The sequence below is a fragment of the Methylobacterium sp. WL64 genome, assembly GCF_008039945.1.
GTDB lineage: Bacteria > Pseudomonadota > Alphaproteobacteria > Rhizobiales > Beijerinckiaceae > Methylobacterium.
The window spans coordinates 112,427-225,669 of sequence record NZ_VRVA01000001.1 but is presented as its reverse complement, the minus strand read 5'-3'; the positions used below and the strand labels follow the sequence as shown (position 1 = coordinate 225,669).

The 113,243-nt window shown below is 68.5% G+C and carries 103 protein-coding genes, 3 tRNA genes and 4 pseudogenes (1 of these 110 cut by a window edge); 52 read left to right on the top strand and 58 right to left on the bottom strand.

Going from position 1 to position 113,243, the window contains the following annotated elements; translation table 11 throughout:
- Positions 1-15 precede the first annotated feature (15 nt).
- Positions 16-864 carry a hypothetical protein gene (locus FV242_RS01050; protein WP_147937611.1) on the bottom strand — a complete coding sequence of 283 codons (849 nt, stop codon included), beginning with the start codon at positions 862-864 and terminating at the stop codon, positions 16-18.
- A gap of 433 nt (positions 865-1,297) precedes the next feature.
- On the opposite strand from FV242_RS01050, the gene FV242_RS01045 reads away from it, so the two are divergent.
- From FV242_RS01045 to FV242_RS01015, 7 genes are all read left to right on the top strand, one after another.
- A complete protein-coding gene (locus FV242_RS01045; RefSeq protein WP_147937610.1) occupies positions 1,298-2,749 on the top strand; it encodes an ATP-binding protein in 1,452 nt (483 codons plus the stop codon).
- Positions 2,746-3,420, top strand: a complete 675-nt coding sequence (locus FV242_RS01040; RefSeq protein ID WP_007561188.1) for a response regulator transcription factor — start codon at positions 2,746-2,748, stop codon at positions 3,418-3,420. The genes FV242_RS01045 and FV242_RS01040 overlap by 4 nt, the downstream gene beginning before the upstream one ends.
- Before the next feature lie 45 nt (positions 3,421-3,465).
- Positions 3,466-4,152 (top strand): thiaminase II, encoded by a 687-nt coding sequence (gene tenA / locus FV242_RS01035; protein WP_246692555.1) that lies wholly within the window; start codon positions 3,466-3,468, stop codon positions 4,150-4,152.
- 16 nt (positions 4,153-4,168) lie between these two features.
- A complete protein-coding gene (locus tag FV242_RS01030) occupies positions 4,169-4,954 on the top strand; it encodes a DJ-1/PfpI family protein (RefSeq protein WP_246692554.1) in 786 nt (261 codons plus the stop codon).
- A gap of 109 nt (positions 4,955-5,063) precedes the next feature.
- On the top strand, positions 5,064-5,525 hold the full coding sequence (locus FV242_RS01025; RefSeq protein ID WP_147906776.1) for a TerB family tellurite resistance protein: 462 nt from the start codon (positions 5,064-5,066) through the stop codon (positions 5,523-5,525).
- A gap of 16 nt (positions 5,526-5,541) precedes the next feature.
- Positions 5,542-5,943, top strand: a complete 402-nt coding sequence (locus FV242_RS01020; protein WP_147906777.1) for a CidA/LrgA family protein — start codon at positions 5,542-5,544, stop codon at positions 5,941-5,943.
- Between the two features lie 3 nt (positions 5,944-5,946).
- Positions 5,947-6,663, top strand: a complete 717-nt coding sequence (locus FV242_RS01015) for an LrgB family protein (protein WP_147906778.1) — start codon at positions 5,947-5,949, stop codon at positions 6,661-6,663.
- 3 nt (positions 6,664-6,666) lie between these two features.
- On the opposite strand, the gene FV242_RS01010 is transcribed toward FV242_RS01015, so the two are convergent.
- Positions 6,667-7,764 carry an NAD(P)/FAD-dependent oxidoreductase gene (locus FV242_RS01010; RefSeq protein ID WP_147937609.1) on the bottom strand — a complete coding sequence of 366 codons (1,098 nt, stop codon included), beginning with the start codon at positions 7,762-7,764 and terminating at the stop codon, positions 6,667-6,669.
- A 304-nt stretch (positions 7,765-8,068) separates the two neighbouring features.
- On the opposite strand from FV242_RS01010, the gene FV242_RS01005 reads away from it, so the two are divergent.
- Positions 8,069-8,476 carry a MucR family transcriptional regulator gene (locus FV242_RS01005; RefSeq protein ID WP_147906780.1) on the top strand — a complete coding sequence of 136 codons (408 nt, stop codon included), beginning with the start codon at positions 8,069-8,071 and terminating at the stop codon, positions 8,474-8,476.
- A gap of 39 nt (positions 8,477-8,515) precedes the next feature.
- Here the strand turns inward: FV242_RS01005 and FV242_RS01000 are convergent, their stop codons facing one another.
- The 3 genes and pseudogenes from FV242_RS01000 to FV242_RS00990 form a co-directional block, all read right to left on the bottom strand.
- On the bottom strand, positions 8,516-11,167 hold the full coding sequence (locus tag FV242_RS01000; RefSeq protein WP_147937608.1) for a glucosidase: 2,652 nt from the start codon (positions 11,165-11,167) through the stop codon (positions 8,516-8,518).
- Between the two features lie 278 nt (positions 11,168-11,445).
- Positions 11,446-12,123, bottom strand: a complete 678-nt coding sequence (locus FV242_RS00995) for an HAD family hydrolase (RefSeq protein WP_147906782.1) — start codon at positions 12,121-12,123, stop codon at positions 11,446-11,448.
- Between the two features lie 129 nt (positions 12,124-12,252).
- Positions 12,253-12,444 (bottom strand): annotated as a pseudogene (locus tag FV242_RS00990) (hypothetical protein); the annotation flags it as partial.
- A gap of 188 nt (positions 12,445-12,632) precedes the next feature.
- Between FV242_RS00990 and trpA the strand changes: the two are divergent.
- From trpA to FV242_RS00970, 4 genes are all read left to right on the top strand, one after another.
- The gene (gene trpA / locus FV242_RS00985; RefSeq protein ID WP_147937607.1) at positions 12,633-13,472 is read left to right on the top strand and encodes a tryptophan synthase subunit alpha; all 840 of its coding nucleotides are present in this window, start codon (positions 12,633-12,635) and stop codon (positions 13,470-13,472) included.
- 82 nt (positions 13,473-13,554) lie between these two features.
- Positions 13,555-14,454: an acetyl-CoA carboxylase, carboxyltransferase subunit beta gene (accD, locus tag FV242_RS00980; RefSeq protein ID WP_147906785.1), complete on the top strand. Its 900-nt coding sequence runs from the start codon at positions 13,555-13,557 to the stop codon at positions 14,452-14,454.
- An 8-nt stretch (positions 14,455-14,462) separates the two neighbouring features.
- Positions 14,463-15,788, top strand: coding sequence for a folylpolyglutamate synthase/dihydrofolate synthase family protein (locus FV242_RS00975; protein ID WP_147906786.1), 1,326 nt, complete (start codon positions 14,463-14,465; stop codon positions 15,786-15,788).
- 206 nt (positions 15,789-15,994) lie between these two features.
- Positions 15,995-16,888, top strand: coding sequence for an outer membrane protein (locus FV242_RS00970; RefSeq protein ID WP_147937606.1), 894 nt, complete (start codon positions 15,995-15,997; stop codon positions 16,886-16,888).
- 119 nt (positions 16,889-17,007) lie between these two features.
- On the opposite strand, the gene trxA is transcribed toward FV242_RS00970, so the two are convergent.
- Entirely contained in the window at positions 17,008-17,331 is a 324-nt protein-coding gene (gene trxA, locus FV242_RS00965) for a thioredoxin (RefSeq protein ID WP_007561219.1), read from the bottom strand.
- Positions 17,332-17,798: 467 nt separating this feature from the next.
- The gene (gene addA / locus FV242_RS00960; RefSeq protein ID WP_147937605.1) at positions 17,799-21,287 is read right to left on the bottom strand and encodes a double-strand break repair helicase AddA; all 3,489 of its coding nucleotides are present in this window, start codon (positions 21,285-21,287) and stop codon (positions 17,799-17,801) included.
- Positions 21,288-21,496: 209 nt separating this feature from the next.
- Between addA and minC (FV242_RS00955) the strand changes: the two genes are divergently transcribed.
- From minC (FV242_RS00955) to FV242_RS00935, 5 genes are all read left to right on the top strand, one after another.
- Positions 21,497-22,150: a septum site-determining protein MinC gene (gene minC / locus FV242_RS00955; protein WP_246692559.1), complete on the top strand. Its 654-nt coding sequence runs from the start codon at positions 21,497-21,499 to the stop codon at positions 22,148-22,150.
- A gap of 374 nt (positions 22,151-22,524) precedes the next feature.
- A complete protein-coding gene (gene minC / locus FV242_RS00950) occupies positions 22,525-23,253 on the top strand; it encodes a septum site-determining protein MinC (RefSeq protein WP_147896683.1) in 729 nt (242 codons plus the stop codon).
- 29 nt (positions 23,254-23,282) lie between these two features.
- Positions 23,283-24,098 (top strand): septum site-determining protein MinD, encoded by an 816-nt coding sequence (gene minD / locus FV242_RS00945; protein WP_147906791.1) that lies wholly within the window; start codon positions 23,283-23,285, stop codon positions 24,096-24,098.
- The gene (gene minE / locus FV242_RS00940) at positions 24,095-24,433 is read left to right on the top strand and encodes a cell division topological specificity factor MinE (RefSeq protein WP_007561229.1); all 339 of its coding nucleotides are present in this window, start codon (positions 24,095-24,097) and stop codon (positions 24,431-24,433) included. Before minD ends, minE begins: the two co-directional genes overlap by 4 nt.
- Before the next feature lie 153 nt (positions 24,434-24,586).
- Positions 24,587-25,471, top strand: a complete 885-nt coding sequence (locus tag FV242_RS00935) for an alpha/beta fold hydrolase (RefSeq protein WP_147937603.1) — start codon at positions 24,587-24,589, stop codon at positions 25,469-25,471.
- On the opposite strand, the gene FV242_RS00930 is transcribed toward FV242_RS00935, so the two are convergent.
- Entirely contained in the window at positions 25,461-26,897 is a 1,437-nt protein-coding gene (locus FV242_RS00930) for a cytochrome P450 (protein ID WP_147937602.1), read from the bottom strand. The two genes, FV242_RS00935 and FV242_RS00930, sit on opposite strands and share 11 nt — an antisense overlap.
- Positions 26,898-26,982: 85 nt before the next feature.
- The gene (locus tag FV242_RS00925; protein ID WP_147937601.1) at positions 26,983-29,631 is read right to left on the bottom strand and encodes an ABC transporter ATP-binding protein; all 2,649 of its coding nucleotides are present in this window, start codon (positions 29,629-29,631) and stop codon (positions 26,983-26,985) included.
- A gap of 835 nt (positions 29,632-30,466) precedes the next feature.
- Between FV242_RS00925 and typA the strand changes: the two genes are divergently transcribed.
- The gene (typA, locus tag FV242_RS00920; protein ID WP_147937600.1) at positions 30,467-32,293 is read left to right on the top strand and encodes a translational GTPase TypA; all 1,827 of its coding nucleotides are present in this window, start codon (positions 30,467-30,469) and stop codon (positions 32,291-32,293) included.
- A gap of 126 nt (positions 32,294-32,419) precedes the next feature.
- Positions 32,420-32,659 carry an RAG2 PHD domain containing protein gene (locus FV242_RS00915; RefSeq protein ID WP_246692553.1) on the top strand — a complete coding sequence of 80 codons (240 nt, stop codon included), beginning with the start codon at positions 32,420-32,422 and terminating at the stop codon, positions 32,657-32,659.
- A 232-nt stretch (positions 32,660-32,891) separates the two neighbouring features.
- On the opposite strand, the gene FV242_RS34270 is transcribed toward FV242_RS00915, so the two are convergent.
- From FV242_RS34270 to cysK, 5 genes are all read right to left on the bottom strand, one after another.
- On the bottom strand, positions 32,892-33,044 hold the full coding sequence (locus FV242_RS34270; protein ID WP_187278300.1) for a hypothetical protein: 153 nt from the start codon (positions 33,042-33,044) through the stop codon (positions 32,892-32,894).
- Positions 33,041-33,355, bottom strand: a complete 315-nt coding sequence (locus FV242_RS00910; protein ID WP_147937599.1) for a hypothetical protein — start codon at positions 33,353-33,355, stop codon at positions 33,041-33,043. Before FV242_RS00910 ends, FV242_RS34270 begins: the two co-directional genes overlap by 4 nt.
- A complete protein-coding gene (locus FV242_RS00905) occupies positions 33,355-33,681 on the bottom strand; it encodes a hypothetical protein (RefSeq protein ID WP_147906796.1) in 327 nt (108 codons plus the stop codon). Before FV242_RS00905 ends, FV242_RS00910 begins: the two co-directional genes overlap by 1 nt.
- A 106-nt stretch (positions 33,682-33,787) precedes the next feature.
- Entirely contained in the window at positions 33,788-34,285 is a 498-nt protein-coding gene (locus FV242_RS00900; protein WP_147937598.1) for a hypothetical protein, read from the bottom strand.
- A 424-nt stretch (positions 34,286-34,709) separates the two neighbouring features.
- Positions 34,710-35,684 carry a cysteine synthase A gene (cysK, locus tag FV242_RS00895; protein WP_147937597.1) on the bottom strand — a complete coding sequence of 325 codons (975 nt, stop codon included), beginning with the start codon at positions 35,682-35,684 and terminating at the stop codon, positions 34,710-34,712.
- Positions 35,685-35,984: 300 nt separating this feature from the next.
- On the opposite strand from cysK, the gene FV242_RS00890 reads away from it, so the two are divergent.
- Positions 35,985-36,905: a TAXI family TRAP transporter solute-binding subunit gene (locus FV242_RS00890; RefSeq protein ID WP_246691972.1), complete on the top strand. Its 921-nt coding sequence runs from the start codon at positions 35,985-35,987 to the stop codon at positions 36,903-36,905.
- A 10-nt stretch (positions 36,906-36,915) separates the two neighbouring features.
- Here FV242_RS00890 and FV242_RS00885 read toward each other — a convergent pair whose 3' ends face one another.
- Entirely contained in the window at positions 36,916-37,443 is a 528-nt protein-coding gene (locus FV242_RS00885; protein ID WP_147937596.1) for a GcrA family cell cycle regulator, read from the bottom strand.
- Positions 37,444-37,887: 444 nt separating this feature from the next.
- Between FV242_RS00885 and FV242_RS00880 the strand changes: the two genes are divergently transcribed.
- Positions 37,888-39,075 carry a patatin-like phospholipase family protein gene (locus tag FV242_RS00880; RefSeq protein ID WP_147937595.1) on the top strand — a complete coding sequence of 396 codons (1,188 nt, stop codon included), beginning with the start codon at positions 37,888-37,890 and terminating at the stop codon, positions 39,073-39,075.
- A 56-nt stretch (positions 39,076-39,131) separates the two neighbouring features.
- Here the strand turns inward: FV242_RS00880 and FV242_RS00875 are convergent, their stop codons facing one another.
- The 3 genes from FV242_RS00875 to FV242_RS00865 all read right to left on the bottom strand — a co-directional run bounded on the left by FV242_RS00875 (position 39,132) and on the right by FV242_RS00865 (position 41,393).
- Positions 39,132-39,260 carry a hypothetical protein gene (locus FV242_RS00875; protein ID WP_007561257.1) on the bottom strand — a complete coding sequence of 43 codons (129 nt, stop codon included), beginning with the start codon at positions 39,258-39,260 and terminating at the stop codon, positions 39,132-39,134.
- A gap of 84 nt (positions 39,261-39,344) precedes the next feature.
- Positions 39,345-40,757 carry a pyruvate kinase gene (gene pyk / locus FV242_RS00870; protein WP_147937646.1) on the bottom strand — a complete coding sequence of 471 codons (1,413 nt, stop codon included), beginning with the start codon at positions 40,755-40,757 and terminating at the stop codon, positions 39,345-39,347.
- Between the two features lie 138 nt (positions 40,758-40,895).
- Positions 40,896-41,393 carry an SRPBCC family protein gene (locus FV242_RS00865; RefSeq protein ID WP_246692552.1) on the bottom strand — a complete coding sequence of 166 codons (498 nt, stop codon included), beginning with the start codon at positions 41,391-41,393 and terminating at the stop codon, positions 40,896-40,898.
- A 307-nt stretch (positions 41,394-41,700) separates the two neighbouring features.
- Here FV242_RS00865 and FV242_RS00860 point away from each other — a divergent pair, with 307 nt between their 5' ends.
- Positions 41,701-42,882, top strand: coding sequence for a lytic murein transglycosylase (locus tag FV242_RS00860; protein WP_147937644.1), 1,182 nt, complete (start codon positions 41,701-41,703; stop codon positions 42,880-42,882).
- 25 nt (positions 42,883-42,907) lie between these two features.
- Here the strand turns inward: FV242_RS00860 and FV242_RS00855 are convergent, their stop codons facing one another.
- The 8 genes from FV242_RS00855 to FV242_RS00820 form a co-directional block, all read right to left on the bottom strand.
- A complete protein-coding gene (locus FV242_RS00855) occupies positions 42,908-43,696 on the bottom strand; it encodes an aldolase (protein WP_147937594.1) in 789 nt (262 codons plus the stop codon).
- Between the two features lie 107 nt (positions 43,697-43,803).
- Positions 43,804-44,820 (bottom strand): biotin-dependent carboxyltransferase family protein, encoded by a 1,017-nt coding sequence (locus tag FV242_RS00850; protein WP_147937593.1) that lies wholly within the window; start codon positions 44,818-44,820, stop codon positions 43,804-43,806.
- Positions 44,817-45,554, bottom strand: a complete 738-nt coding sequence (locus tag FV242_RS00845; protein ID WP_147937592.1) for an allophanate hydrolase subunit 1 — start codon at positions 45,552-45,554, stop codon at positions 44,817-44,819. The genes FV242_RS00850 and FV242_RS00845 overlap by 4 nt, the downstream gene beginning before the upstream one ends.
- Complete coding sequence (locus FV242_RS00840) at positions 45,551-46,312, bottom strand: LamB/YcsF family protein (RefSeq protein ID WP_147937591.1); 762 nt, start codon at positions 46,310-46,312, stop codon at positions 45,551-45,553. Before FV242_RS00840 ends, FV242_RS00845 begins: the two co-directional genes overlap by 4 nt.
- Before the next feature lie 233 nt (positions 46,313-46,545).
- The gene (locus FV242_RS00835; protein WP_147937590.1) at positions 46,546-46,947 is read right to left on the bottom strand and encodes a DCC1-like thiol-disulfide oxidoreductase family protein; all 402 of its coding nucleotides are present in this window, start codon (positions 46,945-46,947) and stop codon (positions 46,546-46,548) included.
- Positions 46,944-48,626, bottom strand: coding sequence for a hypothetical protein (locus tag FV242_RS00830; RefSeq protein WP_147937589.1), 1,683 nt, complete (start codon positions 48,624-48,626; stop codon positions 46,944-46,946). The genes FV242_RS00835 and FV242_RS00830 overlap by 4 nt, the downstream gene beginning before the upstream one ends.
- 443 nt (positions 48,627-49,069) lie before the next feature.
- Positions 49,070-49,708 carry a glycosyltransferase family 25 protein gene (locus FV242_RS00825; protein ID WP_246691970.1) on the bottom strand — a complete coding sequence of 213 codons (639 nt, stop codon included), beginning with the start codon at positions 49,706-49,708 and terminating at the stop codon, positions 49,070-49,072.
- A gap of 485 nt (positions 49,709-50,193) precedes the next feature.
- Complete coding sequence (locus tag FV242_RS00820; protein WP_147937588.1) at positions 50,194-51,510, bottom strand: O-antigen ligase; 1,317 nt, start codon at positions 51,508-51,510, stop codon at positions 50,194-50,196.
- A gap of 373 nt (positions 51,511-51,883) precedes the next feature.
- Between FV242_RS00820 and FV242_RS00815 the strand changes: the two genes are divergently transcribed.
- The 5 genes from FV242_RS00815 (at position 51,884) to FV242_RS34265 (ending at position 58,499) form a co-directional block, all read left to right on the top strand.
- On the top strand, positions 51,884-52,969 hold the full coding sequence (locus FV242_RS00815) for an efflux RND transporter periplasmic adaptor subunit (protein ID WP_147937587.1): 1,086 nt from the start codon (positions 51,884-51,886) through the stop codon (positions 52,967-52,969).
- On the top strand, positions 52,966-56,073 hold the full coding sequence (locus FV242_RS00810; RefSeq protein WP_147937586.1) for an efflux RND transporter permease subunit: 3,108 nt from the start codon (positions 52,966-52,968) through the stop codon (positions 56,071-56,073). The genes FV242_RS00815 and FV242_RS00810 overlap by 4 nt, the downstream gene beginning before the upstream one ends.
- A 211-nt stretch (positions 56,074-56,284) precedes the next feature.
- Positions 56,285-56,827, top strand: coding sequence for a TetR/AcrR family transcriptional regulator (locus FV242_RS00805; protein ID WP_147937585.1), 543 nt, complete (start codon positions 56,285-56,287; stop codon positions 56,825-56,827).
- Positions 56,828-56,966: 139 nt separating this feature from the next.
- A complete protein-coding gene (fabF, locus tag FV242_RS00800; RefSeq protein ID WP_147937584.1) occupies positions 56,967-58,235 on the top strand; it encodes a beta-ketoacyl-ACP synthase II in 1,269 nt (422 codons plus the stop codon).
- Between the two features lie 126 nt (positions 58,236-58,361).
- Positions 58,362-58,499, top strand: coding sequence for a hypothetical protein (locus tag FV242_RS34265; RefSeq protein ID WP_187278299.1), 138 nt, complete (start codon positions 58,362-58,364; stop codon positions 58,497-58,499).
- A 19-nt stretch (positions 58,500-58,518) separates the two neighbouring features.
- Here the strand turns inward: FV242_RS34265 and FV242_RS00795 are convergent.
- A tRNA-Gln gene (locus FV242_RS00795) sits at positions 58,519-58,592 on the bottom strand.
- Positions 58,593-58,759: 167 nt separating this feature from the next.
- Between FV242_RS00795 and FV242_RS00790 the strand changes: the two genes are divergently transcribed.
- The 3 genes from FV242_RS00790 (at position 58,760) to FV242_RS00780 (ending at position 63,015) form a co-directional block, all read left to right on the top strand.
- A tRNA-Ser gene (locus tag FV242_RS00790) sits at positions 58,760-58,846 on the top strand.
- Positions 58,847-59,065: 219 nt separating this feature from the next.
- Positions 59,066-61,153, top strand: coding sequence for a tetratricopeptide repeat protein (locus FV242_RS00785; RefSeq protein WP_246692551.1), 2,088 nt, complete (start codon positions 59,066-59,068; stop codon positions 61,151-61,153).
- A gap of 668 nt (positions 61,154-61,821) precedes the next feature.
- A complete protein-coding gene (locus tag FV242_RS00780) occupies positions 61,822-63,015 on the top strand; it encodes a flagellin (RefSeq protein WP_147906816.1) in 1,194 nt (397 codons plus the stop codon).
- A 91-nt stretch (positions 63,016-63,106) separates the two neighbouring features.
- On the opposite strand, the gene FV242_RS00775 is transcribed toward FV242_RS00780, so the two are convergent.
- On the bottom strand, positions 63,107-65,422 hold the full coding sequence (locus FV242_RS00775) for a Tex family protein (protein ID WP_147937582.1): 2,316 nt from the start codon (positions 65,420-65,422) through the stop codon (positions 63,107-63,109).
- A 350-nt stretch (positions 65,423-65,772) separates the two neighbouring features.
- On the opposite strand from FV242_RS00775, the gene FV242_RS00770 reads away from it, so the two are divergent.
- On the top strand, positions 65,773-65,973 hold the full coding sequence (locus FV242_RS00770) for a hypothetical protein (protein WP_147906818.1): 201 nt from the start codon (positions 65,773-65,775) through the stop codon (positions 65,971-65,973).
- Positions 65,974-65,984: 11 nt separating this feature from the next.
- Here FV242_RS00770 and FV242_RS34260 read toward each other — a convergent pair whose 3' ends face one another.
- From FV242_RS34260 to FV242_RS00740, 7 genes and pseudogenes are all read right to left on the bottom strand, one after another.
- Positions 65,985-66,143, bottom strand: coding sequence for a hypothetical protein (locus tag FV242_RS34260; protein ID WP_187278298.1), 159 nt, complete (start codon positions 66,141-66,143; stop codon positions 65,985-65,987).
- Between the two features lie 169 nt (positions 66,144-66,312).
- Positions 66,313-66,711 (bottom strand): cupin domain-containing protein, encoded by a 399-nt coding sequence (locus FV242_RS00765; protein ID WP_147937581.1) that lies wholly within the window; start codon positions 66,709-66,711, stop codon positions 66,313-66,315.
- A 33-nt stretch (positions 66,712-66,744) separates the two neighbouring features.
- Positions 66,745-67,491: an SDR family NAD(P)-dependent oxidoreductase gene (locus FV242_RS00760; protein ID WP_147937580.1), complete on the bottom strand. Its 747-nt coding sequence runs from the start codon at positions 67,489-67,491 to the stop codon at positions 66,745-66,747.
- A 120-nt stretch (positions 67,492-67,611) separates the two neighbouring features.
- Positions 67,612-68,526: pseudogene (locus tag FV242_RS00755) on the bottom strand (LysR family transcriptional regulator).
- Between the two features lie 42 nt (positions 68,527-68,568).
- Entirely contained in the window at positions 68,569-68,790 is a 222-nt protein-coding gene (locus tag FV242_RS00750; protein ID WP_147906822.1) for a hypothetical protein, read from the bottom strand.
- Positions 68,791-68,983: 193 nt separating this feature from the next.
- Positions 68,984-71,143, bottom strand: coding sequence for a glucans biosynthesis glucosyltransferase MdoH (gene mdoH, locus FV242_RS00745; RefSeq protein ID WP_281407024.1), 2,160 nt, complete (start codon positions 71,141-71,143; stop codon positions 68,984-68,986).
- A 62-nt stretch (positions 71,144-71,205) separates the two neighbouring features.
- Positions 71,206-72,783 (bottom strand): glucan biosynthesis protein D, encoded by a 1,578-nt coding sequence (locus FV242_RS00740; protein WP_147937643.1) that lies wholly within the window; start codon positions 72,781-72,783, stop codon positions 71,206-71,208.
- 158 nt (positions 72,784-72,941) lie between these two features.
- On the opposite strand from FV242_RS00740, the gene FV242_RS00735 reads away from it, so the two are divergent.
- From FV242_RS00735 to FV242_RS00725, 3 genes are all read left to right on the top strand, one after another.
- Entirely contained in the window at positions 72,942-73,538 is a 597-nt protein-coding gene (locus FV242_RS00735) for an HPF/RaiA family ribosome-associated protein (protein ID WP_147853104.1), read from the top strand.
- Positions 73,539-73,672: 134 nt separating this feature from the next.
- Positions 73,673-74,140 (top strand): PTS IIA-like nitrogen regulatory protein PtsN, encoded by a 468-nt coding sequence (ptsN, locus tag FV242_RS00730; RefSeq protein WP_147906825.1) that lies wholly within the window; start codon positions 73,673-73,675, stop codon positions 74,138-74,140.
- Positions 74,140-74,466: a hypothetical protein gene (locus FV242_RS00725; protein WP_147937578.1), complete on the top strand. Its 327-nt coding sequence runs from the start codon at positions 74,140-74,142 to the stop codon at positions 74,464-74,466. Before ptsN ends, FV242_RS00725 begins: the two co-directional genes overlap by 1 nt.
- 226 nt (positions 74,467-74,692) lie before the next feature.
- On the opposite strand, the gene FV242_RS00720 is transcribed toward FV242_RS00725, so the two are convergent.
- From FV242_RS00720 to ftsE, 3 genes are all read right to left on the bottom strand, one after another.
- A complete protein-coding gene (locus FV242_RS00720; protein ID WP_147906827.1) occupies positions 74,693-75,475 on the bottom strand; it encodes a YdcF family protein in 783 nt (260 codons plus the stop codon).
- Between the two features lie 152 nt (positions 75,476-75,627).
- Positions 75,628-76,596: an ABC transporter permease gene (locus FV242_RS00715; RefSeq protein ID WP_147906828.1), complete on the bottom strand. Its 969-nt coding sequence runs from the start codon at positions 76,594-76,596 to the stop codon at positions 75,628-75,630.
- Positions 76,593-77,285, bottom strand: coding sequence for a cell division ATP-binding protein FtsE (gene ftsE / locus FV242_RS00710; protein WP_147906829.1), 693 nt, complete (start codon positions 77,283-77,285; stop codon positions 76,593-76,595). The genes FV242_RS00715 and ftsE overlap by 4 nt, the downstream gene beginning before the upstream one ends.
- A 238-nt stretch (positions 77,286-77,523) precedes the next feature.
- Between ftsE and FV242_RS00705 the strand changes: the two genes are divergently transcribed.
- The 3 genes from FV242_RS00705 (at position 77,524) to FV242_RS00695 (ending at position 80,980) form a co-directional block, all read left to right on the top strand.
- Positions 77,524-78,300, top strand: a complete 777-nt coding sequence (locus FV242_RS00705; RefSeq protein ID WP_147937577.1) for a zinc-ribbon domain-containing protein — start codon at positions 77,524-77,526, stop codon at positions 78,298-78,300.
- A gap of 550 nt (positions 78,301-78,850) precedes the next feature.
- Positions 78,851-79,807 carry a helix-turn-helix domain-containing protein gene (locus FV242_RS00700; protein WP_147937576.1) on the top strand — a complete coding sequence of 319 codons (957 nt, stop codon included), beginning with the start codon at positions 78,851-78,853 and terminating at the stop codon, positions 79,805-79,807.
- 216 nt (positions 79,808-80,023) lie between these two features.
- A complete protein-coding gene (locus FV242_RS00695) occupies positions 80,024-80,980 on the top strand; it encodes a helix-turn-helix domain-containing protein (RefSeq protein WP_147937575.1) in 957 nt (318 codons plus the stop codon).
- Here the strand turns inward: FV242_RS00695 and FV242_RS00690 are convergent, their stop codons facing one another.
- From FV242_RS00690 to FV242_RS00680, 3 genes are all read right to left on the bottom strand, one after another.
- Complete coding sequence (locus FV242_RS00690) at positions 80,981-82,156, bottom strand: glycosyltransferase family 2 protein (RefSeq protein WP_147937574.1); 1,176 nt, start codon at positions 82,154-82,156, stop codon at positions 80,981-80,983.
- A 112-nt stretch (positions 82,157-82,268) separates the two neighbouring features.
- A complete protein-coding gene (locus FV242_RS00685) occupies positions 82,269-82,661 on the bottom strand; it encodes a thioredoxin family protein (RefSeq protein WP_147937573.1) in 393 nt (130 codons plus the stop codon).
- 117 nt (positions 82,662-82,778) lie between these two features.
- Positions 82,779-83,075: a hypothetical protein gene (locus FV242_RS00680; RefSeq protein WP_147937572.1), complete on the bottom strand. Its 297-nt coding sequence runs from the start codon at positions 83,073-83,075 to the stop codon at positions 82,779-82,781.
- A 193-nt stretch (positions 83,076-83,268) separates the two neighbouring features.
- On the opposite strand from FV242_RS00680, the gene FV242_RS00675 reads away from it, so the two are divergent.
- Positions 83,269-83,919, top strand: a complete 651-nt coding sequence (locus FV242_RS00675; protein WP_147906836.1) for a TetR/AcrR family transcriptional regulator — start codon at positions 83,269-83,271, stop codon at positions 83,917-83,919.
- A 57-nt stretch (positions 83,920-83,976) separates the two neighbouring features.
- The gene (locus tag FV242_RS00670; protein ID WP_147937571.1) at positions 83,977-84,447 is read left to right on the top strand and encodes a DUF2852 domain-containing protein; all 471 of its coding nucleotides are present in this window, start codon (positions 83,977-83,979) and stop codon (positions 84,445-84,447) included.
- A 55-nt stretch (positions 84,448-84,502) separates the two neighbouring features.
- On the opposite strand, the gene FV242_RS00665 is transcribed toward FV242_RS00670, so the two are convergent.
- Positions 84,503-86,194, bottom strand: coding sequence for a methyl-accepting chemotaxis protein (locus FV242_RS00665; protein WP_147937570.1), 1,692 nt, complete (start codon positions 86,192-86,194; stop codon positions 84,503-84,505).
- A 440-nt stretch (positions 86,195-86,634) separates the two neighbouring features.
- Here FV242_RS00665 and upp point away from each other — a divergent pair, with 440 nt between their 5' ends.
- From upp to FV242_RS00645, 4 genes are all read left to right on the top strand, one after another.
- Positions 86,635-87,270 (top strand): uracil phosphoribosyltransferase, encoded by a 636-nt coding sequence (upp, locus tag FV242_RS00660; RefSeq protein WP_147937569.1) that lies wholly within the window; start codon positions 86,635-86,637, stop codon positions 87,268-87,270.
- A 157-nt stretch (positions 87,271-87,427) separates the two neighbouring features.
- Positions 87,428-88,669 carry an ABC transporter substrate-binding protein gene (locus FV242_RS00655; protein WP_147937568.1) on the top strand — a complete coding sequence of 414 codons (1,242 nt, stop codon included), beginning with the start codon at positions 87,428-87,430 and terminating at the stop codon, positions 88,667-88,669.
- Between the two features lie 111 nt (positions 88,670-88,780).
- Positions 88,781-89,794 (top strand): NAD(P)H-quinone oxidoreductase, encoded by a 1,014-nt coding sequence (locus tag FV242_RS00650; protein ID WP_147937567.1) that lies wholly within the window; start codon positions 88,781-88,783, stop codon positions 89,792-89,794.
- Between the two features lie 99 nt (positions 89,795-89,893).
- Positions 89,894-90,199 (top strand): hypothetical protein, encoded by a 306-nt coding sequence (locus FV242_RS00645; protein WP_147906841.1) that lies wholly within the window; start codon positions 89,894-89,896, stop codon positions 90,197-90,199.
- A 61-nt stretch (positions 90,200-90,260) separates the two neighbouring features.
- On the opposite strand, the gene FV242_RS00640 is transcribed toward FV242_RS00645, so the two are convergent.
- The 12 genes and pseudogenes from FV242_RS00640 to FV242_RS00585 all read right to left on the bottom strand — a co-directional run bounded on the left by FV242_RS00640 (position 90,261) and on the right by FV242_RS00585 (position 102,005).
- Entirely contained in the window at positions 90,261-91,142 is an 882-nt protein-coding gene (locus FV242_RS00640) for a 3-hydroxybutyryl-CoA dehydrogenase (protein WP_147906842.1), read from the bottom strand.
- A 190-nt stretch (positions 91,143-91,332) separates the two neighbouring features.
- Entirely contained in the window at positions 91,333-92,286 is a 954-nt protein-coding gene (locus FV242_RS00635) for an electron transfer flavoprotein subunit alpha/FixB family protein (RefSeq protein ID WP_147937566.1), read from the bottom strand.
- 65 nt (positions 92,287-92,351) lie between these two features.
- Positions 92,352-93,101 (bottom strand): electron transfer flavoprotein subunit beta/FixA family protein, encoded by a 750-nt coding sequence (locus FV242_RS00630; RefSeq protein WP_147937565.1) that lies wholly within the window; start codon positions 93,099-93,101, stop codon positions 92,352-92,354.
- Between the two features lie 196 nt (positions 93,102-93,297).
- Positions 93,298-93,870 carry a cob(I)yrinic acid a,c-diamide adenosyltransferase gene (locus FV242_RS00625; RefSeq protein ID WP_147937564.1) on the bottom strand — a complete coding sequence of 191 codons (573 nt, stop codon included), beginning with the start codon at positions 93,868-93,870 and terminating at the stop codon, positions 93,298-93,300.
- Positions 93,871-93,963: 93 nt separating this feature from the next.
- A complete protein-coding gene (locus tag FV242_RS00620) occupies positions 93,964-94,590 on the bottom strand; it encodes an acyloxyacyl hydrolase (protein ID WP_147906846.1) in 627 nt (208 codons plus the stop codon).
- 169 nt (positions 94,591-94,759) lie between these two features.
- On the bottom strand, positions 94,760-94,945 hold the full coding sequence (locus tag FV242_RS00615; protein WP_147906847.1) for a twin transmembrane helix small protein: 186 nt from the start codon (positions 94,943-94,945) through the stop codon (positions 94,760-94,762).
- Positions 94,946-95,101: 156 nt separating this feature from the next.
- On the bottom strand, positions 95,102-97,771 hold the full coding sequence (locus FV242_RS00610; RefSeq protein ID WP_147937563.1) for a TIGR02302 family protein: 2,670 nt from the start codon (positions 97,769-97,771) through the stop codon (positions 95,102-95,104).
- Between the two features lie 134 nt (positions 97,772-97,905).
- Positions 97,906-98,682 (bottom strand): methyltransferase domain-containing protein, encoded by a 777-nt coding sequence (locus FV242_RS00605; RefSeq protein ID WP_147937562.1) that lies wholly within the window; start codon positions 98,680-98,682, stop codon positions 97,906-97,908.
- 165 nt (positions 98,683-98,847) lie between these two features.
- Positions 98,848-100,056 (bottom strand): polyhydroxyalkanoate depolymerase, encoded by a 1,209-nt coding sequence (locus tag FV242_RS00600; protein ID WP_147906865.1) that lies wholly within the window; start codon positions 100,054-100,056, stop codon positions 98,848-98,850.
- A 229-nt stretch (positions 100,057-100,285) separates the two neighbouring features.
- A pseudogene (locus FV242_RS00595) lies at positions 100,286-101,287 on the bottom strand (phosphomannomutase/phosphoglucomutase); the annotation flags it as partial.
- A gap of 100 nt (positions 101,288-101,387) precedes the next feature.
- The gene (locus FV242_RS00590; RefSeq protein WP_147906850.1) at positions 101,388-101,633 is read right to left on the bottom strand and encodes a hypothetical protein; all 246 of its coding nucleotides are present in this window, start codon (positions 101,631-101,633) and stop codon (positions 101,388-101,390) included.
- A 162-nt stretch (positions 101,634-101,795) separates the two neighbouring features.
- Positions 101,796-102,005, bottom strand: coding sequence for a hypothetical protein (locus tag FV242_RS00585; RefSeq protein ID WP_147937561.1), 210 nt, complete (start codon positions 102,003-102,005; stop codon positions 101,796-101,798).
- A gap of 544 nt (positions 102,006-102,549) precedes the next feature.
- On the opposite strand from FV242_RS00585, the gene FV242_RS00580 reads away from it, so the two are divergent.
- The 6 genes from FV242_RS00580 to FV242_RS00555 all read left to right on the top strand — a co-directional run bounded on the left by FV242_RS00580 (position 102,550) and on the right by FV242_RS00555 (position 106,269).
- Positions 102,550-103,203, top strand: a complete 654-nt coding sequence (locus FV242_RS00580; RefSeq protein ID WP_147906852.1) for a Maf-like protein — start codon at positions 102,550-102,552, stop codon at positions 103,201-103,203.
- 11 nt (positions 103,204-103,214) lie between these two features.
- The gene (locus tag FV242_RS00575; RefSeq protein ID WP_147906866.1) at positions 103,215-103,388 is read left to right on the top strand and encodes a DNA gyrase inhibitor YacG; all 174 of its coding nucleotides are present in this window, start codon (positions 103,215-103,217) and stop codon (positions 103,386-103,388) included.
- A 118-nt stretch (positions 103,389-103,506) separates the two neighbouring features.
- A tRNA-Phe gene (locus FV242_RS00570) sits at positions 103,507-103,582 on the top strand.
- A gap of 480 nt (positions 103,583-104,062) precedes the next feature.
- The gene (locus FV242_RS00565; protein ID WP_147937560.1) at positions 104,063-105,112 is read left to right on the top strand and encodes a ketopantoate reductase family protein; all 1,050 of its coding nucleotides are present in this window, start codon (positions 104,063-104,065) and stop codon (positions 105,110-105,112) included.
- Between the two features lie 106 nt (positions 105,113-105,218).
- Entirely contained in the window at positions 105,219-105,428 is a 210-nt protein-coding gene (locus tag FV242_RS00560) for a hypothetical protein (RefSeq protein ID WP_147937559.1), read from the top strand.
- Between the two features lie 295 nt (positions 105,429-105,723).
- Complete coding sequence (locus FV242_RS00555) at positions 105,724-106,269, top strand: PAS domain-containing protein (RefSeq protein ID WP_306440283.1); 546 nt, start codon at positions 105,724-105,726, stop codon at positions 106,267-106,269.
- A 14-nt stretch (positions 106,270-106,283) separates the two neighbouring features.
- Here the strand turns inward: FV242_RS00555 and FV242_RS00550 are convergent, their stop codons facing one another.
- Positions 106,284-107,036 carry a Crp/Fnr family transcriptional regulator gene (locus FV242_RS00550; RefSeq protein ID WP_147937557.1) on the bottom strand — a complete coding sequence of 251 codons (753 nt, stop codon included), beginning with the start codon at positions 107,034-107,036 and terminating at the stop codon, positions 106,284-106,286.
- Between the two features lie 380 nt (positions 107,037-107,416).
- On the opposite strand from FV242_RS00550, the pseudogene FV242_RS36020 reads away from it, so the two are divergent.
- Together FV242_RS36020 and FV242_RS00540 are read left to right on the top strand one after the other, a co-directional pair.
- Positions 107,417-108,143 (top strand): annotated as a pseudogene (locus tag FV242_RS36020) (methyl-accepting chemotaxis protein); the annotation flags it as partial.
- Between the two features lie 119 nt (positions 108,144-108,262).
- Positions 108,263-109,252: a phosphoribosylaminoimidazolesuccinocarboxamide synthase gene (locus FV242_RS00540; RefSeq protein ID WP_147937555.1), complete on the top strand. Its 990-nt coding sequence runs from the start codon at positions 108,263-108,265 to the stop codon at positions 109,250-109,252.
- Between the two features lie 39 nt (positions 109,253-109,291).
- Here FV242_RS00540 and FV242_RS00535 read toward each other — a convergent pair whose 3' ends face one another.
- The 3 genes from FV242_RS00535 to FV242_RS00525 form a co-directional block, all read right to left on the bottom strand.
- The gene (locus tag FV242_RS00535; RefSeq protein WP_050734557.1) at positions 109,292-109,573 is read right to left on the bottom strand and encodes a DUF2312 domain-containing protein; all 282 of its coding nucleotides are present in this window, start codon (positions 109,571-109,573) and stop codon (positions 109,292-109,294) included.
- Between the two features lie 55 nt (positions 109,574-109,628).
- Positions 109,629-110,801 (bottom strand): alpha/beta hydrolase, encoded by a 1,173-nt coding sequence (locus tag FV242_RS00530; protein WP_147937554.1) that lies wholly within the window; start codon positions 110,799-110,801, stop codon positions 109,629-109,631.
- 94 nt (positions 110,802-110,895) lie between these two features.
- A complete protein-coding gene (locus FV242_RS00525) occupies positions 110,896-112,260 on the bottom strand; it encodes an MFS family transporter (RefSeq protein WP_147937553.1) in 1,365 nt (454 codons plus the stop codon).
- A gap of 240 nt (positions 112,261-112,500) precedes the next feature.
- Between FV242_RS00525 and FV242_RS00520 the strand changes: the two genes are divergently transcribed.
- Positions 112,501-113,243, top strand: the 5' portion of a protein-coding gene (locus tag FV242_RS00520) for a DUF1236 domain-containing protein (RefSeq protein WP_147937552.1). The gene runs 94 nt beyond the window's last position; only the first 743 of its 837 coding nucleotides appear in the window; the start codon lies at positions 112,501-112,503; its stop codon lies off the right edge, out of view.

The following is a 113,243-nucleotide window of genomic DNA, read 5'->3' as shown; positions in this document are numbered from 1 at the left end:
ACCGGGCTTGAGGCGCTAGAACACCTTCTTCATCGCATCGCCGAGTGCGTCGACGCTCTCCTTCAGCTTCCGGCCGGCAGGCGCCAGGGACGGAAGCTTGATGCCGAGCACCTCGGTCTCCTCGTCGGCCGGCTCGGCCTGCGCGACGGTCGCGGCGCCGGGCTTGATCGCATCGGCGGTCTTCTTCGCCACGGGCGGCTTGCTCACGGCCACCGCCTTGCGGGCAGGCTTCTCGGGTGAGGCCGGAATTGGCGTCGCCGCAACCGGCTTCGGCGCGGGCGTCGCGGCGGGTACGACCGCATCGCGGGCCCGGACGGTCTCGGACGGCCGCGGCTGCTGCAGCGCGGCGGTGCGGGTCGGCGGCAGAGGCACGACCTGCCGGGCGGCGGCGATCGGTGCGACCGGCGTCGGCGTCGGGATCCGCTTGGTCGGCGCCTCAGGCGCGGCGGCGCTTTTCACGGGCGGTGGGGCGCTCGGTGTGCTTCTGGCCGGCACGGACATGGGCGGGCTCGCGACGACCGGCGCGGGCGCCAAGGCCTCCGGCAGGACGGCCATGCGCAGAGCCGGCTTCTCGGGCTCAGCCGGCTTCGGGGCGTTGGGAGCGGTGGAAGTCATTCCGGCCACGGCCGGAAGACCGTCCTTCAATTCGGGCCAGTCCGCAGCCCGGCTCGGCGGTCCCAGCTTAACGGGTGTCGGGGCTGCGAGCCCTGCCATCAGGGTCGAGGCGGCGACCCCGAAGCCCGCCAGCGCGCTCACGCCGACCAGCCCGGCTAGGACCAGTCGCAGGCTGGGCTTGCGTCCGGGACGGAGCGCCGGCGAGCGATGCGGCCGGGTGTCGGACGGGTCCAGGGCGAGGTCCATCATGGTCCGGGGTCTCTGACACGGTGCACGACGCGCGCGACCGGGCCCCCCACGACCGGCCGCCGTTCTCCATCAATTTGGAGATGGGTCGACTCTGCCGTCGATAGAGAAACCGCAATACGGCGCAAAGATGTCGCGCCGTATTGGGTGCCCGGCCAATCGAGGCTCGGCTATCCACAAGATAAGCTGAAGCCGCTTAAGAATCCGTAGTCGCTTCCATTGCCCCGGTTCGGCTTCGACGGCGGCGATGCGCCACCCATCCGCGGGGCCGGTCCGTCATCGTCCGATGCGACTCGCGGGTCCGGGCGGCAGAGGCTTCGCCGCCGGGTCAGCGCGAGCGCGGTTCCCGAAGGCGGCCGCTGACGTCAGGGGAAAAGACGATGCGAATCAAAAAGCTAGCGCATCGTACCGGTTCCGGTCATCGGGACGATGCGCTATGCGTCTCGCCGTGGATACGACACCGACCCAGCCTCCCATCTCGGCGGCACCGCCCGACAGGCGTCGTGCCGGCTTCTGTTCCTGGACCGACTGGTCGACCCGGGCCCGGCTGGTCGCGGTCGTTCTGTTCATCGACGCGCTGGCTGCCCTGATCTCCTGCGGGGTGATCGTGCTCAACGCGCGCAACGCGGTGCGGGTCGAGACCCGCGCCTCGCTGGCCACGGTCGAGTCCCTGGTCGCCGACACGATCCGCCTGTCCGACACCGCCTCTCCGGACACGCTGCTGCAGACCCTGGACCTCCGCTTCAAGGTCCTGCGCCACGTCCGGGTCGCGGTCCTGGAAGCGGACGGCGACCAGGTCGGCAAACCGATGCCGCCGCACCGGTCCGAGCGCGAGGCGCCCCATTGGTTCGCCGACCTGATCATGCCGCCGATCGAGCGCCACACCCTGCCGATCGTGGCGAATGGACAGACCCTCGGAACCGCGCAGATCACCACCCAGCCGATGGACGAGATCGACGAGATCTGGGGTTATGCTCGGGCGCTCTCGATGACCACCTTGGCCATCAATGCCGCGATGCTGATCGCGCTCTACCTGGCCCTCGGGCGCATCCTGGCGCCGCTGCAGCGGCTGGGTGCCGGCCTGACGAAGCTGGAGCACCACGATTACACCGCGCGCTTGGAGCCCCCCGGCGCCCGGGAGCTGGCGGTGATCGCCGAGCGGTTCAACAAGGTCGCCGCCGCGCTGAGCGAGGTCCGCGCCGCCAACGGCCGCCTCAACCGGCAATTGCTCACCGCGCAGGACGACGAGCGCCGCCGCACCGCGCTCGAACTGCACGACGAGTTCGGCCCTTGCCTGTTCGCCCTTGAGGCCAACGCCGCGTCGATCGCCCGGATCGCCTCGGGCGCGGCCGAGCCCAATCGTGAAAAGCTCGCCACCCGGGCGGCCGAGATCAGCGCCATCGTCGGGCAGGTCCAGACCGTCAACCGGGAATTGCTGAACCGCCTGCGCCCGCACGGGCTCGGGCAGGCGCCGCTCGCCACCTGCCTCGACCTGATGCTGCGCGGCTTCGGTCAGCGCCATCCCGCCACCGTCTTCGTCGGCCGGTTCGACAGCCTGGCCCGCGGCTATGGCGACCTCGTGGACCTCACGGTGTTCCGCTGCGTGCAGGAGAGTGCGACCAATGCCGTGCGGCACGGCGCCGCCACCCGGGTCGAGGCCGAGGCCGTGGAAGCGAACAGCCAATTGCGCGTCACGATCCGCGACGACGGGACGGGAATCCCGCTCGAACACCGCACCGGGCTCGGTCTGTCGGGGATGCGCGAGCGAGTCGAGGCGTTGGATGGTACCTTCGCCCTTGACAATGCCGGCCCCGGAGCAATCGTCAAGATCACGATCCCCGTTCCGCCGGAGCGGGTCGACGAGAACAACAACGCGCCGAGCGCATGAACGCCATCGCCTCCCAGATCGACGCCGCCGCCACACGCCTACCGGTCCTCGTGATCGACGATCATCCGATCGTCCTGCAGGGCTGTCGCCGGGTCCTCGAGGATTCCGGGGTCGAGACCATCGCGGAGGCGACCACGGTGGTCGGCGGCTACCGGATCTTCCACCGGCTGCGGCCGCCGGTGGTGATCTGCGACCTGACCTTCCAGGGCAGCGGCATGGCCGGGCTCGGCCTGATCCGCCGTATCCGCGCGGTCGCCCCGGAGACGCGCATCCTGGTGTTCAGCATGCACAACGATCCGGTGATCGTGGCGCGGGCGCTCGAGGCCGGCGCGTTGGGCTACGTGCTGAAGGACCACGCTTCGGCGGAGCTGTTCGAGGCGTTCGGCAAGGTCAGGGTCGGCGAGGTCTACCTCGACCGCCGGCTCGCCACCGAGGTCGCCATGCTGAGGGCCGACGCGCGCCGGACGCCGGAATCCCAGCTCACGCCCCGCGAGCAGCAGATCCTGGCGCGGCTGGCGCAGGGCCGGTCTTACGGCGCCATCGCGGCCGACCTGTCGGTGAGCTATAAGACCGTCACCAACGCCTGCTCGCAGATGCGCCAGAAGCTCGGCGTCCGGACGCTGGCCGAGCTGATCCACGTGGCCGTCACGCACGCCCAGCGGCAGGGCTGACGCCCAAACAGAAACCGGGCAGGAGTTGCCTGCAGGAGCTGCCTTTTGACCGACGGTGACACCGGCCCGAACGCGTTCTCCCGCGACGCGTGGGCGCGCAACGCGGCGGCCTACGAGACGATCCGTTCGATGCCGTTCAACGCCGAGCTCGCCGCCGGCACGCTGCGGCAGGATCGCTTCCGCCACTACATCGTGCAGGACGCGCATTACCTGATCGGCTTCGGCCGTGCGCTGAGCCTCGCCGCCGCGAAGGCGCCGGACCCGGACGGGATCGTGCAATTCTCGCGCGCCGCGCAGGACGCCATCGTAGTGGAGCGCGCGCTCCACGGCGGTTTCTTCCGGGATTACGCGATCGGCCCTGAGACCTTCGCGGCGACCGCGCTGACGCCGGCCTGCCACCACTACGTCTCGTACCTGCTCGCCGCGGCCTATGCCGAGCCGTTCGAGGTCCTCTGCGCGGCCCTGCTGCCGTGCTTCTGGATCTACAAGGCGGTGGGCGACGACATCCTCGCCCGCGCCGCCGCCGACAACCCGTACCAGTCCTGGATCGACACCTACGCGGGCGACGAGTTCGCCGCTTCCGTGGCCGGGATGATCGCCGCCACCGACCGGGCCGCCGAGCAGGCGTCGCCGGTGGTGCGCGTGCGGATGCACGAGGCCTTCACGCAGGCCACCCGGCTCGAGTGGCTATTCTGGGACAGCGCCTATCGGGATGCGGCGTGGCCATTGTGACGATCCCGGGCCGGGCGTGACGCCACCGGACCTCAGTCGCCGGGCGATCCTGGCGGCGACGGCCGCCGCGGCCGCGTTCGGGCCCGTCCGGACCGGAGCCGCCGACGCGCCGGGTCCGATGGCCCAGGATCGCCCGGTCCGGATCGCCATGATCCTTTACCCGGGCATGACCGCCCTCGACGTGGTCGGCCCCCAGGCGCTGCTCGCCGGCCTCGCCCCCAACAGCCTGCACTGCGTGGCGCAATCCGCGGGGCCGGTCGCCAGCGACACGGGCTTGAGCCTGGTCGCGACCCACACGTTCGAGACCTGCCCGCCCGATCTCGACGTCCTGCTGGTCCCGGGCGGTGACGGCACCCCCGGGCAGATGTGCGACGCGGCCCTGCTGGGCTTCCTGCGGGCACGCGCCCCCGGCACGGCCTGGGTGACGAGCGTCTGTACCGGCTCGCTGATCCTCGGGGCGGCCGGCCTGCTCAGGGGCTACCGCGCCACCTCGCACTGGTGCGTACGCGACGCGGTGCTGCCGCTGCTCCGCGCCGTGCCGGTGGCCGAGCGGGTGGTGTTCGACCGCAACCGGGTCACCGCGTCCGGCGTCTCGGCCGGGCTCGATCTCGGGCTGGCACTCGCCGCCCGCCTGCGCGGCCCCGCCTATGCCCGCACTGCCCAGCTGGTCGCCGAATATGCCCCGGAGCCGCCGTTCCGGGCCGGGACGCCTGCTGAGGCCGGGCCGGCGATCGTCCGGGCGGCGGATGCGATCCTCGCCCCGTTGGTGGCGGGGTCGATCCGGGCGGCCCGGGGGGACTGAACGCCCGAAAGCGATGCAGCCGCGCCACGCTTCGCGCCGACGTTGTGCGGCGTCCTTGACGGGGCGCCCTGCGAACCGAACTGTGCCGTCAGGAACCGCCGGAGCCGCCATGTCCCTGATCGCACGCCTGCGCGCCTACGCGACCGAGGCTCTCGGGGTCGGCGCCTCCGAGCCGGTGGACGACACGCATCTGGCCGCGACCGCGCTGCTCGTACATGTGGCCCGGGTCGACGGGATCCTGGCGCCCGCCGAGAGCGACCGCCTGTCCCGGATCGTGCAGGGCCGCTACGCCGACGGGCCGGACGCGGCCCGGGCGCTGATCGAGCGCGCCGCGGCGATCGATGCCGAGACGCGCGACGTGGCGAGCCTCGTCGAGATGATCCCGCACGAGGCCAACACCACGGAGCGCCAGGAATTGCTGACCATGGCGTGGTCGGTGGCCGCCGCGGACGGCATCGTGGACGAGTTCGAGGAGGCGCTGGTCGAGCGCCTCGGCCGGTTGCTCGGCTTCGACGAGGCGGCGGTCACCGCGGCCCGGCGGACCGGGCAGCAGGGCGTCGGCGCCGTCTGACCGCGCGGGCCGGCCGATGATCGCCAGCCTCGCGCTGATCCTCCTCGCCCAGCTCGTCGGCGAGGTCCTGGCCCGGGGCGCCGGGGTGCCGGTGCCGGGTCCGGTGATCGGCATGGGGCTGATGTTCGCTTTCCTGCTGCTGCGCGACAGCCGCCTCGGCCTGCCCCGGATCCTGCCGCAGCCGCTGACCGACGGCACCCTCGAATCGACGGCGCGGGGGCTCCTGATGAACCTGTCGCTGATGTTCGTTCCGGCCGGCGTCGGCGTGGTCGGGCGGCTCGACCTGCTGCGGGCCCAGGGGCTCAAGCTCGCGATCGTGCTGGTGATCTCGACCGCCCTGTCGCTGCTGGTGACCGTGCTGGTGTTCCGCGCGGTCGCGTCCCGGGTCGAGCGGCGGCGACCGGACGGCGAGGCCTGAGCGGTGGCCGGCGATTTCTCGCTCTGGGTCTACCTCGCCGGCACGCCGCTGTTGTGGCTGACCGTGACGCTGACCTCCTACGTCCTGGCCGACCGGCTCGCCGCCGCCACCGGGCGCCACCCGATCGCCAACCCCGTGCTGATCACGGTGGTGCTGGTCGGCAGCGTCCTGGCGGTGACCGGCACGCCCTATCCGACCTACTTCGAGGGCGCCCAGTTCGTGCACTTCCTGCTCGGACCCGCCACGGTGGTGCTGGCGATGCCGCTCTACGAGCGCCGTGCCACGGTCCTGCGCGCCCTCGTGCCGATGCTGGCCGCCTTGGTGGCCGGCGCCGCCACGACCCTCGCGGTCGTGATCGCGCTGGCGCGCCTGCTCGACATCCCGCAACCGATCCTGATCTCGCTGGCGCCGAAATCCGTGACCTCGGGGGTGGCCATGGGCATCGCCGAAGCGCTGGGCGGCGACCCGACGCTGACCGCGATCCTGGTGATCCTCACCGGCATCATCGGTGCGATCCTGGTGACGCCGCTGATGAACGTCCTGCGGATCCGGGACATGCGCGCCCGGGGCTTTGCGGCGGGACTCGCCGCCCACGGCATCGGCACCGCCCGGGCCTTCCAGGTGAGCGAGACGGCCGGCACTTTCGCGGGCATCGCCATGGGACTCAACGCGTTCCTGACCGCGATCCTCGCGCCCCTGGCGCTGCACCTGCTGTTCTGAGCGTCAGCCGTCGAGCTGCCCGACGACCGCCTCCGCGAGCGACAGGCTCGACGTCAGGCCCGGGCTCTCGATCCCGAACAGGTGTACGATCCCGGGCAGCCCGTGCTCGGCCGGCCCATCGATCCGGAAGTCGGCCGCGGGCTCGCCGGGGCCGGTGAGCTTCGGGCGCAGGCCGGCATAGTCCGGGTACAGCACCCCGTCCGGCAGGCCCGGCCAGTAACGGCGGATCGCACCATAGAAGCTGTCCGCCCGCCGCGGATCCACCCGATAGTCGACCGTGTCCACCCATTCCACGTCGGGACCGAACCGGGTGCGGCCGGCCAGATCGAGGGTGAGGTGGATGCCCAGCCCGCCGTCGATCCGCGGCGCCGGATAGATCAGTCGCGAGAACGCCGGCTTGCCGGTGCACCCGAAGTAATTGCCCCGCGCCAGGCGCAGCACCGGCACCCGGTCGGCCGGGTAGCCCTCCGTGCCCGAAGCGAGCACCGGAGCCCCGAAGCTTGCGGCATTGATGACCGCGTCGAAGGCCATCTCGCCCGGCTCGCTGCCCCCGAACGCCGCGTGCCACTGGCCGTCCCGCCGGGACAGGCGCTCCACCGGCGTACGCAGCGCGAGGACGCCGCTGTGATCCTCGATGACGCCGAGCAGTGCCAGCATCAGCGCGTGGCTGTCGACGATGCCGGTCCGGGGCGCATGCAGCGCCAGGGTGCAGGCGAGCGCCGGCTCCAGCCGCCTCGCGGCTGCGGCGTCGAGAAGCTCCAGACCGGGGACGCCGTTCTCCTCGCCCTGCTTGCGGATCGCCGCGATCGCCTCGGCCTCCGCGGCGTCGGCCGCGACGATCAACTTGCCGCAGGCGCGATGCGGCACTCCGTGACTCGCGCAGAAGTTGTACAACCGTTCGGCACCGTCGACGCAGTGGCGGGCGCGCGCGGAACCGGCAGGATAATACATGCCGCCATGGATCACCTCGGAACTACGGGCCGAGACTCCAGTCCCGAAGGCATCCTCCGCTTCCGCCAGGATGACGGAGTGCCCGCGGATCGCGAAGGCCTGCCCCACGGCAAGTCCGACGACGCCGGCGCCAACGACAAGAACCTGCATCCGCAACCCTCTCGGCTGTCGCCCCGACCAAGCCGGTGAGTCCTCAATACTGCACCCAAGCGCGGATGAGGGCCCGCATCTTGATTCGGCGTTGACCCTAATTATCAATTCTAAGTAGAAACAGCGCCGCAATAGACACGCGCAGTGGTTGTAAGCGCGGTGAGTGGGCGCATAATGCAATGACGCGCTGCCCCAGGGCAGACCGGATTTCGTCCCCGGCGGCCATCTCGGGCACCCGGCAGTACAGCACCTCTAGCGGCCCGACAAAGCCGCATCTTCGGACAGGAAACCTTAGGAGATGACCATGCTGACGACCTCCCCGAGCGTCGAACTCGCTGCCAAGATCCTCAGCGCTTACGTGACCAAGAACAATGTGCCGGCCGGCGCTCTCCCAAGCCTCCTGTCCGAAGTCCATCGTTCGATCACTGCCCTCGACGTTCCGATGGAGCAGCCGGTCAAGCGGCCGACCGAGGCGCAGATCCGGGCCTCGATCCGGCCCGACACCATCATGAGCTTCGAGGACGGCAAGTCCTACAAGGCCCTGCGCCGGCACCTGACCCTGCGCGGCCTCACCCCCGAGGCCTACAAGGCGAAATGGGGCCTGCCGGTGGATTACCCGCTGGTCTCCGCGGCCTACAGCGCCCGGCGTTCAAAGATCTCGCGTGAGATCGGCCTCGGTCAGAAGCTGCGGATGCAGCAGGCGGCCGAGTAGTAGCGGCCCCTCACCGAACGTCGGGGCCGGCCGTACGTGTCATGGCCGGCCTTCCACCGCGGAGACCTCCTGGATCAGCAGGGCCACGAGACCGGACCAGCCGGTCTGGTGCGCCGCGCCGACGCCCCGGCCGGTATCGCCGTGGTAATACTCGTAGAACAGCACGAGATCGCGGAAATGCGGGTCGTCCTGTTCGATCCGGCTGTCCCCGTAGACCGGCCGATCGCCGCCCGGCGCGCGGGTCGAGAGACCGATGAGGCGGCGCGACAGCATCTCCGCGATCTCCTTGAGCGAGTAGGTCCGTCCCGAATGGGTCGGTGCCTCTACGCGGAAATCCGGCCCGTAATAGGCGTAGAACTGCTCCAGGCCGGCGATCAGCAAATAATTCACCGGCATCCAGACCGGTCCGCGCCAGTTCGAGTTGCCCCCGAACAGGCGCGAGCGCGACTCCGCGGGCTCGTAGGCGAGCCCCATGTCGCGGCCGTTCCAGGGGAAGCAGAACGGCTGGTCCGCGTAGCTGCGCGAGACCGCCCGCAGGCCGTGCGCGGACAGGAACTCGGCTGGGTCGAGGGCGCGGTGCAGCAGCGCCTTCAATCGGTGGCCGCGCAGCAGGGACAGCAGCACGGTTTGGCCCTCGCCCGGCACGCTCCAGCGCGAGACCAGGGTCGCGAGGTCCGGCCGGTTCTCGAGGAAGAACCGCATCCGGTTCCTCAGTGAGGGCAGCTTCTCCAGGTCGCGCGTGCTGATCGTCGTGACGGCGAAGATCGGGATCAGCCCGACCATGGTGCGGACCCGGATCGGCAGGCGGCTTCCGTCCCGGGCCTCGATCACGTCGTAGAAGAACCCGTCCGCCTCGTCCCAGACTCCGTCGCCGGTCGCCGCCGCGATGAGCAGGAAATGCTCGAAGAACTTCTCCGCCATGTCCTCGTAGGTCGGGTCCCGGAGCGCCAGCTCGATGGCGATGCGCATCAGGTTGAGCGCGTAGGCCGCCATCCAGGCGGTCGCGTCCGACTGAGTGAGGGTCGCGCCGTTGCCGACCGGCTTCGAGCGGTCGAAGATGCCGATGTTGTCGAGGCCGAGGAAGCCACCCTGGAACAGGTTGCGGTCGTCGGAATCCTTCCGATTCACCCACCAGGTGAAGTTCAGCGTGAGCTTGTTGAAGATCCGTTTCAGGAAGACGTGGTCCGGAAGGCCCGTCAATTTCCGGTCCAGCTCGAACACCCGCCAGGCGGCGAGCGCGTGGATCGGCGGGTTGGCATCGCCGAAGCCCCATTCGTAGGCCGGCAACGCCGCGTTCGGATGGGCATAGGCCTCGTCCACCAGGAGCAGCAGCTGGTTCTTGGCGAAGTCTGGGTCGAACAGCGCGAACACGATCGCCTGGAGGGCGAGATCCCAGGAGGCGAACCAGGGATATTCCCACGCATCCGGCATCGAGATGATGTCGTTGGCGCGCAGATGCGCCCAGTCGGCGTTGCGGCCGTGCCGGCGCTGGGGCGCGGGGGCCGGCTGGGCCGGGTCGCCCGCGAGCCACTCGCGCACGTCGTAATGGTAGAGCTGCTTGGACCAGAGCATCCCGGCCAGCGCCTGCCGCTGGACGAGCCGCATGTCGGGGTCGGTGATCGATGCTTGCAGGGCGGCGTAGAACGCGTCCGCTTCCGCCGCGCGGGTGGCGAACACCGCGTCGAAATCCGCGAACGGCTCGTCCGGGGCGGTCTCGGGTCGCAGGCGCAGCCGCAGCGTGCGGGTCTCGCCGGGGCCGAGATGCAGGTCGTAGCGCGCGGCGCATTTCGTGCCGGACAGGTGGTTGGCCGCCCCGGCCTCGCCCTGGACGACGCACCGGTCGATCCCGTCCTTGTAGAAACCCGCCTCCGGGCCGCTGCCGAACAGCCTATGGGTGTTGGTCTCGTTCTCGGTGAACAGCAGCGCGGCCGCGTCCTCGGCGAAGAAGCGCATCGGCGGCACGCCAGGATGACGCGCCCAGACCGACCCGTCCGAGCCCGCCTCCAGCTCCGGCTTGGCGGTCCCGGCCTTCCAGGACCACAGGTTCCGTGCCCAGAGCTGCGGCAGGAGGGTGAGGCCGGCAGCCTCCGGGCCGCGATTGGTCACGCTGACCCGCATCAGCAGGTCGTCGGGGGCCGCCTTGGCATAGGCGATCTCGACGTCGAAGTAGCGGCCCTCGTCGAACAGGCCGGTGTCGAGCAGCTCGAATTCCGGGTCGTCGAGGCCGCGGCGGCCGTTTTCCTCAACCAGGCGTTGATACGGGAACTCGGCCTGCGGATACTTGTACAGCATCCGCATGAAACTGTGGGTCGGGACGCCGTCGAGGTAGTAGTACAGCTCCTTCACGTCCTCGCCGTGGTTGCCTTCGGCGTTGGTGAGGCCGAACAGCCGCTCCTTCAGGATCGGATCGCGTCCGTTCCAAAGGGCCAGCGCGAGGCACCAGTTCAGATGCCGGTCGCCGAAGCCCCCGATGCCGTCCTCGCCCCAGCGGTAGGCCCGGGACCGGGCGTGATCGTGGGGCAGGGACTCCCAGGCATCGCCGTCGGCGCTGTAATCCTCCCGGACCGTGCCCCATTGCCGGTCGCTGAGATACGGCCCCCAGCACCGCCAGGCCGGATCGGTCCGCGCCTGTACGAGGCGCTGTCCCTCGGCGGTGTCGAAGAGATCCGGGACGCGGTTCGGCTCGCTCATACGGACGATGCTCCCGGTTCGGTGGCTGACTTCGTGCGCGGATATTGCCGCGGTTCTACGGGGACAAATGAATTCCAGCGCGCGACTTCTTCGGTCACGCTCATCCAACCTGCAAGCGGCGTTCTGGCGAACACAGGATAATCCATCCCGTCGTTCCGGGGCCGCAAAGCGGCGCCCCGGGATGACGGGTTGATGCTTCATGCGGCGACGTCAGACCTGAAATATCGGCGGATTGTATGTCCGTATGCGATTGCCCTGCTCGACCGCACCGAGCGTCCTCACCCGACGGACAGGATGCGCAACCCGTCCGGCCCGGCATCGACCGTCAGCGCCCGGTAATCCGGAATCGTCGCGTGCGTCGTCTCGATTGGCGCGTGGTGGGTCGCGGTGACCACCACGACGCTGGCGCCCGCCGCCTCGCCGGCCTGGATGCCGGCTGGCGCGTCCTCGAAGACGAGGCAATCCGAGGCCGCCACGCCCAGGCGCTCGGCACCCAGCAGGAAACAATCCGGCGCGGGCTTGCCCCGGGCGATATCTTCGGCGGCGATCAGCAGGGTCGGGACCGGCATGGTGGCGGCGTCCAGGCGGCGCAGGGCGAGCGCCCTCGGCGCCGAGGTCACGATCGCCCAGCGCTCCGGCGGCAGCGCGCGCAGGAACGCCCGGGCCCCCGGGATCTCGACGATGTCGCCGACATCGTCGATCTCGGCCCGGGTGATCGCCGCGGCCTCGGCCTCCGGGTCGACCCCGGGCAGGCCGAGCCGGCGGATCGTGTCCACCGAGCGGACCCCGTGAATGGTCGGCAGAAAGGTCGCCACGTCGAGGCCGTGGCCCTGCGCCCAACGCGTCCAGGCGCGCTCGGCGGAGGCGATCGAGCTGATGATCGTGCCGTCCATGTCGAACAGGAAGGCGGCGAAGCGGCGCGTCGGCGGGATTCGGGGCAGGATTTGAGATGTCATGCCCGGAGGGCTACGCGGACCCGGGCGGGCGGACAACCGCGCCGCACGCACGGCCGCCGTCCGTCCGGTCATCGCCAGCCGGCGTCAGGTGTCCGAGGTCTCGGAGCCCGGCGCCTGACGGTTGGCCGCGTGGTCCTGGTATTGGTCGGTCTGGACCGCCTTGCTGTCGAGCCCGCGCTCGTCGCTGTGGCGGGACTTGTCCCGGTTGCTCAGGACATCGTTCTCGCCCAGCACGCCGTCCGGAAGCTCGGTCATGCCGCCGGTGCCCGAGCTCTTGCCCTGACCGCCCGGTCCCATGTGGTGCTTGTCGGCCTTCGCCATGTCACGCTCCTCATCATCCAGGTGGTGTGGACGCCGGGAGATGGAGTCCGGGATCGGCGCGACAAGGCGGCCGGGTGCAGACGCCGTGGCCGCAGGGGCGAGCGCTTCACGGGCCGACGCCGATGGTGTAGCGCGGATACAACCCTGGACCGGATCCGGTCCGTACGCGCGAAAACCGTATCAGAGCCATGCCGAGCCGCATCTACGCCACCTTCGCCCGGGCCCGCGCGGAGAACCGGGCCGTCCTCGTCACCTACGTGATGGCGGGCGATCCCGATCCGGAGACCTCCCTGGAGGTCCTGAAGGCGCTGCCCGGCGCCGGCGCCGACATCCTGGAGTTCGGCCTGCCGTTCACCGACCCGATGGCCGACGGCCCGGCGATCCAGGCCGCGGGCCTGCGCGCCCTCAAGGCCGGCCAGGGTGTCGCCGGCACGCTCGACCTCGTGCGCCGCTTCCGGGCGGAGAACGACGGCACGCCGATCGTGCTGATGGGCTACTTCAACCCGATCCACACCTACGGGGTCGAGCGGTTCCTCGACGACGCGGTGGCGGCCGGTGTCGACGGGCTGATCGTGGTCGACCTGCCGCCGGAGGAGGATACCGAGCTGTGCCTGCCGGCTTTGGCCAAGGGGCTCGCCTTCATCCGGCTCGCCACGCCGACCACCGACGAGCGCCGCCTGCCGGCCGTCCTCGCGAACACCGCGGGCTTCGTCTACTACGTGTCGATCACCGGGATCACCGGCACGGCGACGCCGGATTTTGGCAAGGTCTCGGAGGCGGTCGCCCGCATTCGCCGCCACACCGACCTGCCCGTGGTGGTGGGGTTCGGGGTGAAGACCGGCGCCCACGCGACGGCGATCGCCAAGGGTGCCGACGGCGTCGTGGTCGGCTCGGCGCTGGTGGACACCCTGGTCCGCGGGCTGGATTCCGAGGGCCGGCCGCAAGCCGGCACCGTCCCCGCGGTGGCGGCCCTGGTCCGCGAACTCGCGGCCGGCGTGCGCGCGGGCGGCGCGGACCGGGCGGCCTGAACCCCGGATCACCGCGCGCCCTGGCGGCGGCGAACACGGCACCTGATATCAGCGCGAGCTTGAAGCGAACGGACGCGAGTCGATGGTCGAACCGATGAACTGGATCTCGGAGGTCGTGCGCCCCCGGATCAAGACCCTGTTCAAGCGCGAGACGCCGGAGAACCTCTGGGTCAAGTGCCCGGATACCGGCCAGATGGTGTTCCACAAGGAGGTGGAGGCCAATCACTGGGTGATCCCCGGCTCCGAGCATCACCTCAAGATGAGCGCCGCCGCGCGCCTCAAGATGATGTTCGACGAGGGCACCTGGATCGACGTGGCGCTCCCCGAGGTCGCCGTCGACCCGCTCAAGTTCCGCGACGAGAAGCGCTACGTCGACCGCCTCAAGGAGGCTCGCGCAAAGACCGGCCTGCAGGACGCGTTCAAGATCGGCTTCGGCCGGGTCGGCGGCCTGCCCATGACGCTGGCGGCACAGGAATTCGGCTTCATGGCCGGCTCGCTGGGCATGGCGGCCGGCGAGGCCTTCGTCCGCGGCGCCGAGACCGCCCTGGAGAAGCGCACCCCCTACGTGCTGTTCTCGGCCTCCGGCGGGGCGCGCATGCAGGAGGGCATCCTGTCGCTGATGCAGATGCCCCGGACAACCGTGGCGGTGCGCCGGCTGAACGCCGCGCGCCTGCCCTACATCGTGGTGCTGACCAACCCGACCACCGGCGGCGTCACCGCCTCTTACGCCATGCTGGGCGACGTGCACCTGGCCGAGCCGGGAGCGCTGATCTGCTTCGCCGGCCCCCGGGTGATCGAGCAGACCATCCGGGAAAAGCTGCCGGACGGCTTCCAGCGGGCCGAGTACCTGCGCGAGCACGGCATGGTCGACCAAGTGGTCCACCGGCACGCCCTCAAGGAGACGATCGCACGGATCTGCGGCCTGCTGACCAACGCCGCGACGCCCGAGACGCCGGTCGTCCCCGCCCAGGCGGCGGCTTAGGCCACGCCATGGCCTCCTCCGATGCCCTCATGGCGCGATTCCTCGCGCTCCATCCGCGCACCATCGACCTGTCGCTGGGGCGGATCGAGCGCTTGCTGGCCCGGCTGAACCACCCGGAGCGGCGCCTGCCGCCGGTGATCCACGTCGCCGGGACCAACGGCAAGGGCTCGACCATCGCGTTCATGCGGGCGATCCTGGAGGCCGGGAGCCTGGCGGCCCACGTCTACACCTCGCCGCACCTCGTGCGGTTCCACGAGCGGATCCGGCTCGGCGGCATCGGCGGCGGCCAGTTCGTGGACGAGGATCGGCTGGCCGACGCGTTCTCGCGTTGCGAGGCCGCCAACGACGGCCAACCGATCACCATGTTCGAGATCACCACGGCGGCGGCCTTGCTGCTGTTCTCCGAGAGCCCGGCCGACGTGCTGCTGCTCGAGGTCGGGCTGGGCGGCCGGCTCGACGCCACCAACGTCATCGCCCAGCCGGCCTGCGCGGTCGTCACGCCGATCGGGCGCGACCATGCCGAGTATCTCGGCGACACGGTCGAATCCGTGGCGGCCGAGAAAGCCGGGATCTTCAAGCGCGGCTGCCCGGCGGTGATCGCGGCGCAGGATTATGCCGAGGCGGACGCCGTGCTCTGCCGGCACGCCGAAGCCGTGGGCGCGACCCCGATCCGGGTCGGCAACCAGGATTTCTCCGCGCACGACGAGCGCGGCCGCATGGTCTACCAGGACGAGACCGACCTGTTCGACCTGCCCCGGCCGCGGCTCGCCGGGCGACACCAACTGGTGAACGCCGCCACTGCGATCACGGCTCTGCGGGCCGCTGGATTCGGCGATATCGGCAACGCCGCGCTGGAGCGGGGCCTCACGGAGGTCGATTGGCCCGGCCGGCTGCAGCGACTCGGCCGTGGGCGCCTCGCCGCACAGCTCGAGCCCGGCGCGGAGCTGTGGCTCGACGGCGGTCACAACATCGACGGCGGCCGGATCCTCGCCGCCGCCATGGCCGATCTCGGCGAACGCAGCGACGTGCCGCTGGTACTGATCGTCGGCTTGCTGAGCACCAAGGACGCCGACGGCTTCCTGCGCAACTTCGTCGGGCTGGCCCGGGCGCTCATCGCGGTCCCGATCACCACCTCGTTGGCGGCACGGCCGGCCGAGGAGGTGGCACGCATCGGCGAGGCGGTCGGTCTCTCGACCCGGACCGCCCCGAGCGTCGAGGCCGCCCTCGGTCAGGTGAAAGACATCGCCTTCGAGCAGCCGCCGCGGATCCTGATCTGCGGCTCGCTGTACTTGGCCGGACTTGTGCTCGCCGCCAACGACACGCCCCCCGTCTGATTCGGCGCGCGCCTTTGTCTTGAGCGCTGGCTTTTCTCGGCGTTTCGGTTAGTGGCCCGGCAAGCGCCGTCGATTCGCCGCATTCGGAGGCGCGAATTGCCTCCAACGGCTACGCTTTCACCCTGCTGTGGCAGCTTAGCTACATCCTCGTCAGGACCAATCGCCTAGCTTTGGCGTCGATCGGGCTTGTGCTGGGGATCACAGTAATGAAGACGCTTCTCACCTCTCTGGCGGCGTTCACCGCGCTGACCGCGGCGGCCACCGCCGCCGACCTGCCGCGCCGCGCTCCGCCGCCGGTGTTCACCCCCGTTCCGGTGTTCACCTGGACTGGCTTCTACTTCGGTATCAACGCTGGCTACGGCTTCGATGCCAGCAGCAGCGACAGCAACCGCGGCTTCGTCCAGACCGCCGGGAGCCCGGCCGTCCAGACCGCCGGTGGCCTTGTGCCGTACCGCGCCCTGGCGCCGCTCGGCTCCTCGCTGATCTACAACCGCAACAACCGCGAAGGTTTCTCGGGCGGTGGTCAGATCGGCTACAACTATCAGTTCACCCCGGGCTCGGGTATCGTGATCGGCTTCGAGGCCGACGCCCAGTACCTCGATTTCGGTGGCCGTCCGCGCTACGCCACGAACGCCGGCGCCATCAACCCGTCCTTCGTTCCGGTCAACGGCACGCTGAACACGCTGGACTTCTTCGGCACCGTGCGCGGCCGCCTCGGCTACGCCTTCGACAAGACCCTCGTGTACGCCACCGGCGGCTTCGCCTACGCCACCGGCACCGATGACGGCGCCCGCGTCGGCCTGCAGAACTTCGCCGGCCGTCGGGACGACTTCAAGACCGGCTACACCGTCGGCGGCGGCGCCGAGTTCGCGCTCCCCACCGATTCGTTCCTGAACTTCTTCCGGTCCTCGGCCGTGACGTTCAAGGTCGAAGGTCTGTACGTGAGCCTCGACCGCAACCGCACCGGCCTGCCGCTGGTCGGTGCTGCCGTCACCGGCGCTGGCGTCCTGCCGGTCTACTCCGTTGCCACGTCCAGCCGGAACACGAACGACTTCGCCGTCGTCCGCGCCGGTCTGAACTACAAGTTCGGCTCGTACTAAGACCGAGCGCATGGTCCCGGGCGCAAAGCCCGGGACTTGAAAACGGGTCTCGAAACGGAGAAAGCCCGGCCTCTCGGCCGGGCTTTCTTTTTGACGTGACACCCGAAAATGTCAGTCGCTTACGCGACCTGCGCGCCGATCCAGCGGGAGAGGTCGCCCTTCGGGGCAGCGCCGACCTTCTGGTCGACCCGCTCGCCGTTCTTGAACAGCAGCAGCGTCGGGATCGAGCGGATGCCGTACTGGGCGGCGATCTGCGGGTTCTCGTCGACGTTGACCTTGGCGATCTTCACCTTGCCCTGGAGATCGGTGGCGATCTCTTCGAGCGCCGGGCCGATCTGGCGGCAGGGGCCGCACCATTCCGCCCAGAAATCGACCACGACGGGCTCGGCGGACTTGAGAACGTCCTGCTCGAAGCTCGCGTCGGTTACTTTGACCGTCGCCATAACGTCACCTTTCAGAACCGGCCGCCGATCGGGCGGCCTCGGACGGGCAGGGGCCCGCGCGGTTCGCTCAGACTTGGCGACGGGCCGCCGCGCGGTCAAGAAGCCGCGCAGGCCGCACGGCGCGGCGGCACGGGAGGCGCGTCACGATGTGCGCTGGCGCATGCGGGACCGGGGGGCTGAGAGAACGCCCTTTCGGAAAAGACCGTCGCGGTGCGGTTTTTTTCCCGAGCGGACGCTTTTCGCGGTCCCCCCAAAAACATCGTTTCGAACGTCGGCCGCTGGATGTCCGAAAACGACTATGCGCGATCCCGGAGAAGCGACTCAGTCAACCACACCGGACTGAGATCGCGCGTCGCCCTGGCTTGCCGCGCTGCGGCTCCAATCACGGCGTGCGCCGGGAGACCGGATTGATTCGATCGGGCGCCATCGGTCCCGGGCGCAGCCGTCCCGACTCGGACATGCGGAAGTCAGCCCTCGATTCCGGCTTGGTCCAGCGCCGACCGGATATCGGCTGCGCTCAGCGTCCGGATCACCGGACCCGACGTCCAGATCAGCATCGGCCGAATCGTCCGGTCCGGATAAATCTCGCCGAGCAGGTGCGCGTAGAGCGCGATCTGTCCGGCTTCCGTAGGCGGTAGCGGTGCATCCTCGGGCGGTGGGCGGCCGGTCTTGAAGTCGGCGATCCGGATCGTGTCGGCCGCGACGGAGAGGCGGTCGACGCGGCCCTGCACCACCCGTTCGCCGCCGCCGGCCATGACGCGGCCGGACAGGTTCACCTCCGCTCGGGCGTCGGCTGCGAACAGGGGGGCGAGGTCCGGATCGTCGATGATCCGCATCACCGACCGGACGATGCCCGAGGTTGCAGGCCGCGGCAGGCCGGGGGCGCGGGCTCGCACGAAGGCGAGGCCGGCCGCCTCACGGCGTCCGGGCTCGACCCGGGGCAGGTGCTGCAGCAGGGAATGGATCAGGATGCCCCGATGCCGCGCCTGGGCGTCCGCGAGGCGCGGCGGGGGCACCCGGGTGCCGTCGGCCGCCTGCAGGGCGCCGGACGGGTTGAGGACCGGGATCTCTGGTTCCGGCGGCACGGGGCTGCGCAGCCAATCCGGCTCCGGCTTCGTCATCGCGATCGGCGACGGCGTCTCCGGCGGACGGTGCTGCGTCTCGACGCCGTCCTGCCAGAGCGTTGCGGGTCCGTAGGGCAGCTCCAGGGCCTGCCCGGTGCCGAGGGCGGCTTCCAGCCCGGCCCGGACCATCCGGCACCAGGCGGCCTCGCTCTCGCGCTCGTGGCCCCGGAACGGCGCTACGATCAGCCGGTCGGCGGCCCGGGTCATCGCCACGTAGAGCAGGCGGTTGTGCTCCTGCCGCGCCCGGGCGAGCAGGGCCGCGCGGGCCTCGCCGGTGGCGGCGCAATCCTGCGTCTTCCCGCTGGACCAGACCGGCGGCAGCATCGCGCGGCCGGCCGGAAGCGGCAGCAGCGGCGGGTCGTTGCGCCCGAGCGGCTCGCAGCCGTCGATCACCACGACGACTGGCGCCTCCAAGCCCTTGGCTCCGTGCACGGTCATCACCCGGACCTCGTCGCGGCCCGATTCCATATCGCGCTTGACCGTGTGGCCGGCCTCGGCACCCACGTAGCGGGCCAGGAAGCCGCCGAGCGAGGGCGCGTCCTCGCCGGTCTCGGCCTGGGCGGCGGCGGCCAGGAAGACGTCGATGGCGTCACCGGCCTCGCCCCCGAGCCGGGCGACCAGCTTGGCCCGCCCGCCCTGCGGCCCGAGCAGCCGCGCGTAGAAGCCGAACGGGCCGTGCAGACCCGCCAGGGCGATCCAGTCCGAGAGCGCGGCGAGCCCGCGGATCGCCGCGGCATCCCCAGCCTCGGCGTGCCGGTGCAGGGAATCCTCGAGGGTCTCGGACAGGTCCCGGCGTGCGGCGAGCCGGACCAGATCCTCGTCGGTGAGGCCGACCAGCGGCGTCTTGAGCGCGGTGGCGAGCGTCAAATCGTCGGCCGGCAGCAGGCCGGCCCGTCCGGCGGCCACGAGGTCGGCCACCGCGATATGGGCCGAGACCTCCAGCCGATCCTGGCCGGCGACAGGGACGCCGAGGCCCTTCAGGGACCGGATCACCTCCTCGAAGGCCGGGCCGCGCTTGCGGACCAGGACCAGCACGTCGCCGGGCCGCCAGACCCGGCCGGTGGCGTCGCCCTGCATCGTCCAGGTGCGCACCGCCTGCGCGACACGCCGTGCGGTGACGATCGCCGGGGCGCTGGTCTCGGGCGCGTCCACGGGCGCCGTCCAGGCATCCGGCTCCGGGGCGGGCTCTGGCTCGGCGATCGGCCACAACTCGACGGCCCCGGGGGCGCCCGGCCGGGCGCTGGCATGAACGGTCCGACGGGCCACGTCTTCGAACGACAGGCCCTCGTTGTGCGCGTCGAGGGCGAATACCGCATCGACCGCCTGGAGCACCATCCCGGTCGAGCGGAACGACAGGGTCAGCGGCACGTCCTCGAACGTCAGGCCGGCCGCCCGCGATTCCTGGATCCAGGCCGCCCTGGTGAGCGCGAATTCCCGTGGCTCGGCACCCTGGAAGCCGTAGATCGACTGTTTCGGGTCGCCCACCGCGAACCGGGTCCGGGTCCCGGCCCGGGCGCCCTCGCCGGCGGCGAATTCCTGGGTGATCGCCCGCAGGATCTCCCACTGCTCCGGGTTGGTATCTTGCGCCTCGTCGACCAGCACGTGGTCGATGCCGCGGTCGAGCTTGTACAGCACCCAGCCGGCCCCGACCCGGGCCAGCAGGTCCAGGGCCTTGTGGATCAGGTCGTCGAAATCGAGCGCGCCGAGCCGGGCCTTCTGGGCCTCGACCCGGCGGTGGATCTCGGCGGCGAGCTGGAACAGGGCCTGGGTGCGGGCATGCGCCCGCGCGGCGCGCAAGCGATCGAACAGCGGTTCCAGCCGGTCGCGCTCGGCGATCAGGCTCGCCTTCACGTCGGGTGGGACACCCTTTGTGCCGAGGCTGGTGTCGGCCTTGGGCTCGTCCTTCTGGGTGAAGAACACCCCACGGTAGAGATCGAGCGCCTCGGACCGGTCCGGCAGATCCTCGGATCGCGCCCGCTCGGCCTCGGCCCCCGCCAGGGCGTCGGCGAGCTTCTCGTCGTTGGCCTTGCCGGTGCGCAATCCCGTGATCAGCGCCGGCCGGTCCTCGGGTCTGCAGCCCGGGCCGCCGTCCAGGATCGTGGCCTCGACAGCCTCCGCGTTCTCTTCGTCGGCTAGCCCGAGTGCCCCGTGCAGGTCTGCGAAGGAACGGTCCATAAGGGCGCGGTCGCCGATCAGACTTCGCGCACGCAACGCCGAGCGGATCGCCGCCCGCAGGGTGTCGCCCGTCGCCTCCGGGGTGACCCGCGCCAGCGCCTCACTGAGCGGCGTGTCGCCATTCGACACCGCATCGGCCAGCACGTTGGCCATCTCGATGTCGAAGATTTCCCGGGCCTTGGTCTCGTCGAGCACCACGAACCGCGCCGGAACGTTCGCCTCGAACGGGAACATGTGCAGCAGCCGTTCGCACAGGGCGTGCAACGTCTCGATCTTCAGGCCCCCCGGCGTCTCCACCGCCCGGGCGAACAGCCGCCGCGCCATGCGCAGGCGCTCGGCGTCGGCGCGCTCGCCGGTCAGCGCCACGAGCTCCGCCGCCAGCGCGGCATCGTCGAGCGTCACCCAGCGGCCGAGCAGGCGGAACACCCGGATCGCCATGTTGGCGGCCGCCGCCTTGGTGAAGGTCAGACACAGGATCCGGCCCGGGGGCGCCCCATCGAGGAGCAGCCGCACGACGCGGTCGGTGAGCACCTTGGTCTTGCCCGCACCGGCATTGGCCGACACCCAGGCCGAGGCGCGGGGATCGGCCGCCCGGCGCTGGTTGGCCTGGGTCAGGTCGTCGACGACGAAGGGTCTGGACGCGGGTACGCTGCTCAAGGTCTCGTCCGGGTCGGCTGGCGGACCTCTCTACAACAGAAACGCCGCCGCGGGCCGAGCAAGGCGTCACACCGGGCGTTGCGGGATTGCCCCCGGCGCAGCCGCGCCGCATGGATGCAGCCACCCGCCACGCGACACCGAAAACGCCCGTGACCCAGCCGACATCCGAGCCGGCGCGCCCGCCGATCCGCTTCCGCGGCCGCTCCTTCATGGCCACCGTGCTCGCCCCCGTGCCGCCCGTGGCCGAGTGGCTCGGCGACCTCGACGCCCTGAACCGCCGCGCGCCCAACTTCTTCGCCGGCCGGCCGGTGATCCTCGACCTCGCCGGTCTGCGACTCACCCGCGAGGATCTCGACGGCCTGCTCGCCGAACTCGCCGTCCGCCGGATCGCGATCCTGGGCATCGAGGGCGCGCCGCCCGTGATCCTCACCCCCGAACTGCCGCCGGCGCTCTCGGGCGGCCGCCCGGCCGGCGAGGTCGCCACCCCGGGTGAGGATGCGCCCGCCGAGCCGGCCGCCAAGGAGATCGCCCGGTCGCTGATCCTGGATGCGCCGGTGCGCTCGGGCCAGACCGTGCTGCATCTCGAAGGCGACGTGACTGTGCTCGGCGCCGTGGCCTCGGGGGCCGAGGTAATCGCGGGCGGGTCGATCCACGTCTACGGTGCCCTGCGCGGCCGCGCGGTCGCGGGCGCCGCCGGCAATCCCGGCGCTCGGATCTGGTGCCGTCGATTCGAGCCGGAACTGGTGGCGATCGACGGCCTCTACCGCGCCGCCGACGACCTCGACCCGACCTTCCAGGGGCAGGCCGTGGAGGTGCGGCTCGTGGAGGACGCGATCAAGCTCAGTCTTTTCGAGCGCGGGTAAGGAAGCGACTTACCATCTTCCCGGGCGCCCGCCCGACGAACGGTCGGAATCCATTTCCCCGCCGGATGGTCTGACGCCGGACTATGCGAAGATTTGACGGTTCGATCGCAAACGCGAGGCCTGAAACAGCGCCGCGAGAAATACGTTTTCTTGTCGATGTTTAAAACGAACTAGCCGACCCCTCAGGCGCTCGCGTGCCGACGGGCGGGACGCAAACGCTGAGGTGCGGATTGTCCCCGATGACGGGGTCCAAGGACCGCACAGATCCGCCGATACCAGGATCCCGGCAGAATTTGCCGACCGGATCCAAAACTTAACCCTTCGGTAACCATGCCAGCCGTCAATGGTCCGGTAAGGACTCTTAACGGGCCGACATGAGCGAAACCCTCCCCGAGCCGATCGACGACCCGCAGACCGCCCCCGCGGCGGCTCCTGCGCCCCGGCCGCTCAGCCTTCGCGGGCGGGCGTTCAAGGGCCTCGCCCTCACCCCCGAGCCGCCGCTTCCCGAGTGGCTTGCGGGCCTCGACGCGGCGCTGAAGCGCTCGCCAACCCTGCTGAAAGGCCGGGCCGTCATCCTGGATTGCGCCCAGTTCAAGCCTGAGCCGGACGCGCTCGAAACGTTAATGAACGAACTCAAGGCCCGTGGCATCACGGTTCTGGGGATCGAGGGGATCGACGCCGTCGCTGCTGGATTCCCACCGCTGCTGGTGCAGGGGCGTCCGTCGGACACGGTCGAGATGCCGGCGGCGCCCGCCGAGCCGGAGCCGCAGGTGGTCACCTCGATCACCGTCGAAGGCTCGGTCCGCTCCGGTCAGAGCGTGATCAACCCGACCGGCGACGTAACCGTGATGGGGTCGGTCTCCTCGGGGGCCGAGATCCTCGCCGGCGGGTCGATCCACGTCTACGGCGCTCTGCGCGGTCGCGCGATCGCCGGTGCCGCGCGCAACCCGCGCGCACGAATCTACTGCCGCAAGTTCGAGCCCGAGTTGCTGGGGATCGACCGCCTTGTGCGGACGGCGGAGGACATGGGCACGGCCCTGCGCGGCAAGGCCGCTCAGGTCTGGCTCGATGGCGGCAACATCCGAATGGCAAGCCTGGATTAATCCAGTTCTGGATCAAGGGAGATCGACGCGTGGCAAAGGTTCTCGTCGTCACATCGGGCAAGGGCGGCGTCGGCAAGACGACGACGACCGCGGCCCTCGGAGCGGCCCTGGCACAGGGTGGACAGAGCGTGTGCGTCGTCGATTTCGACGTCGGCCTGCGCAACCTCGACCTGGTCATGGGTGCCGAGCGCCGGGTAGTCTATGACCTCATCAACGTCGTCAACGGCGACGCAAAGCTGCCGCAGGCCCTGATCAAGGACAAGCGGCTCGACACCCTGCACCTGCTGCCGGCCTCGCAGACCCGCGACAAGGACGCGCTCACCGATGCGGGCGTCGCCCGGGTGATGGAAGAGCTGCGTGACCGGTTCGACTGGGTGGTGTGCGACTCGCCCGCCGGCATCGAGCGCGGCGCCCAGCTCGCCATGCACCACGCCGACGTGGCCGTGGTGGTGACCAATCCCGAGGTCTCCTCGGTGCGCGACTCCGATCGGATCATCGGGCTGCTCGATTCCAAGACCGCCAAGGCGGAGAAGGGCGAGGAGATGGAGAAGCACCTCATCCTCACCCGCTACGACCCAATGCGGGCCGACCGCGGCGACATGCTCAAGACCGAGGACGTGCTCGACATCCTGTCGATCCCGCTGCTCGCAATCATCCCCGAGAGCCAGGAAGTGCTGCGCGCTTCGAACCTCGGCTGCCCGGTCACCCTCAACAACCCCCTCTGTGCCCCGGCGCGGGCCTACGCCGATGCGGCGCGCCGGCTGAAGGGCGAGGACGTGCCGATGAGCATGCCGACCGAGCGGAAGTCGTTCCTCGACAAGCTGTTCATGCGGAGGGCGGCATGAGCATCCTCGGCATCTTCCAGAAGCGCAATTCCGGCGCGGTCGCCCGCGACCGCCTGCAACTGATCCTCGCCCACGAGCGCGCCGAGTCGGGTCGCCCCGACCTGGTGATCCAGCTCCGCGAGGAGATCCTGGCGGTGATCGCCAACCACGTCTCGGTCGAGCCGGACAAGGTGAAGGTCACCCTGGAGCGCGGCGAGGGCGTCTCGACGCTGGGCCTCGACATCGAGCTTCCGCTCGGTGCCTCGGCCAAGCTCGATGCGAAGCTGGCGGCCAAGCTCGCCGAGGTCGCGGCCAACAAAGTCGGGCGCAAACCCGCCGCCAAGAAGGCCGCTTGAGCCGGGCCGGGATCGTCACCGCCTGCACGAACCTGCGCAAGCCGCGCCCGCGAAGCCGGGCGCGGCTTCGTCATGTCGATCTCGACCACGCGTGGTTGCGCCCCATCTCGCTTCGGCGGCGATAGGCCGTCGATCGCGTCGGGAGAATGGACCGTGCCGAGCGCCACCACGGATGACGGGATCCGCCTCCATTACGAGGAGAGCGGACGCGGTACGCCGCTGATCTTCGTGCACGAGTTCGCGGGGGACCACCGCAGCTACGAGGCGCAGCTTCGCCATTTTAGCCGACGCTATCGCGCCATCGCGTTCAACGCCCGGGGTTACCCGCCGTCCGACGTTCCGGACGCCGTCTCGGCCTATTCGCAGGCCCGCGCCGCCGACGACATCCTGGCGATCCTCGATCATATCGGCGCTGCGCGCGCCCACGTGGCCGGAATCTCGATGGGCGCCTTCGCGACCCTGCACTTCGGGCTGCGCCATCCCCACCGCGCCCTGTCCCTGTGCCTCGGCGGCTGCGGCTACGGCGCGGAACCCGACCGGCAGGACCTGTTTCGCGCCGAGGCCGAGGCAACCGCGACGATCCTGCGGCGGGATGGCATGGAGGCTTTCGCCGAGCGCTATGCCTACGGGCCGACCCGGGTCCAGTTCGAGACCAAGGATCCCCGCGGGCACGCCGAATTCAAGCGCATGCTGGCCGAGCATTCGGCGACCGGATCGGCCAACACCCAGGCGGGTGTGCAGAAGGGACGACCGTCATTGTACGACCTGCAGAATGCGCTGGCGCAGATCGCCGTGCCGACTCTGATCGTTTCCGGCGATGAGGACTGGCCCTGCCTCGCTCCGAGCCTGATGCTGAAACAGGTCATCCCGTCGGCCGCGCTGGCGATCCTGCCCAATACCGGCCACGCGCTCAGCGTCGAGGAGCCCGACGCCTACAACCGCCTGCTGGGTGAGTTCCTGGCTCAGGTCGAGGCCGGGCGCTGGCCGCTGCGGGATCCGCGGGCGATCTCGACCACCATCACGGGTATCAAGGGCTGACCGGCTCCCGCGGGATGAGCCGGAACTTCGCGAAGCGCTGAGGCTGCGTGGTGACCACGGCGTGGGGCAGGATCGGTTCCCGGTCCTCCAGTTCGAGCCGGAACCGGGCCAGCAGCCGTGCCAGCGACAGCACCGTCTCGATCAGCGCGAATTGGGCGCCGATGCAGACGCGCGGGCCGGCTCCGAAGGGCAGGTAGGAGAACCGCGCCGGCGGCTTCGCGTCGGGCAGGAAGCGTCCGGGGTCGAACGCTTCCGGGTCCGACCAGAGCAACCGGTGCCGGTGAAGCACCCAGGGGCTGACCATCACGATGTCGCTCTTCCTGACCGGATGGCCGGCGAGGGTGTCCGGGCCGAGCGCCCGCCGCACGATCACGAACGCCGCCGGGTACAGACGCAGGGTCTCGTCCACCGTCGCCCGGATCAGTGGCAGGCGCCCGTCGCTCTGGCAGCCGGTCGGACTGCTGAGGTCGGCGGCCCGCGCCTCGGCGGCAAGCCGCTCCTGCAGTTCGGGGGCGAGCGCCAGCATGTAGGCGGCCCAGAACAGGGTGCCGGCCGTGGTCTCGTGGCCGGCCAGGATCATGGTTGCGACCTGGTCCCGCAATTCGGCCGCACTGAACGGCGCGCCGGTATCGGGGTTGCGGGCGGTGGCGAGCAGGTCGAGCAGGTCTCCGGAATGGCCCTCGTCCCGTGCCGCAGCCTGGCGGGCCGCGATGATACGGTCGAGGAACGGGATCCACCGTCGCCGGAACCGCCCCCGGGCCCAATCGAGCGGCACCGGCCAGCCGGGCGGGATCACGATGTCGAGGAGGTGCGGGCGGCCGATCTTGACGCTGTACTCGGCGATGAAGTCGCGCAGCTCCGGACCGTACCGGTCCATCCCGACCGAGAACATGCTCCGCCCGGCGATCTCGAGCGCCAGCCGATGGAAGGCTGCGAACAGGTCGATCGGACCCTCGGCCGCCTCGGAGACGATGCGATCCATCCCGTCGTTCACGGCAGCGGCGATGTGCGGCACGAGGCCATCGATCGCCCGGGGCGTGAATGCCGGCGCCAGTGTGCGGCGCTGGTGGCGCCAGGCCGAGCCTTCGCTGATCAGCAGGCCGTCGCCCAGGATCGGCCGCAGGATCCGCATCGTTCCGGTGGTGCGGGCGTAATTGGCCTGGTTCTCCACCAGGAAGTGCCGGATCGCCTCGGGGTCGTTCAGGACGTAGCTCGACCGCCCGAGCAGGCCGCGGCGGGTGATCGGCTCCTCGAACGCGCGCCGGGGGAAGCCTGCAAGGCCATTGTCGCGGATGGAGCGTAGATAGTCCGGAAGCGGAAGCTCGCGCTCCGCCAGGGCCGGGTGCGGCGGCACCAGGCGCGGAAGGCCGGCGAGGCTCGGATCCGTCCGGTCCGAAGTCGCGATCGCGTCCGATGATGGGGGCATGTCGGCCCATTCTGTGCCGGAGTCGCGCCGGACTGTAAACCGTCGGATCGCCCCGGTCGTGCGCCCCGGCACCGTCAGGCGCGACTCACTCGGCGGCGTTGCGCAGGCGGGACTCGTTCGGCCGAAGCTGCAATCGTGCTGGGAAGCGGGCCGCCTCGGCCTCGCTCGACAGGCTCGCCACGAGACTGCCATGGGGTAGCACCGCGCCCGTCACGTCGAGCAGCGTATCGACCCCACGCTCCAACTGCTCGCTCACCCGGTCCACCACCAGGATCTCCGGATCGCGCAGCAGCGCCCGTGCCAGGCCGATCCGGACACGCACCCGCTCGGTGAGCAGCTGGCCGCGATTGCCGACCTGCTTGTCGAGGCCACGCCGCTGGACCGGGCGCTCCAAGTCGAACTCGCGGAACACCGCCCGGGCCTCGCGCTGGATGATCGCCTCGCCGTGCATGCGCGCCGTGTCGATACGGCCGAACAGCAGGTTGTCGAGGACGGTGCTGCGCGGATTGATCCGGTTCGGGTCGTACGATTCGATGTCGCAGCCGTCGTGCCCGTGCATGAACGCCTGGACCACGCCCCGCGCCCCGACGATCCGGAGCAGGAGCGGCTGGTCGAGCAGGCCGAAGCGCATCCGCGGCTCGACGTAGGCGAGGGCGAGCGCCATGAACGCCACGCTGTCCGCCTCGTCCAGCCGGCCCTCCGCGGGCAAGCGGGCGAGCCGGCGCAGGTAATCGGGCAGGGCGTCCGGGGTGATCAGCGAGAAGCGCCGGAACAGCGGGTGACCGGGCGGCACGTCGGCGAAGATGTCCTTGAGGTTCTGGGCGATCGCCACGCCCATGCGGTCGAGTTCGTCCAGCAGCTTCACCCGCTCCAGCGCTTCGCGGAACAGGCGCACCCCCGCGAGCCGTCGCGGATCCGTCAGCGTCGGGTCGCGCGGAACCCCGAACATCAGGTTCTCGGCGACGGTCGCCTGCGCGTTGAAGCTGCCCCGCGAGAACGGGATCACGAGGTCCGCGAGCCCACTCTTGGCGAAATGCTCGCGCAGATGCTCCCGGGCGGCGATCATGCGGCGGCCTGCCGGCGTGTCGTGGACGACCGTGCTCAGGGCTCCGAGGCCGAATCGATAGAGGTCGTCGCCGAGATCCAGGCGGAACATCAGGTCGAGCAGGCGTTCGTCGAGTTCGCGGGCATCGCGGACGCCGAACCGGGCGTAGTCAATCCAGGGATCGTCGATGCTGTCCGCCGGATTGCCGGTCTTCACCGCCTCGTTGATCCGCGTCTTGCTGAGATCGATGCCGCGGGTCCGCAGCGGCTGGATTCGCAGCCCGTACAGCAGGTTGTCGCGCACCGTCCCGGGGAACAGGACGGGTTCGAGATCCGCGAAGGCGATACGGCGGGAGCGGACGGCCCGCGGGAGGGTCGACAGGTCGTGATCGCCGACCCGAACCGTGCCGCCGGGCGGGACGCGCAGCCCAGCGAGCACCCGAGCGAATTCCTGTGCGATCGGCCCCGGCGGCACCAGCGCGAGCCGAGACGGCAGATCGGCCTCGACGTCCGTGGTCTCGATCGGCAGCCCCCCCTGGGGATCCCGCAGCGCCAGCGCCTCCACGCGCAGCGGTCCGCCGAGGCGTGGCAGTGTCGCCCGCGAGTCCCGCTCCGCCGGCTGGAGGCGCTGCGGCCCGAAATGCGCCGCCACGGTCTCGTACTTCACCTCGACGTCGAGGCGCTGCTGATCCCAGTCGATCAGCTCCTTCAGGGGAGGTGGGAGATCGCGATAGGCGGCGAGCACCGCCACGAGCTGGCCGATATCGAGCTCGCCCTTGAGCGCGAACACGCCGCCGATTGCGTAGAACAGGAACGGCGTCACCTGCGCGAGCAGGTTGTTCAGGTACTTGACCGCAAATTTTCGCCGATAGATGCGCAGGCGCAGGTCGTAGAGGCTGTACAGCCGGCCGCCGATATCGGCCCGTTCCCAACGTCCGGTGTCGTTGAGCGTCACCGCCGGCAGGCCGTCGAGCACTTCGGCGACCCGGCCCGCGAGGTTGCGGGAGGCGATCTGGCGCTGGCGGCTCAGCAGGATGATCTGGCGCCGGAGGCGCGGGATCACGGTCATCTGCACCGCCACCATCCCGCCGGCCGCGAGGCCGAGCCAGATGTTCTGCATCATGATGAACGCCAGGGCGGTGGCTGCCTGGGTTCCCAGGAAGACCGGCACCACGATCGCGTCGCCGATGAACGAGCCGATCGGCTCGACCTCGTCCCGGATGATCGTCGCCGTCTCTGAGGATTTCACCTCCCGCTGCGCCTCGGGGGTAAAGCGCAGCATCAGGGAGAACAGCTGATAGCGCAGCCGGCGCAGCATCCGCTCGCCCAGAATACCCTTCTGCAGGTTGATCCAGAACTTGAAGGCGCCGTTGATCAGGACGAGCGTGAGGAACAGGGTCGAGAGGCCCAGCAGCAGCTCGAACCGGTCGAACTGGAAGCCCTCGAACAGCCGCGTCGTCCCGCCGCCCAGCAGGTCCGGCCAATCGATCGTGATCTCCAGGAAGGGTGCGGTCGCCTCGCCGTGCGCGAAGGCCTTGCCGGTGATGGCATCGTTGACGATGCGCTTGGGCAGATCGAGGGAGGCGAAGTAGAACGGCAGCGAGGCCAGGACCACCGCGCAGATCTTGAGCTGGTCGGCCTTCGAGTAGCGCCAGATATACGGGAAGAGCCGCGGCTCAAGCTCGCGCATCGGATCCGTCCGGTGAAAGCCCGTCCTGGCGAAATCGATGCGAGCCGGGTGTGCGCGCACGCACAGATCTGAGCGAAAACTCCATCGAACGACGCGGTTCCATCCCTCGGGCTCGACGCCGCGCGCGATCGTCAGCGCGGCGGCACGATGACGTCACTGCCCTGAGGCCGGACGGCAGCGTCATCGCGGCGTCATATAGGGCATGCCGGCCACCCGGCGGCACCCTTCGATCACGGAACGGCTACCAGCGAAGACTGCGCGTCCGTACGGCGCTGCGGATCGGAGCGATCGCTTCAGGTCGCCTTGAACGCACCAGCTCCGGCCGGCGCATCTCGGCCGCACCACCGGAGGCGCGCGACACGATCGACGCGGCGCCGAATCGAGGCGCGCGGCCGACGCGTCCATGCCGCTGCCGATCGCCGTCTCGCGTGCCGTTCTTCTATGCCTGGTCATCGGATCCGCCCGTTTGGGCCCATGTCCCGCTGCCGGTCTCGGACGGGGAGGGGCGGCGAATCGCCACCGCCAGCCGGCCCGCGCGGACGACGGTCGATCGCCAATGGAACGACGCCCGACAATCACCGTAGCCGGCGTCCGCGAAGATACACGTGTGCGAGCGCGCGAATTTCGATTTCTTCCGCCAGTGAATTCTCTGTCGCGACCTGTGGTTTATTGGGGTATGGGCGTTCCGTAATACACCGGCATGCGTGCGGCGGCCTTGCCGCGGAGCGCGCGGGCTTATATTGCGACGCAACCATCACGACTCCGTACCTCACCCGGCGCGGACGGCCGCGCCGCGCGGCCGCCAGGGAGCCGGCACAACCCGTTTCGGGCCACCATGAATCTGCGCAACATCGCCATCATTGCCCACGTCGACCACGGCAAGACGACGCTCGTCGACAAGCTGCTGGCCCAGTCCGGCACCTTCCGCGAGAATCAGCGGGTCGAGGAGCGGGCGATGGACTCCAACGACTTGGAGAAGGAGCGTGGCATCACGATCCTGGCCAAGGCGACCTCGGTCGTGTGGGAGGACACCCGCGTCAACATCGTCGACACCCCCGGCCACGCCGATTTCGGCGGTGAGGTCGAGCGCATCCTGTCGATGGTCGATGGCGTGATCGTGCTGGTGGATGCCGCCGAGGGGCCGATGCCCCAGACCAAGTTCGTGGTCGGCAAGGCCCTCAAGATCGGTCTCCGCCCGATCGTGGCGATCAACAAGGTCGATCGTCCGGATGCGCGCATCAACGAGGTGGTGAACGAGGTGTTCGACCTGTTCGCGGCGCTCGACGCCACCGACGAGCAGCTCGATTTCCCGATCTTGTACGGGTCAGGCCGCAACGGCTGGATGGCCGACACCCCCGAGGCGGATCCGTCGGTGGGCCTCAAGCCGCTGTTCGAACTCGTGCTCAAGCACGTGCCGCCGGCCAAGGTCGAGGAAGGTCCGTTCCGGATGCTCGGCACCCTGCTGGAGGCCAACCCGTTCCTCGGTCGCATCATCACCGGCCGCATCGCCTCCGGTACCGTCAAGCCGAACCAGCAGATCAAGGTATTGTCGCGGGACGGCAAGGTGGTTGAGACCGGCCGCGTCTCCAAGATCCTGGCCTTCCGGGGCCTGGAGCGTGCGCCGATCGATATCGGCGAGGCGGGCGACATCGTCTCGATCGCCGGCCTGATCAAGGGTACGGTGGCCGACACGTTCTGCGATCCCCAGGTGGACACCCCGATCCAGGCCCAGCCGATCGATCCGCCGACCGTGACCATGTCGTTCATCGTCAACGATTCGCCGCTCGCCGGCACCGAGGGTGACAAGGTCACCAGCCGCATGATCCGCGATCGCCTGTTCAAGGAGGGCGAGGGTAACGTCACGCTCAAGATCGAGGAAGCGTCCGACAAGGACTCGTTCTACGTGTCCGGCCGTGGTGAGCTTCAGCTCGCCATCTTGATCGAGACCATGCGGCGCGAGGGCTTCGAGATCGCTGTCTCCCGTCCCCGCGTCGTCTACGAGAAGGACGAGAGCGGCGAGCTCCTCGAGCCGATCGAGGAGGTCGTAATCGACGTCGACGAGGAGCATTCCGGCGTCGTCGTCCAGAAGATGTCGGAGCGGAAGGCCGAGATGCTGGAGATGCGCCCTTCGGGCGGCGATCGCCTGCGCCTCGTGTTCCACGCCCCGACCCGCGGCCTGATCGGCTACCAGGGTGAGTTGCTTACCGACACCCGCGGCACGGCGATCATGAACCGCCTGTTCAAGGCCTACGAGCCTTTCAAAGGCGAGATCGCGGGCCGGCGCAACGGCGTGCTGATCTCCAACGACAAGGGCGAGGCCGTGGCCTACGCCATGTGGAACCTCGAGGATCGCGGCCCGATGATGATCGAGCCCGGCTGGAAGGTTTATCAGGGCATGATCATCGGCGAGCATAACCGCGAGAACGATCTCGAGGTGAACGTGCTCAAGGGCAAGAAGCTCACCAACATTCGCACTACCTCGAAGGACGAGGCCGTTCGCCTGACGCCGCCGATCCGCATGACCCTCGAGCGTTCGCTCGCCTGGATCCAGGACGACGAACTGGTCGAGGTGACGCCGAAGTCGATCCGGTTGCGCAAGACGGTGCTGGACCCGAACGACCGCAAGCGCGTCGAGCGGTCGTCTAAGGACACTGCCGCCTGAGCTGAATGCGCGGCAACCGGGCACTCAGCTCCGGTTGCCGACGGGACTATAGGCTGGTCCCTTGTTGACCCACAGGACAACGTTGCCAGGGCAGATTGCCTTGGCGGCCCGTCCCGGGTGGGCCGCGTGAACCCAGTGATCTCGATGCCCATCGACCCGCATTCCAGCCAGCAGGCTCGCCCGGCTGCACCTTTTCGGGTCGGTCAGGACGGAGACGGCCGCCGGATCGCCGTTGAGACCGGCGGCAGGGCAGGGGGATTGTTCCGGAACCAGCGGGACGCCATCCACTACGCCTGTGCCGTAACTGGCTGCCGCCCGGACGAGGTCGCGCTGGCCGTCGAGCCGCTCAACTTCCGCGTGTCGTAAAAACCAAGGACGCCCTGGTTTCGGGCCGTTGGGCGAGGGCCCGCTTCGCTGTGTCCGCGCGGGCAACGGCGTTTTTCGCCAGATCCCAAAACGTTCGCCGTCGGACTGCCATTCTGCTTCGTGTGATGTCAGGCCGTCGCACTTTGGCGCCAAAAAGGCCGTGAACGCGTAGCCGCAGCCTGCCGCTGACGACGAGGCACAACCCCATCGCCATCGTTTCTTGAACGGGCTCTCAACTGCTGCCCGGGTCGGTTTCGTTGTTTTGGCTGTCTCCGCCTTGGGGGCCCATCCCAGGTTTACCGTCGGTCTTCTCGTTTGGGTCCTTTACCGCGTCGGGGGCGACGTTGGCCGGCTTCTTCGGCTTCGGATCTTCGCGCTCGCTCACGGTTTATGCTCCTGCTCGACGCGGTAATGGCCGTCGGCGACTTTCTCATCGGCCGCTGGGCCGCGGGACGCCTTCTGGTCCGAATGACCGCCCGAGGAACCGCCGACCGCTGGTGGTGCCCGTCCGGCCTCGCCGGATTGGCCCCAACCTTCCTTGGGCTCGGCCTTCGGCGCGCCGGCTCCCCCCATATCGGTGATCGCCGCCTGTTCGGAGGTCTGATGACCGCCACCCGCAGGGTGTTCACCCGGCGTGCCCACCGTGTCGTCGGGCTTGCGGGTGACCGTGCCGGAATCGCTGGTGAGCCGGGCCATCAGCGCTTCCCGTCGTCTTGGCCGACCGCCGCGGTTGCACGATCGATGGCCTCGTTCATGTTCGCGCCCTTGCCGAAATCGCCCTGAAGCTTCTTCAGGTTCTCCGGGGGTGTCTCGGCCTCGGTTGCGTCCGTGGCATCCGATCCGGGCGTTCCGGACGCGATTCGGGCCGCCTCTGCGTCGCCGGCCGGATTGCGCTTCAGGTCGGCCTGGGTGTTGGCCGGCAATCCCACGTCGAGGGGCGAGTCCTGGCCGAGATCCTGGCCGTTGCGGTCGGCATTGGCGTCGAAGTCCTTCAACGACGGCCGTTTCGTCTGATCTGCCATGGCTGCTGCCTCTCGTTCGTCGCGCTGTGGCGGGACAACGGGGGCGGGTGGTCAGGGTTGCGTCGGGCCAGCCGGTCCAGCTCGGGTTGATCGTGCGACTGAGGACTCAAGGGCCCACGATCTTCGGCACGACGTTCTGCGTCAGCGCCAACACCGCATCCTCGGCGTGTCCGGGACTGTCCGCCCGGGCCTGGATCGTCAGCAGGTCGCCGTCACGCAGGATCACTGCGGTCGATCCCCCGCCATTCCCCAGCGCATAGACGGTGATCCACCCGACCGCCGGACTGACCGGCACGGCTGAGAGGCGGCAATCGGGGTTCTGCTTGATGCAGAGCGATTCGAGTTTCGCCAGTGATGTCTCGCCGGTCCGTACGCGCTTCTCGGTCCCGTCGGTCAGGCGTCCGAGTTGAACCTCGACGTTCGGCGATCCCTTGCACGGGGAGCAGGTCAGGTTGAGGTCCAACGGAGTCGCCTGGACGGTTGCCATGCTGCCGATCGCGACGCGGACCGGGTCCAAGAGGCCCGTGAGGTCGTGGCTGACGAAGCCTTGCGCCCGCGCGGCCGGGGCAACGAGGCAGCCGAGAAGTATGAGGAGGTAACGCATAGGGGCCAATCCATCCGGTCACGGGTTCGCCGGCGTCGGGCGGTATCCCTGAGATCAGATGACCGATGCGCAAAGGATTTCCAAGGTACTCCTGGGAATGCGTTGTCCTGCGACGCGTAGATAGCGAGTGACGCCAGAAGGCAATGTTGCTTATTTGTTAAGTAACTAAAATTACTGCAACATTGAACGCCGCATAACAGCATTAGCAAGCCGATTATTAGCTCGCATTTACAATGACTAAGTCATCTTTATTGTAAAAATTTTCGAAAGATTGCGCCAAGTGCCGCGAAGCAGTTTCGTTGCCCGGCTTTGTGACCGTCCACTTCCGGAGCGAATCGAATTTCGCATTGAAAGATCACAGTTAAAGCCGCGCCGGCTGCTTGAGAGCCGGCGCGGCTTGAAACGGTATCTGCGTCGGATCGGGCTAGCCGATTCCGTCGAACAGAGCTGACGAGATGTAGCGCTCGGCGAACGAGCAGGCGATCGTGACGATTCGCTTGCCCTGGAACCCCGGCCGCTTGGCCAGCTCAAGCGCTGCGGCGACGTTGCCGCCGGTGGAGATGCCGCCCGGGATACCCTCGAGGCGGGCCAGCGCCCGTGAGGTCTCGAAGGCGGTGTCGTTGGAGACCTTGAGGACGCCGTCGAGGATGTCCGTGTGCAGGTTACCGGGGATGAAGCCCGCGCCGATGCCCTGGATCTTGTGCGGACCGGGCTGGCCTCCGGAGATGACCGGCGAATCCACCGGCTCGACGGCGAAGACTTGCAGCCCCGGCAGGCGCGGCTTCAAGACCTCGCCGACACCGGTCACCGTCCCGCCCGTGCCGACGCCGGCCACGAACGCGTCGAGCTTGCCGCCCGTGTCGGTCCAGATCTCCTCGGCGGTGGTCTTCCGATGGATCTCGGGGTTGGCCGGGTTCGAGAATTGCTGCGGCATCACCGAGCCGGGGATCTCCTTCAGCAGTTCCTCCGCCTTGGCGATAGCGCCCTTCATGCCCTGTGCACCCGGGGTCAGCGCCAGTTCGGCGCCGAGAAACGCCAGCATCTTGCGCCGCTCGATGGACATCGTCTCGGGCATCACCAGGATCAGCCGGTAGCCGCGGGCCGCGGCCACGAAGGCCAACGCGATTCCGGTATTGCCGGATGTCGGCTCGACCAGCGTACCGCCCGGCTGCAGCTTGCCCGAGGCTTCGAGGGCGTCGATCATGTTGACGCCGATCCGATCCTTCACGCTGGAGATCGGGTTGAAGAACTCGAGCTTCAGCAGGATCTCGGCATCGACGCCGTGCTCCTTGGGCAGGCGGTTGAGGCGCACCAACGGAGTGTTGCCGATGGTCTCTGTGATCGAGCCGTAGACACGGCCGTGGCCGACCTTCGCCGGCGCGTTGAGGGAATCGGCCATCGCGGAACTCCTGCAGGTGACGGGTCGAACAGATGTCGGGTCCGCGCGGTCCGGGCCAAGGGGGGCCGCGGCAGGCCGGCAGACGGGAGGCTGCGATATCGCGTCGCCGAACCCGGTGCAATTAGGCTAAGTGGCCTGTACGAAAGTTCTTTTTGCCAATTCCGTGGATTGAAGGCGAATATGGGAGACCGTCGCTGACGCGCAGGGCTTTTGTGGAATATTGTTCTCCCGAAGCGATCGCGGTAAGCCGTCCGATAGAGGTGTCACATGGAACGCGATGGTGCCGCAGCGACTCGCCGCGTGGCTCTCACGGCGGCTCTCGGCCTTCTGGTTGCCCGAACCGCGCGGGCCGCCGAGACGGCGCACGTCGTGCTCGCCACCGCGACGGCCGGCGGCGGCTTCCCGGCTTTCGGGGACGCCTTCGCGATGGCGATCAAGGCGGCGGATCCCGATCTGACTATCGAGACGCGCGCGAGCGGCGGATCGGCGGAGAATGTCGCGCTCCTGCGGGCCGGCCGGGTCGATCTGGCGCTGATCCAGGGGGAATACGCCTATCCCGCACTGGCCGAGCCCGGCGGCCTCACGGTCCTGGCTCCGATGTATCCCACGCCGGGCTTGTTCGCCGTCCCGGCAGCGAGCCCGATCCACTCCGTCGAGGATCTGCGCGGGCGGACGGTGGTGCTGGGCACGCACAAGTCCGGATTGACCGTCATGGGCGGCAGTGTCCTCGAAGCGTCGGGCCTCGACCCGGCGCACGACATCCGCCCGATCCTGCTCGACCGGGCGGGCGACGGCCCGCCCATGGTTCAGGATGGCCGTGCTGACGCGCTCTGGGGCGGCGGTCTCGGATGGCCCGGTTTCATCGCGATGGCGAATGCGCCGGGCGGCGCACGCTTCTTCGGCCCATCCGAAGCCGGCATCGCGCGCCTCGCACGACCCGGCGCGGCTCTCAAGCGCCTGACCGTGCCGGCCGGCAGCTTCGCCGGGCAGCCCGTCGCAATCGAGACGGTGGGCTCCTGGAGCCTCGTCCTGGTGCGACCGGGCTTCGATCCGGAGACGGCTTTCCGAATCGTCCGCGCGCTGGCCCGGGCCGACATGGCTGCGCGGCATCCGCAAGGTGCGGACACCCATCCCAAAAATCTCGCCGGGGTCGTGCCGGCATCCCAGCTCAACCCCGGCACCCTGCGCTATCTCGGCGAGACCGGCGTTTCGGTTCGCTGACGCCCGGTCTCTACCGGAACGAGGCGACGCGGCGGTCGCGCTTGCGCTCTGCAGCGGGCTGGTAGGCAATTTCGGCGTGGTGGGTGCAGTACGGCAATCCTGTGATCGAGCGCGCGCCGCAGAACCGGAACTCCGGCGTGGTCGGATCGCCCAGTGGCCACCGGCACATGGATTCCCGCAGGTCCATGATCGTGACCCGCTTCGACACTGCCAGGGCCACCGGCTCGGAGGCGGGGGCCGGCGTCGGGAAGACCGGTGCCGGCCGATGCGCCAGGATCGCCACCGGCTCAGGAGCCTGCGTCTCGACCACCGCGATGGCGGTCTCGATCTCGACGGCCTTGGGGGTTGGCGTTGAAGCGGGAGCCTCTTCGGCGCCCCGGGCGCGACCGCCCAGGCCGAGGCGATGCACTTTGCCGATCACCGCGTTGCGGGTGACGCCGCCGAGCTGCGCCGCAATCTTGCTCGCGCTTTGCCCGTCTTCCCACAGCCGGCGCAGGAGCGCCACGCGATCATCTGTCCAGCTCAGGCCCGCTTCCATAGTCCCCCTCCGCCCCCTGCGGCCCGCGCGCTCAGCCGAGGTGACGCAAGGCGTTCCGGGCCGATCAAGACCCTCGCAGCTCATCAAGAGCCGTGCGAACCGCACCCGTGCGCGTCACCCATGCGCGTCGGCTGCCGCACCACGTGCGACACCCTGTCTCGTCAGGCCACGACCGGACCCTAGCGCGGCGCTCGCGCCGCTTGCAAGGGCGGCTCATTGCCCGAGTCGCCCCCTGTCCACCGGCAATGCCCGGTCGGCCTTGGAAGGTGGTTACCTGTCGCCGGAGGGCGTCGTGAGCCCGACGTGACGTGTCGCCGGCGTCACAGCCCGACGTAATCGCATCACAATCGTACCGAATGCTAAGCTTGACCGGAACGAGGTCACGGCCGAGCTGCTTCCTTGTGGCAGAAGGGGCGAGCGTTGCTGTTTTCCGAGGTGAGGACGATGGGTTACCGTCAGGGGGGTCTGCGCGCGTTACTCGCGCTCGGGCTGGCCGGCCAGGTCGCGGCCTGCGGCAGCGTCCCACGCACGGCCTACACCGCCGAGCAGGCGGCGCTCGCCAGCGTGCCCGGCATACCGGGCGCACGCGTCTACGCCGACGCATCGGTCGATACGATCGCGGAACTCGCCGGCAATCCGCTGCGCCGTTCAGCGGGCTTCAACTACCTGGCGCTGTCGGGCGGCGGTGGCGACGGCGCCTACGGGGCCGGCGTCCTGAACGGTTGGACGGCATCGGGCACGCGCCCGGAATTCACTCTGGTCTCCGGCGTGTCGACCGGGGCGTTGATCGCCCCCTTCGCGTTCCTGGGACCGGCCTACGACGCGTACCTCACCGAGTTCTACACCAGCGGCGTCGCCGGCGAACTCGTGACGTCGCCCAGCATCTCTAACATCCTGTTCGGCTCCGGCCTGTTCGGCGACGGGCGCCTGCGCAACCTGATCGCCCGCTACGTCACCCCTGAACTGCTCACCGCCATCGCCGAGGAGCACGCCAAGGGCCGCCGCCTGATGGTGGTGACGACCAACCTCGATTCGCAGCGCTCGGTGATCTGGAACATGGGCGCCATCGCGTCGAGCGGTGCGCCGAACGCCCTGGATCTATTCCGCGACGTGCTGGCTGCATCCGCCAGCGTCCCGGCGGTGTTCCCGCCGCAGATGATCGACGTAACCGCGGCCGATGCCCGGTTCCAAGAGATGCATGTCGACGGGTCCGTGGTCACCCCGGTCTTCACGCTGCCGCAGACGCTGCTGCTGCGCGACGGGAAGATCCGCACCGGTGGCAAGGCCAACATCTACGTGGTGATCAACGGCCGGCTGGAGCCCGACTTCGAGGTGACGAAAAACAACACCCTGTCCATCGTCGAGCGTTCGTTCACGACGGCGAGCCGCGCCCGCTCCCGCGCAACCTTGACCGCGACCTACGCGCTGGCCCGCAGCAACGGGATGAGCTTCAACCTCACATACATCGACGAGGACGGCCCGAAGGCCTCGGCCGCGAAGGGCTTCGACACCGCCTACATGCGGGCGCTCTATCAGGAGGGTCTCGGGAAGGGCCGCACCGGCACCTTCTGGCAACACACCGTCCCGGCCTCGCCGACGCTCAAGCAGACCGCGGCGGCGGTCGCGAACTGACGGTCGCAAACAGCGACGCCGCGCATCCGACCGGGCGCGCGGCGCTGCGACTGTGGTTACTTGCCCAGGATCTTGGTGACTAGGCGGCCGATCGGCGTCGCGGTGCTGGCGTTCCGGTCATCGCGGTCGATGGGGCGATTCTCGTTGCCGAGAAGCTTGGTGACGATGCGTCCGATCAGGCTCATGGATCTCTCCCGGCGTTCGCGCCAAAACGGCGCAGCTTGCCCATTAACGGGTGATGCGTGCGGGGCGTTCCCGGCGGAACGCCGTCAGACCTGCATCAGCCGGATGTTGTTGGTGTTCCCCACGGTGTGGAACGGGATTCCGGCCGTCACGACGATGATGTCGTTCGGCTTGGCGAAGCCCTCCGCCCGCGCGTACTGGCCGGCCTTGGCGGTCATCTCCTCGTAGGAATCGACGTCGTCGGTGTGGACGCTATGCGCGCCCCAGAGCAGGCACAGACGCCGCGAGGTGGCGAGACTCGGGGTCAGCGCCAGGATCGACGATGCGGGGCGCTTGCGCGCGACCCTGGCGGCCGTCGTCCCGCTCGTGGTGTAGGTTACGATCGCGGCGGCGCGCACCGCCTCGGCCAAGTCCGCTGTGGCGGTGGCCACCGCGTGGGGTGGGGTCTCCTCCTCACTGGGCTCGGAGGCCGCCACGATCGAGTGGTAGAGCTTGTGCCCCTCCACGCTGCGGATGATCCGATCCATCATCGACACGGCTTCGACCGGGTACTTCCCGGTGGCCGATTCCGCCGACAGCATCACCGCGTCGGCACCGTCGTAGATCGCCGTCGCGACATCCGATGCCTCGGCCCGGGTCGGGGCCGGGGCCTGGACCATCGAGTCGAGCATCTGGGTCGCCACGATCACGGGCTTCACGGCGAGCCGACAGGCGCGGATCAGCTCCTTCTGCCGCCCGGGCACGTCCTCGTGCGGAATCTCGACGCCGAGATCGCCCCGGGCGACCATCACGGCATCCGAGAGTCGGATGATGTCGTCGATCCGCTCCAGCGCCTGCGGTTTCTCGATCTTCGACATGATGCCGGCGCGATCACCGATGATGCCGCGCGCCTCGATCAGGTCTGATGGTTTCTGGACGAAGGACAGCGCGACCCAGTCGACGCCGAGGTCGAGCCCGAAGGCGAGGTCCCCACGGTCCTTCTCGGTGAGGGGCGACAGGTCCAGGAGCGTACCCGGCAGGTTGACGCCCTTGCGGTTCGAGATGACGCCGCCCGTGATCACCTCGGCGGTGATCGCGTCCCGCTCCGGCCCGAGGACGCGGACCCGCACCCGCCCGTCGTCGATCAGGAGTTCCTGTCCGGGCACCACCGCGGTGAAAATTTCCGGGTGGTGGAGCGGGATCGCCTGCTTGTCGCCGTCGGCTCCTTCGAGGACGAAGCGGATCGTCTCCCCGGCGACCAGATCCTGGCGTCCGCCCTGCAGCGTGCCGATGCGGATCTTCGGTCCCTGCAGATCCTGCAGGATGCCGATCGGGCGACCGACCTCCCGCTCGAGGGCGCGGATCGCCGCGTGGACCTTGGCGTGGTCCTCCTGCACGCCGTGGCTGAAGTTGAGCCGGAAGGTGTCGACGCCGGCGAGGAACAGGTCGCGCAACCGGTTTGGTGCCGAGCTGGCCGGGCCGACCGTAGCGACGATCTTGGCGTGGCGGTGACGGCGCATGCGGGCCTCTGCCATGAAGACGATCTCCGGGAATCGGCCGGGCGATCGGGCCCGCCGACGGCCCCCACATTGGTAAGAATGGGCGCGGAGGCGAGCTTTTTCTGGCGGTCCGGAGACATTCGCCGTTCGGACCGCGCCCTATTTGGCGATCTCCCGGGCGATGCCGGCGAGCCCATCGTCGTAGATTCCGGTGATGTCCTTGAGGGCGCCGGCGTCGCTCATGCCCTCGGCGTCGAAGGTCGCGGTCCAGACCACCGTGGAGCCCGTGCCGTTCGGGCGGACCGCCAGGGTAGCGTTGTAGGCACGCACCGGCAGCGGGCCCTGGATGAAGCTGTAGCTGTAGCTCATGGCCGCCTCGTCGCGGGCGGTCTCGACCTCGACGATCGTGCCCAGGCCGCCCTTCGCCACCAGACCGCGGATCTGTGCGCGGATGCCGTCGTCGTCGTCCTCGCGCGAGAGGATGCAGCGCTCGACCTGCGGGTGCCACAGCCCGATCGCGCAGAAATCGCCGATCAACGCCCAGATTGCGGCGGGCGGTGCCGGGATGTCGCGGCTGCGGGTGACCTCGAGGGCGCAGGCCGGGCCGGCCGCCAGCAGGCCTGCGGCGCAGATCACCCACAGGGCGGGTCGTTTCACGATGGGGCCTCCGCAGAACGTCGTCGATGGAAAGTAGGGCGCCTGCCGAGCGAAGCCCATCGGGCTACCGGGGCCGACGATGCCTGGATACCAATGGGTCAGGCCGGTAAGACGACGCTGCCGATCGGTCGCCACGACGGTGCGCTTCGATGGGTACCCCTTGACAGGCTTTGAGTCGGAGACGCCGATGGACGATCGCCCCTGGCCGGCCTTCATCGCAGAGCGTGGCTGGCGGGCCCTGTCGCGCCGCTGGCGATTCGCTTGTGCGCTCGGAATCGCGGCTCTTGCCTCCGCGCCGGGGCTGGCCATGGCCGCGCCCGGGGATAGCCCGCCAGCCGTGTCTTTCGAATCCTGCCGCGGCGATTTGATGGCCTGGGCGACAACGCACGACGTCCCACATTCCGTCGCGCAGGCGCAGTTGGGTGACTTGCAGCCGGACGCGGAGGTGCTGGCGGCGACGCAGAATCAGGGAGAGTTCATCCGGCCGATCTGGGACTACATCGAGGCCAGCGTGACGCCGGCGCGGATCGAGACCGGTCAGCGCAAGCTGGCGGAGCTGGCGACACCGCTGGCGGCCATCGAGGCGCAGTACGGCGTCGACCGCTACACGCTGGTGGCCTTCTGGGGCGTCGAGTCGAGCTACGGTGCCGTGCTCGACAATAGCGCCGTGGTGCGGCCCGTGGTGCGCGCGCTCGCGACGCTGAGCTGCGGGGATCCCAGCCGGTCGTCCTACTGGCGCGACGAGTTGACCGCCGCGCTGCAGATCATCGCCCGTGGAGAGGCGCCCCTCGACCGCATGCCGGGCGGCCTGACCGGGTCCTGGGCCGGCGCGATGGGCCATACCCAGTTCATGCCCAGCGTCTACCAGCGCTACGCGGTGGATTTCGATGGGGATGGGAAGCGGGACATCTGGACGTCGGCCCCGGACGCACTCGCCTCCACGGCGAATTATCTGCGCGATCACGGCTGGCGGTCCGGCGAAGGCTGGGGCTACGAAGTGGTGCTGCCGGACGGGTTCGAAGCTGCGCTGGCCGACGAGACCACGCCGCGCAGCCTCGCGGCGTGGCGGGACCTCGGCGTGAGACTCACCCGGGATCGCCCCATCCCGGACGAGGCCGCGACGGCGACCCTGATCCTGCCTGCGGGAATTCGCGGGCCCGCCTTCCTGCTCCGGCCGAATTTTTCCGCGATCCTGCGCTACAACACGGCTCTGGCGTATGCCTTGACCGTGGCGCTGCTCTCGGACCGCCTGCGCGGCGATCCGGGTCTGTCGCGCGACTGGCCCCGGGGTGACCGGCCGCTCACCGGGGACGAGCGCCGCGACCTTCAGACCCGGCTGAGCGAGCGCGGCTACGCCACCGGCGGCGTCGATGGGAAGATCGGCCCGAAGACTCGGGCGGCCCTGCGCGCCTATCAGGGTTCGCAGGGGCTGCCGGCGGATGGCTACGCCGACGCGGCGCTGTTGGACCGCATCCGCGCGGCGCCATGAGAGGCGCCTCAGGCCAGATGGGCGCTCAGGCCAGGAAGGTCGGCTCGTCCCGGGCCAGGACCCGCTTGACGCTTTCGAGGTGCAGGCGCGCGCTCTCGGCGCGGCCGGCGGCTTCCTGAGCGGCCACGCGCTTCACGATCTCCTCGGGGACGGTTTTGATTGTGCGGCCCGTGCTCATGGCGAGCACCTGTGCCTGGGCGGCGCGCTCCAGGTAGTAGAGGTCGTCCCAAGCTTCCGCGATGGTCTCGCCCAGCACCATGACGCCGTGGTTCTTCAGGAACACCACGTCGGCCTCGCCGGCACTCCGGGCGATCCGTTCGCCCTCGCTCGCGTCGAGCGCCAGCCCGTTGTAATCCTCATCCACGGCGATACGGCCGTAGAATCGCAGGGCGGTCTGCCCGGCCCAGAGCAGCGGCTGCCCCTCCAGCATGGCCAGCGCCGTCGCGTAGGGCATGTGGGTGTGGAAGGCGGCCCGGGCGTTCGGCTTCAGCCGGTGCAACTCGGCATGGATGTGGAAGGCCGTCGCCTCGGGCTGGCCGTCGCCCTCGACCACGTTGCCGTGGAAATCGCACAGCAGCAGGCTCGACGCCGTCACCTCGGCGAAAGCCAGGCCGTAGGGGTTGACTAGGAACAGGTCCGGACGCTCCGGCAGCACAGCCGAGAAGTGGTTGCAGATCCCCTCTTCGAGGCCGTTGCGCGCGGCCCAGCGCAGGCAGGCCGCCAGATCGATGCGGGCGCGGCGGACGCTGTCCGCGTTCAGGGGCTCGTTGGCGCGCACGGGGGGCGTTCCAGAGGCTGTGACGGCGTGCGCCATGCGGGAAGGCTCTCTCTATCTCGGTTCGGATCCGGGCCGCCGGAATCAGGCAGACCGGTATGATACGCGGTCGCGCGGCCCTGCGGACCATTGTTGCGTGGAGACCATCAGGCGTGCCCGTCGGTGACGCCGCCGACGAGGTTGAGCCCGAGCAGGAAATCGGAGGCGAAATCCGTGCGCACCACCGGATCACGCCCCACCGGCTCCCGCAACGCTTCGCGTTCGGCCCGGCGGGCCGCCACCGCCTCGGCCACGGTGACGCTGCGGAACGACAGCGTGGTCCCGCCCTGCGCCTGGGCGAGGCGCCCGAGATCCGGCCCGATCACGGTGGCGATCTTCGGATAGCCGCCGGTCGATTGCCGGTCCGCCATCAGGATGATCGGCAGGCCGTTGCCGGGCACCTGGATCGCCCCCATCGCCACCCCGTCCGAGACGATGTCGTAGCCCTTGGCGTGCTTGAGCGGCGTTCCGTCGAGGAAGCAGGCCATGCGGTCGCCGCGCGGCGAGACGATCCAGGGGCCGGCCAGGAAGGCATCGATCTGGTCGGGGGCGAAATAGTCGTCCTGCGGGCCGAGCACGACCCGGATTTCCTTCGGATCGCGGTCGAGCCAGGGCGCGATCAGCCGGTGCGCCGAGGCCTCGCCGGGCCGGGCCTCGGCCACGGGAAGGCGGTCGCCTGCGGCCAGTCCGCGACCGTCCAGGCCGCCGAGGCCGGAGCGGGTGTGGGTCGCGGTCGATCCGAGCACCGGCGCCACGTCGAGGCGCCCCTGCACGGCGAGGTAGCCCCAGGCGCCGGACGAGCCGGCGCGCACCGTCAGCGTCCGGCCCGGCTCCAGGGTCAGCGCGACCGCGTCGGGAAGGGGAACTCCGTCGAGGGTGATCCGGAAACTCCGGGAGGCCATGGCGATGCCGAGCGGCCCGCCGTCGGTCGTGACGGTGAGGCCGCCGGTGGAGACCTCGATGGCGGTGGCGTCCAGGGGATTGCCCGCCGCGCGGTTGGCGGTGGCGTGCATCAGCGGGTCCATCGGGCCCGCGGCCGTGATGCCGTAGCGCAGGTAGCCGTGCCGGCCGCCATCCTGCAGCGTCACGCCGGGCCCGGCGGCCTCGATGACGAGGGCGGTCATCGATCAGCCTCCCCACGGCGGGCGACCGGCTCGCCCGCCGCCTCCCGGGCGGTCAGGGCATCGAAGGTCGCGACGTCCACGGCCTCGAACCGGATCAGGTCGCCGGCACCGACGAAGAAGCTCTCGCTGCGCTCCGGGGCGTAGAGCCGGGCCGGAGTGGCGCCGATCACGTACCAGCCCGTGGGCATCGGCACGGTGGCCACCGCGGCCAGGCCGCCGCCGATCACCACGGCGTTTTTCGGATGCGGGGGCCGCGGGCTCGCGCGCCTGGGTACCGCGAGGGTCTTGGGCAGGCCGCCGAGATAGGCGAAGCCCGGTGCGAACCCGTACATGTAGACCCGGTAGGTGGCTCCGGCATGGGTCGCCACCACTGCGTCGGCGGAGAGCCCGGTTCGTTCGGCGACCTGCGCGATGTCCTCACCGTGGGGAGCGTCGTAGCAGCAGGGCAGCGTCCAGAGGGTCGGCGTGCCGGCACGGGCGACGGCGCCGGCGACCAGCGCCCGCACTCGCTCCGCCAGCGTCTCACGGTCGAGCACCAGCGGATCGTAGTGGAGCATCAGGGAGCGGTAGGTCGGCACGCGCTCGCGCAATCCCTCCGGCGGATCGGCGCCGAGGGCGTCGTCGAGCGCCAGGACCCGGTCGCTGATCGTGGGATCGACGGTGCTGCCGAACTCGACCACCAGCGCTGCCTCACCGGAATCCAGCAGCCGCGGTTCGCTCACCGCGTCGCTCATGGGCGGAACGGTGCCAGGGTCACGCCGGCACCCTCCAGGCGGGCGCGCACAGCCCGGGCCGTGGCGACCGCATGGGCGGAATCCCCGTGCACGCAGATCGAGCGGATCGGCGTCGGCAGGGACTTGCCCGAGGCGGTGAGGATCGCCCCGCCCTCGACCATGCGGAGGACCCGGTCTGCGGCCGCATCGGCCTCGGTGATCAGCGCGCCGGGCCGGTCGCGCGCGATCAGCAGGCCGGCTTCGGTGTAGCCGCGATCGGCGAAGATCTCCTGGTGGACCTCGAGCCCGCAAGCCTCGCCCGCCGCCACCTGTGCGGTGAGTGCGATGGCGAGCAGCGCCAGGTCCCGATCGACCGCCCGGACCGCTCTGGCGATCGCGTCGGCGACGGCCCGGTCTTCGGCGGCCAGGTTGGCGAGCGCGCCGTGCGCCTTCACGTAGGTGACCCGGTGGCCGGCATAGGCGGCGAGCGCCTGCGCGGCGCCGACCTGGTAGGCGACGAGCCGTTCGATCTCGGGCGGGGTGAACGGCATGCGCCGCCGTCCGAAGCCCCAGAGGTCCGGAAAGCCCGGATGGGCGCCGACCGCCACGCCGCGCGCCTTGGCCAGCGCGAAGGTGCTGGCCATGATCTCGGGATCGCCCGCGTGCAGGCCGCAGGCGACGTTGGCGGAGGTGACAATGCCGAGGATCGCCGCATCATCCCCGCAGGCGTAGGTGCCGTAGCCCTCGCCGAGATCGGAATTCAGGTCCACGCTGGCCAACGGACTCGTCCCTTCCTGCTGCGTACCGCTCCGGGCAGGCAGGCCTGGAGGGCGGCCCGCATCGCGACCGGATCACGATCCTTCCACACCGCCGACGCTCAGAAGTCGAGAGCGCCAGGCCGGCTGGAAGCGCGAGAGCACGAGCAAGGCCGATGCCGCGTGGTCATTTCCAGCGTGCCGGAAGCCTTTCACGCGCAGCACAGATCTCGGGGGCAGATCTCGGTGGCGCAGGTTCAAGGGTGCCGGCCGGATGCGGGCTGCGCGATGAGGCGTCGGCCCAGCAGAGCCAGGGTCGCGCGTCGACCGAGCTTCATCATCGGATAGAGCAGGCGCGCGCGGGACGGGCTGCGTAGCAGCCACGATAGGGCGCGGCCGATCGGGCCCCGATCCTCGCTAAGGGTCGAGAGCAGGACCAAGGCGTCCGGGCCGTAATACAGGGTCCGGCCGTGGCGGACGACCATGCCGTTGTCGAGGTCGTAACCGCGCCGGGTCAGGTCCTCGACCACCGGGCCGCCCTCCCGGGCATCGACTAGTGCCACGGTGCCGACCGACCGGCGCAGGGCCATCAGGCGCACGTAGTTGCTGCAGAACGGGCATTCGCCGTCGTAGACGACCGTGAGAGCTGCGTCGGTCATGGCTTCAGATCGATCCGATGCTCGGCTTCCGAGACCAGCCTGCGGACCGGCACGCCATCCTGCAGGCTGAGGCAGACCGATTCACGCCGATAGATGTAGGCGACGATGTCGTGCAGGCCCACGCCGTCGAAGCTCGCTCCGTGCTGGAGCGGGACGAAGAAGTGATGCGGGTAGAAAGCATGGGGGAACGACCCCAGCCTGTCGGCAATTCCAGTGACCAGTCGGTGATACCCGCGGATGTAGGCATCGACCGCGGGCCGATCGATCTCGATCTTGGCGAGGTCTTGCCCGGCGCCGTCCCGGGCGGTGAGGACCGGCACGTCGCAGGACAGCGACGCGACGACTTTCCGGTAGACCTGGGTTCCGCCATTTGGGTTGTCGAGGGCGAAGGCGGTCTCCGCATCCGGCGATCCGTAGGCCATGTGGGCGAAGGGATACGAGTAGAAGGTGAAGAAGTTCGTCGGGACGTAGTGGCGCCCGCCGTCCTTATCGACCGCCTGGAAGTACAACTTATTATTCGCTGCGGTGTCGTACCAGCCGAGCCGCGCCTGAGTCATGAAGCTGTTGTCGCTCAGGATGAACAGCACCGAGAGCACCCCGACCATCAGCGGCGGCCGCTGGTAATGCCGGCTGATCACCACGGCGCCGATCGCCAGGTTCAGCAGGATCCACGGGGCGAAATTGGCGCCCATGACGACCACGATGGACAGGTGCATCGCGTCGAAGCCGAGCAGCAGGATAACGAGCCAGCGCCGCGGCATCAGGATGCCGACCAGGGCCGCCCCTTGTCCGACCAGGATGAGCGTGTTCGTGAGGGGCCCGGCATGACTCAGGATCGCCCGCATGCCTTCCACCAGCCAGGCCCAGCTCGCGTAGAAGACGTGGTTGTTGTCGAGGCCGACGCTGAACAGTTTTCCTGGGTCGTTCGCGAGCAGCCAGGATGTCGGGCCGGCATCCAGCGTCACCTTGGCCAGGAAGGATGAGTAGTAGTTCCCGAGTTGGATGCTGATCGCGGCGGCGATGAGAACCTTCGAGAACAGCGCGCCGGCGGTGGCGATGTCGGTCCTGGCGGCAGCGGGCATGCCCGGCGATGCGCTCACGCGGGCCGTGAGGGCGATGACGCCGAGACCGGCCAGCAGGCAGAAGCTGACCTCCGCGAGGGGCACGACGTCGATGATGTGTCCGTGCCAGAGCCCCGTCACCCGGCTGACGGCGAGCTTGCTCCAAACCAGGTAGGCCGCGCCCACCACGCCGAGCGACGGCCAGCGCAGGCACAGGATCCCGCAGGCCACGGCGGCGATCCAGAGGCCCACGAGGGCGCCCAGCGTCGCCATCGCCTTGAAGCCCTGCTCGACCACCGGGAACAGCGGGTAATGCACGAGGGCGTAGGCCCCGGAGATCACGCCGATCAATTGGAGCAGCCGGACGGCGGCGGTGTCGGAGGCGGCGTAGGTCCGGCGCAGCATCGCGGCCGCCAGCAACAGCGGCAGCACGATGATGTAGTAGTTGTTCCGCTCGTCGACGATCCGCGACAGCTTGATCACCATCAGGAGCGCGGTGATCTGCGCGAGCAGGATCAGATACGGCCGGGCCTGCGCCAGCGAGAACGGTCCGGCCAGCCAGGATTCTCGGACCGTGAAGGTCTTGGTCGGATCCGAACTCGAGAGAGATCTGCCCATCGTCACGCTTCGCTGCCGGAGTGTGATGGCGGCCGCAGCGGCAGTGCGGCGACCGGGTTGCGTTCGATGGCGCGGTGATGGCCCTCGACGCTTCGGCAATCAGAGTGTCATGGTTCGGGCGCGGGCCAAGGGTAAGGTCGGCGCCGTATGCCTACGTCTTTCGTTTGTATTGCTGGCTTCGTCGCCGAGCCCCGGCACTGGAAGAGGGCGGCCACGGCATCCGCGCCGCGCGGCGGCCTGTTCTTCGCTCATCCGAATGGATCGTCGGCGCTCTGCGTCCGTCGAAAACGCTGAACGGAGTGAGCGCCGGGCAGCGCAGGTCAGATCCGGAGGCTGCACCGCAGCGAGCGACGTGCCGTGGCCGAGGATCCCGCACGCGAGGACGCGAGGTGGGCGACCGGATGCCCTGAAGACCGGTGTCGAGAACGGCGCTGCAGCCGCCTCTATTGCGGGGACATCGTGGAGTAGGGCGAGACTTCGTCGACGAACACCGTCTGGCCCGTCATGCGCGCCGTCAAAAAACGGCGCCGGGCCGCCAGCAGCGGCTGGAACAGGCGATTGCTCTTCAGGACGCCGCCGAACCGGGACCCGGATGTGAAGACCGTCGATTCGAACGGTTTTATCGAGACCGGGTTCGGCGACATCACCCGGGCCCGGGCGATAGCCTGGCGCTCGAAGAAGTATTCCCAGTTGTCGGCAGCCGCCACGACCGGCCGGTTCACCTTCAGGATGCCTTCTGCCGCCTGCCGCGTGATCACGTAGGCGGCCGTCGTTCCGAGCCCTGCCATGTTCATGGGCAGGCACAGCCGGTAGTCGCCGATCGAATCGGCGTTCACGGTGCTGAAGGCGGCGCGATGCTGCGGCCGATTGTAGAGGAGGACGACATCGCCCCGGCGCAGGGTCGCCTCGACCCGGACCAAGATGTCGTGGATGTCCGGCGGCAACACCGCGTCGTCTTCGACGATGAGGGCCCAGGGTAACCTGCGATCGATCATGGATTCGTAGGCGGCCAGGTGCGAGAGGGCGCAGCCCACCTGTCCCGGGCTCAGATCGGATCCCGGCGACGCGTCACGGCCGGCCACCGACCCGTCGATACCCAGAATTTCGAAATCCGCCCCCCAGACCGTATGGAGATGCCGGGTAATATAGGCATGTCTCTCGCGAAACCGCGGGATCGATATTGCAATGCAGCACATTGTACCAGCCTTTGATTTAGAATCATGCGCTGAATTTAACAAACTTGCAAACATATTTTGCGGCCGAATTCAGTAATCGTCGTTTAAAAGTTTCACACTGCGCTGACGTTTCCGCACGCGGACTCTGCTGGGATGAACGCCTTGTCGAATTAGCCAGAGCGGAAAAGCGGAAAAATAATTTTATAGTTAAAAGCCGGGGATCGCAAGATTTATGACACGTCATCCACGTGTATCTTCGAGAAATATTCGCGTGATCCGGAATTAGATTGCATACGAAGTGCGGACGATACGCTGCGCATCCTGCTTCCGCCTATGCGGCAGCTTCGGACTGGTAGGGGTAGGCCCCTGCTTCCAGCCGGACTGATCGTCGATCAGGCCGTCGGCCGTTGCCGCAGGACCGGAAGGATCGCCGCCAGCAGGAACTGATGCATCCCGTGATTCATGAACAACGGGCACTCGAAGCAAATGAAGACCACGAGCTGCGCGAGGAACAGGATCGGCCAGGCTTCGACATAGCCCGGAGACCGGGTGAAGTGCGCGATGACGCGACGTGCCGTATCGAGCAAGACGCCCGTGAAAATGATCAGGCCGACGACGCCGAATGCCACCGCAACGTCGATGAAGTTGTTGTGGAAGAACCAGAGCTTCTGCTTCGTGGTGAAGTGGAGGTAGGGCGCCGTGGTGATCGGGCTTTCCCAGTAGGCTTTGTAGCCGATCCCGACGAGGGGCTCCCGCCAGAACTGATCGATGCCGAACTGCCAGAGGATGGTGCGGCCGGTCAGGGTCGTGTCCTTGCCGAGGTCCGAGAGCAGGCTGGCGGAGAGGTCCGCTCCGTAGGTCGCGGCGACCAGGATGCCGATTCCCGCGAGCGCGATGGCAAGCCCGAGGCAGAAGCCCGTCACCAGGTTACCCTGTCGCCACGCCATGACCACGCAGAGTGGGGAGAGCCCCACTGCGCCGGCCACCAGGGCGGTGGCGGAATGGGACGAGACCAGCAGCATCACGGCGCCCAGGAAGGCCGCCCCGGTCAGGAGCCGGTGCCAGCCCTGGAGGAACAGGCAGGCGGCACAGAGGAGCTGGAGGCTCATCAGGCTCCCGAGCACGTTCTTGTGCGAGTAGACCCCGGACCATTCCCCGCTGAGGCCGCGGGTCATGCCGGGGGCGGCAACGCCCAGCGCCAGCGACAGGATCTGCCCGCCCAGCAGCCCGAGGAAGACGATCCTGACGACGCCGGATAGCCCCATCGTGGCGCGCAACGCGATCCCCGCCACGACCGTGGCGAGCAGCTGGAGGCCGTGATAGGCCGAGATGTCCGGGGTCAGCGACCATGCCGCCGACATCACGGCGAGCGCCGGCCAAAGCAGGATGACGGGCCGGCTGCCGAACAGCGTGCTGGCGAGATCGCGCCGTAAGACCAGGAAGGCGAGAGCCGCCAGGTCGGCGCCCAGCCAGACCGCCTTATCCAGACCCGGGAGCTTGACCTGCTCGCCGCTGATCGGCGCGAGCAGGATCAGCAGGACCCAGAGTATCGCAGCGGGCTCGAGCCGCGGCAGACCGTGGGCGCCGAGCCGGCGGCGCGACGGGCGGGCGACATGCCAAGCACCACGCTCATCGAGCCCGCCGGTTGGAAGCCAGGCCGATCCGGTCTCGTCCGGTCCGAAACCCGCCATGTCTCGACGAAACGCCATCGCCCTCAGCCTTCGACGTCCCGAGCGCTCCGCGCCGACGCATGGCCGAGGCTCCCGACGGCTTCGCTTGGAGGCGAACCGTCAGCCCGTCCAATACCGCCAAACGAGGTAGGCCGGTCCAACCCGCCCGACGCTGCGGGCCGAAGACAGGAAGGCGCCCCGGATTTGGGACGGACGGATGCACGCCGCTGTGGTCGGCGTGGACCGACTCCACCCTGCTCGCCAGCGTCGGTGCGATCGGCGGGTGGGACCGACCAGTGAATCAAACCGAGCCCCGGCCAGGATCCCGGTTCCGCCATTGACGAAAGCACGCCCGCACAATAGATGATGACCATAATTTTTGCGAAGGATCGGATCGATGTGGAGGCGGGCCATGGACGTGAGATGGATGCTCGCGCTTTCCGCATCGGCGCTGGTGGGCTGCTCGCCGGCCGAGACTGCCGTACCTCAGGAGCCGCCGCTGGTGCAGACCATCGAGGTCGTTCCGGGAACGAGGGGCGTCGTGCGCTATACCGGCGTCGTCCGGGCCCGCACGGAGAGCAATCTCGGGTTCCGGGTCGGCGGCAAGATCTTCGAACGCCTCGTCGATCCGGGGGATCATGTCCGGATCGGGCAGCCCCTGATGCGTCTGGACCGGACCGACTTCACCCTGGCGCTCAACGCGGCGCGCGCCTCCGTCGAGGCCGCGCGCGCCCAGATGATCAAGGCCAAGGCCGACGAGGAGCGTAGTCGCAAGCTGGTCGGCGACGGATGGACCTCGAAGCAGACCTACGACCAGAACAAGGCGGCGGCAGATGCCGCCATCGCCCAGTTCGCCAACGCCGAGGCCCAGGCGAGCCAGGTTTCCAACCAGGCCGGCTATTCCGAACTCCAGGCGGATGCCGATGGCGTCGTGATGGAGGTCCCGACCGAACCCGGTCAGGTGGTCGCCGCCGGCCAGACCGTCGTCAAGCTGGCGCGCGATGGTGCCCGCGAGGCGGAGGTCTTCCTGCCGGAGGCGAGCCGCCACTTGGCGCGGGGCACCGCCTCGGCGACGCTCTACGCAGAGGGCCAGGCGACCTATCCGGCACGGCTGCGCGAACTGTCGGCTACCGCCGACGCGGCCACCCGGACCTACCGGGCGCGCTACATCCTGTCCGGCGGCGGCGAGGACGCGCCGCTGGGCGCGACCGTGACGCTCCGGCTCAAGCCGGCGGAAACCGGACGTTCCGCATCGGTCGAGGTGCCGCTCGGGGCCCTGTTCGACCAGGGGCAGGGCTCGGCGGTCTGGAAGTTCGATGCCGGCACGAAGACGGTCTCCGCCCAACCGGTCTCGGTCGCGCGCATGTCCGAGGAAGAGGCCGAGGTCGTGTCCGGCCTCAACCCCGGCGACCGCATCGTGTCGCTCGGCGCGCATCTCCTGAAGGCGGGAGAGAGCGTGCGCCAAGCGCCCCCGACCCTGACGGGAGTCGCCCGATGACCGGCTTCAACCTCTCCGCCCTGGCGGTCCGCGAGCGGGCCGTCACGCTCTTCCTTATCATCGCGGTGACGGCCGCCGGCTTCTTCGCCTTCCAGAAGCTCGGCCGGGCCGAGGATCCGGCCTTCACGGTCAAGACGATGTCCGTCTCGGCCGCCTGGCCCGGCGCCACCACCGACGAGATGCAGCGGCAGGTGGCCGACCCCCTGGAGAAGCGCCTGCAGGAACTCGTCTACTACGACCGCGTCGAGACCACGGTTCGGCCGGGCCTCATGCTGATGAAGGTCTACTTCAAGGACAGCATGCCGCCGGCCAAGCTCCAGTCGGAGTTCTACCAGGCCCGCAAGAAGCTGTCCGATCAGGCGTCCACCCTGCCGCGCGGCGTGATGGGCCCGCTGTTCAACGACGAGTTCTCGGACGTCTACTTCGCGCTCTATGCCCTCCAGGCCCAGGGTCTGCCGCACCGGCACCTCGTGCTGAAGGCTGAGGATCTGCGCCAGCGTCTGCTGCGGGTGCCGGGGATCGAGAAGATCAACATCCTGGGTGAGCAGACGCAGAAGATCTTCGTCGAGATCTCCTATCAGCGTCTCGCCACGCTCGGCATCACCGGCCAGCAGCTCCTGTCCGCGCTGGCCAACCAGAACGACGTGACCCCGGCAGGCTTCGTCGAGACCGCCGGGCCCCGGGTCTACCTGCGGCTCGACGGTGCCATCGACGGCTTGGACGTCCTGCGGAACCTGCCGGTGAGCGCGGGCGACCGCAGCCTAAAGCTCGGCGACATCGCCGAGGTAAAGCGCGGCTACGAGGATCCGAAGGTCTTCGCGATCCGCAATGACGGCGAGCCGGCTCTGATGCTCGGCCTCGTGATGAAGCCCGGCTTTAACGGGTTGCAGCTCGGCGAAGCGTTGAACGCCGAGGAGCTCGCGATCCATCACGCGTTGCCGACCGGCATCACGTTCACGAAGATCACCGACCAGGCCAAGGTGATCGACGACGCCATCCACGAGTTCATGGTGAAGTTCTTCACGGCGCTGTCCGTGGTGATCGTGGTCAGCCTCGTCGCCCTCGGGTTCAGGGTCGGCATCGTCGTGGCGCTCGCCGTTCCTATCACCCTCGCCGCCGTGTTCGTGGTGATGATGGTCACCGGGCGGGATTTCGACCGCATCACCCTCGGGGCGCTGATCATCTCGCTCGGCCTGCTCGTGGACGACGCCATCATCGCCATCGAGATGATGGTGGTGCGCATGGAGGAGGGGGCCGACCGCATCGAGGCGGCCACCCATGCCTGGAGCGCCACCGCCGCGCCGATGCTCACCGGCACGCTCGTCACCATCGCGGGGTTCCTACCCGTGGGCTTCGCCGCTTCCACGGCGGGCGAATACGCCGGCAACATCTTCTGGGTGGTCGGCTTCTCGCTGATCATCTCCTGGATCGTGGCCGTGACCTTCACGCCCTATCTCGGCGTCAAGCTCCTGCCCAATATCAAGACGGTGGAGGGTGGCCACGAGGCGATCTACGCGACGCGGAACTACCAGCGCCTGCGTCGGATCGTGCGGGCCTCCGTCGACCACAAGTGGATGGCGGCCGGCATCACCGTGGCGCTGTTTGCGGTGGCAGTGGTCGGCATGGGCAAGGTCGAGAAGCAGTTCTTCCCGAACTCGGAGCGCCCGGAACTCATCGTCGAGGTGACCCTGCCGACGGGCACAGCCTTCGCGACCACGGAGGCCAGCGTGAAGAAGGTCGAGGCGGCCGTGCGTCAGCTGCCCGAGGCGCGCGAGATCACCAGCTACATCGGCCAGGGCATGCCCCGCTTCGTGCTCTCCTTCGACCCGGAGCTGCCCGACCCCGCCTTCGCGCAGATCGTTGTGCAGACCGCTGACGCCGCAGCCCGTGACGCGCTTCGGCTCAAGGTCCGCAAGCTTGTGAGGGACGGCCTCTTCCCCGAGGCGCGCGTGCGCGTGCTGCAGATCGTGTTCGGGCCGCCCATCCGCTTTCCGGTCGCCTTCCGCGTGGTCGGGCCCGATCTCGACGTCATCCGCGGTATCGCGGCCGAGGTCGCCGACGCCATGGCCTCCAACCCGAACATGCGGCTGGTGCACCTGGATTGGGGTGACAAGACTCCGAGCCTGCACCTTGTCCTCGACCAGGAGCGCCTGCGCCTGATCGGCCTGACCCCCAAGGAGGCCGGCCAGCAACTGCAGAGCTACCTCAACGGGACGCCCGCGACCCAGGTCCGCGAGAACCTGCGCTCCGTCGACGTGCTCCTGCGCAGCCCCGGACCGGAGCGCCGCTCGCTCGGCGAGATCGGCGACCTCACGCTGGCCACCCATGACGGACGCCAGGTCCCACTATCCCAGGTGGCGCATCTGGAGAGCCGCAACGAGGATGCGGTGCTCAAGCGCTACAATCGCGAGACCTACATTCGGGTGCAGGGCGACGTGCTCGACGGCAAGCAGCCGCCGGACATCCACGCGCAGGTGCTGCCGCTCCTCGACCCGATCAAGGCGAAGCTGCCGCCGGGCTACCGGATCGACACCGCCGGTGCCGTGGAGGAGAGCGCCAAGGCGATGAACGCGCTGGTGGCGGTCTTCCCCCTGATGCTGATCGTGACGCTGACGGTCATCATGCTGCAGGTGCGGTCGTTCTCGACCATGTTCATGGTGTTCGCGACCGCACCGCTGGGCCTCGTTGGGGCGGTCCCCACGCTGTTGATCTTCCAGCAGCCGTTTGGATTCAACGCGATCCTGGGATTGATCGCGCTGTCGGGCATCCTGATGCGCAACACGCTGATCCTGGTGGATCAAATCCACCACGACCGCGCCTCCGGCCTGTCGGACTACGAGGCCATCGTGGAATCCACCGTGCGGCGGGCGCGGCCCGTGATCCTCACGGCGGCTGCCGCGATGCTGGCCTTCATCCCGCTGACGCACTCGGTGTTCTGGGGGGCGCTCGCCTACGTCCTGATCGGCGGCGTCGGCGTGGGCACGCTCCTCACGCTGCTGTTCCTGCCGGCGCTCTATGCCTTGTGGTTCCGGGTGGCGCGGGAACCCCGCACGGGCCGCGCCGCCGCCGGCTCCGGCGCGGTGCCGGTTCGGTCCGGGGGGTAGCCCGGACTTCCAGGATCGCGCGTTCGGCAGCGAACGTGCGGTCGGCCTGCATTGATGCCCCCCTCCGCAGGCCGGTCGACCGAAATCGTCAATCCCTGTCGCCGAGCTCGCGGCTCAGTGGCCGGACCCCATCGAAAGCCAGCCTGTCCCGCCCTTCTTTAGATGATGAAACGCATCTATATCGGTCTCAGGAACGCCGAAGGATCAGGTCATGCCCAGAGTTTCCCAAGAGCAGGCCAAGCTCAACCGCCGCCGCGTCGTCGAGGTCGCTGCGTCGCTGTTCCGGGAACGCGGCCTCCATGGCGTCGGGGTCGCCGACATCATGGCGTCGGCCGGCCTCACCCATGGCGGGTTCTACGGTCAGTTCTCCAACAAGGAGGCCCTTGCCGCGGAGGCGTTCGACAGCGCGCTCGACGAGGAATACCGCGGGAGCCTCGACACCCTCATCGCCAACTACCTGTCCCTCACGCATGTCCGGTCACCCGGTATGGGATGCCCTCTCGCGGCCCTGGCGAACGACGTGGCCCGGGAGCCGCGGGGCGGTCCTGTCCGGGCGCGGTTCACCCAGGGCGTCGAGCGCATGGCCACCATCCTCGCAGGCCTTACGCCCAGGGGAGCCAAGGAGCGCCGCAGGCAACGGTCCCTGGCGACGCTGTCGACGATCGTCGGTGCCGTCGTGTTGGCGCGAGCAGTCGACGACGAGGCTCTCGCGAGCGAACTGATCCGGGCAGCGCAGGCTGCCGTCACCGAATGACGTCGGCCAGGCCGGGACGGCCCGCATTTTTTGCGAGTGCGTCCTCATCGCCTGAACGCGCGACCGCGCCGGTCCTGGCCGGACCCGCAGGTGCCGCGCGACGTCCGCGGCGTACCCAGGACTCCGCCAGAGGATAACGATGCGCGAACGAATCGTGGTCACGGGAATGGGCGTCGTCTCCCCGCTCGGCTGCAGCGTCGAAGGGATGTGGCGCCGGCTCGTCGGATCCGAATCCGGTGTTCGGCGCTTGCCGGACGACCTCGTCCCCGACATCGACGCGAAGGTCGCCGGGCTCGTGCCGTCCCGGGACGAGGATCCGGACGGGTTCGATCCGGGCGCCCTCATCCCGGTCAAGGACCTCCGCAAGATGGACCGGTTCATCCAGTTCACGTTGACGGCCGCGGAACAGGCCCTTCGGCAGTCGGGCTGGAAACCCTCCAGCGAGTGGGAGCGCGTCCGCACCGCGACCATCGTGGCCTCCGGCATCGGAGGCTTCCAGACCATCACGGACGCTGTGGAGACCGTGCGCACCCGCGGCGCGCAGCGCCTGTCGCCGTTCACGGTGCCGGCCTTCCTGGTCAACCTGGCCGCCGGCCATGTCTCCATCCGCTACGGCTTCAAGGGACCGCTCGGGGCTCCCGTCACCGCCTGCGCGGCGAGCGTCCAAGCCATCGGGGATGCGATGCGCCTGATTCGTGCCGGCGACGCCGATGTCGTCGTCTGTGGCGGTGCCGAGGCCTGCGTCACACGCGTCGCGCTCGGCGGCTTCGCCGCGGCGCGCAGCCTCTCGACGGCGTTCAACGACACGCCAGCCGCCGCGTCGCGGCCCTTCGACCAAAGACGCGACGGCTTCGTCATGGGTGAGGGCGCCGGCATCCTCGTGCTGGAAACTCTGACGCACGCGCAGGCGCGTGGCGCCGTCCCGCTGGCCGAACTGGTCGGGTACGGCACAAGCGCCGACGCCTACCACCTCACCGCCGGTCCCGCGGATGGCAGCGGCGCCCGCCAGGCGATCACCACGGCCCTGGCCATGGCAGGGCTGGAACCCGCCGCCATCGGCTACGTCAACGCGCACGCGACCGCGACGTCGGTCGGCGATTCGGGAGAGCTGGCGGCGCTCAGGTCCGTCTTCGGCGAGGACGGTCCGGCTATTTCCTCGACGAAGTCCGCAACCGGCCACCTCCTCGGCGCCGCCGGCGGTCTGGAGGCGATCATCACGGTGCAGGCATTGCGCGAGGGCGTCTTGCCGCCCACCCTCAATCTGACCGATCCCGACGCGGGCGCGTCAGGCCTGGACCTCATCGGACCGGAGGCTCGGCGGGCCTCTGTAGACTACGCGCTGTCGAACGGTTTCGGGTTCGGGGGTGTCAACGCCAGCATCATCCTCAAGCGGATGAACTCTTTTTGAAAATCGATTCACGGATATTAGTAAACGACGAGGCCATACACGGGTGTTCGGAGCTTATTCCAATCTCGAATGAATCCAGACGAAGTCTACGGGTTGTACGGTGCTGTCGCCGGGGAGCGAGGCTCCATGAACAAGGACTTCGTGTTTCATCCGTATCGCGCGCAAATCAGCCTGCGTTGCGCTGCAGGCCTGGGCAAACCCGCACAACGTGTCAAACCGATTGCTGAGCGCATTCAGGCAACGAAAAACCCGCCAAGTCACTGACCGGGCGGGCTGAATTCGATGGCTGGGGGACCTGGATTCGAACCAGGACTAGAGGAGTCAGAGTCCACCGTTCTACCGTTAAACTATCCCCCATCGCGTCGGTCGGCCCAAGGTCGGCACGACCGAACAACGTCCGCGCCGACATGGCGGCTCGGGCGTGGGCGGTGAGATAGGCGGAATGCGGTGACAGGTCAACCGCTCGTTCTGCGGTTGACGCGGCGCCCGGGGCAGCCATAACCGGGGGGCCGCAGGCGCGGCCGGGAAGGGTGGCCGAGTGGTTTAAGGCAGCGGTCTTGAAAACCGCCGTGGGGGCAACTCTACCGTGGGTTCGAATCCCACCCCTTCCGCCGCCGCGCCTTCCTGCGAAGCGGTTTCGCCGCTCTGGACATACGGTGCGTCGGCTCGCGCGGCGGATCCGAAGTGGTCCGATGCGCATGATAACGAAGTCCAGCCTCGGATTTACGCGCCCTTAAGGATGCATTCGCAATCTCCGCGCGACGGGAGGGCGCGGAATGCTCGATCAGTATGGCGGGCGGGCACGCGGTGCTGCGTCGGGGGCGGCTGCCATGCGCAGCCTCACGAAGGCTCGGGACCATCGCGCGTCAGGGCGCTTCGATCGGGCCGAGTCGAGCTTGCGCCGTTTGCTCGATGCCGAGCCGAACAATCCCGAAGCGCATTACGAACTCGGCCAGATCGCCGCCAGCCGCACGCCCGAGAAGGCTGTGGCCCATTTCGTCACGGCGCTGCGGGGCGCCCCGGAGCGACCGGGCTACTGGCTGGCGCTCGCCACCGCGCTGCTGGCCGTCGAACGGCAGCCCGATGCGCGCGCGATCCTGGAGCGCTACAAGGCGCAAGGCTTCGGGCCCGAGGCGCAGTCGCTCATCGCGGCGTTCCTGGAGCGTACCTTCGCGGCTGCGCAGATCCGCTACGATCACGGCGAGTTCCTGCCGGCGGAGGCCCTGCTCGACCTGGTTCTGCTCCTCGACGACAGCCACGCGCACGCAACCTATCTCGCCGGCGCCATCGCGGCCCGGACGAACCGGCCCGAACTGGCCTACGACCTGATCAGCATCGCGCTTTACCGCGAGCCGGAGAACCCGCTGTTCTTCAGCGGGCTCAGCTCCGTGCTGACCAACCGCGGCGACCATGACGGCGCCATCTCGGCGCTCGAGAAGGCCCTCGAGCTCGATCCCGATCTCGCGATCGCGCATGCCAACATCGCCGGCGTCTACCAGCGGCGCTTCCGCTACGGCGAAGCCCTGCGGCATGCCGAGCGGGCGATCGTGCTGGAGCCAGGGAATGCCGGCGCGCACAGCAACCGCGGCAGTGCTCTGCTAGCCCTCGGGCGCCTGGGCGAGGCCGTGGAGGCGTTCGACCGCGCCCTCGATCTCGACCCGTCCAAGCTGTTCGTCGCCTCCAACCGCCTGTTCGCCAAGCTCTACGCGGCGGATATCCCGCACACGGAATACGCCGACGATGCGCTGGCCTATGGCCGCCGCTACGCGGATCCGTTGCTGCGCCGCCGCCCCTTCGCCAACGATCGCGACCCGGAGCGCCGGCTGCGCATCGGCTTCGTCTCTGGCGATCTCTGCAACCACGCCCTGGTCCGCTTCTTCGAGCCCTACCTGCGCGCCGTCGGCCGGGAGGCCTTCTCGATACAGGCCTACATGACCCACGCGAGCGAGGACGCGATTTCCGAGCGACTCAAGCCGCTGTTCGACGGCTGGACCAACCTCGCCTGCCTGGACGACGACGCTGCGGCCGACCGGATCGAGGCCGACGCCATCGACATCCTGGTCGATCTCTCCGGGCACAGCGCCGGCAACCGTCTGCTCGTGTTCGCGCGCAAGCCCGCGCCGGTCCAGGCGACCTGGATCGGGCATCCCGGCACCACCGGGCTGGCGGCCATTGACTACCGCATGACCGACCCGATCACGGACCCGCCCGGCCTAGCCGAGCCCCTGCACGCGGAGCGGCTCTGGCGCCTGCCGCGGGTCACGGCGACCTACAGGGGCGTCGACGACCTGCCGCCCGTCCGCGAGCGCGCGCCTTTCGAGGATGCGGGATACATCACCTTCGGCTGCTTCAACCGCCTGACCAAGGTGTGCGACGCGGCCCTGAAGACCTGGGCCGACATCCTGCTGGCGGTGCCTGACGCGCGTCTGTTCATGGTGGTGGGCGATATCGGAACCGCGGAAGTCCGCGAGGCGGTCGATACGCGCCTCGCAGCGGCGGGGATGCCCCTCGATCGGGTGGTCTTCCAGCCTCGGGTCAACACCGGTTACCACGAACTCTACCACCGGGTGGATATCGCCCTGGATCCGTACCCTTACAACGGCGGCACGACGAGCTACGACACCCTGTCGATGGGGGTGCCGTTCGTGACCCTGCGTGGCGCACACGCGGCGGCACGCACGGGCGTTTCGGTGCTCACGGCGATGGACCTTCCCGATCTGATCGCCGACACCGAGCACGCCTACGTCGCGATCGCCCGGGATCTGGCCACGGATCCGGAGCGCCTTTGCGGGATCCGGAGCGGGCTTCGCGAGCGTCTGCATGGCAGCGCGCTCATGGACCACGCCAGCTTGGCCGAGGATGTCGCGGTGGCGTTCCGGGGCATGTGGCGCAGCTGGCTTTCCGGCGCGCAGGTCTGATCGTACACTCGGGACCGGGCTTCGCCGATAGCCGGCTGACGATCCAGGTCTCCGGGCCCCGCGTGATGGCTGCGCTGCGACGTGGCGCCCTCCCGTCCTGCGCTGTTGCGATGGGCGCAATGAATTGGTTCCCCTATGCGAGGCTGAGTGCCTCCGCGCGCGGCTCCAAGTCTCGGATTCGATGCGCTGCCTGACGCCGAACCGGTATCCACCTGAGCGGCGAGCGCTCGGAGATCGAACTGTTGGAAGCGCAGGCCTTGCACTGCCGGTTGTTTGGACGAGCCGGCAATGGCTCACGACAGCACGACCGTGACCCCCAGAGCACCAGGAGCCGACGTTTGGATTTTCGATGCTCTGGGAATGGTATCCAGAACAAGGACGGAATTGGGCTGCGCCGTATCGATTTGCGAAAACAAATACTACTGTGAAAATAACTGCTAGAAAGAAGTGCGTTTCAACGTAACGATTTCGATATTTGGTTCTGTAGGCCAAAGTATTCGACCTGTTGGTCCAAAAACAGTGCGTTTGATCAGTGTCGGATCAATATTTTTAACCATGCCGCACGGAAACATTTTTTCAGAGATCGAATTAATTGCTCGGCAAGTGGTTGGACGATACATCGCAGGAGCCGCCAATAAGACGGCTTCTCGATCAAAAGGATCGTCCCGATGTCTTCCAACGTCACCCTCACCGCCGCCACCCGCCAGAACCTGCTCTCGCTGCAGGATACGGCCTCGCTGACCGCGACCACCCAGAACCGGCTCTCCACCGGCCTGAAGGTTTCCTCGGCGCTCGACAACCCGGTGAGCTTCTTTACTTCGCAGTCCCTCAGCCAGCGCTCGGGTGACCTCGGCAACCTGCTCGACGGTATCTCGAACGGGATCCAGTCGATCCAGGCCGCCAACCAGGGCATCACCTCGATCCAGAAGCTGGTCGATCAGGCCAAGTCGGTCGCCAACCAGGCGCTGTCCACCCAGATCACCACCACCGGTACCGCCTCGACTGCCTACTCGGCCCCAGCCGCCGCCACCACCTTGAACCTCTACGTCAACGGCTCCGCGACAACCGTCGCGCTGGCCTCGACCGACACCCTCGACCAGGCCCTGACCAAGCTCAACACCGCGGTCGGCGCCGGCAGCTTCTCGAAGAGCACGGACGGCACCAAGATCGTGATGAACGCGTCCTCGGACGTGGAATTCAAGACTTCGGCCGACCAGACCGCACTCGGCTTCTCGGGCGGCACGGCGTCCTCCGGCCCGACCTACGGCACCACCGCCGCAGCCGGCCAGAGCTCGGACCTCAGCGTGTCGGGTGTGACGGCCCGGGCGACGCTCGCCTCGCAGTACAACAGCCTGCTGACCCAGATCGATCAGCTGGCCGGCGATTCGAGCTTCAACGGCACGAACCTAATCAACGGCAAGGGCGACAACAACAACCTGACGATCAACTTCAACCCGAAGGGCAACTCGAACCTCACGGTCAGCGCGACCGACGAGACCTCGAGCGGTCTGGGGTTGACCTCGATCACCAGCAGCTCGGCGAAGACGTCGACGATCGGGCAGGGCAACTTCCTGCTCAATTCCGACATCAACACGACGCTGGGCAAGCTGACGACCGCCTCCAGCCAGCTGCGTACCGACGCCTCGACCTTCGGTTCGAACCTGTCGGTGGTGCAGAACCGTCAGGACTTCAGCAAGAACCTGATCAACGTGCTCGATACCGGCGCGTCGAACCTGACCTCAGCTGATCTGAACCAGGAGGCTGCGAACTCGCAGGCCCTGTCCACCCGTCAGTCGCTGGGCATCTCGGCCCTGTCGCTGGCGAACCAGGCGCAGCAGGGTATCCTGCAGCTCCTGCGGTAAGCCTCGTCTCACGCACGATCGGAACGGCCGGGGCCTCGCCCCGGCCGTTTCCGTTTATACCGCGTCCGGTTCTGTCCGGATGCGGACGCCGTCAGGTTCGCCTGCCGGGTGTCGCCCCCGCCCGGCGGAGCGCATCCGCGAGGGCGCCGCCTGTCTCCGCGGGCGGACCGGAGCCCATCCGCTTCGGGTAAGGCGACGGATTGCTGGGGCGCCGCACCGGCGGGCCGGGCTCGATCGGATCATCGAGCCGCATCGACAGGGCGATGCGCTTGCGCGGAACGTCGACGCTGAGCACCAGCACCCGGACTACCTCGCCGGTCCGGACCACCTCGGTAGGAGAGGCGATGCGACGGCGCGCCATCGCGGAGATGTGGACGAGACCGTCCTGGTGGACGCCGATATCCACGAAGGCGCCGAAGGCCGCGACGTTCGTAACGACGCCTTCGAGCTGCATGCCGGGGCGGAGGTCGCCGATGCTCTCGACGCCCTCCTCGAAGCTCGCCGTCCGGAAGGCCGGACGCGGATCGCGGCCGGGCTTCTCCAGCTCGCTGATGATGTCGCGCACGGTGGGGGTGCCGAAGCGCGCATCCGCGAAGGTTTCGGGGGAAAGCTGGCTCAGGGTCGCGGCATTGCCCAGCAGCACCCGGATGTCGCTCTTGGTCGCCTGCAAAATCCGCCGCACCACGGGGTAGGATTCCGGGTGGACGCCCGAGGCATCGAGGGGATCGTCTCCGCCCTGGATGCGCAGGAAGCCGGCAGCCAGCTCGAACGTCTTGGGTCCGAGGCCCTGGACTGCCTTGAGCGCCGTGCGCGTCCGGAACGCGCCGTTCGCGTCGCGATGCGCCACGATCCTGTCGGCCATCGACGTACCGAGGCCGGAGACCTGCGCGAGCAGGGCCGGGGAGGCGGTATTCACATCGACGCCCACCGCGTTCACCGCGTCCTCGACCACCGCCGAGAGTTGCCGCGACAGCTTCGTCTCGCTGATGTCGTGCTGGTACTGCCCGACTCCGATCGATTTCGGGTCGATCTTCACCAGTTCGGCGAGGGGATCCTGCAGTCGGCGGGCGATCGACGCGGCGCCGCGATGGGACACGTCGAGGTCGGGCAGTTCCCGTGAGGCGATCTCCGAGGCCGAGTAGACCGAGGCGCCGGCCTCCGACACCGTGACCTTGGCGAGCGTCAGGTCAGGATTGGCCGCCACGATCTCGGAGGCGAGCCGCTCGGTCTCCCGGGAAGCTGTGCCGTTGCCGATGGCGATCAACTCGACCTTGTGCGTGCGGCAGAGGCGTCCGAGGCTCGCGACCGCCTCCTTCCAGCGCCGCTGCGGCTCGTGCGGATAGGTGGTCTCCACCGCCACGATTCGCCCGGTCCGGTCCGCGACCGCGACCTTCACGCCGTTCCGGTAGCCCGGATCGAGCCCCAACGTCGCCCGGCCGCCCGCGGGGGCTGCGAGCAGCAGATCCTTCAGGTTGCCGGCGAAGACCTTCACGGCCTCGTCCTCGGCGCGCTCGAACAGTCGGGTCCGCAGATCCTGCTTGATCCCGGTGCGAATCTTGGTGCGCCAGGCGACCCGCACGACGTCCAGCAGCCAGGCATCGGCCGGCCGGTCCCGCGCGGCGATCCGGTGCCGGCTGCAGATCGCGGTCTCGAACGGGCCGGGGCGGCCGGGCTCAGATTCCTCACCGTCGGCGGTGAGGGCGACGTCCAGGATGCCCTCACGTTCTCCGCGAAAGATCGCCAGGATCCTGTGCGAAGGCATCCGCTCGAGGCGCTCGCTCCATTCGAAGTAATCCGAGAACTTCGCGCCTTCCGCGGCCTTACCCTTGCGGATCTTCGACGTTAGCTGGCCGCTCCGCCAGAAATCCGCGCGTAAGCGGCCGACCAGATCGGCATCCTCCGCGAGGTGCTCGATCAGGATCGCCCTGGCGCCCTCCAGGGCGGCTTCGGTGTCGGCGATGCCCGTCTCGGCGGACACGAACGCCGCAGCTGCGCGCTCGGGGGCGGTGTCGGGCTTGGTCAGCAGGGTCTGGGCCAGAGGCTCGAGCCCGGCCTCCCGGGCCGTCTGCGCCTTGGAGCGGCGCTTCGGCTTGAACGGCAGGTAGAGGTCTTCGAGGCGCGCCTTGGTGTCGGCAGCGTCGAGGGCGGCGGCGAGCGCCGGGGTCAGCTTCCCCTGGGCGCGCACGCTCGCCACGATGGCGGCCCGGCGGTCGTTGAGGTCGCGCAGGTAGACCAGCCGCTCGTCGAGCTTGCGCAACTGCGTGTCGTCGAGCCCCCCGGTATTTTCCTTCCGGTAGCGTGCGATGAACGGAACCGTCGCACCGCCGTCGAGGAGCGCCACGGCTGCGGCGACCTGCGCCTCCCCGACCCCGAGTTCCTGGGCGATCAGCGCGTTCACGGATGTCATGCGGGCTCCGGCGGGCGAAGGGCGGGGCCCTGCCATAGCCGCCGCGCGGTCGGATGCAAGGTGCCGGGCAGGCGCCTGCCTTCATCGGCCGCGGCTCTGACGGTGGGGATCAAGTTCGGGACGCGTGATTACGACGATGGTCTTGCGATCGAACGGCAGAGTGGCAGCGGCTCTACGGTATCCCGAAACATGTCCAGCGCCGTCGCCGCGAAAACATCTCCGATGGCGCTGCGGATGACCCGAGGTATGAGGCTGACCCGGTCGTCCATTGATCCGCCGCAACCCGTCATCACCCCGTCGTCGATTGGTGCCGGAATCGGGTCCGCTTGTTCTGGACTGGCGAGCAGCCCGTGCGCTTCGAGATTCGCGCCACCGACCGGACGCAGTGGACCTGGGTTCTCATGGACGAGACCGAGGAGCCCGTGGCCGAGTCGCGGCGGGACTTCCCGTCTCAGGCGCAGGCCACGGCGGCCGCGATGGCGTTCGCCCAGCTCGTGGCCCGGGCCGGGCGGCATCTCGCCGGCGCTCCCCGGGCCGGCGGCTTCCTGTAGCGCGCCGGGCGTCAGGCGCGGTGACGCAGCAATCCCATCACGCTCCAGCAGGCGATGAAGCAGCCGACGCCCATGGCGCCGAGGCAGCTGATGGTGCGCACCGGCTCTCCCCGGGCCAGCACGATGGCGAGGGCCACGGGCAGCAGGAGGATCGCGAACACCAGAGTCATGGACAGCTCCGTTTGGGCTGACCCGACCCTAGGTCCTGAATGGTTAATCAGCCCTCACGCGGGCCATTCCGAATGTGCCGCCGCGGATGTGGGGCGCGGTCCTGCGTCGGCGAGCGGGTCGGAGTGGGCGCTCCACTGCAAGTGCCTCCGCGTGATGCGGGCTACCGCGTCACGAGCCGTGAAATGCGTCGTCGCTCACCTGTTCCAGCCACGTCACGGCCTGACCGTCCAGCCGCTCCTGGATGGCGATATGGGTCATCGCCGTCGTCGCCGTGGCACCGTGCCAGTGCCTCTCACTGGGCTCGAACCAGACGACGTCGCCCGGCGCGACCTCCGCGATGGGACCGCCCTCGCGCTGGACCCAACCGCGCCCGAAAGTCACGATCAGCGTCTGGCCGAGAGGGTGCGTGTGCCACGCGGTCCGCGCACCCGGCTCGAAGGTCACGCTCGCCATGGCGACGCGTGCGGGATCGGGCGCATTGTGGAGTGGGTCGATCCGTACCGTCCCGGTGAACCACTCGGAGGGTCCCGGGCCCGAAGGCTGGCTTCCGCTGCGCTTGATGTCCATTCGATCGATCCTCCGTCGTCTCGAAACCGTTCCTCAGAGCGACCAACCGCCATCGACGGAAATCGACGCACCGGTCACGAACGCGCCGAGGTCGGAGCACATCCACAGAACGGCTTCCGCGATCTCCTCAGGCTTGCCGAGCCGCCCGACCGGCTCGAGGTCGATTGCCTTCTGGATATCGCCACCGGTGAAGCGGTCCATCATCGGCGTCTCGATGTTCCCAGGCAGGACGGCGTTCACCCGGATGTTCGATTTCGCGTAATCGAGGGCGGCGGACTTGGTCAGCCCGATCAAAGCATGCTTGGACGCGGCGTAGCTCGCCCCACTCGCGACGCCCCGGATGCCCGCGCCGGACGCGGTGTTGACCACCACGCCGCCGCCCTGGCGCAGCATCTGCGCGATCTCCTGCTTCATGCACATGAACGTGCCGCGCAGGTTGATGGCGAGGATCCGGTCCCACGCGTCGAGGTCGATCCGGTGGACCGGAGCGGCCGTGTTCTCGACGCCCGCGTTGTTGAAGGCGCAGTCGAGCCGGCCGAACCGCTCGACCGTGCCGGCCACCGCGTTTTCCACGTCCTCCGGCACTGACACGTCGCACCGGATCGCCAGCACTTCGCCGCCGCCCGCTTCGATTGCGCCGCGAACCTGTTCCAGCGGAGCCTCCATGCGGTCGGTGATCGCGACGCGCGCGCCCTCCTGCGCAAAGGCGAGCGCGGCGGCGCGGCCGATGCCGCTGGCAGCACCCGTGATGAAGGCGACCTTTCCGGTGAAACGGCGCATGTCTCGATCTTTCCGCTGACCTCGATGAGGTGCCTGACCTAGACCCCGCGCGGGTCGCCGGTCAGCCGTCCCTTCCTCATCGGAACGATGAGTCGAACTCATCGCCGGGCGGCGCGGCCTCTACAGGCCGAGCGGTTTCACTGCGCGGATCAGGTCCAGGAGGAGCCGCAATCCAGTCGGGAGCTGGCGGCGTCCGGGATAGTAGAGGTGGAAGCCCGCACCCGTCGGGACCCAGTCCGCCAGCACGATCCGCAGCTCGCCTCGGGCCACGGCGGGTCAGACGCAGGGCTCTGGAAGATACGCGAGGCCACCACCTGCCACCGCGAGCGTGAGGGCGAAGTGCGTGTTGTCGATCGTCACCGCGCCCGGAACGTCGATCGCGAACGCCTCGGACCCCTTCTCGAACTCCCACCGGTAGAGGCTCTCGTCGCCGAGGCGAATGCGCAGGCACCGGTGTGCCAAGAGGTCGGACGGATGATCGGGCGTTCCGTGCCGGTCGAGATAGCCAGGAGCGCCGACCACCACCCAGCGCAGATCGGCCGACAGGCGTTGCGCGACCATGTCCTGGGGCACCGTTCCGCCATAGCGGATGCCCGCATCGGCCCCGGTCTCCACGACGTCGAGCAGCTCGTTGGACACCCGGACGTCGATCTCCACCTGCGGATGACGCGCATGGAACAGGGGTAGAACCGGGGCAAGCAGGAGCGTGCTCGCATGTTCGAGCACGTTGAGGCGGATCCGCCCCGTGGCCTCGGTCGGCTCACGGTGCCGGTTGAGCACGTCGAGGGCGCTTCCGATCGCCGCGAACGGTGCGTCCAGCGAAGCGAGCAGATCCTCGCCAGCCGCGGTCAGGGTCACGCTCCGGCTGGTGCGGTTGACGAGGCGCACGCCGAGGCGTGCCTCCATCGCCTTGAGTGCGTGACTCAAGGCAGACGCGCTGACGCCAAGCGCGAGGCCCGCCCGTCTGAAGCTACGGTGGCGCGCGATGGCGACGAAGGTTCCAAGGTCGGCGAGATCGGTCCGATTGATCCGCATCGTCTTGTCCCGAAGGCCTGCGGCCACCGTTCGAGAACGGTTCTAGCCGGGCGCGATCCGCAGGGCGCACACCTCCGCACCGCTCTCGTCCGTGACCCAGAACCGCCAATTCGGGCTGTCCCAGAATGTCCCGCCGAGATCTTTCAGCATTTCGGCGGCGGCGACCACCGCCTGGACGCGAGCTGCGTGCTGGTCCGCAAGCTCCAGACCGTCCTCATCGAGGCTGGTCACGTGATCCTGGTAGTGAAAGTAGTAGCGCGGCATCGGCAAACCCCCGTGCAGTTCGAGCGGGAGTCCAGACGAGTCTCTCAGCCACCGGCGCTCGTGCAGTCAGCCGGCGATACTCGACGCTACCAGTAACGCAGCGCGTTGTCGCCGCCTGTGCGGCGATAGGTATCTGTGAGCGGGTGCTTCAGGACTATAAGCCCGAAGCATCCGCCTTCCAGAGCCCCATCGGTCACTCCCCGGTGCTGGCCTGATCCAGACGTACCAGACGGTCGAGGAGGGCGCGGTCGTGAAGCAGCGCCATGCGTTCCTTCGGAGACAGCCAGGCCCGAGCCTCCGCCACGGTTGCGGCCTCGCAGATCTTGGCGGTGGCCAGGGTCTGGTCGGGGTCGATGGCCCCTCGGGGCCGTGACAGCCCGACGGGGAGCATGCGGGCATGGGCCTCGGCCAGTACCGGATCGGCGTGGAGCGCGCTCAGCGCGTCGGCCTCGTCGAGGCCCTGTGCGGCGTTGCGGGCCGCCAGGATGCCGGCCCGGACGGCGATCTCCGGCGGGGTCGCCTCCTCGGGGGTCGCCAGCAGACGACGGCTCTTGAGTGCCAGCCCGAGGTCGAGCTGGCCGCTGGCCCAGGAGATCGGGATCGCCAAGACCAAGCCCAGGATCGTCGGGCTCATCCAGAGGAACAGCGAGGTCGCGAGCGCGAAGGCTGCGATGCCGGCGACCAGGCCGAGCGCCGTATGCCAGCGATGGCGGGCGACGATGTCGCGCATCGGGATCGAGCCGTCGTCACGGCGCTGCGGGTTCCAGCCGGTGTCGCGCCCGAGCAGGATGCCCATCACCGAGCCGGACTGGATTACCATGGCCACCGGCGCCACCAGGGCCGACAGCAGGACCTCCACCAGGCTCGACAGGATCAGCCGGCCGGCGCCGCCGCAGGCCCGGCGCACCGGCCCATCGAGGAGGGCCACGATCAGGCCCAGGAGCTTCGGGGCCAGCAGGACCGCCATGGTCAAGCCGAACAGCTGGAGTGCGCGAACGGGGTCGAATCGCGGGAAGACCGGCGAGAACCCGGCGCCGCCGAAATAGTCCGGCCGCTCCGTGGCGGTCTGCAGGACTAGGAGGATACCGACCACGAGCTGGCACAGCCAGAGCGGGGAGGCGAGGTAGCCGGCGATACCGGTGGCGAAGTGCTGGCGCGTGGCCGGGTGCAGGCCGGCCGCCCCGATCACCCGGGCATGCTGCAGGTTGCCCTGCGCCCAGCGGCGGTCGCGGACCGCCACGTCGATCAACGAAGGCGGGCTCTCCTCGTAGGAGCCGGGCAGTTGCGGCAGCATGTAGACCGCCCAGCCGGCGCGGCGGATCAGGGCGGCCTCGACGAAGTCGTGGGACAGGATGTGGCCGCCGAAGGGCGGCTTGCCCGGCAGGTCCGGCAGCCCGCAGGCCTGGGCGAACGCCCGCGTGCGGATGATCGCGTTGTGGCCCCAGTAATTGCCGTCGCGACCCGACCAAGCAGACAGCCCGGCGGCGATCACCGGCCCGTAGATCCGGGCGGCGAATTGCTGGAGGCGGGCGAACAGGGTGTTGCGGTTGATGATCAGCGGCAGCGTCTGGACGATGCCCGAATCCGGGTCGGCCTCCATGGCGGCCGCGAGTGCCACCACGGCCGGACCGCTCATCAGGCTGTCGGCGTCGAGAACCAGCATGTGGTCGTAGTGGCCGCCCCAGCGGGTGACGAAGTCGCCGATATTGCCGGCCTTGCGGTGATGGTTCTTCGGCCGATGCCGGTAGTACAGCCGGGCATCCGGGCCGAGGCGGTGGCGCAGGTCGAGGAAGGCGCGCTCCTCGGCGATCCAGGCGTCGGCTTGCGTCGAATCGGAGAGCACGAACCAGTCGAAATGGCCGCCCAGGCCAGTGGCCTCCACGGCTTCGCGCATGGCCTCGACGCCGGCAAAGGTTCGGGCCGTGGCCTCGTTGTAGACCGGCATCAGCACGGCGGTGCGGGTGTGCAGCGCAGTCGGGACCGGGGCCGGACGCGGCTGGCGCAGGAGCGTCGCGAAGCCGAGCAGCCCGTTGGTGAAGGCCAGCGCGATCCACGAGAAGGTCAGGCAGAACAGCACGACCAGGACGAGCTGCAGGGCGGTCGGGCTGCCGGAAACCGACACGGTCTCGACCATCTGCCAGCCGCCGAAACCGGTCAGCGCCAGCGCGCCGCCGAACACGAATAGCCGGGCCGCCCACGGGCTTTTCCGCGGCCGCGTCGGCCGGTGGCCGGCCGCACGGTCCCAGCTGGAGAGGTCCTGCACCGGCATCGCCAGGGGCGCCTCGGGCGGCATCGCAGCAATCTTGTCGGGGCGCGCGGTCCCGCCATCCGGGCTGGATGCGGGCGGCGTCAACGTGGTGGTCTCGTCCAGGCGCACGGTCGGGTGTGATCCTCGGGATGATGGGCGACGAAAAATTACGGCGTCCAGCGGAACAGCCAGGTCTCGCTGGCCCGCTCCTGGCCGCGCCGGAGTCCGAGACGCAATTCGCTCGCCCGCTCGCTGCCGGGATCGAGCTCGAATAGCACCCGCAGGGTCCGGCGCTCGGGATAGGAGAACCGGTCCTGCCGGGTGATCGTCCCGGCGGAGGCGCTGAGCGCCACCTCGATCTCCTCGGGCCGGGTCATTCCATCACCCTCGAAATCGACCGCGAACAGGCGCCGGTTGCCGGTGCTGCCGTGGCCGCACCGGCTATCCTTCACCCGGGCGAGTTCGGGGGGCAGCGGATCGGGCCATCCCCTGGACCAGTGCTGGCGGCAGAGGAAGCGCATCTCGCCGCCCTTGGCGAGCTTTGCCTTCGGGCGCCAGTAGGCGAACACGTTCTCGTTCAGCTCGGAATCGCTCGGGATTTCGAGAAGCGTCACGGCCCCCTCGCTCCAATCGTCCTGCGGCTCGATCCACAGGGACGGGCGCCGCTCCCAGCGCCGGCGGTCGTCCTCGAAGTCGTCGTACGAGCGGGCGCGCTGCATCAGGCCGAAACCCTTCGGCCCCCGGTCCAGGAAGGCCGAGACCTGCAGCGCCTCGGGATTGTGCACCGGGCGCCAGATCGGCTCGCCGTAGCCGTTGCGGATCGCCAGCCCCTCCACCGAGAAGGCGGCGGCGCGCAGGTCGTCGACCTTCTGCCGGTCGAGCGGCCCGAACAGGTAGCTGCCCTGCATGCCGCCGAGGCCGATATGGTCGAGCTCGGCCCGGGCGAACACGGTGCCGTCGATCCCGGCCACGGAGGCCTCGCGGCCCGGCGTCAACGTGAGCTTGAACGCGGCGGCGGCCGATTCCGACTCGACCAGCGCGTGGACGACGATCGGCCGCCCGGGCTCTGGTACCTCGATGAACAGGGCGCGGAACAGCGGGAATTCCTCGCCGCGGGAATCGGCCGGTCGCAGGGCGAGCGCCCGGGCGTTGATGCCGAAATCCTGGCCCTCGGCCACCAGGCGGAAGAACGAGGCGCCCTGGAACAGCGCGAAGTTCGACAACTCGGTCCCGTCGCCGAAGCGGGCGCGCAGGCGGAACCCCGAGAAGGCGGTGTCGGCGTTCAGCTCCGGCAGGGCGATGTTGGCGGCGATCAGGCTGTCCCTGTCGTAGGCGATCGGCTGCACCAGCCCGTTCTCGACGACGAAGAGGGACACCGGCGTGTCGAAGATCGACCCGCGCAGCAGCGGCTCGATCTCGTAGCCGAAGTCCCGGCCGGCCCAGACCGCGCGGCCGGGCACCGGGTGGATCGCCTCGTAGGCGTCCCGGGACAACCCCTTCAGCACGGCCGGCACGTCGTCGGTCTTCGGCGCCGCGTAGGGCGCGGAGGCCCGGGCGCGGGCGATGTCAGCGAGGGTCCCGGCCTCGAACGGCGCGCCGGCGCCCGGCAGGGTCGTCCCCGGGTTGGCGCCGGCCGGCTCGGCCGCGCGCGCGATCGCCGGCAGGGATCCCGCGGCGATACCCACGGCTCCGGCCAACAGGGCACGGCGGGTGGGGGCGGCGGCGAATCCGTCGGCGGTGGTCATGCGGGCCTGCATCTCAGGTGTCGGAACGGTGCCTGTATACCGGGAGGCTGGCTGAACCCAGGGTTAAGCCGCGGCCCCGACGGAACGGGCGCGAGTCCGTTGACTTAGAGCAAGCCGGCTCTCTAATTCTTGGGACTGAATCGCACGGGGGAGGAAGCATGGGATCGTTGCGGGTCACAGGCCACGGCGTGGATCTCGGAGAGAGTCTGCGCGGCCGTGTCGATGAGCGGATGTCCGCGACTTTGACGAAGTATCTCGACTCGCACATGAGCGATTCCTGCACCGGCCACGTCACGCTCCGGCGCGACGGAACGGCCTACCGCACGGATTGCGTCCTGCACCTCGTGTCGGGGCTGACCATCGAGGCGGTTGGCGTCGCCCACGACGCGCGGTCGAGCTTCGAGCAGACCGCCGACAAGCTCGAGACGCGCCTGCGCCGCTACAAGCATCGGTTGAAGCAGCACGCCACCGGCCCCAACGATCCCGCGGCGATCGAGGCTGCCTACGCTGTGTTCGCCCCGCCGGACGAGGTGGACGAGGATGAGCCGGAGGACGGCGATGCCCACCCGCCGATCGTTGCCGAGAGCACCAAAACCCTGCAGCGCCGGACGATCGGCGAGGCGGTGACCGCGCTCGACATGACGGGATCCCCAGTGGTTGTGTTCGTCCACGCTGGCACCGGGCGCGTCAACGTCGTATACCGGCGCAGCGATGGTGCGATCGGCTGGGTGGACCCGCCGGGCGCCGTCGACTGACGCGTGTGGACCGGGAGGAACGGAGCCGGAACCGGCCCGTTCTCCGGCCCATTGATAGTCAGGGGCGTCATCCGATACGCCTCTGCGACGAGGCCCGTTCCGACGTGGATGGGTGACGGGGCAACGGTCGATCGATGCCAATTCTGGAATTCCTCGACCCCGAATCGGTCGTGCAGTCGCTGCGCGCGAGGGCCAAGAAGCAGGTGCTTCAGGAGCTCGCGGCGCAGGCCGTGCGCCGGCTGCCGGCGCTCGACGAGCGGCCTGTGTTCGATACGCTGCTCCAGCGCGAGCGCCTCGGCTCGACCGGAATCGGCGACGGCGTGGCGATCCCGCATGGCAAGCTGCCGGGGCTCGACCGGTTGTTCGGCCTGTTCGCCCGGTTCGACCGCCCGGTGGATTTCGAGGCCCTGGACGGACAGCCGGTGGACATCGCGTTCCTGCTGCTCGCCCCCGAAGGCGCGGGCGCCGATCACCTGAAGGCGCTGGCCCAGGTCGCCCGGGTCCTTCGCGAGCCCGGCATGCTCAACCATATCCGCGCCGCCCGCGATGCCAGCGCGCTCTATGCTTTGCTCACCCGCTCGACGGCGCCGCAGGCCGCCTGATGCCGATGTTCCGTGTCGCCGCGATCCTGGTGATCCTCGGGGTGCTGCCCAGCGTCGCGCAGGCGCAGGGTGAAGCCACCTGCGGCCGGGATGTCCTGGTGGCCCAGTCGATGCAGCGTCAGGCCCTGGAGCAACTCGAACAGGCGGATGGCGACGATGCCAAGAACTGCCGCGTCTGGCGCCGCCACGTCGACACGATGCGCCGGGTCGCGAGCGTTTACGGACGCTGCCTCTCGGGTTCCGAGCGTGCCCGGAGCCTCGCCCAGGTGCAAGGCTCGGACCGAGAGTTCTCGGCGGCGATCAAAGCGCGCTGCGGCGCGCATTGAGGTCTGGCCTCGCGATTAAGCGCCCTGTTTATCGTCGCCGCTTCTAATTCTCGCTCGACCATCGACCCTGTCAGTCCGTGTCCGCGCAGCGGAGCCACGGATCCTTGGTCACAATAAATCCAGGTCTTGCCCTATCGGCGGCTCCCGATTCGGGGGCTCGCCTGCGGGGCCGCGCTAGGACACGGCCGGCTCGGTAGATCGGACGACGGATCGTCATCCGAAAATCTCAATCGAGTCCGCGCATCATCAGCGGCTCGGCCACCATCTTCACCGGTTTGCCGCGGCCGATCAGGATCGCCGCCCGGGAGCGCTCCGGATCGTCCTCGAAGCGGGTGCGGACCCAGCTCGCCAGGAACTTCACGTATTCGGAGGCGAGGAGCCTGGCCGTGGGCGGGCTCCGCCACCAGCGGTCGGCATCCAGACCCTCGGTTACGACCGGATGCGGCAGGACGCGGTCGCTGTCCTGGAGCGCGTGGTCGAGCTCGATGAGTGTGCGCGGCATGTGGTAGTTCGAGGTCACCACCGCGACGGTGTTGAAGCGGTGCGCCCGCATCCAGCGACGGGTCTCAATAGCATTGCCGATGGTGTTGCGGGCCCTGTAGTCGAGATCGACGCAGCAGGCGATCAGGGCGCGCTGGGTCGGGTTCAGCCGGGTGATCTCGTCGCGGCTGGTGCGCTCGTTGACACCGGTGATGAGAAGGCGTCGCCCGTAGCCGCCGGCCAGCAAATCGATTGCGTCGCCGATCCGCTGCGCCCCACCGGTTAACGCAACGATCCCGTCGGCCCGATCGGCCGGGCTCCGCTCGTGCCGGGCCAGCGCGCTGACGAAGACCAGGAAGCCGACGAAGAGGGCCAGGCTGCCGGCGCAGGCGGCAAGTCCGCAAACCCAGACGGCGAGCCGGTGCCGGGGATGCGACCGCGCCGGTGCGGGACCGCGGCGCGGGAGAACCCGCTCGTTCCAGGCCCAACCGAGGGCGTCGGTCGGGTAGGGGGCCGGTGCGCGTTGCATCCGCGTGGTCATCCTCCGGAGGATCGGCGCCGAATGCGGCGGCCCGGAGGCGGCCCGATCGACCCCATCCACACCGCCGCGATAACCTTTCCCAACCCTTAACGGTTTGCCACGACCCCCTGTTTCCCCTGCATGGCCATGTTGTTACGCGGTCAGGACAGGAAGCGCCGGACGGTGATCCGCGAGACGATCCCCGTGACCAGCGAGGCAATCACGCCAATCAGGATCACGCTGGCATAACCGCGCAGCCCGACCTGGACGGCGCCGAACAGGGCTTCGACCTCCTGTCCGGCCGGGCCGGACCGGGCCGCCCGGGCCAGCAGTCCGGCGATCGCGAAAGCCAGGATCGCCAGGCCGGCACCGATCGCACCCCCGCGTAGACCCAGCCCGAAGAACCGGCGCTGGAACGCGCGGGCGATGTAGTCGTCGTCGGCACCGACGAAGTGAAGCACCTCCACCACCTCGCGGTTGCCCGCCATGGCACCCCGCGTCGCGAAGGTGACGGCTAGACCGGTGGCGACCAGCACCAGCACCACCATCCCGATGCCGATGCCCACGAACGCGTTGGCCGCCGTCGAGAGCCGTTGGAGCCAGAGCGCGTGGTCGTCGAGGCTCGCCACCCCGGGCAGCGCCTCGGTCAGACGGGTACGCAAGCGCTTCAGGTCCGCGCTCCGGTTGTCGGCGAGCTTGAGTGCGATCAGGCGCGGGACAGGCAGGTCCGACAGATCGAGCCCGCTGCCGAGCCAGGGTTCCAGAAGCCGCTCGGCCTCCGCCTTGGAGAACACCCGCGCTTCGGCGATCCCGGGTTCGGACTTGGCGATGGTCTCGGCCCGGGCGACGTCGGCGTCGACTTCCCGGCCGGGGCCGGGCCGTACCTGGATCGTGACTTCCTGGGCGACGTCGCCCTGCCATTGCCCGGCATTCGTGGCGACGATTTCGGCGGCGCCCGCACAGAGGCCCGCCAGGAAGGTCAGGATCGCGATGACGGCCGCCAGCGACCGCCCGGCCGCGGTGTCGGTGGGGACCAGGGCGGCGTTGCGGCGCAGGCCCGTGGGCAGGACCGGATCCGCCGGGCCGGACGCGGAAGCTGGTTTGGGCCGGGCCGTCGCGGGGGCGCTCATTCCTCGATCCGCAGCCCGCCTTCGCCCAGCACCATACGGCGGGCGTCGACGGCGTCCATGATGCCGAAATCGTGGGTCGCGATGATCACCGAGGTCCCGAGCTTGTTCAATTCGAGGAACAGTCGCAGCAGGCGGCGCCCCAGCCCGGGATCGACGTTGCCGGTGGGTTCGTCCGCGAGCAGCAGGTCTGGCCGGGCGATCAGCGCCCGGGCGATAGCCGCGCGCTGCTTCTCCCCGCCCGACAGGAGGGGCGGCAGGGCGTGCATGCGCTCCCCGAGGCCGACCCAGCGCAGCAACTCCACCACCTCTGCGCGATAGCTGGTCTCCGACCGGCCCTGGACGCGGAGCGGCAGCGCCACGTTCTCGTAGGTGGTGAGGTGATCGAGCAGGCGGAAATCCTGGAACACAACCCCCATACGCCGCCGCAGTCCGGTAAGCGCCTTCGCGGAGATGCCGCTGACCTCCTCGCCGAAGATCGAGACGAGGCCGCGGGTCGGGCGCACCGACAGCAGGATCAGGCGCAGCAGCGTCGTCTTGCCGGCGCCCGACGGCCCGGTGAGGAACTGGAACGAACGCGGCGCGATCCGGAAACTCACGTCCGACAGCACCTCCGGCCCGAGGCCGTAGCGCATGCCGACGTTCTCGAACTGCACCACCGGCCGCTCCGCGCCGGGCAGCAGGCTCTTCATGCTCGCCTGTACGTTCAAAGCCGTGCCGGGTTTCGCCGATCCAAGGTGCCGAAATCGCCGGATGGGCGGGCGTTTTCAAGGCCGGTCAGCTTTCACTGACGCTTAACCCTCTTCGGCCACGCTTTCTCAACTGATTTTGCCGTCCGGCTCCAACCTGGACGATCGGACGGGGGATGCGATCCCGAAAGGTACCTGCCCGCCGGACCGGAGGCGAGCGCCCTGAGCGAATGGCCCGCGTATGCTGATCGTCTGCCCGAGCTGCGCCAGCGAATACCGGCTCGATGCCGGCAAGGTCGGCATGGAGGGCCGCTCGGTCCGCTGCGCCGCCTGCCGCGAAACCTGGTTCATCACCCCCGCCGACGTACTGGCCGGTCACGAGGCCGAGTTGGCCGAGCGGGCTGAGGCGGAGCCCGATCCGGTCGCCGACGCAGCCTGGCAAGAAGCCTCCGCCACGGTCCGGGCGGCCACCGACGTGCCTGAGCCAACACGAGCCCGCCGGCGCGCATCGCCGCGAGCCGACCGCGCCAAGGGCTGGCGCAGCGTTCAGGGCCTGTCGCCATCCCTCGCCGTCGGGCTGACCTTGCTGGCGGCCGTGCCTCTGATCTGCCTTGCCCGTGCCAGCGTGGTCCGGGCGGTCCCGCAGGCCGCCGCCCTGTTCGCCCGGGTCGGCTTGCCGGTGAACCTCCGCGGCATCGAGATCCGGGATGTCGTGGCCTTCAGGAATCCGGCCGAGGATGGCCGTCCGGCGGAACTTGTGATCGAGGGTGACCTCGTCGGAGTCGCCCGGACCGACGTACCGGTGGCGGCGCTGAGCGCCGAGATCCGCGACGCCGCCGGACGCGTGATCCGATCCTTCCCGGTCGCGCCGCCGCGGGCCGTGCTCGGGATGGCCGAGACCGCGCGGTTCCGCGGCACCCTGACGAGCCCGCCCGCATCGGGCCGGGCCGTGGTCCTGCGCTTCGCCGATGCCGAGACCGCACGCGATGACGCCCAAACTCCGCCCGGCGGCCACTGAAGCGAATCGAAGCCGGCTCCGGTCGGCCGGAAGTGGGATCGATCGACATCGCGCGTCGGGATGCCGCCGTGGAATTCTCTATGCGGCAATTGACCTGCGGTCTCGGCAGGACGGCAGGTCAAATCCATCCGCATGGCTTTCTCGGTCGTCAGCCGGGATCGATCCGCACATCGCACAGCCTGCGGCGGCGCTAGATCGATCTCCGATGCCGCGTCGACGGACAGGATCGGGCGGCGGCCAGGGACCACTGTTCTTGATCTCGTCGTCCGGGCGACGCGCACGAGGGATGCCATGTGATGAGATTTGGGCGGCAACGGTGACCTGTAACGGTCGGCGATTTTCGGAAATCGTCGAGGGTTTTGCGTCTACTTTTAACTGACGCGACAAGGAGTTTCAGGTCCGGAAAGGGTTTCCTTCCGCCGTGATCTGCGGCGCAGTGACGATTTTGCTCGCCTATTGCCTCTTGAGAACGGATCTGAAACTCTAGGTCAGCAGACGCACGGCGAGCGATCGCCAATACTCGAATTTAAGGTTGTGGGGCGGGTCCGCCGTGGTTGCCAAGAAAACCGTCCCGATCTTCTTTGGAACGACGGATGCCGTCGAGCCGAAACAGGCGTTCGACTATTGGCGCAGCACCGTCATGGCTGGCACCGACCTGGAGCGACTCGACCCGGAGGTCCCGTTCGCGGCCTCGCGCATGATCGCGGCATCCCGGCACGGATCGATCTTCCGGACGATCAGCCAACCCTTCAGCCTGGAGCGCAAGCCGCACCACGTCCGCAGCGACGGTCGGGACGAGATGGGCATCATGCTGGTCATTCGCGGCCGCGGCTACATCGAACAAGGCAACAACGGCGCGCTGCTGAATGCTGGCGACATCACCTTCCAGACCTGGGGACGGCCGGGCGGCGGCGGGAGTCTGTCCGACTACGAGGAAATCCGTCTCGCCGTGCCGCGCGCGACCTTCTTGGCGCATATCGGCAACGTCGACGACTTCGCAGCGAGGAAGTTCGCCGCCGGCCCGCTGAACGAACTCTTCGCGGCGTATCTGCGCGCGTTCGCGGGGTCGGTGGAAGCGATGTCGGATGCGGAGACCGGGATCGCGGTCGAAGGTGCGCTCCACCTGCTCCGGGGTGTCATCAACGGCCAGAATGCCCGGGCGGACAACGAATTGTCGGCGAACGCCCTCCGGTCCCTGGCGCTGGCGCGGATCGAACACCGCCTGCATGATCCGACGTTCGGCCCGGATGCTCTGGCGGCCGACCTTCGCATCTCCCGCAGCCGCCTCTACGCGGCCTTCTCAGGGGGGGAGGGGATCGCAGCGACAATCCGCGACGCGCGGCTCGACCGGGCCCACGACCGGATCATCCTGATGCGCAGGGCCGGGGTCCGGGTCTCGTCGATCATGGCGACCTGCGGCTTCACCGACCCGGCCGCCTTCAGCCAAGCCTTTCGACAACGCTTCGGCTTCTCGCCGCGGGACCTCCTGGCCCAGACTGTCGTCTGACCGGGTCCGGGCCGCCGTGACGCTGACCGCGAGGGTGCGGGCGAGCACCGTGGCGGGCAACGGCCCGGCTCATAACCGAAGCGTGGCTTTAGGTGGCACGACGTGCCGCCTCCTGCGTCGGCGGGGCTGATAGCGGACCGCCGAGTAGGCTTGCCGCCGGGCGCGCGTCACGCGGCTGGCTTTGGGCGGGTTCGGGCGTTGCGAGGCGAGGGCACCGTGAGTGTCGAGGCGAAGGTCCCCATCTTCTTTCAGACGACGGATGCCGTCGGGCCGAGGCATGCGTTCGCGTACTGGCGGGACGCGGTGCTCAGTGCCGCGACCATCACACCGTTCGATCCGGACGTCCCCTTCTCGGCCAGCCGCATGGTCGCGCCCTCCGCGCGGGGGACGCTGCTGCGCACCGTCAGCGCACCGGTGGGCGTGGATCGCACCGCGCGTCATATCGGCCGCGACGGACACGACGACATCGCAATCATGCTGGTAGCGGGCGGGCGGGGCTTCATCGAGCAGGGCAGCAACGACGCGCTCCTGGGCGCCGGCGACGTGGCCTTCCACGCCACGGGCAAGCCCGGCACTGCCGGCAGCAGCATCGGCTACGATGAGATCCGCCTCTCGGTGCCCCGCGCCATCTTTGCGGCGCAGATCGGAAACCCGCAGGATCTCATCGGCACGAAGCTGAGCGCCACGCCGTTGCGCGGGCTGCTGAGCGCGCATCTCGACGCCTTCGCGACCTCGGTCTCCGCCATGTCGGAAGCCCAGGCCGGTATCGCGATCGAAGGCGCCCTCCACATCCTCCGCGGCATCGTCCAAGGCCGGCGGCCGACGGAGGACGGGGAATTGTCCGTCGACGCGGTGCGCTCCCTGGCCCTCGCCCACATCCAGCGCTGCCTGCACGAGCCAGGGTTCGGCCCGCTGCCGCTGGCCGCATCCCTGCAGATCTCCCGAAGCCGCCTCTACGCCGCCTTTTCGGGCGGGGAGGGGATCGCGGCGACGATCCGCGACGCGCGGCTGGACCGCGCCCATGACCGCATCGTCATGATGCGGTCGGCGGGCGCCCGGATCGCATCGATCATGGCGAGTTGCGGCTTCACCGACGCGGCTGCGTTCAGCCGGGCCTTCCGGCAGCGCTTCGGTCTGTCGCCCCGGGATCTCCTCGCTCAAAGGAACGGATGATCAGATCCGCGTAGCGCGCGGATCAGCGGCTGGCCGCCCAGGCGCCGCCGCCTCGCCGGCAACCGATCGCACCCGGTGCGCGAGGCGCTGCGCCAGGCGGATCCCGACGATGCCGACCCGCGCGAGCCGGATCTGGCCCGGCAGCTGACGGGGACCGATCGGCCGATACGCCAGACGCGGGCTGGCGCGCTCGGCCTCCGCGATGGCCTGACCGAGGGGGAGCGCAGCGATCCGGCCGGCCTCCGCCGGGTCGATTCCGATGGCCTGCGCCCAAGCGAGACTCCTCCGCAGGCTGCCGGTGCCGTGCAAACGCCGGAACCGCCGCCGCCAGAGATGACGCCGCACCACCCGCGAAAAAACCTCCATCCGGGCGTCACAGAGGGCGTCCGGTTCCTCGCAGCGGGAGCGGATCGTGTCGGCTACCCCCCCGGGAGCCCGGCCGGTGAGCCGCGCCGAGATCGTCACGCAGACATCGGTGGCGTGCCGGACCCGCAGGCCGTGTTCGATCAGCCGGGCGATGAACGCGCCGTCCTCGCCGAGCGGGATCTCCGGCATGCCCCCGACCGCACGGTAGGCCGTCCGGGTCACCGCCAGGGTCGCGCCGATCGCGGTCCGGTGGCAGGGCCACGGGTCGTTCGGGTCCGGATCGATCCGTGCTTCGGCCTCGGTGATCAGGGCATCGTAGATGTCCTCGAGGTGCCCGCGGGCAGGGAGGGACGGCGGCAGGAGCGCGGCTTCCGCGGCGTCGAGTTCGACCCGGCCGGCGACCGCGTCGGCGCCGGCCTCGATGGCGGCGCGATTGCGGACGACCCAGTTCGGCGGAACGCGGCTATCCGCATCGGTTGACAGGATTATCCCCATATTCCCCGCATCCCCGAGCCAGGCGGCGGCGAGATCCATGGCCTTGCGCCGCGCCCAGCCGGCATGCGCGCCGGAGAACTCCTCGCTCGCGACCCGCACCGGGATCGATAGGGCCGGCGCCAGCCGTGCGACGAGGGCGTCGGTGCCGTCGGTGCAGTTGTTCAGGAACAGGACGAGCCCGAGGCTTCCTGGGGCGAGCCCGACCTGCGCGTCGATGGCCTGGAGACAGGCCTCGATCCGCTCGACCTCGTTGCGCACCGGGATCGCGATGATCGCGGTGGGCGTAGCATCGGCTGGCTTGGTGGTGCGCGTCACCGGGTCGGTCTCCGTCTGAGCCCGCACGGACGGGACCGGACGCGGGCCGCCCGGCTATGCCCGACGCTGCCTGAACGAAAACGGAAGGGGCAGCTCTGGCGGGATCGAGCCGTCAGAGCGTCTTTTCCAGCAGGCCCTCGATCCACTCCGGCTGGGTCTCGCCCACCGAGCGGCCCATCTCGGTCTCGCCCTTGTAGGCGATCAGCGTGCTCTGCATCCGCACATTGAGACGCCGCAGCAGGTCCTTCTGACTGTCGAAATCGATATCGAAGATCTGGAGATCCTTGAAGCGCGGCTCCGAGGCGAGCTTGGCCAGGATCGGTTTCTGCGTCTTGCAGATCGGGCACCAGGGGGCGCTGACTTCGATCAGGATCGGCTTGCCGCTCTTCTGCGCCGCCTCGAACGACGCGGCTGAGAACGGCATCGCCTCACCGGCAAGAGCCGGCGACAGGCTAGCCGCGAGGGCGAGACAGGCGAGCGCAAGCGCGGCGCGTCGGCTCTTCATGATCCGTTTCCTTCGGCGCCAGGGCCTTGATGGTCTTTCGGCGTCCTCGGTGTCGTTACACGATGGCGTCCGGAACGCGGCGCCGAAGGTGGGATCCGGCGCCGCCGCCCAGTCACATCATCGAGAGGCGTCGCCGAGCCGGTCCTGTTCGATCAGATCCGCGATGTCCTGCGCGTCCACCGCATCCATCGGCCGCCGGATCCGCAATGCCCGCGTGGGGGCACCGGCCCGCATCACAAGCACGATGGTCTCCATGTCCGGGCAGCCGGGATCTGCGCAGGCGATCTCGTTCACCGCAAGCGCGTCGGCCTCGCTCAGGCCGAGCGCAACGATCAGCTCCTGCTTCAGACGCGCCGCGATCCCGGCACGCTCCGCCGAGCGCGTGCGCCACGCTTTCAGACTCACGAAAGCCATGCCGAATGGTTTTCCCTGTGGCGAAGGCGGCGGTGCTATGCCCGTCGTTTAGAGGGTGCGACGCGATTCGACCGATGCCGATCCGATCGTGTTGCGCCTTTTAGGACGGGTCAAGCAGTCGACCCCCGTTCGTGACCGAAACAAACGTCGTGCTCGACCGTAATGCCTGCGCGCGCGCAGAGGACATGAAAACTTGCGACCCTGGCGAGACGGACCGGGTGACCGGCGAAGCTATCACCACGGGAACCTCAAGGAGGCCCTGATCGAGGCCGCGCGCCGGTTCATCGCCGAGCGCGGGATCGGCGGATTCGCGTTGGTCGATGCCGCTCGCCTGGTCGGGGTGACGCCGGCCGCCCTCTATCGGCACTTCCGCGGCCGCGATGCGCTGCTCGAAGAGCTGGCCGGGCGCGGCTTCGCGGAACTCGCGGCCCGCCTGGCACGGGCGCTGACCTCCCGGGGTACGCCCCTCGAGCGCTTCACCCGGATGGGCGAAGCCTACCTCGCCTTCGCCGAAGAGGAGCCGGCTTATTACGCGGCGATCTTCGAGACCCGCGGCACCGTCGCCGAGCCGTCCGACACGGAGGCGGGTGCGCCTGGACGCCCGTCCCCGTTCGACCTGCTGGTCGAGGCGCTGCAGGCGACCTTCGCGGATGGGTTCGGGGGCGTCGCGCCCCGGTTCATCGCCCTCGAGGTCTGGGCGCTGGCACACGGCATCGCGACCCTGTCGGCTGCCGGGCATCTGCCGCGGGGGCCGGGCTTTCCGGACAAGTACGAGCTTCTGCGCGCCGGCGTGCTGGCGCTGGTCCATGGTGTTGCGCAGCCGGGTGAACGCGCCCGGTCTTGAAAGCGTGCCCCGGCACCCGCATGTTAACTCCGTTCACATGAGCAGCGGAGCCAAGCCGTGACCACGCAATCCTCTTCCCCCTGGGCGACCGGCAAGCTCTGCCGCTCCGGCCCATTCCCCCGCCGGTCTCTCGAAATCGGCGCGATCGTCGTCGGGTTCATCTATTGGTGGCCGGTCGGCCTCGCCCTCGTTGCCTGGAAGATCGCCGGCTACCCGGCCTTCTCGGAACTGCGCGACGCCGCACGCCGGGGTGTCGCCGGCTTTGAGGGCAGCGGGCGCTCGGCCTCGCGCTTCGCCCGGGCCTTCGAGGCCGCCAACCGCGGCGGCACCGGCAATGCGGCGTTCGACGCTTACCGCCGGGCCGAGCTCGATCGGCTCGAAGCGCAGCGGAAGGCTCTGGAAGACGAGAGCCGCGCCTTCACCGACTTCGTCGAGGAGCTGAAGCGGGCCAAGGATCGCGAGCAGTTCGACGCCTTCATGGCCAAGCGCCGCGGCGAGGGCGGCCAGGACCGCTCCTACACCGCCTGAAGACATGGCAGAGGCGGGACCCGGCGGGATAGCCGGGCCCCGTTCATATGGATTCTTAGGCCGCCCGCACCGTATTGAGGAAGCGGGACACTTCCACCGTGAGGCGCTCGGATTGCCGCGACAGCTCTGAGGCCGCGCCAAGCACCTGCGCCGCCGACTGTCCGGTCGCCTCTGCTGCCTCCGCGACGCCCGCGATGTTGCTGGTGACCTCGCCGGTGCCGATCGCGGCCTGCCCGACGTTGCGGACGATCTCCTGCGTCGCCGCGCCCTGTTCCTCGACCGCTGCCGCGATCGAGGTGGCGACGGTGCTGATGTCCTGGATCCGACCGGTGATCGATCCGATCGCGGTCACAGCCTGTCCCGTCGATCCCTGGACGCGGGCGATCTGGCCGGCGATCTCGTCGGTCGCCTTGGCGGTCTGCTCGGCCAGCGCCTTCACCTCGCTCGCCACCACAGCGAAGCCCCGTCCCGCATCTCCGGCGCGGGCCGCCTCGATGGTGGCGTTGAGCGCCAGCAGGTTGGTCTGGCCGGCGATCGACGAGATCAGTCCGACCACGTCGCCGATCCGGGCGACGGCAGCGCTCAGCTCGTGTACCAGCGCGTTCGTCTGCCCGGCCTCGTCCACGGCGCTCTGGGCCAGCTTGGCGGACCCGTCCATCTGCCGGCCGATCTCCTGGACCGACGAGCCAAGCTCCTCGGCGGCCGCCGCCACGGTGTTGACGTTGCTGGCGGCCTCCTCCGCCGCGGACGCCACCGCGCCGGACTGCGCCGAGGTCTGCCCAGCCATGGCCGACAGCGCGCTCGCAGTGGTCTGCAGTTCCGTCGCAGAGGACGAGACCCGGCCGATGATGCCACCGACCGCCTTCTCGAAGCTGTCGGCTATCTCGCGCATGCCGGCCTTGCGCTGCTCCTCGGCGGCGGCGCGCGCCTGCTCAGCCTCGACCTCGAGCGCGCGAGTGCGGATCATGTTGTCCTTAAACACCTCCACGGCCGCCGCCATGGCGCCGATCTCGTCGTGCCGGTCCCGGGCTGGCACCGTCACGCCGGTATCGCCGCCCGCAAGCCGCGACATGATTTTGGTCATCCGCTGGATGGGGCGCGAAATCCGGAACAGGGAAAAAGCCGCCGCCACGAGCGCCGCGATCACCGACAGGATGACGTTGCCCCAGGCCGCCGCGGACGCTGTCTTGGCCCGATCCACCGCCTCGTCGACCTCCTGGGCTGCGTTCCGCTCGTTCAGGGCGACCAGGCGCGAGAGCGCGGCGCGCGTCTCGTCGTAGAGCCTCACCGTGTCGACCCCGCCGAGTTGCTCGAGCGCCTCGGCCTGCTTGCCGGAGGCGATCAGCCGTCGCATCGCGCCGTCGACCTGCTCGTAGCGGCTCCACAGGGCGACGAATGCATCGTAAAGCCCCCGCTCCTCGGGGGTGGAGATCAGGCGCTCGTAGGTATTGCGCCGCTCGGCAAGCCGCGTGAGCGTCGTCGCGAGCTGCGCCTCGCCGATCCTGAGGCTGTCGGGATCCTTGGAGAGGGTGATCAGGCGGAACTGCTTGATCCGCACCTCCGAGGCCGCGACCTCGACTGCGTTGATCCGCGATACCGACGGAAGCCAGTTGCTCGCGACCTCCGTCATCGCATGCCGAATGTCGGCAAGCTCGATGATCGATAGACTTCCCTGACCTGCCGCGAGCAGGGCGAACAATCCAAATATGGCTGCGAGCGTGGTCTTGAGCGAAACGGTGAGGCGCATGGCTTTGAACCGATACCCGGATGATAGCGCCAGCTAGCAGATGGGGTGTGTCTTTGAAAAGTCGGCGGGTAATGTTTGGCGTCAATTTCTGTTTCAGACGATCAAGAATTTAATTGACGCAGAATTGGGCGTCTTCGCTATCTAATCTGTTTATTTAGATTTCAAATCTGACGACATATGCTTTGAATACGTATGTTTGATAGATTCAAAATAGCATCACGTCAAAATGAGTTTGGGTCTTTATTAGAATGAGTTCGGTTTTTTAAGGGTCAGGCGCGCAGACGCGTCGTCACCCGACCGCTGCGCCACGCCAACGTCATTCCGAGTTCCAGTCAACGCGCGGCCTCGATCGGGTCTGAATAGGTGTATTCGCCGCGTGTCACGTTGCGCCCGGGCGTCCGCTCCTGCATTCCTGCCCCTCTGGGGTGGAGGGATGTGCGATGCCGGCGAGTCGGGTCACGGTGGTCGATCACCCCCTGGTGCAGCACAAGCTCACCTATCTGCGGGACAAGAACCGCTCGACAAAGGGGTTTCGCCAGCTGCTGAACGAGATCGGCATGCTGCTCGCCTACGAGGTGACGCGGGACCTGCCGCTGGAACCCGTCACGATCGAGACGCCGATCCAGCCGATGGAGGGCCGCCAGATCCAGGGCAAGAAATTGGTTTTCGCGCCCATCCTGCGGGCGGGTGTCGGTTTCCTCGACGGGATGCTGTCGCTGGTGCCCTCGGCCCGGGTCGCCCATGTCGGGCTGTACCGCGATCCCGAGTCGCTCGAGGCGGTCGAGTATTACTTCAAGGCCCCGTCCGATCTCGCCGACCGAACCGTGCTGGTGCTCGACCCGATGCTCGCCACCGCGAATTCCGCCATCGCGGCGCTCGACCGGTTGAAGGCCCGGGGCGCTTCGGACCTGCGCTTCGTCTGCTTGTTGGCCGCCCCGGAGGGTCTGGCGAAGTTCCAGGCCGCGCATCCCGACGTCCCGATCTGGACGGCGGCGATCGACAGCCATCTGAACGACCATGGCTACATCGTGCCGGGCCTGGGCGATGCGGGGGACCGGATGTACGGCACCCGCTGACCGAACAGCCCCCCGGCTGGGCCAATTCTATCGATCAGTCTGCCGGTGTTTCGCACATTGGTCGGATGCACATTGTATTCATCACGCCGAATGCTACAAAAATCGTCCGATCCCCGATGCGGCGCCAAAAGCCGCACGGCCCGGAGGAGGAATCAGCATGGCGATGGATCGCAGCGTGACGAGCCGGGCGGTGACCCTGCTGGCGGCAGCCGGGTTGTTGGCCGCGGGTGAGGCCCGGGCGGCGGACCCGATCAAGATCGGGGTGATCGCGGAGGCGCAATCGGTGGTCGGGGCCTCGATCCCCCAGGCCGTCCAGCTCGCCGCCGACGAGATCAACGCGAAGGGCGGCATCGACGGGCGCCAGATCCAGGTGGTCTCCTACGACGACAAGAGTTCGGCCTCCGACGCCGTCCGGGCGTTCCAGCGGGCGGTCTCCGAGGACAAGGCCCACGTCGTTATCGCCAGCTACATCTCCGAAGTCGTGCTGGCGTTGATGCCCTGGGCGGCCCGGCTCAAGACCCCGATGATCACCCCGGGCGCCGCCTCCAACGAGATCAGCCTGGCGGTCCACAAGGATTACGCCCGCAACAAGTACACCTTCCACGGTTATCTCACCTCGGCGGCTCTCGCCCAGTCGATCTGCGATTCGACTAAGGACATGCTCCTCGACCTGATGAAGGTGAAGACCGCCGCGATCATGAGCGAGGACGCGGCCTGGACCCGTCCGCTCGACGCGGGCTACGAGAAATGCCTGCCCGAGATCGGCGTGAAGGTGGTCGATCACATCCGGTTCTCGCCGGATACCGGCGATTTCACGCCGATCTACAACAAGATCGAGGCCGGCAAGCCGGACCTGATCGTCACCGGCATCTCGCATGTCGGCGTGCAGCCGACCGTGCAGTGGCGCAACCAGCAGGTGCCGTTGGCCATGACCGGCATGAATTCGCAGGCGACCTCCTCGACCTTCTGGGCCAACACCAACGGGGCGACCCAGGGCGTGATCTTCCAGAGCATCGCGGTGCCGGGCGCCGCGATCACCGACAAGTCGCTGGCCTTTAGCGAGGCCTTCAAGAAGCGCTTCGGCAGCGATCCGTCCTATGCCGGCTACATGGCCTACGATCAGGTCTATTACACCGCCGACGCGGTGAAGCGGGCCGGCTCCACCGAGGCCGACAAGCTGGTCGAGGCCCTGGAGAAGACCGACTGGGTCGGCACGGTGGGCCGGACGCAGTTCTACGGCAAGGACGACCCCTTTACGCACTCGATCAAGTACGGGCCGGGCTTCGTCACCGGGCTGATGGCGCAGTGGCAGGACGGCAAGCAGGTCGCGATCTGGCCGACGAGCCTCGCGCAGGGCAAGATCGTTCTGCCCCCGGCCGTGAAGGCGGCGGCGCGATAGTCTGCCGGCTCCACAAGGGGCGGCTTGCCAAGCGCGCCCGTTGCCGCAAGTACAGCCCGACCGCGTCTCCCGGGGCGCGGCCGGGAATACGTACGCGTTGAGGATGCTTCGATGGCTAGCACCGCCCTGCCCGAGACCATGCGCCGGATCCATTTCACGGGACCGGGCGGGCCGGAGGTGCTCGCCGTGGAGACTGCGCCGCTGCCGAGCCCCGGGCCGGGCCAAGTCCTGATCGAGGTGGTGGCGGCCGGCGTGAATCGCCCGGACGTCATGCAGCGGGCCGGCCTGTATCCGCCGCCGCCCGGCGCCACCGCGATTCCGGGCCTCGAAGTCGCCGGCCGTGTCGTGGCTTTGGGTGAGGGGGTCGACGGTCTCGCCATCGGCGACGAGGTCTGCGCCCTCGTGATCAGCGGCGGCTACGCGGAGTTCGCGGTCGCCGAGGCCGCCCATTGCCTGCCCCGCCCCAAGGCTCTCTCGCTCGTCGACGCGGCCGGGCTGCCGGAGACCTTCTTCACGGTCTATTCGAACGTGGTCCAACGCGGCCGACTCGCCAAGGGCGAGAGCTTCCTGGTGCATGGCGGATCGAGCGGCATCGGCGCCACGGCGATCCAGATGGCCAAGCATCTCGGCGCCCGGGTGTTTGCCACCGCGGGCTCGGCCGAGAAATGCCGCTTCTGCGAGGATCTCGGAGCCGATGCCGCCATCGACTACAAGCAGGCCGACTTCGCCGAGGAGATCAAGCGCCTTACCGATGGGCGCGGCGTCGACGTCATCCTCGACATGATCGGCGCGAGCTACCTCGCTCGCAACATCAAGTCACTGGCCCCTGACGGCCGCCTGGTGATGATCGCCCTCATGGGCGGCTACAAGGTGGACGGCCTGAACATCACCCCGATCATGCGCAACCGGCTGACCTTCACGGGCTCGACCCTGCGGCCGCGCCCGAAGGCCGACAAGGCAGCGATCGCCGACGGCCTGCGCAAGGATGTCTGGCCAGAGCTCGAGGCGGGGCGGATCCGTTCGGTCACGCACGCCTCCTTCCCGCTGGAACAGGCCCAGAAGGCCCACGCGCTGATGGAATCGAGCGCGCATCTCGGCAAGATCCTGCTCACCACCGGTCGCTAACCGGCGCGCCCGACAGGAACCCGCCACGACGGCGCCGCGTTGGCGGCCGGTAACGAAATCGTGTCGCGCGCGTCGCGTCCGGGTGGGGAGGGTGTGAAAATGGTGGAGAAACTGAACCAGCAGGAAAGCCGGCAGGGCCAGCGCGGCAAGCCCGTCCTGTGGGTCCTGGTCGGCAGCCTCGTTCTTCTGGCGATCGCGACGGTCGGCCTGCTGACCTGGAACGGCGCCAACTCCCCGAAGGATTATGCCAGCCAGAGCCAGGATGCGTCCCGGCGTGAGGTGACCGGCTCGGTCAACGGTCAGTCCGGCAGCGCCACCCCGTCGAACAGCACCGCGGTCCCGGGCGGCAACCCATCCTACCCGCAGCCGGCCCAGCCGAACGCAAACGGCGGCACGGCGAAGTAAGGTTTGTGATTCGGGGCGGCGCCGGGCGCCGTCCCGTGTGACGTTCGCTGCGACCCGACGTTCAGCGCGTCGGGATCGGGGTCGGCCCACGATAGTCGTAGAAACCGCGCTTGGCCTTGCGACCCAGCCAACCGGCCTCGACATACTTCACCAGAAGCGGGCAGGGCCGATACTTGGAGTCGGCCAGACCTTCATAGAGCACCTGCATCACGGACAGGCAGGTATCCAGCCCGATGAAGTCGGCCAGCTGCAGCGGCCCCATCGGGTGGTTCGCGCCGAGCTTCATGGCGGTGTCGATCGACTCGACCGACCCAACGCCTTCGTAGAGCGTGTAGATCGCCTCGTTGATCATCGGCAGCAGGATGCGGTTGACGATGAAGGCCGGAAAATCCTCCGACATCGTCGAGATCTTGCCGAGCTTGGCGATGAACGCCTTGGCCGACTCGTAGGTGGAATCCTCCGTGGCGATGCCGCGGATCAGCTCGACGAGCTGCATCACCGGCACCGGGTTCATGAAGTGGATGCCGATGAACCGCTCCGGGCGGTCGGTCGCCGCAGCCAGCCGGGTGATCGAGATCGACGACGTGTTGGTCGCCACGATCGCATCCGGGCGCAGGGACGCGCAGAGGGTCGAGAAGATCTCTCGCTTGGTCGCCTCGTTCTCCGTGGCGGCCTCGATCACGAGGTCGGCAGGGCCGAGGTCGGCGAAGCCGGGCGCCGGCTTGATGCGCGACCGGATCTCCCGGCTTTCAAACTCTTCGATCGTGCCCTTGGACACGAGCCGCGACAGACCCGCGTCGATCGACGACAGGCCGTTCTCGAGACGGTTCGGGTCACGGTCGTTCAGCAGGACATCGAGACCGGCGGTAGCGCAGACCTGCGCGATGCCGCTGCCCATCTGGCCCGCGCCGATGATGCCGACCCGCTTGATCTCCATGTCCATCTGTCGACCTGTGCCCCCATACGGACGTTGCTGCGCGCCTGCCCGAGGGGGTGGACCGCGCCAACGCCGCGGCCCGTGCGAATACGGGCCGTCCCTGACTTCTAGACCATTCTCGTTCGCAGAAGGAACCCGTCGACAGGCGCGTTGCGACAATGCTCGCCCGGTGAACCTCGCCGGGCGAGCGCGACCGTTACTGCCCCTTTGCCTTGCCGATCTCCGCCTGGAAGTCCGGTACAACCTGGAATAGGTCGCCGACCAATCCGTAATCCGCCACTTGGAAGATCGGCGCATCCTCGTCCTTGTTGATCGCGACGATGACCTTCGAATCCTTCATGCCGGCAAGGTGCTGGATCGCCCCTGAGATGCCGACAGCGACGTAGAGATCCGGCGCCACGACCTTGCCGGTCTGGCCGACCTGCCAGTCGTTCGGCGCGTAGCCGGCATCGACCGCCGCGCGCGAGGCGCCGACAGCGGCGCCCAGGGCATCCGCCAGGGGCTCGATCAACGCGTGGAATTTCTCGGACGATCCGAGCGAGCGGCCGCCCGACACGATGATCCGGGCCGAGGCCAGTTCCGGCCGGTCGGACTTGGCGATCTCCTCGCCCTTGAAGGTGGAGCCACCGGACTCGGGCGCCGCCGCGGAAACGGCTTCGACGGTGGCGGCCGCGCCGCCCTGTTCCGCCGCCATGAACGCCGCGGTGCGCACCGTGATCACAGTCTTGCCGGCGGGGATCTGGACGGTCTGGATAGCGTTGCCCGCGTAGATCGGGCGCTCGAACGTGCCGGGCGAGATCACCTTGATGATGTCCGAGACCTGCGCGACATCGAGCAGGGCGGCCACCCGCGGCAGCACGTTCTTGCCCGTCGTCGAAGCCGACGCGATGATGATGTCGTAGGGTCCCGCAATCGATGCGATCAGCGCGCCGAGCGGCTCGGCGAGGTCGTGGTCGTAGATGCCGTCCTCGGCGTTCAGCACCTTCTCGACGCCGTCGAGCTTGGCTGCCGCCTCCGCGACCGCCTTCGAGCCTGCGCCCAGCACGAGGGCGTGGACCGGCGCACCGATATCTTTGGCGGCCGTCAGCGCCTTCAGGGTGCCGTCCTTGATCTGGCCGTTGCCGTGCTCGACGAAGAGGAGTGTCGTCATGGTCGTCTGGTGCCCTTGGAGGTGATGGCGCGCCGCTCGACCGGGACGGGAGCGGCGCGAGCGAGTCAGATCACGCCGGCTTCGACCTTGAGCTTCTGGACGAGCTCGGCGGCCGAGCCGACCTTGACGCCGGCGGAGCGCCCCGGCGGCTCGGCGGTCTTGAGCACCTTGAGCCGCGGGGTCACATCGACGCCGAGCGCTTCGGGGCTCAGCTCCTCGAGCGGCTTCTTCTTGGCCTTCATGATGTTCGGCAGCGACGCATAGCGCGGCTCGTTGAGGCGCAGATCGGTGGTGACGATCGCCGGGAGCTTGAGCGTCACGGTCTGCAGGCCGCCATCGACCTCGCGGGTCACGTCGAGGCTGCCCTCAGAAGCCTCGATCTTGTACGCGAAGGTGCCCTGCGGCCAGCCGAGCAGCGCGCCGAGCATCTGGCCGGTCTGGTTCGAATCGTCGTCGATCGCCTGCTTGCCCAGGATCACGAGCTGCGGCGTCTCCTTCTCGACCACGGCCTTCAGGAGCTTGGCCACCGCCAGCGGCTCGCAGTTCACGTCGGTCTTGACCAGGATGGCCCGGTCGGCGCCCATCGCGAGTGCGGTGCGCAGGGTCTCTTGCGCCTGCTGCGGGCCGATCGACACAGCCACGATCTCGGTGACGGTGCCCTTCTCCTTCAAGCGGATCGCCTCTTCGACGGCGATCTCGTCGAAGGGGTTCATCGACATCTTGACGTTGGCGAGTTCGACCCCGGAGCCATCGGCTTTCACGCGGATCTTGACGTTGTAGTCCACCACCCTCTTGACGGGCACCAGCACCTTCATGGCGGTCTCGATCCTTCCCCATGGATTCTTGTTGCCGGACCCGCCAGGCCTTCAAGCGTTCGACGCACGGGGACGGCGGGTCCGCAAAGCGGGCGGACCGTAACGGCCACATTTCGGCCTTGTCAACGCGAGGCGGTAAAAGCTCCTGCCTGGCTGGACTGGTCTTCGCGGCCGCGACGACCCGTTCCGATTCGCCTCAGCGATTGGCGCCCGGCACCCAGAGCACGTCGTCGACCCCATCCGCGTTCGCGGTACGGCTCGCCACGAACAGGAAGTCCGAAAGGCGATTGAGATACTGAACCGCCTCGGGCGAGACGATCTCGCCGTCGCGGTCGGCGAGGCTCACTGCCAGTCGCTCGGCACGCCGGCACACGGTGCGGGCGAGATGAAGCGCCGCCGAGGCCGGCGACCCGCCAGGGAGCACGAAGGATTTCAGCGGTGCGATCGACGCGTTGAGGGCGTCGATGTCGCGCTCCAGCCGCTCGACCTGGCTGGCGACGATTCGCAGTGGCTCGTAGGGCAGGGGCTCCGGGCTGGGCGGGGTCGCAAGGTCGGCGCCCAGATCGAACAGGTCGTTCTGGATCGCCCCGAGCATCCCGTCGAGGGCGCCCTGCGTGTGCAGACGGACCATCCCGATGCAGGCATTGGTCTCGTCGACCGTGCCGTAGGTCTCGACCCTCAGGTCTGCTTTGGATCGGCGCTGCCCATCGGCCAGGGCGGTGGTGCCCTTGTCGCCGGTGCGTGTGTAGATCCGGTTGAGCTTGACCAAGGAACCTGCGCCTCACAACGGCTGGCGAACCCGGCGAGTTCGCGACTCGTAGGGCCTAGAGCCCTTCAGGCGGTCGCGCAATTGGTGCCGTTATCAGAACGTGTAGCCGATTTTGCCGCCGAAATTGGTCAGGCCGCGGTTGTTCGCGCACAGGCCGGCGTTCGACATGTGCTCGACCGTCGCCATGACGCTCCAATGCTCGGTCAGGCGATAGCCCAGAGCCGCCGCCTCGCGGAACATCGGCGAGCAGCCGAGCGTGTTGAAGCCGTAGGGCGTCTGCGCCTTCGGCCCGGTATAGCCGTTATGGGCGACGCCGCCGAAGAAGCCGTCGAGGAAGACGCGTCGACCCAGGGTCTCAGGGAAGATGTCGACGGTCCAGGTCGCACCGAGATACGCGTAGCTGGTCCGGCCGCCCGTGTTGTAGCTGCCGCCCACCGTCGGACGCGGCACGAAGGCCTGCCAGAACGGGTCGGCGCTGACCTGCGGCTTGGCGAACAGGATCTCGCCGTTGACGTTGGCCTTGCTGAACCCTGGAAGCTTGCCCTCGGCGCTGCCCGGATCCTGCACGGCGCCGCCGATGCGCACCTCCGAGACGATGCTCAGCGGCTGGGCCGGGGCCGCATAGGCCGCAGGCAAGGGCGGCGCGTCAGCCGCGGAGGCTGGCAGGATGGCCGCACCGATGATGAGGCTGACGACGCAGGTGCGGAGGGCGGCAATCATGGGGCTCGGCCGGTTGGGCAAGGCGGTCTGTCTCTACCGAGCGTAGCACGGCGCCTTGGGACGCCGGCGGCCAATTCATCCCGGACCCCCGCGAAAGGTGCGCGGTGCGGCGACATGGACACAGTGAGACGGCGGCCCGGACGGCGGCTGCCGGATCCGGAGACGGCGTTCAGGCCGAGCGCCACCAGACGACACCCATGATGACCAGGATCGCCACGAACTGCAGCAGAACGCGCAAGCGCATCAGCTTCTGAGAGACATTGGCGCTGCCGCCCCGCATCATGTTGGCAAGGCCGAACAGCAGGACCACGGCAACCGCCGCGCAGGCGACGAAGACGAGCAGATTGGACGACATGACGGGAGGAATCCGAACCCGACGGGCGCCGGGATCCGGCGCGCCGCCGCTTGACGAGAGGCATTCGGCTCGCTCGGCCGACAAGAAGCCGGTCCGGCGAGCCGATCACGAGACTGCAGCGAAGGCTGGCTAACCGCGGGACGCCGGACTTCGCTGTCAATTACGCCGGAGCAGGCGCTCGAAATAGTCGAGCTCCTCCCTCGGCCTAGTGGGATCGCCGAGCTTGCGCCGCAGCTCTTCCATGATGCGGCGCGCCCGCTGGACAGCCGATTCGTCGGCGGTCGGCACGCGAACCCGGCCGTCGCTCATGTCGCGACCTTTGGTCGGCCGGCCGAGCGGGTCGTCGTCGCGAGCGCCGGCCTGGCCCTGCTGACCAGGCTGCTGGCCGCCTTCCTGCTGACCTTCGCCCTGGCCCTCGGCCATTTCCTGCATCTGCTGCGCCATGCCTTCCGCGCCCTTCTTCAGGCCTTCGAGCGCGCGACCCTGAGCATCCACGGCTTCATTGGCATCGCCCTGCTTGAGAGCGTTCTCGGCCTCACGCATGGCGTCCTCCGCATCAGAGAGGCCCTGCTCGCCGCGCATGCCGTTCTCCTTCATGCGCTGCTCGAGATCCTCCAGGCGCTGCCGCAACGCCTGCTGCCGATCGCCGACATTGCCCTGATCGCCCTGGCCCTGCTTCTGACCCTGTTTTCCCTGTCCCTGCTGTCCCTGCTGGCCCTGCTGGCCCTGCTGGCCCTGCTGGCCCTGCTGACCCTGCTGCCCTGGGCTCTGCTTACCCTGGCCCTGTTGCGGCTGCCCGCGGTTGCCCTGCTGCTGTTGCTGCCCGCGGTTCGACGGCCGCTGCTGGCCGTTGCCCGGCTCCCGGCCATCCTTGAAGGTCTCGTCGCGCAGGCCCTGCTGCTCGCGTGCCATCGCGTCGAGGTCGCGCATCTGCTTCTGCATCTCGCGGCTGGCCTGATCGGATTGACCGCCCTTTTCCGCGGTCTGTAGGTTCTCGAGGATGTTGCGCAGCTGCTCCATCAGGCGTTGCGCCTCGGCGGTGTCGCCGCGCTTCATCGCCTCGGCCATGTCCTGGATCATCTTGTCGAGATCCTCGGGCGTGACCGTCTTCGATTGCTGGTTGTTCTGGCCCTTCTCGCCCGGATCGCGCGGCTGGCGGCTCTGCTTCTGCGCCATCTGCAAGAGGAACTTGTCGAGGGCCTGCTTGAGGTCCTGCGTGAGGCGCTTGATCTCGTCGTCGGGGGCGTTGCGCTCGATCGCCTCCTTCAGCCGGTCCTGGGCCTGGCGCAGCTGCTTCTCGGCATCCGACAGGTCGCCGTCCTCGATCTTCAACGCCATCTCCCACAGGAGATCGGCGACCTCGATCAGATCCGCATCGGACTTCGCCCGGCGCAGGCGCTCTGTCGCAGTCCGGAGGCCGAGGAAGACCGGCGGCTGCGGCGTGAACATGTCGGGGGCGACCAGGAGCGCGTCGAGGGCGCCCTGCACCCATAGACGGTCCGCATCCGGCGCGGTGACGAGGCGGCGGCGGTCCTCAGCAAGCGCCCGCGCCAAAGGATCGCGGAACTGCCGCGCCGGGAGCGTGATCTCGGCGGATGCCGTACGCCCCTCCTGGCCAGCCTCGTCCTTGACGACGATCTGATAGCGCACCCGGGCGCCGGACCATGGGCTATCTGTGAGATCGACCAGGGTCTTGGTGTCAGTCTCCCCGGAAGCATCGGCCGGCAACGCCAGGTTGATCCGTGGGACCGGGGCCAGCGAGCGGCCCGCCCTCAGCGGTTCGATCACGCCTTCCGCTGAGCTGATCCCGTAATCGTCCTTGGCGCGGTAGGTGAGGTTGAAGGTGCCGCGGCCGTTCACCTCCGGGCCGCCGACGGCCGTCACCTCGGGCGGCCGGTCCGGGATCGCGTCCACGGTCAGCTTCTGGCGACCGGCGGGCGTCACAATGACAAGTTCAGCCCCACCGACGATGCGGTAGCGCTCCTCGCGCAGGTCCGGCCGTTCCTCCTGACCGGGGATTGGCGTGAGCCCGGCATTCGGCGTCAGCGTGGTGTTCGCCGCGGCCTTTCCCTGACCGGCGATGCGCACGATCAATTGCGCGTTGACCGGTGCCCGCAGGTGTTGGTCGCTGCCGTCCATCGCGATCAGGAGCGGCGGCAGCCGGGTGTAGAGCGGCGGATCGATCCAGCCGTCGACCCGGAAATTCGGCCCTGGAGCCACCGGCTCGTGCCAGTCGAACGCGGCTGCGACGCGCGCCCGCCATTCGGGTCCGGCCACGAACAGGCTGGCCACCGCGGCCACCACGATTCCAGCCCGCAGGGCATAGGGATCGCGTCGCGTCATGCCGGGGCGCGGCAACCCGACCCGCAGGGCCGCGACCGCTTGTGCGGCCCTGCGCTGATGCAGTGCCCAAAGGGTCCGGCTGCCAGGATCCGCGGCGCCGACTGCCAGCGTATCCTGCGCGGCCGAGGCCGGTCCATGACGCAGGGCCGGATCGCGCGTGGCCGCCTCCCGGTCGAGCCGGGCCAGGGCCACCCGGCGATCGGGCCGCGCGAGTTGCGCCAGCGGCAGCAGCGCGACGATCAGCAGGAGAGCCAGAATGGCGAGCCCGATCTGCCGCCAGAGCGGGTCGAGATCGAGCCAAAGACCGGCCCAGGACAGGGCGAGGAACAGCAATCCGACGCCGAGTCCGCGCCATAGCACCGGCCAGGCTTGCTCCCAGAGGGATGCCGCCCGGGCCTGGGCGACGAGCCGGTCGAGCCGCGCGGCGGCCGCTTGTCCCGTCCCGGTGCCGGTCGTGCTGTCGAAGCCGTCCCTGTCGTTCACGCCGACCGTTCCGCCTCAATCGCGAGGATATATCGGAGGTGCCCGAGAGGATCTGGGTTCCGACACCAAGAGGCTAGCATGGTGGGCCGGGTCAGTCGGCGGGTCAAATCGGCGCGATGGTCTCAGAGCGTGGGCTACGTGGTCGCCTTGGTCGCCACCAGCATGTTGCCGCATGCCAGCTCTGAGAAGGCGTCCGGCGGAAGCGCATTCAGGAATTTCCACCACACGGGATCCTGCTGATCCATCGAGACCATGTCACTGACCGTCAGGCGCGAGAAATCGTGGCGGAGCTGCGGATCGATGAGGTGATGGGCGAAACGCCCGAGGATCCACTGGATCGTGTAGGCCGCCGTCTGGTGGGCGCCAGTATAGGCCATGTCCGTCTTGAACCCGTTGTCCTCGAACAGGCTGATCAATCCTTCGCGGGTCGCATTAAAATAATGAGACGGATAGCCGTGGACTGGCTGCAGAAACGGCCAATCGATGAAAACTTGACCGCCCGGCTTGAGCATCCGCGCGATCTCTTCGATCACGAGCCACGGCTTGCGCGTGTGCTCAAGAACCGCGAAACATCCGACTCCCGATAAAGTCCCCGATCGTATCGGATAAAGACAGTTCGGCTCGACGATCAAATCGGCAGAACGGGATGGATAGACCTCCAGGTAGAGGCAATTTTCGAAGGTGCGTTCGCGGTAGCCGCAGCCCAGATCGAGAAATAGCTCGTCGGGGCAAGCCCGAACCAAGTTCACGAACATTTCAACTTCGTGATTGGCGCTCTCACTCTCGTAATCACGTAAATCGAAATGTCGATCTGTCGTAAAAATCGGAAATGTCCTGTTCGGCTCCTGATCAATTGGCGCTTGTAGAGCGGACCTGAACCGCTCGTATTTTGCTGTGCGCAGGTCGCGCATGACCACACGTCCTTCTCTGAACGAGCCCCGCTGAGGCTCGAAGGACGTGGCTAATGAACAAAGGCTGCTTCAAGCTTGCGCTTAGATCAGCCTATCAGCCAACTTCAACGATTTCCGATTAAATTTGGCCTGCCGGGACGACGCCCGTCCGGCAGCTGCCGATCTTCAATTGTGCGCCTGGATGAAGTTGCGCACCTGCGGGTAGATCTGCGTTTCCCAGCGCTTTCCGGCAAAGACGCCATAATGGCCGACGCCGGCTTGAAGGTGGTGCGTCCGCATGTAGGGGGCGAGCCCGGTACAGAGGTCGTGCGCCGCCATGGTCTGACCCGGGGCGCAGATGTCGTCCCGCTCGCCTTCGACGGTCATCAGCGCGGTGCGCTTGATCGATCCCAAGTCGATCGGTTCGCCCCGGTATGTCAGCTCGTTCTTGGCGAGCGTATAGTCCTGGAACACGGTCTTGACCGTTTCCAGGTAGAACTCGGCCGCGAGGTCGAGGACGGCGAAATACTCGTCGTAGAAGGTCTCGATCGCCTCGGCCTTGGACTCCTCACCGTTGGCCATGTGCCAGAACAGGTCATTGTGGCCCTGCACGTGGCGCTTGGCGTTCATCGACATGAACGCCGAGACCTGCACGAAGCCCGGATAAACCTTCCGGCCGGCGCCCTTGTGACGCGACGGGACCGTGGCGATCAGGTTCTTCTCGAACCATGCGATCGGTTTCGAGGTCGCGAGTTCGTTCACCCCGGTCGGGTTGATCCGGCAATCCACCGGGCCGGCCATCAGCGTCATGCTGCGCGGGGCGGCCGCATCCTTCGCCTGCGCCATCGCGGCGGCGGCGACCAGCGCCTGCACAGTCGGCTGGCAGACCGCCACCACGTGCGATCCCTCGCCCATGACTTGGAGGAACTGGATCAGGTGCGCGACATACTCGTCGAAGCCGAACCGGCCAGCCGAGAGGGGGATGTCCCGGGCGTTGTGCCAGTCGGTGATGTAGACGTCGTGATCGGGCAGCATCACGCGCACGGTGGCGCGCAGCAGCGTCGCGAAGTGGCCCGACAGCGGCGCGACCAGCAGCACCTTGGGCTGCTCGGTGTGGATGTCCTTCTTGAAGTGCAGCAGCGTGCCGAACGGCGTGACCGTGACGGCTTCCTCGCTGACCGGCACGCTCCGGTTGCCGACGGTGACCGAATCGATCCCGTAGGCGGGCCGCGCGAAGGTCAGGCCCATCCGCATCATCATGCGCGCGTTGGCCGACATCCAACGGGCCGGCTCGCTCCATCGGATCCAGGGCGACCAGGCGTCGTTCAGCATCCGTCCCCAGGCCCGCGTCTGGGCGGCGAGGTCGGTCTGCAGGTCGAACGCGTCGTACATCATCGGGCGGGCACTCGCGGGCGCCCGGCCCGACACGCGGGCGATCGGGACGGCAAACTCGGGCGGATGCCGGGATGTGGACTGCATCAGCATGGCCGGAGAGCATCTGCCCGCGGCACGGAGGCTGCAACCGCCCAGAGGGTGCATGCCAACAGGAAAGCGGAGGCCGTGGCTTTGATGTACCAGCTCTAAACTGGACACCCGCCGCACGGCCGTAGCACCGCGCGGTGGATCAAAACAGGTGCCGGCCAGCGCAGATTGTCTGGTTGTAGGCGCCGATTTGGGTATTCTCCCGCAGGATCGCATTCACGGCCTCGAACATGGCGGCAGGCGCTCTTCGGAAGCCTGGCTTTCGATCACCACGACCAGCTCCGGCTTGTTGGACGACGCGCGCACGAGGCCCCAGGTACTGTCCTCGGTGGTGATGCGTACGCCGTTGACGGTGACGAGATCGACGGTCTTCGAACCGCCGATCGGCTCGCGCGTCCCTCATGGCGCGCAACCGCGGTGACGGTCTCCACGACCCGGTACGTCACGTCGTCGGGACGATGGGGTGACATGGTCGGCAAGCCCCAGGACTTCGGCAACGCCCGGTAGAAGAATCCGGCAGTCGCCGGTAGAGGTCGGCCATCGACGTCCCGGGGTTGCGGTCGAGCATCTCCAGCACCGCGATGGCGGTGATCAGGCCGTCGTCGCAGGTGCGCCTGATCGGCTCGTTGAAGACGAAGTGGCCGGACTTCTCGATGCCCGCCAGCGCTCCGAGCTCGTTCACCTTCCGTCTGATGGACCTGGGGCCGGCCTTTTGGTGATCGGTCTCGATCGCCGGAGCCTGCAGCTCTGGGCGATGTGGAAGAGCCCGGCCGATTTCAAGACGACCACGAAGGTCGAGCCGGGATCGTGCTTGCCGAGGTCGCGCGCCAGCATCACGCCGATCGTGTCGGCAGAGAGCTCCTCGCCCTCGTTATCCACGACCCCGCAGCGGGCGGCGTCGAAGCCGAGGTCGACATCGACGCCGTGCTCCTGTCACCGCGTGCGCGATGGCGTGGAGCATCACCATGCCATCGGAGTTCTGATTGTAGCGCGGGAACGAGCCGTCCGGGTCCACGTCCAGCGGCACGACCTCGATGCCCGGCGCCCCCAGCAGGCGCGGTGCGAAAGCACCCGCGGTGCCGTTGCCGCAGGTGGCCACAACCTCGCGCTTGCAGGTCAGCGGCTTCGCCCGCGACTTGAGGTCCTGTCCGCTTCAGGTCAGCAAAACTTCGTGTGACTTGGCTCGACCACCGATCTGCGGCGGAGCTTACCAAACATCTCGTCTCGCTGAAGGTCAGTCCGTCCTACGAGGCGCGGCGGACGACCCGGAAGGGCTCGGCTTCGGTGCGGCGATGCTCGCAGGCGATCTTGAGGTAGCGGTCGCCGCCACCGGGCAAGCCGGCCTGAGCCGCCATGGTCTGGGCATGCATCAGGCATTCCATCGGGGAGTGTGCCGGCGCGATGATGATGTCGAGGGCGGTGTCGCGGGAGCAATCCTGCGCCAGCAGGGTGCCGGCACAGACCAGGGCGACGGACAACAGTTCGGACATGACGGACCTCAACGTCGTGGATCGAAGGGTCCGCGGGGTGCTCTGGCGTCCGAGCCGCCGCGTTGTCGTTGCCTGGGTGTTTCCTTGCCTAGACCAGCTATCCCAAAGCACGCGGCGTGCCAGGCGCGCCCGTTTGTCGTGAAAATTTGGATTTAATCGGGCTCAGTCCCGAGCCGAAAGCCACTGGGTCTCGGGTTCGGCCGCCGGGAGCAGGGCTGCGACGTCGTCCAGATCCACCACGTAATGGTCCGTCAGCACCCGCCACATCTCGGCCGAGGACCTGACCCGTGGCCTCAGCCCATCCAGAGTGTGGGCGAGCAGCGTCGCATTCACGAGCTTCGGACGTGCCAGAAGCGGATCAGCGTTCAGCATCGGTTCGACCCCGTTTCGGTGCCCGCACACTCCGCCGGGTTTAGTTAACGCGTGGTTACGTCTTCGCCTGAAACCTTCACTTTGTCTTGAGCTGTTCGAATTATGTCTTGGCCGGCGGGTGATATCCGCATCGGACCAGACCATGCACATGCCCCGGCGCGGTGAGTCCTGATTTCGGCACTGGGCAACGCGTTGGAGAGCATTATCCCGAATGCCGGCGGCCGGTATTCGCATGGCGTCGATGCGGATCGAGATCCCCGCGCGCCGGGACGCCTTCGATCACCGGCGCACGACGAAGGCCGTCTCGTCACCGGTTCCGATCGGTCCGGTTCACAAGCCCGACCCCATCCCTTATCAGGCGTGAGAGATCGAGACGGTCCCGGCGGAATGGGGACGCGCCACCCTTTCGCGCGATCATCCGCGCTGCGGCGCGGCCTCGACCCACCCGTACCGCTCTCGGACCATGCCCTTGTCGTGATGCGCCTGCCACCGACCGGTCTCCCCGGCGGCGGGCGCTCCAGGCCGAATGTACGAGCGGAACACCATGGACGCCACACCTGAAGTGATCGGCGCGCCGCAGGGGCCGGCCACCCGGTTCGTGCTCGCCTCCGGATCGCCGCGCCGCCTCGCGCTGCTGCAGCAGATCGGCATCGAGCCGGATTCGCTCCTGCCCGCCGACATCGACGAGACGCCGCGCAAGGCCGAGCCGCCGCGCGAACTGGCCCGACGCCTCGCCCGCACCAAGCTCGCCGCCGCGGAAGCCGCCCTGCACCATCAGGACCAGAAGGTCCCGACCTGGTTGCTCGCGGCCGACACGGTCGTCGCGGTCGGGCGACGCGTCCTGCCGAAGGCGGAAAGTCCGGACGAGGCTGCCGATTGCCTGCGCCTGCTGTCCGGGCGTCCGCACCGGGTCTTTACGGCGATCTGCCTGCTGTCGCCGAACGGCCGGCGGGAGCGGATCGTCGAGACCCGCGTGCGCTTCAAGCGCCTCTCCGGCCGCGACATCCAGGGCTATCTCGCCTCGGGCGAGTGGCGCGGCAAAGCGGGCGGCTACGCGATCCAGGGCTTGGCCGGCGCCTTCGTGGTGAAGCTCGTCGGCTCCTATAGCGCCGTGGTCGGCCTGCCGCTCTACGAGACGATGAGCTTGCTCGACGGCGAGGGCTATCCGGTCCGCGCCGCCTGGGGGAGCCTGGCATGAGCGCGTGGCCGATGAACCCGGAGCGCTGCCCGATCTGCCGGCGCCCCTCCACCGAGCCGTTCCGGCCGTTCTGCTCGCAGCGCTGCGCCGATGTCGATCTCGGCCGCTGGCTGAACGAGCGCTACACGATCCCGGTGGAACTCGATCCCGATGCTCCACCGCCGGAGCCGGAAGACGAGGGCTGACGACGCGGGCTGAAATTTTCCGACGCCCACGTCACGTCGATGTCACGGCAAGGCTGGACAGGCCTCGAACTCCTCACTATACCCCGCGGCGTCCGAGACCCACAGCGGCACGGACGACGCCCAGGTAGCTCAGTTGGTAGAGCATGCGACTGAAAATCGCAGTGTCGGTGGTTCGATCCCGCCCCTGGGCACCATCCTTCCGCTAAGCGGTCGATGGTGCTGACGTAATCATTCTCTCATACTATAAGTCTTCGTGACCCTGAACGCCGTCTGCGTAGGGCGCGACGTCTTTGAGTGACTGGCCAGCTCGCGGGTTGCCGGGACGAGTGTCGGCGTTCGATTTCACATCGTTGGCGTATTTGGCCGCGAAGTGCGTTCGCCGCTCGCGCGCGTGTTCGAGCCCGTACGCAACGTCGGATCGCCCGCCTCCGCATTCCCGCCGATCGAGCGCAACGCGATTCGATCCTCCGGGGAAGCCGCAAGCGCGCTCGCCCACCGAAAAAGTTTCGTGCATCGCACGGAAAATTATTTGGTATACCAGTGGAGTGGCATCTCCAGACAAGCTTCGCTACGCTGCTCCCCACACGGCTCGAGCCGATCCGTAGACCACCTCAACCCGTACGCCAGCGGGCCGGTCGCGCGATAAGACGAAGCCGAACGTTGGGAGTGGAAGCATGCCGCGCAACATCCTGATCCTGGGCGCCTCATACGGCTCCCTGCTGGGCACCAAGCTCCTGATGGCCGGTCACAACGTGACCCTGGTGTGCCGCCGCAAGACCGCGGACCTGATCAACCAGGAGGGGACGGAAGTCCGCATCAAGCTGCGCGACGAGCCGAACCACCGCGCAATCCTGTCGCGCGACCTGCCCGGCACCCTCGACGCCGCGCCGCCGGAAGACATCGATCCGTCGCGCTACGACCTCGTTGGCCTCGCCATGCAGGAGCCACAGTACAACAACCACACGATCCGGGTGCTGATGATCAAGATCGCGGCGGCCAAGCTGCCGTGCCTGTCAATCATGAACATGCCGCCGCTGCCGTATCTCAAGCGGATCCCGGCCCTAGCCGCCATGGACCTCGACAACGCCTTCACGAATGCCGGCGTTTGGGATCGCTTCGAGCCGGGGCTCGTGTCCCTCTGCTCGCCCGATCCCCAGGCGTTCCGTCCGCCGGACGAGGGTGCGAACGTGCTCCATGTCGGCCTGCCCACCAACTTCAAGGCAGCGACCTTCGCCGACGAGGCCCACAACCGGCTGCTGCGCGAGCTGGAGGCGGATATCGATGCCGTCCGCCTCGACGGCCACGATGTGCCGGTGAAGCTCAAAGTGTTCGATTCGCTGTTCGTTCCGCTGGCGAAGTGGTCGATGCTGCTCACCGGCAACTACCGCTGCATCACCCCGAAGGAGCCGCAATCGATCCGCGACGCCGTGCACGGTGACCTGGCCAAATCCCGCGCCATCTACGAGCATGTCGACGCCATTGCGCGCAAGCTCGGCGCGGACCCGCAGGACCAGGTCCCGTTCGAGAAATACGCTAAGGCCGCGGAGAGCCTGCTCAAGCCGTCCTCCGCGGCGCGGGCGGTGGCGAACGGCACGCCGTTCATCGAGCGCGTCGACCTGCTGGTGAAGCTGATCTCACACCAGCTGGACATGCCCGATGCAGAGATCGACCGCACGGTCCAGATCGTCGACCGGAAGCTCGACGAGCGGGTGATCGAGGGCTGACCGGGCGCGGCGTCGGCAACACCGCTGGATGGTTTGCCGGATACGGTTGTAGCCGACCGCGCTCCCGGGTAGATCCGCCCGCTCTGGCGCGCGGCGAGGGGCATGAATGGGTGATGACGTGGCCGCTCTCCTTCTGGCGCTGGCCACCGAGAACGCCGAGTTGCGGGCGCAGCTCGCCGCCGCCCAGGACATGTTGATGGAGACGGCGATCGACGCGGGCCATCTGCATGCCCGGATCGAGACGGTCCAGGACGAGCGTGATGCCTGGCGGGCCGAGTCCGAACGGCTGGCGCGGCGGAACACCGGAACCGGGTGACGGCGGCAGTATCGCGGGCGCGGAGCATTCCGGCGGCGGCCGGCCGGACCAGCGATCCGTCGTCTCCGATGCGAAAATCAAACCTTGCATCGGGGATTAATTCGCTCTGTGTTCCAGCGGTGACAAACACGCAAAAGTTGAGGTTTTGCGAATTCTGGCTCATTGAAGTTGCGGCCCGTTCCACTAAACCAGGTTAAATTCCGGTTCGGAACCAGATACTGCGATGCCCAAATTCAAGCCGCTCGAATGCCAGACTTGTTCGACACCTTTCCGGGGGACGCTCGACGCGCTGGACGTGACCGGCAGCTGGTCCTGGGATGGCGCCTCAAATCGCGTCCGTGCAGACATGTTCGTGGCGCTACTGTTCAATGTCGATCCGGAGGCGGCTGAGGCGGGGCTTCCGGCAGCGGCGTTTTCGGCGGGTATCCATCCGGAAGATCGGGATAGGGTGCTGGCCCTTCTCCGTCGGCGCGTCCGTGACGGTGAGCTCTACGTCATCGAATACCGGGTCCGTTCGGCGGACGGCGTCACCCGGTGGGTGCTCGGCCGTGGCAGATTCCTAGCCGATCACCGGGGAAGGCCTATCAGCGGCCACGGGATCATCGTCGACATCACCGATGTGCGGAGCGGGGAGCGTGCTGCCGGGGCACTCAGCGCGCTCGATCACCATGAGGCGGAGACGCCACTGGAACGCGCGGCGGACTTCGCCATGGCGGCGCATCGCGCGATCTGCGAGCTGCAGGATCCGGCCCTGCGGGCGCGGGCCGACGCGCTCCTGCTCGATCTCGGCCGCAGGCTGGCCGATCAGGAGCAGCAGGCTCGCCGCGCGCAGCTGAACTGAGGCGTGCGGAGGCGTCAGGCCGGCTCCGGATCGGTGATGTGCAGGTAGGTCGGGTCGAACTCCGCAGCGGCCCGCAAACCGTCCCAATCGTGAAGCGTAAGGCGCCGGCTGCGCAACGTGATTAATCCGGCGGCCTTCAGGTCGCGGATGGTGCGGTTAACATGGACCGGCGTGATCCCCAGGGCGTCCGCCAATTCCGGCTGCGTCATCGGCAGGTCGCAGGTGAGATCGGGGGCGAGGCCGACGACGCCCAGACGGGTGATCAATTCGCAGAACAGGTGGGCCATGCGCGCGAACGCCTCCCGGCGTCCGGTATTGAGCATCCACTCACGGACGAGGGCGGCGTCGATCAGTGTCGCCCGCCACAGCGCGTCGCCGAGGCGCGGGAACGCTCGCAGCAGCGCGCGAACCGCCTCGTGCTGGACGAAGCCGACCTTGCTCGGGCCGACGGCGGCGATGCTGATGTCGAGGACCTTCAGGTGCAAGCTCTGCATGTCGGGGATGTCACCCGCGACATGATAGGCCATCACCTGACGCTTGCCGCCCTGCGTGGATTTGTAGGTGCAGGCGATACCCTCGAGCAGGGCGAAGCAGCGCCCCGGCTCGTCACCCTCCCGCACGATATCCTGATAGGCCTCGAACTGCGCAATCTGCATGGGCACGCCGTTCAGCGCGGCCCGCTCGTCATCCGTCAAGGTGAAGAGGGCGATGCTCTCGATACGACGGATGAAGGGATGGCGATTGGTCTGGTCGAGAGCTCCCGTCATCATACCCCCACCGGCTGGCGAGCGTATCCAGTCTCGCAGCCCTCAGCGCTCGCGTTCGAGGGCTGATCCGGGGACGGCATAGCAGCAGCCTATGGCCTCGACCATAGACGGGTGACTGGTGTTCACCGGTGGACAACACGCCATGTCGTCGAAATGCGCCGTGCGCTCCGAGGTCGCTGGCGACCAACGGACGAGCAGCCGGATTCTATGCGCGACGTCTCGACCCAGGGATCATGCGGATGTGCATCCATGTTGGATCGGGATTAGGCGCTCAGGAGCGTTTCTGACGGACCACCTCGGATGCCGGTGCGGTGTCGCGGAGGCGGTCAGACTCTTTCCCCACACCGGCCGATACCGAGATGAAAAAGGAGATCGGCGCGATGTCGGCCATGGCCGCGCAGACCTCCGTCCAGTCCGCGGCCAAACAGGCCGCATCCAACGTCAACGAGACGTGGCGGCTGCATCCGAGGTCTTGGGCTCATCGGTACAGGAGATCGGCCAGCAGGTCGACGGCTCGGCCAAGCTCGCGCTGGGTGCCGTCACGGAGGCTGGGCAGACCGCGATCTCCGTTCAGGAACTGAGCGCCACGGTAGCCTGGATCGGCGACGTGGTCGGGCTGATCTCGTCGATCGCCGGGCAAACTAACCTGCTCGCGCTCAACGCCACTATCGAAGCGGCTCGCGCCGGTGCGGCCGGCCGCGGCTTCTCGGTCGTCGCATCCGAGGCGAAGGCCCTGGCCGAGCAGACCGCCAGGGCTACGGAAGAGATCGCCGACCAGATCGCCAAAGTCCAGGCCGTGACGGGCCAGGCGGTGTCGGCCATCGGGTCGATCACCGCGCGCATCCAAGAAATCAACGGCGTAGCGACCAGCATCGCCACGGCAGTCGAGCATCAAGGTGCGTCGACCGGGGGATCGTTCGCAACGTCGGTCAAGCGGCGACGGGCACGGGTGAGGTCACCCCCAACATCGCCGGCGTCGCCAACGCCGCCGAGGACACACGCGTCGCGGCAATACAGGTCCTGAATGCGGCCTCGGAACTGTCGCGGCAATCCAAGCACCTCGCCGCCGAAGTCGCGCGCTTCCTCCACACGGTACGGGTCGCCTGACCGCTCGCTCGGGGCAGGCCGGCCCACTGCGAAGGGCCCCGGGGGGCTGGAAATCTGACGGCTGTCCGCGCACACACGCGATGCGGCGCCGTCGCCGTGCAGCCTGAGGGAACGGTCCGATGAACACGGCAGATCTCGCCCCGCATGCCCACCAGGTCCTGCGCGAGGCGACGCTGCCCGAATTGCCGAACCATTACCGCGGCAAGGTGCGGGACAATTACGACCTCCCTGACGGGCGGCGCATCCTGATCACCTCGGACCGGATCAGCGCTTTCGACCGGGCGCTCGCCGCGATCCCGTTCAAGGGTCAGGTGCTGACCCAGACCGCGCGCTACTGGTTCGAGCGCACGGCCGACCTCTGCCCGAACCACGTCCTGGCCTACCCGGACCCGAACGTCGTGGTCGGCCGCCGCCTGGAGATCCTGCCGGTCGAGGTGGTGGTGCGCGGCTATCTCGCGGGCACGACCTCGACCTCTGTGCTCACGCGTTACAGGGCCGGCGAGCGGGAGATGTACGGGCATCGCTTCCAGGACGGCATGCGGCCGAACGAGCGCCTGGGGAAGCCTATTATCACGCCCACCACCAAGGCGTTCGACGGGGGCCACGACGAGCCGCTGACGGAAGCCGAGATCCTGGAGCGCAACCTGCTCACCCCGGAGCAATGGCGGACCGTCTCCGAAGCGGCCCTGGCGCTGTTCGCCCGCGGCCAGGAACTGGCGGCCGAGCGCGGGCTGATCCTGGCCGACACGAAGTACGAGTTCGGCACCGATCCGGAGGGGCGCATCGTGCTCGCCGACGAGATCCACACCCCGGACAGCAGCCGCTACTGGTTCGCGCAGAGCTACCCCGAGCGCTTCGAAGCGGGGACCGCCCCGGAGAGCTTTGACAAGGATTTCGTGCGCAACTGGGTCGTGGCCCGATGCGACCCGTATAAGGACCCGATCCCCGAGATCCCGGCCGAGATCGTGCTGGAAACCGCTGCGGTCTACATCCGGGCCTACGAGACGATCACCGGTGCGCGCTTTACGCTCCCCAAGTCGGACGACGTGCCGCTCGACCGCGTTCGGCGCAACATCGCCGCCTATCTCGCGGCCGAGCCGGTCGTCTGAGGGCGGGACGGCGCCCGAGCGCCGCCCCATTTGGTCGCGTCAGGCGGCCGCCTTGATCGGGGCCGGGGCCGGCGCGTCCATGGCGCGCAGGTAGACGTCGAGCAGCGTCTCGTGCTCGTCGCGCTCGTCCTTGTCCTGCTTGCGGATCTTCAGGATCTCCTTGAGGATCTTAACGTCCAGGCCTTCGCCCTTGGCCTCGGCGAAGATCTCCTTCTTCGCCTCCATCAAGTCCTTGATCTCCTCCTCCAGCCGTTCCACGCGCTCGATGATCGAGCGGATGCGGTCGCCCGCGACGCCCACGGTGTCGGTCATGTCGGTCATGCAAAGCCTCGTCGTATGACGGGCCGTACCCTCGCGGCAGAGGGTAAGCAGGGCGTTAAGGCCTGGGATCGCCGGCGCCGAGCCGGCCCTCGATCCACCCGACGATCGCGTCCGCCACCTGATCGCTGTTCGATTCCAGCATCATCATGTGGCCGTTGCCGTGGATCCCGTGCTCGGCCAGCGCCAGCCGGTCCGGCTTGGCGCCCGCCTGGGTGAGGAAGGCCGCCGTGCAATCGTCCATGGTCGCCCGGAACGAGGCCTCCGCGGTCACGATCACCGCGGGCACCTTGGCGAGGTTCGGCAGGGCGCGGGCGGGCTCCGCCTGCAACCAGCAGCGGATCTTGTCCGGCCCGGCCGCGCGCTCGGCCTGGACCACGGTCAGGTCCGTCGGGCCACTCACCGGCGGCTCGAAATGCAGCGGCACGCGGGTGATGCCGTAGGGGCGGGCCCGGGCGTCCCCGACCCGCTCGTACCAGTCGGTGCCGCCTTTGAACCGGACGTCGAAGAAGGTCGGCCCGTTCGGCTCGACGGCGACATGGGCCTTGACGAGGTCGGGCCGCTGGTCGGCGACCGCCCAGCCGAAAACGCCGGCCTGCGAATGGGTTAGCACGATCGCCGGCCCGATCTTTTCGAGGAGCGCGATCAGCGCCGGATCGACCAGTTCCTCGCTCTTCAGGGCGCTCGCGATGTAGGGCACCTGAGAGCGGTAGAACGCGTCGAAAGCCGCGTTGCCGCGCAGGCCCGGCCCGCCCGGCCATTGGGTATGCAGCTTCGCCTGCGGGTAGAGCCCGGAGCGTTCCTGGCCGGTGAACACGGTCTCCAGGTCCTCGGCGGGCAGACGGGCGTAGGGTCCGTACGTCTCCGCATCGCCGCCCGAGCGGCCCCGCCCGACCTGATCGACAACGTAGACCGCAAACCCCTTGGCGGCGAAGCGGTCGGCCCAGCCGGACCGTCCGTCGGGCGTCCCGAGGAAGTTGGTCCCGGTCTGCGCCGTGCCGTGAACCATCACCACCGGATAGGGCTGCGTGACCCGCTCCGGTGCGCGATACGCGACGAACATCTGCCCGTGGGCGGTCGTCCGGTTGTTCGCGGTCTCGTAGCGGCCACCGACGAAGAAGTAGCCGGCGGGTCGGGTCGGCTTGAAGGGCCCGGCTTCCTCGGACCGAGCGCCCTGAGCGGCCCCGAAACAGAGCAGCGCCAGGGCGCCCGTGACGGCGATTTTCAGCATCGTGTCCTCCCGCTTTCGTGTCACGCGATCGGCGGGAGGCCAGTCATCGGGCGTACGGGCCGGCCGCCTCGTCGTTGTCGTCGGCCCGCCGGGTTCAGGCGTGGGCGAACCGGCGCTTCTTGCCGAGCGCCTCTTCCACGGTGCCGGCACCGTCGAGATAGCCGTGCACCTTGGGGTTCGGCATGATCAGCGAACCCACGAACGCCGCCGCCATCAGCACGGTCACGTACCAGAAGAACGTGCTCTCCATGCCGGCGTCCTTGAACCACAGGGCGACGAACTCGGCGGTGCCGCCGAACATGGCGTTGGCCAGCGCGTAGGACAGGCCGACGCCAAGGGCGCGCACGTTAGTGGGGAACAGCTCGGCTTTCACGATGCCGCTGATGCCGGTGTAGAACGACACCACCGACAGGCCGAGGGTGATCAGGGCGAAGGCCAGGTAGGGATCCTTGTTGGTCCCGAGAGCGGTCATCAGCGGCACCACCATGAGCGTGCCGAGGCCGCTATAGAGCAGCATGTTCGCCTTGCGACCGATCCTGTCGGACAACGCGCCGAACAGCGGCTGGATCGCCATGTACACGAACAGCACGCAGGTCATCACCTGCGACGCGGAGGTCTTCGGCATGCCGGCGGTGTTGACCAGGTACTTCTGCATGTAAGTGGTGAACGTGTAGAAGCTCAGGGAGCCGCCGGCCGTGTAGGCCAGGACGACGCAGAACGCCCGCCAGTGCTTGAACAGCTCGGCGAAGGTACCGGCGGTCTCCTTGTCGCCGGCTTCCTTGGTCTCGGCGAGCGAGCGGCGGAGGTACAGCGCCACCACGGCCAACCCGGCGCCGATGAAGAACGGGATGCGCCAGCCCCAGGCGGTCAGCTCCGGGGCGGTCATCACCGTCTGGAGCAGCACCAAGACCAGCGACGCGAGCAGCTGGCCGCCGATCAGCGTGACGTACTGGAACGAGGCGAAGAACCCGCGCTTCCCCTTGATCGCCACCTCGCTCATGTAGGTCGCCGAGGTGCCGTATTCGCCGCCCACCGACAGGCCCTGAAGCATGCGTGCAAGCAGCAGCAGGACGGGGGCCAGCGTGCCGACATGTTCGTAGGTCGGCAATATGCCGATCAGCAGCGAGCCGAAGCACATCATCAGCACCGAGACGACCATCGAGGTCCGCCGCCCGACCCGGTCGGCGATGCGCCCGAACAGCCAGCCGCCCACGGGGCGCATGAAGAAGCCCACCGCGAAAATGCCGGCGGTCTGGAGGAGCTGGCTGGTCGAATCGCCCTTGGGGAAGAAAGCCGGCGCGAAGTAGAGCGCGAAGAACGCGTAGCAATAGAAGTCGTACCACTCGACCAGATTACCTGAGGACGAACCGACGATCGCCCAGATCCGACGCTTGCGGTCGGCGGCGTCGTCGGCGGCACTCGGTGCGATACCGATCGTATCGTCCCTCAGGGCGGACATGGCGTCTCCGTCTTGTGGTTCATCGGCCGGTAACAGCCGGCCTATTCTTCGATGGCGGCGACGTTACAGGCGACGACCGTGATCGCAAGTCCGTGATCGGACTTTGGCCGGGACAGCGGCCGACAGTGTCATTTGTCTTTGCCCTGGATCGCTGACCGGCACGGAACGGTTTTGCGCGGGACCCCGTTGCGGCCCGGCACGGGTGCCGAAGGCACCACAACCACAACGGGACGACAGGCCATGGCGCGGATCTTCAGGGACACGGTGGCGGCCGCCATCCTCATCGCCGGCGCGGCGACGGCGTTTGCGCAGGGAGGCCCCGGCGGCGCTGGCGGCGGCCCGGGCGGTGGTGGTGGACCGGCGGCGGGCGGCGGCGCTGGAGCGGGTGGCGGAGCCGGACCGGGCGGTGCCGGCGGCGGCATGCGCGGTGGAGCGGGTGGAGCCGAAGGCGGCGGGATGCGCGGCGGTTCGGACGGTGGAGCACGGGGGGGCGAGTCGGGCGGTCCGGCCTCGCGCGGTGCAGACGCGCCCGGGCGGTCGGGACAGGCCGGGGGTGCCGGCGAGCGCAGCGGCGGCGCAGATCGGAACGGCCCGGGCGGCACTCCCGACGCTGCAGAAAGGGGTGGCCGCGACGGCGGCCCGGTCGAACAGCGCGGCGGTCGTGACGAGACCGGCCCAGGCCAGCGCGGTGACCGCGGCGGCCGCGACGAGACAGGCCCCAACCAGCGCGGCGATCGAGGGGCTGCAGGTGAGCGCGGCGATCGTGGCGGGCGCGACGGCGTGCGGGGCGGTCGCGGCGGCGGTTCGGCCCGCGGTGCGGTGGGCCGTCTCGACACCCGTCAGCGCACCGAGTTCCGCGGCTCGATCACCCGGCTCGGTGTCTCGCCGCTGCGGGACGTCGCGTTCGGCCTCGCGGTCGGAACCGCGATCCCGCGCTCCGTCAGGCTCCACCGGCTTCCGCCCGCGATCATCGAGATCGTGCC

Bases quoted from the DNA above. Each gene is read 5' to 3' on its own strand.
- FV242_RS00655 (WP_147937568.1), top strand. From the start codon at position 87,428: ATGGCGATGGATCGCAGCGTGACGAGCCGGGCGGTGACCCTGCTGGCG.
- FV242_RS00585 (WP_147937561.1), bottom strand. From the start codon at position 102,005: ATGCTGAACGCTGATCCGCTTCTGGCACGTCCGAAGCTCGTGAATGCG.
- FV242_RS01050 (WP_147937611.1), bottom strand. From the start codon at position 864: ATGATGGACCTCGCCCTGGACCCGTCCGACACCCGGCCGCATCGCTCG.
- minC (WP_147896683.1), top strand. From the start codon at position 22,525: ATGAGCGAAACCCTCCCCGAGCCGATCGACGACCCGCAGACCGCCCCC.
- FV242_RS00760 (WP_147937580.1), bottom strand. From the start codon at position 67,491: ATGCGCCGTTTCACCGGAAAGGTCGCCTTCATCACGGGTGCTGCCAGC.
- FV242_RS00530 (WP_147937554.1), bottom strand. From the start codon at position 110,801: ATGCTGAAAATCGCCGTCACGGGCGCCCTGGCGCTGCTCTGTTTCGGG.
- FV242_RS00680 (WP_147937572.1), bottom strand. From the start codon at position 83,075: ATGGCTTTCGTGAGTCTGAAAGCGTGGCGCACGCGCTCGGCGGAGCGT.
- FV242_RS01040 (WP_007561188.1), top strand. From the start codon at position 2,746: ATGAACGCCATCGCCTCCCAGATCGACGCCGCCGCCACACGCCTACCG.
- FV242_RS00665 (WP_147937570.1), bottom strand. From the start codon at position 86,194: ATGCGCCTCACCGTTTCGCTCAAGACCACGCTCGCAGCCATATTTGGA.
- FV242_RS00600 (WP_147906865.1), bottom strand. From the start codon at position 100,056: ATGATGTACGACGCGTTCGACCTGCAGACCGACCTCGCCGCCCAGACG.
- minC (WP_246692559.1), top strand. From the start codon at position 21,497: ATGGCCACCGTGCTCGCCCCCGTGCCGCCCGTGGCCGAGTGGCTCGGC.
- FV242_RS00780 (WP_147906816.1), top strand. From the start codon at position 61,822: ATGTCTTCCAACGTCACCCTCACCGCCGCCACCCGCCAGAACCTGCTC.
- FV242_RS00995 (WP_147906782.1), bottom strand. From the start codon at position 12,123: ATGACATCTCAAATCCTGCCCCGAATCCCGCCGACGCGCCGCTTCGCC.
- FV242_RS00885 (WP_147937596.1), bottom strand. From the start codon at position 37,443: ATGGAAGCGGGCCTGAGCTGGACAGATGATCGCGTGGCGCTCCTGCGC.
- FV242_RS00615 (WP_147906847.1), bottom strand. From the start codon at position 94,945: ATGTCGTCCAATCTGCTCGTCTTCGTCGCCTGCGCGGCGGTTGCCGTG.
- FV242_RS00820 (WP_147937588.1), bottom strand. From the start codon at position 51,510: ATGGCGTTTCGTCGAGACATGGCGGGTTTCGGACCGGACGAGACCGGA.
- typA (WP_147937600.1), top strand. From the start codon at position 30,467: ATGAATCTGCGCAACATCGCCATCATTGCCCACGTCGACCACGGCAAG.
- FV242_RS00975 (WP_147906786.1), top strand. From the start codon at position 14,463: ATGGCCTCCTCCGATGCCCTCATGGCGCGATTCCTCGCGCTCCATCCG.
- pyk (WP_147937646.1), bottom strand. From the start codon at position 40,757: ATGCGCCGTCACCGCCACGCCAAGATCGTCGCTACGGTCGGCCCGGCC.
- FV242_RS00855 (WP_147937594.1), bottom strand. From the start codon at position 43,696: ATGGCGCACGCCGTCACAGCCTCTGGAACGCCCCCCGTGCGCGCCAAC.
- FV242_RS00575 (WP_147906866.1), top strand. From the start codon at position 103,215: ATGAACCCGGAGCGCTGCCCGATCTGCCGGCGCCCCTCCACCGAGCCG.
- upp (WP_147937569.1), top strand. From the start codon at position 86,635: ATGCCGGCGAGTCGGGTCACGGTGGTCGATCACCCCCTGGTGCAGCAC.
- FV242_RS01020 (WP_147906777.1), top strand. From the start codon at position 5,542: ATGATCGCCAGCCTCGCGCTGATCCTCCTCGCCCAGCTCGTCGGCGAG.
- FV242_RS00750 (WP_147906822.1), bottom strand. From the start codon at position 68,790: ATGCCGCGCTACTACTTTCACTACCAGGATCACGTGACCAGCCTCGAT.
- FV242_RS00685 (WP_147937573.1), bottom strand. From the start codon at position 82,661: ATGAAGAGCCGACGCGCCGCGCTTGCGCTCGCCTGTCTCGCCCTCGCG.
- FV242_RS00580 (WP_147906852.1), top strand. From the start codon at position 102,550: ATGGACGCCACACCTGAAGTGATCGGCGCGCCGCAGGGGCCGGCCACC.
- FV242_RS00925 (WP_147937601.1), bottom strand. From the start codon at position 29,631: ATGCGCGAGCTTGAGCCGCGGCTCTTCCCGTATATCTGGCGCTACTCG.
- FV242_RS01025 (WP_147906776.1), top strand. From the start codon at position 5,064: ATGTCCCTGATCGCACGCCTGCGCGCCTACGCGACCGAGGCTCTCGGG.
- FV242_RS00540 (WP_147937555.1), top strand. From the start codon at position 108,263: ATGAACACGGCAGATCTCGCCCCGCATGCCCACCAGGTCCTGCGCGAG.
- FV242_RS01010 (WP_147937609.1), bottom strand. From the start codon at position 7,764: ATGCAGGTTCTTGTCGTTGGCGCCGGCGTCGTCGGACTTGCCGTGGGG.
- FV242_RS00715 (WP_147906828.1), bottom strand. From the start codon at position 76,596: ATGAGCGCCCCCGCGACGGCCCGGCCCAAACCAGCTTCCGCGTCCGGC.
- FV242_RS00640 (WP_147906842.1), bottom strand. From the start codon at position 91,142: ATGGACATGGAGATCAAGCGGGTCGGCATCATCGGCGCGGGCCAGATG.
- FV242_RS00735 (WP_147853104.1), top strand. From the start codon at position 72,942: ATGGGATCGTTGCGGGTCACAGGCCACGGCGTGGATCTCGGAGAGAGT.
- FV242_RS00850 (WP_147937593.1), bottom strand. From the start codon at position 44,820: ATGACCGCCCTCGTCATCGAGGCCGCCGGGCCCGGCGTGACGCTGCAG.
- FV242_RS00550 (WP_147937557.1), bottom strand. From the start codon at position 107,036: ATGACGGGAGCTCTCGACCAGACCAATCGCCATCCCTTCATCCGTCGT.
- accD (WP_147906785.1), top strand. From the start codon at position 13,555: ATGGTCGAACCGATGAACTGGATCTCGGAGGTCGTGCGCCCCCGGATC.
- FV242_RS00590 (WP_147906850.1), bottom strand. From the start codon at position 101,633: ATGTCCGAACTGTTGTCCGTCGCCCTGGTCTGTGCCGGCACCCTGCTG.
- FV242_RS00560 (WP_147937559.1), top strand. From the start codon at position 105,219: ATGGGTGATGACGTGGCCGCTCTCCTTCTGGCGCTGGCCACCGAGAAC.
- ftsE (WP_147906829.1), bottom strand. From the start codon at position 77,285: ATGAAGAGCCTGCTGCCCGGCGCGGAGCGGCCGGTGGTGCAGTTCGAG.
- FV242_RS00765 (WP_147937581.1), bottom strand. From the start codon at position 66,711: ATGGACATCAAGCGCAGCGGAAGCCAGCCTTCGGGCCCGGGACCCTCC.
- FV242_RS00875 (WP_007561257.1), bottom strand. From the start codon at position 39,260: ATGAGCCTGATCGGACGCATCGTCACCAAGCTTCTCGGCAACGAGAAT.
- FV242_RS00705 (WP_147937577.1), top strand. From the start codon at position 77,524: ATGCTGATCGTCTGCCCGAGCTGCGCCAGCGAATACCGGCTCGATGCC.
- FV242_RS00620 (WP_147906846.1), bottom strand. From the start codon at position 94,590: ATGATTGCCGCCCTCCGCACCTGCGTCGTCAGCCTCATCATCGGTGCG.
- FV242_RS01000 (WP_147937608.1), bottom strand. From the start codon at position 11,167: ATGAGCGAGCCGAACCGCGTCCCGGATCTCTTCGACACCGCCGAGGGA.
- FV242_RS00845 (WP_147937592.1), bottom strand. From the start codon at position 45,554: ATGAGCGACGCGGTGAGCGAACCGCGGCTGCTGGATTCCGGTGAGGCA.
- FV242_RS00535 (WP_050734557.1), bottom strand. From the start codon at position 109,573: ATGACCGACATGACCGACACCGTGGGCGTCGCGGGCGACCGCATCCGC.
- FV242_RS00785 (WP_246692551.1), top strand. From the start codon at position 59,066: ATGCGCAGCCTCACGAAGGCTCGGGACCATCGCGCGTCAGGGCGCTTC.
- FV242_RS00630 (WP_147937565.1), bottom strand. From the start codon at position 93,101: ATGAAGGTGCTGGTGCCCGTCAAGAGGGTGGTGGACTACAACGTCAAG.
- FV242_RS00900 (WP_147937598.1), bottom strand. From the start codon at position 34,285: ATGCGTTACCTCCTCATACTTCTCGGCTGCCTCGTTGCCCCGGCCGCG.
- FV242_RS00565 (WP_147937560.1), top strand. From the start codon at position 104,063: ATGCCGCGCAACATCCTGATCCTGGGCGCCTCATACGGCTCCCTGCTG.
- trpA (WP_147937607.1), top strand. From the start codon at position 12,633: ATGCCGAGCCGCATCTACGCCACCTTCGCCCGGGCCCGCGCGGAGAAC.
- trxA (WP_007561219.1), bottom strand. From the start codon at position 17,331: ATGGCGACGGTCAAAGTAACCGACGCGAGCTTCGAGCAGGACGTTCTC.
- FV242_RS00525 (WP_147937553.1), bottom strand. From the start codon at position 112,260: ATGTCCGCCCTGAGGGACGATACGATCGGTATCGCACCGAGTGCCGCC.
- ptsN (WP_147906825.1), top strand. From the start codon at position 73,673: ATGCCAATTCTGGAATTCCTCGACCCCGAATCGGTCGTGCAGTCGCTG.
- FV242_RS01045 (WP_147937610.1), top strand. From the start codon at position 1,298: ATGCGTCTCGCCGTGGATACGACACCGACCCAGCCTCCCATCTCGGCG.
- FV242_RS00830 (WP_147937589.1), bottom strand. From the start codon at position 48,626: ATGGGCAGATCTCTCTCGAGTTCGGATCCGACCAAGACCTTCACGGTC.
- FV242_RS00805 (WP_147937585.1), top strand. From the start codon at position 56,285: ATGCCCAGAGTTTCCCAAGAGCAGGCCAAGCTCAACCGCCGCCGCGTC.
- FV242_RS00635 (WP_147937566.1), bottom strand. From the start codon at position 92,286: ATGACGACACTCCTCTTCGTCGAGCACGGCAACGGCCAGATCAAGGAC.
- FV242_RS00605 (WP_147937562.1), bottom strand. From the start codon at position 98,682: ATGCGCGACCTGCGCACAGCAAAATACGAGCGGTTCAGGTCCGCTCTA.
- FV242_RS00905 (WP_147906796.1), bottom strand. From the start codon at position 33,681: ATGGCAGATCAGACGAAACGGCCGTCGTTGAAGGACTTCGACGCCAAT.
- FV242_RS00835 (WP_147937590.1), bottom strand. From the start codon at position 46,947: ATGACCGACGCAGCTCTCACGGTCGTCTACGACGGCGAATGCCCGTTC.
- FV242_RS01005 (WP_147906780.1), top strand. From the start codon at position 8,069: ATGCTGACGACCTCCCCGAGCGTCGAACTCGCTGCCAAGATCCTCAGC.
- FV242_RS00815 (WP_147937587.1), top strand. From the start codon at position 51,884: ATGGACGTGAGATGGATGCTCGCGCTTTCCGCATCGGCGCTGGTGGGC.
- FV242_RS00775 (WP_147937582.1), bottom strand. From the start codon at position 65,422: ATGACATCCGTGAACGCGCTGATCGCCCAGGAACTCGGGGTCGGGGAG.
- minE (WP_007561229.1), top strand. From the start codon at position 24,095: ATGAGCATCCTCGGCATCTTCCAGAAGCGCAATTCCGGCGCGGTCGCC.
- FV242_RS00810 (WP_147937586.1), top strand. From the start codon at position 52,966: ATGACCGGCTTCAACCTCTCCGCCCTGGCGGTCCGCGAGCGGGCCGTC.
- cysK (WP_147937597.1), bottom strand. From the start codon at position 35,684: ATGGCCGATTCCCTCAACGCGCCGGCGAAGGTCGGCCACGGCCGTGTC.
- FV242_RS00910 (WP_147937599.1), bottom strand. From the start codon at position 33,355: ATGGCCCGGCTCACCAGCGATTCCGGCACGGTCACCCGCAAGCCCGAC.
- FV242_RS00860 (WP_147937644.1), top strand. From the start codon at position 41,701: ATGGCCGCGCCCGGGGATAGCCCGCCAGCCGTGTCTTTCGAATCCTGC.
- FV242_RS00930 (WP_147937602.1), bottom strand. From the start codon at position 26,897: ATGCCCCCATCATCGGACGCGATCGCGACTTCGGACCGGACGGATCCG.
- FV242_RS00725 (WP_147937578.1), top strand. From the start codon at position 74,140: ATGCCGATGTTCCGTGTCGCCGCGATCCTGGTGATCCTCGGGGTGCTG.
- FV242_RS00650 (WP_147937567.1), top strand. From the start codon at position 88,781: ATGGCTAGCACCGCCCTGCCCGAGACCATGCGCCGGATCCATTTCACG.
- FV242_RS00970 (WP_147937606.1), top strand. From the start codon at position 15,995: ATGAAGACGCTTCTCACCTCTCTGGCGGCGTTCACCGCGCTGACCGCG.
- FV242_RS34265 (WP_187278299.1), top strand. From the start codon at position 58,362: ATGAACAAGGACTTCGTGTTTCATCCGTATCGCGCGCAAATCAGCCTG.
- FV242_RS00880 (WP_147937595.1), top strand. From the start codon at position 37,888: ATGGGTTACCGTCAGGGGGGTCTGCGCGCGTTACTCGCGCTCGGGCTG.
- FV242_RS00740 (WP_147937643.1), bottom strand. From the start codon at position 72,783: ATGACCACCGCCGACGGATTCGCCGCCGCCCCCACCCGCCGTGCCCTG.
- FV242_RS00720 (WP_147906827.1), bottom strand. From the start codon at position 75,475: ATGCAACGCGCACCGGCCCCCTACCCGACCGACGCCCTCGGTTGGGCC.
- FV242_RS34260 (WP_187278298.1), bottom strand. From the start codon at position 66,143: ATGACTCTGGTGTTCGCGATCCTCCTGCTGCCCGTGGCCCTCGCCATC.
- fabF (WP_147937584.1), top strand. From the start codon at position 56,967: ATGCGCGAACGAATCGTGGTCACGGGAATGGGCGTCGTCTCCCCGCTC.
- FV242_RS00645 (WP_147906841.1), top strand. From the start codon at position 89,894: ATGGTGGAGAAACTGAACCAGCAGGAAAGCCGGCAGGGCCAGCGCGGC.